Source organism: Cryobacterium arcticum (assembly GCF_003185895.1).
Lineage (GTDB): Bacteria > Actinomycetota > Actinomycetes > Actinomycetales > Microbacteriaceae > Cryobacterium > Cryobacterium arcticum.
Genome location: NZ_QHLY01000005.1, coordinates 223,659 through 337,201, shown reverse-complemented (window position 1 = coordinate 337,201; position 113,543 = coordinate 223,659). Strand labels below are relative to the sequence as shown.

Sequence of the window (113,543 nt, the reverse complement as noted above, 5' to 3'; positions counted from 1 at the left end):
GGCCGGCCTGTCGGTGGACTACATCATCCGCCTCGAGCAGGGCCGCACCGTGCACCCGTCGGCGCAGGTCGTGGCGGCGCTGTGCCGGGCGCTGCCCCTGAGCGACGACGACACTGCCGTGCTGCATCGGGCGGCCGGCCTGGCCGCCCCGGTCGGGGCCATCTCCCACCTCATTCCCGCGGGTGTCGAACGGTTGCTGCTGCGCACGACGGATGCGCCGGTCGCGGTGTTCAGCGCCGACTGGTGGCTGCTCAGCTGGAACAGTCACTGGGCCGCCCTGCTCGGTGACCCCGCGGCCCTCACCGGACGGGACCGCAACCTCATCTGGCGAGACTTCACCGGCGACCACAGCCGGGTGGTGAAGACCGAGGCGGAGCGGGACGCCTTTCGTGACACCCTCGTTGCCGACCTGCGGATCGCGGCGATCGAGCATCCGACCGACACCAACCTGCACGCCCTGGTCGCCGACCTGCACGGCCGCAGCGCCGACTTCTCCGCCCGCTGGAGCGCCGCCCGGCCGGCCCGCCACGAGTCGAACCGCAAGACCATCGATCACCCCAGGGTGGGCGCCCTAACCCTGGATTGCGATGTGTTGAACGCACCCGGCAGCGACGTGCACGTTGTGATGTACTCCGCGGCGCCGGGTACCGAAGACGCCAGTCGCCTCGACCTGCTGAGGGTGCTCGGCGTCGAGGCGTTCACCGCCTGAGCGCGGTCGTCATGGCGTCGCCGCCTCCGGCCGGTGCACGCCCCGCGGACGGTAGCCGAGTGACTCGGACACACCGACCAGGTCGGCGAGGTACCAGACGATCGCCAACCACATCTCGGTGCCCTGCAAGCCGGGAATCGTCTCCGGCAGCCCCAGGGTGTCGTGGTCGGGCGCGCGGAACCCGAAGCCCGCCGCATCCGTCCAGAAACCCAGGGCGTCCTCGAGCAGGCGGCGGGCCAGAGCGCGTACCTCGTCGGAACGATAACCGGTGGCCCTGGTCAGCCACAGGGGGTGAGCGATGTCGAGCACGTTGCAGGCGTTCTGGCTGGCTGGAGCGAAAAAGCGGTCGTCGCGCGCATGCTGCAGCACGGTGTCGATCACGCGCTCGGGGTAGGGGAGTGGCAGACCGAATTGCGCGAATGTGCCCCGCGAGGCGCGGTAGAACCCATTGACGAGCTGCAACAGCCCGTCCTCAGGGGCGGCGCTGCCCCACATGCCCGTTCGGGGATCGGCGTGGGTGAGCAGCCAGCCGAAGAGGGCGTCGGTGGCCCCGGTCGGAATCGAGTCGCCGCGCAGCCGGCTGAGATGCTGGGCGGTGCCGATCGCATCCACCCGGTGTCCGGCCGACCAGGCGTTCGTGTGCCACGGCAGGTCGTCGAGGGCCGCAATCGTCTCCGCGGCCGAGACCGTTGTGGCGAGAGTCAGGGGAACGGCGAACCCGCTGCCCAACAACTGCAGGGAGTACCCGACGCAGAGCACGTGGTACGCGGCATCCGGATCGTCGAAACCGGTCGACCCGGCCGGGGCCGGATCCGACGTGAGCGCCGCGACGGCTCCGGTGCCGGGGTCCTGCCAGCCGCGCAGCCGATCCACCTGCTCTCCGACCGGCAGCTGCGGCGGGGCGCTGCCGAGCAGGAGGTCGGCGATCTCCACAGCATCACACTGGGCGCGCACCGTGGGTGCGGCACCAGGGCGATCGACGAAGAGACCGGAGCGGGCGTCGAACGAGCGGTCTAGCACGGTGAGGGCCTGCGCCCGCGCGGTGTCGGCGAAAGCGGCGACCCTCATGCCGAGCGCATCGCGAGCGTTGTCGACGGGCACTGCCGGAGCGAGGCGCGACCGGATCAGCTTGGCCGGATTTCCGCCGACGATCGCCCCCGTCGGCACGTCCTTGGTCACTACCGCGCCCGCGGCGAGCACGGCATGGTCGCCCACCGTGATGCCGTCGAGGATGACGACGTGCGAGCCGATCCAGACGTCGTTTCCGATGCGGATGCCGCGGCTCTCCAGGGGTTGGCGGAAGAACTCGACCTCCATGGTCGTCATCGTGTGATTGAAGCCGATGATCGAGGTGTGTGCGCCGATCCGCACCGCGTCGCCGATCTGCACAGTGCCGCGGATGACGGTGTAGGCGTTCATGCTGCAATCGCGTCCGGTGCGCAGTGACCCGGTGAGATAGGCCCCGGCCGCGATGTAGGTTCGGTCGCCGAGCTCGAGCTCCTCGTTGTCGACCGAGGCGAGCTCGGAGACGAAGCAGTCAGTGCCGAAGACCCAGCCGGGCCGGGCTGCGAGCGCGCGCTGGGTGTCGAGCTGGCGGCGGCGAGCCTCATCGTCTGCCCTCGACCAGAAGTCCCACGGCGAGAAGTCGAACGGATCGATCACGACACCCCGCTCGAGTCGCCCCCGCTGCGCGGCGGGGCGGTCGAGCCCCGCACATTCAGGCTCGGATTGAGCGTCACGCGGTGTACCGGCCGCGACGGATCCTCGATGCGCCGCAGCAGCAGGTCGACGGCCGTCTCGCCGACCGAGCCGCGGGGCGGGCTGACGGCGGTCAGCGCGGGAGTGAAGAGCTGGGCGACCTCGTCGTCGTAGGCGATGATCGACAGGTCGTCTGGGATCGAGATGCCGCGGGTGAGGGCGAGGTCGACGAAGGCCATCGCTTCCGGGTCGGAGTGCACGAGCAGGCCCGTGATGCCCGTGCGCAGCGCCATGTCGAGCGTGGCGTCCACGGCAGCTGAGAACTCGGGGCTGCTGCGGTCGGGCAGCATCTGCTCGAAATGCTCGGTGGGGGTGAGGCCGAGTTCAACGCACGCGGCCTGCCAGCCCGCCGCGATCTTGCGTGAGGTCGGCGAGAAGCGGGAGAGCATGAGGCCGACCTTGCGGTGGCCGAGGCCGGCCAGATGCCGGGCGGCGAGCATGGCACCGAGGGCATGGTCGGTGGTGACCGATTCGACCGGCGTTCCCTCCGGCAGCAGCAGGCCGTCGCGCTCCACAAGCACGCTGGGTTTACCGCAGTCGGCGAGCCACTGGATCACATCCTGGGCGTGAATCGTCTCGGTGTTCGGCGCAACAATCACGCCGCGCACATCGTCGCGCAACACGAGGCGCTCGAGGACGGGCCGTTCATCCTGCAGTTCGTAGGAGGCGCCGCGCAACAGCACCCGCATGCCGTTCTTCTCGGCCGCCGTTTCCATGCCGCGCATGACCCCCGGCCAGTAGTAGTTCAGCGACGGCACCAGCACCGCGATCGACCCCGGGATGGTCGGCGTGGTGTCGCCCGCAGCGCTGGCGGGCGCGCGGCGAGAGCCCTCCAGGTTTCGGCCGCTGGGCACGGCGCCGCCGTGCACGCGCACGAGTAGGCCCTCACGCTCCATCTGGGCGAGGTCGCGCCGCAGCGTGACGGGTGCCACCTTGAGCTCGTCCATCAGTTCCGACACCCGAACGACTCCGTCTCGCGACAGGGCGTTCAGCACGTGTGACCTGCGGCTGGCAGCCAGAGGTGTGTGTTGAACCTGATCGGTCATCGTGCGTCCTCTTTGGTCGGTTGGTCGTTGGCTACGGTGACGGTGATGGTGTCCCGGCCGGTGACGTCCAGGTCGAGCCTGGTGAGGCTCTGCCCCCACACGTCCGAGAGCATCGGATCGTCGAGTGGGCGCATCGTCAGTATGGCCGGAATTCCCGCGGGCCATCGCACCCGCAGGGCCGGTGCGCCGTCAAGTGGGGTGATGACGGCGGTGCCGTCGCCGAGCGTGACATCGCCGGCGAGGAGGAGCCGCACCGTCGACGCCGGTTCGGCCGTATCCGGCCCGGATCCAGGTGGCCACGGCTCGAGGTTCCAGGCGTCGGTGATGGTGACGACTCGCCGAGTGCGGTCGAGTTGCACGGTGCGGTGCCAGGACACGAGGCCGGGAGCCGGATAGGCCGCCGTGATATCGAGGGCAAGGGACGATCGGTCGTCGGCGACGGCGGCCAGGGCGTCGGCCGCCGCGTATCGCCGCCCAACGGCCTGCGGCACGCCGCGCACCTCCGGCACGTTGTGCCAGGAGCTCTGCATCGCCCAGATCGAATACCGATCGGGCCCGAATGTCGCGAGAGTGTAGGTGGGGCGCCCGGCATCCACGAGCACGGGCACGCCGTCGGAGGCCACCAGGAAGGATCCGACGTCGTTGTGGTTGTGGTTCTCGTCGTTGTTGCCGCCCTTCGCGGCCAGGGTGAGACCGGCGGACGAACCGGCGGACTCCCGGGCGATGAGCACCTCGACCGACCCCAACCAGACATCCCGCGGCAGAGGCTGCCCTGACTCGTCGCCGACGATGTCGACGGCAGCGAGCCAGGCCGGGTCGGTGAGGCCGCGCAGCAGCCGGCCGAGCCCCTCCGACTCGCTCGCGACCGCGCGGCCGGCCGTGCGGTAGGACGCGGCGTGGGCCTCTGCCGCTCGGTCGCCCACTCGCCGGCCGGCGCGGAAGAGAGAATGCCACGGTTGATCGGCCGTCGGTTTGGCCTGGCCGTCGGCGTGATTGACGTACCAGGCACCGCCCAGGTGCATGCGGTGGGGGAACGCCACAGTGTGGCGAAGACTCGGTATGGCGGCCGCGGCGTCCAGACGCCCGCCGGTGGCATGGGCGAGGATGTCGAGCGCCTCGAGTGCCCGGCAGGCACCATTCCACCAGTAGGAGTAGCCCTCGTCGATGGCCCCATCGTCGGGCAGGGCCGTGGCATAACGGTCGATGCCCTCGATGACCAGGGCGATGACCCGGGCGCGTTCCGCCTGCTCCGTGGGTGCGTCCAGGAACCGCAGGGCCGCGACCAGCACGTTGCCCTGGATCCACGGGCTCCAATTGTGCACATTCGCGTCCAGCCCGAGCCAGTGCCAGTCCCGGCGGTTGACGAAGGGGTCGAGCACCCGCGTACGCGCTTCGTGGCGCATCCGGGCGCGCAGGCCGGGATAGCGGTCGTCGAGTTGGGCGCCGAGGAGTTGGTCGATCCAGGCGAGCTGCCCCACCACCTCACCGGCGCCCAGGTCAAGATACGGATCGGTGACCGTGGCCAGGATGGCGCCGTGTGCGCTCAGGGAGTCGTCGTGTGCGGGCCAGCACCACGAACTCTGCTCGCACAGCAGAACGATGCCGTCGGCGACCTGGTCGATCCAGGATTCGTCGAGGGTCACCGCGGCAGCGACGGCGGCACGGCTCAGCCGGTGCTGCCGGGCGAAGGCGGCGCTCTCCCAGACATCCCGGTTGCCGTCGCGGTGCACCCGGGCGGCCGAGCTGGCCAACGGGGTGGGCCACGCGGCCGGGAGATCCTGCGCTGCCCGGCCCAGGAGGCCCCCGAGGGTGACCGCATCGAGGCTGCCCGCGCCGAGCGTCCAGACGTCGCGGTTTCCGGCGGGCGGCACCGGCAGGCTGGCCTCGGCGTGGGCGAGCAGACCCGGCAGCGCATGAGCCAGATCACCGGCGCCGAGGGCGGCTTGCGTCTCGAACGCCGCGGTCAGCTCGCCGCGGAAAATCGCTTGCCCTCTATCCGGCACTGCGTTCTCCTTCATGTTCCTCACCTGCCGCGCCCCGTTGCGCCCACGTCCCGACCATTGGCCGTAAAACGATCATAAGCGATCATACTCGAACAAATAAAGCTTGTGATGAACGAAAAAGGTTGATATGTTCGCACAACGGTCGATTTCAAGCGTCGGCTGCACCATTCAAAGGAGAAACCGGTGATCACCGAACCCCCCGCCACTCACTCACGTGGGTCTGGCTCAGCGGATGCCGCCGGCATCCACGGTTCGCACGACACCGAATGGTCCAGAAGCCAGTGGGTCGCCTACGCCGACTCGATTCTCGCCGGGGCCCAGGCCTGGGCCTCCCCGGGCCACGCTCGCATCACGCCGCCAGGGGCAGAGGGCGGTTATGGCCGGGCGGTCGATGGTCTTGAAGGATTCGCCCGCACCTTCCTGCTGGCCGGGTTCCGCATCGCCGGCGAGCGCGGGGAGGGCCTGGACGCCCTGATCGAGTTCTACCGGCACGGTATCCGTACCGGCGTCGATCCTGACGCGCCCGACCGCTGGGTGCGGCTGGACGAACACCCGCAGGCGAAGGTGGAGGCGGCGTCTATCGCCCTGATCCTCGACCTGACCCGGCCGTGGATCTGGGACCACCTCGACGCCCTCACCCAACAGCGGGTCATCGAGTACTTCTCGCCGGTGGTGGGCGACACGACCTACCCGCAGACCAACTGGGTCTGGTTCCGCCTCGTGGTGCAGACCTTCCTCCGATCGGTGGGCGGCCCGTGGTCGGCCCAGGACATCGCGGACGACCTGGCCCGGCACGACTCGTTCGCCCGGGCAGACGGTTGGATGTCGGACGGCGACGAGAGGTCGTTCGACCACTACGTCGGCTGGGCGCTGCACCTCTATCCGGTGCTCTGGTCGCGCATGCAGGGCGCGGCCGAACTCGCGAACGGCCGCACCGCCGCCGACGTCGCCGGCCTGGACCGGTTTCTGCTCGACGCCGTCACCCTCATCGGTGCCGACGGTTCGCCGCTGCTGCAGGGCCGCAGCCTGATCTACCGCTTCGCTGCAGCCGCTCCGTTCTGGGTGGGTGTTCTCGCCGAGGTGCCGTCGCTGTCCGCCGGAACCCTGCGACATGCGGCCAACCGGGTCGTCGCCCACTTCGCCGACCACGATGTTCCCACTGCCGCCGGACTGCTCAGTATGGGCTGGCACGACGAATGGCGTGCCCTGGCCCAGTCGTACTCCGGGCCGGGTTCTCCCTACTGGGCCGTCAAGGGCCTGCTCGGTGTCCTTCTTCCGGCAGACCACCCGGTGTGGGCGGCGCCGGCCGAACCTCTCCCGGTCGAGACCGGCGATACCCTGCGCGCGGTGCGCGCGGCCGGCTGGATCGTCTCCGGCACCCGGGCCGACGGCATCGTGCGCGTGATCAACCACGGCACCGACCACGCGACCGAGAACAGCCTCGTCGGCGACTCCCCGCTCTACGCCCGCATCGGCTACTCGACGGCGACCAGCCCGCTGCTCGACGCCGAGGCCTGGGAGAACCCGCTCGAGCAGACGGTCAGCATTGTCGATCCGTCCGGCCGGGCCACCCACCGTGCGGCGATGACGCTGGTCGAGGTGCGGGTTCAGGATGACGCCGACGGCACTGTCGGCATCTCCGCATCCACCTCGGCCGCGCACTGGCTCATCGCCGACCCGTCCGGGCACCGGCACGGATCCGGCCTCGACGGCTCCGTCACGGTGGCTGGTCGCGTCACCGTGCACTCACTGGTGCGCGGTGCGTGGGAGGTGCGCCTCGCCCGGGTGGAATCGCTGGAGCCCGGACTCGCGGCGGAGACCCTGCACCTGCGGATCGGCGGGTGGCCGATTTCCGGCGCAGCGCCCATCACCACCGCAACCGCCGAAGGCGCCCGCGCCGCGTCGGCAGAACGCAGCAGCGGCATCCGTGCTGTCGTCGGGGCAGGGGTCGCCGGCGTCGTGATCCGGTCGCACGCCACCCCGCTGGGCAGCGTGACCGCCGTGCCAACGGTCGAATATCCCGTCGCGGTGGGCGCGTGGACCGCGACCGTTCTCGAACTCACCGGCCTGGTGACCGGGGAACTCGACTGCACCGTCGATGTCGTCGCCGCCGGGGACTACTGGGCGGCCGACATCACCTGGCCCGACGGCGCACAGACGTCGAGCACCCTCACCGACCACCGCACTGCTGCACAGGCAGAACGGTAGAACGACAGAATCCGCGTCGGGTTCTGGCATCCGCACGAGCAATCACAAGCAATGACAAAGGAGCAGCAATGAAGCGCAAGTTTGTAGCCGCGGCAGGAGTGGCGATGGTAGCCACGCTGGCACTCGCCGCCTGCAGTGCCAGTCCGGCGGCCGAGCCCGCCGAACCCGGTGGACCGGTGACGCTGAGCGTCTCGGGGTGGAGCATCGCCACCACACCAGAGTTCCAGCTTCTCGCCGATGGGTTCGAGGAGAAGTATCCCGAGGTCACCGTCGAACTCAAGGAATACGACCCGGTGAACTACAACACCCTGCTCACCGCGGACCTCGCGGCGGGGTCCGGGCCCGACATCATCACCCAGAAGGAGGTCAAGTTCGTCTCGACCTACCAGGAGGGCGGCCAGCTGCTCGACGTCTCCGACGTCAAACTGCCCGAGGGAATCGGCGGCACTGAGGCGTACGACATCGACGGCGCCAGTTACGCGGTGCCGTACCGCCAGGACTCCTGGGTTGTGTACTACAACAAGGCGCTCTTCGACGAGGCCGGCGTGGAGTACCCCGACGGTTCCTGGACCTGGGACGACTACGCGGACCTCGAGTCCGAACTGTCCACTGCGCTCTCGGCCAAGCCCGCTTTCGGCGGGTACCAGCACAGCTGGCAGTCGACGGTTCAGGGGTTCGCGAACGCGCAGACTCCCAAGGCCGACATCCTTAGCGGCGACTTCGGCCACCTCGAGGACTACTACAACCGGGTGCTCGGCATGCAGGACGACGGCGGTCAGGTGGACTTCAACACCCGCAACGCCAACCAGCTCACCTACCAGGGCGAGTTCGGCAAGCAGAAGGCAGCGATGCTGCCGATGGGATCGTGGTACGTCGCCACCCTCATCGCCCAGCAGGCATCCGGCGAGGCCGACGACTTCGAGTGGGGAGTGGCTCCTTCCCCGCAGTACGACAAGAAGACCACCGGCACCGACAACGTTCCGGTGACCTTCGGCGACCCGACCGGGCTCGGCATCAACGCCGCCATCGGTGACGACAAGGAGCAGGCGGCGAAGGACTTCCTCGCCTACGCCGCGAGCGAAGAGGCCGCCCAGGCGTTGGCCGCGATCGGCATCACGCCGGCGCTGCTGAACGACGACGTGGTCGAGACCTACTTCTCCGTCGACGGCAGCCCCACCGACGAGCTGTCGAAGTTCGCCATCTCCACGCACAAGACCCTGCCCGAGAACCCGACGTCCAGCAAGACGGCGGCCATCCAGGGAATCCTGATGGACCTGCACACCGCCGTCATGTCGGAGTCTGAGCCCATCGAGAGCGCGATCAAGACCGCCGAAGACCGCGTGAAGAACGAAGTCGGACTCGACTAACACCCCTGGGCGGCCGGCCCTGGCGCATCAGAGGCCGGCTGCCCACCCCCGCACCTCCCCCTCATCGAAGGAGATCCACCCATGGCGACCACAACCGCCACTGACGTTGCCGGCACTGACGTCGCCGCCGGCCCGTCGCCGTCGCTGCGTCGCCGGCGTTCCCGGCTCGCGAGGAGAAACGCCCTTGTCGGGTGGAGCTTCATCCTGCCGAACTTCGTCGGGTTCGCCGCCCTGACCCTCGTGCCCATCGTTGTGCTGTTCTACATGTCGATGACCAACTGGAACGTCTTCGGCACCGCCAATTGGGTGGGCCTGGACAACTTCCAGCGCCTCGTCGGCGACGGCAGCTTCCGCATCGCCCTGTTCAACACCCTCTACTACTCGGTGCTGCACATCCCGTTGACCTTCGCCGTGGCGCTGGGCCTCGCCCTGTTGCTGAACAGCAAGCTGCGCGGTGTCGCGTTCTTCCGCACCGCCGCGTTCTTCCCGTACATCACGTCCATTGTGGCCATCGCCATCGTCTGGAACCTGTTGTTCAGCCCCGACTACGGCCCGATCAACGAGGTACTGCGTGCGTTCGGCCTCGAGAACCCGCCCGGCTGGCTCACCTCCTCGGACTGGGCGATGCCGGCAGTCGTCATCGTCAGCACCTGGCGCGACATGGGTTACTACATGATCCTCTTCCTCGCCGGGCTGCAGACCGTGCCCCGCGAACTGCATGAGGCCGCCCGGATGGACGGCGCCAACGCGCTGCAGCGGTTCTTCAACGTGACCATGCCGAGCCTGCGGCCCACCACCTTCTTCGTCACCGTGATGCTCACCATCAACTCGTTCAAGATCTTCGACCTCATCCTGGTGATGACCGAGGGCGGACCGGGCCAGTCCACCCTCGTGCTCTCCCAGTTCATCTACACCAAGGGATTCGAGGAGAGCCAGTTCGGCTATGCCTCCGCCGCGTCCGTCGCCCTGTTCTTCCTCTGCATCACCGTGACCGTGGCGCAGTTTCTCGCCAATAAGAGAAGGAGTGCCTGATGACCGGTCTCATGGTTCCCGTCGAGGACGTTCGCGGGCTGCGCAAGCTCGCAGACTCCACCCCACCCAAGCACCGCCCGCGCGCCGGCACGCCGTTGCGGCGGGCGGGCCGGGTGGCCGGCTACGCCGTGCTCATCATCGCCGCGCTCGGGCTGTTCACCCCGTTCATCTGGATGGTGATCAGCTCGCTGAAGACCTCGAACGAGGTGTTCTCGGTGCCGGTGACCTGGTTCCCCGAGATCTTCGTCTGGAACAACTACGTCGAAATCTGGACCAAGAGCGACATGCTCACCTGGATTCGCAACACGATGTTCCTCTCGGTGGTGGTGACGTTCCTGCAGGTGCTCACCGGATCGTTCGCCGCCTACGGCTTCGCCCGCATCCGCTTCCCCGGCCGGGACGCGCTGTTCCTGGTCTACATCGGCACCATCGCCGTGCCGTGGCAGTCCTACATGATCCCGCAGTTCATCCTCATGTCGGAGCTCAAGGTCTCGAACACGCTGTGGTCGATCGTGCTGCTGCAGGCGTTCGGCGCATTCGGTGTCTTCCTGATGAAGCAGTATTACGAGACCATCCCCGAGGAACTCTCCGAGGCCGCCCGCCTGGACGGGCTCAGCGAATACGGCATCTGGCGGCGCATCATGCTGCCGCTGTCGGTCCCCGCGCTGGCCAGCCTCGCCCTGCTCACCTTCGTCAATACCTGGAACGACTACCTCGGCCCGCTGATCTACCTGCGCGACCCGAACCTGTGGACCGTGCAGCTCGGCCTCAAGAGCTTCGTGAGCAACCTCTTCGACACGAATTACGCCCTGCTGTTCGCCGGACTCACCATCTCGGTGATCCCGATCGCGATCATCTTCCTCGTCGGACAGAAGTACTTCGTCGAGGGTCTGGCCACCAGCGGAATGAAGGGCTGATCGAGATGAAGCCACTCGCGCACGGCACCTACACGATGATCGCCGGTGTGGTCTATCTCGCCCTGATCACCAACGTGCTGCTGGTCATTTCCTGCCTCCCGTTCGTGCTGCTGCTGGTCACGACGGACCCCGCCCGGTCCTGGCCGTTGCTGGCCGCCGCGGCACCGTTCTGCGCCCCCGGCGTCAGCGCGGCGTTCGCCACCTTCCGGGAGTTCAGCCGCAACGGCGTCACCCCCGCCCGCGCCTTCCTGGCCGGCTGGCTCGCCACCTGGCGTCGAGCGTTCCTGCTCGGCGGCGCAGCCACCGCCGTGGTGGTCGTGCTGATCGTCGACCTGCGGTTCTTCGCCGACAGCGGCCTCTCCGTCGTGATTGTTCCCGTTCTGGCCGTGCTCACCGTGCTGGTGGGCGCAGTCACCCTGGTCAGCCTGGTCGCGATCTCGGATGTTCCGGGAGCCCGCTTCCTCGACGTGATCCGGGCGAGCCTCTACCTGTGCGTGCGCCGGTGGTACCTGACCGTCGTCTCCCTGCTCGTGATCGGCACCCAGGTCGCGTTGTTCGCGAGTATGCCCGCCATCGCGCTCGGCCTGACCGCCGCGCCGGCGCTGTACTTCGCCTGGGCGAACTCCCGGTACACCCTTCGACCCGTTCTCTCCATCGACGAGGTCCCGGCGCTCGCGCCGGGCCGCAGCTAAGGAACACTACCGATGACGACCCCACTCACGCCCGGTACGACCGAAACCTCGGTCGACACGGCGATAGCCGCCGCGCTCCAGACCGTGCTCCGCAACAGTGCGACCTTCGGTGCCGGCTACCCCGACGACACCACCACCGATGGACGGTACCTACCGCGGCCGGCGGTCACCGGCTTCCCGCTCGGCGGCAACCGCGGTTGGACCACCAGCTTCTTCAGCGGCATGGAGTGGCTGGCCTGGGAGCTCACCCATACTGACGCCTACCGCACCGCCGCCCTCGCCCACTCGGCGGACTTCTCCCGGCGGGTGAGGGCCGGCGAAGACCTCGACACGCACGATCTCGGCTTTCTCTACAGCCTGTCGACGGTGCCGGCCTGGCGTCTGCTCGGCGACACCGAAGGCCGCGAGGCCGCGCTGCTCGCCGCCGACCACCTCATGCTCAGACTGCTCGAGCCGGCCGGCATCATCCAGGCCTGGGGCGACCTCTCCGACCCGAGGCAGCGCGGGCGCACCATCGTCGACAGCCTCATGAACATGCCGCTGCTCACCTGGGCCAGCGAGCAAACCGGCGACCCGCGCTACCCCGACGCCGTGCGCCGTCACACTGCTCAACTGCGCGAGCACATCGTGCGCGCCGACAACTCGACCTTCCACACCTTCTACTGGGATGCCGAAACCGGCGAGGCGCTGCGCGGCGCGACCGAACAGGGCGCGTTCGACGACTCCTGCTGGGCCCGCGGCCAGGCCTGGGGTATCTACGGGTTTGCGCTGAACTACCGCGCCACCGGTGACCCGCTCCTCCTCGACGCTGCCTGGCGCTGCGCCGATTACTTTCTCGCCCACCTCCCTGCCGACTCGGTGCCGTTCTGGGACCTCGTCTACAACGACGGCAGCGATGCGCCGCGCGACAGCTCATCGGCCGCGATCGCGGTGTGCGGTCTGCTCGAACTCGCCGATCTCGAGGGTGCAGGGGAGCGCGCGACCCGCGCAACCGAGGCGGCGCACACCATGCTCGCCTCCCTGATCGAGAACTACACGCCGGCCACCCCCGAGGACTCCGACGCGCTGCTGTTGCACAGCGTGTACGACCTGCCGAAGAACAACGGCGTCGACGAAGGCACCCTGTGGGGCGACTACTTCTATCTCGAAGCGCTCACCAGGGTCGCCCTGCCCGGTTGGAAGTCGTTCTGGTGAGGCTCATCAGCTACGCCCGCCCCGGCGGCGCTCAGGCCGGCGCCGTCATCGCCTCGCACCGTGGCGATCTCGTCGTGAGACTGGGCCCGTTCACCGTCGAGGAGATCATCAGCGATGCGCAGACTCTCGCCGCCACCCGCGGCGTGGTCGAGCGTGCCGCGGCATCGCCAGAGGGCCTGCCTCTACTGGCCGATGTGCAGTTGCTCCCTCCCGTGCGGCCCGGCAAGATCGTCTGCCTCGGCTACAACTACCGCGGGCACGTGCCTGCCGGAGAGGACCCGACTGCCGGCGACCCGGCCTATCCCGACGTCTTCGTCAAGACGCCGAACGTTCTGGGGGCCCCCGGTGACCCGGTGGTGCTGCCGCGCGCCAGTACCTCCGTGGACTACGAGGGCGAGATCGCGATCGTCATCGGCCGCCGCGCTCATGACGTGCCGCTCGAGTCCGCCCTGGACTACGTTGCCGGCTACGCCCTCTTCAATGACATCTCCGACCGGGACTGGCAGGGCCGGTCCAGCCAGTGGGAACTCGGCAAGTGCTTCGACGGCTTCGGCCCGCTCGGCCCCGAACTGGTCACCGCCGACGAGGTGCCCGACCCCCAGGACCTGCTCGTCGAGGTTCTTCGGGATGGCGTCGTGACCGTGTCGCAAAGCACCGCCACCATGATCTTCCCGATGGCGTTCCTCGTGCACTACCTGAGCCAGGTCATGACCCTAGAGCCCGGGGACGTCATCTCCACCGGAACCCCGCAGAAACTGCCGCAGGCGCAGGACGAGCACCGGCCGCTCGGCCACGGCGACGCCGTGACCATCCGGGTCGCCGGCCTGGGCGAACTCACCACCACCTTCATCGATCCCATCAGCACCAACCAGATCGGGGACCGCCATGATTCTTGATTCCTTCCGCCTCGACGGGCAGGTCGCCCTCGTCACCGGTTCGACCCGGGGCCTCGGCCAGGGCGCCGCTCTCGCCCTGGCCGAGGCCGGCGCCGACGTCGCGCTGCTCGACCGTGCCGACGCGAGCGACACCGCCGAGAAGATCCGTGCGCTCGGCCGGCGGGTGCACCTGATCCGGCGAGACCTGGTGCAGGCCACTCCCGACGAGATCGCCTCGGCGGTGACCGAGGTGGTCGACGAGCTCGGTGACCTGCACATCCTGGTGAACAATGCCGGCATCATCCACCGTGCGCCGGCCGTGGATTTTGCCGCGGACAGCTGGAACGACGTGCTGTCGATCAACCTCGATGCGGTCTTCCATCTCTCCCAAGCCGCCGGGCGACACATGTTGGCACAAGGCCACGGGCGCATCATCAACATCGCCTCGATGTTGTCCTTCCAGGGCGGCGTCTTCGTGCCCGCCTACACGGCCTCCAAACATGCCGTCGCCGGCCTCACCAAGGCCCTTGCCAACGAGTGGGCGGCGTCGGGCGTCACCGTCAACGCCATCGCGCCCGGCTATATGGCGACCGATAACACCGCGGCCCTTCGCGCCGACGTCGAACGTGAGCGCTCGATCCTGGCCCGCATCCCCGCTGGCCGGTGGGGTACGCCCGCCGACCTGCAGGGCGCATTCGTCTTCCTCGCGTCCGACGCGTCAGCCTATGTCACCGGCACCGTGCTGCCGGTGGACGGCGGCTGGCTCGTGCGCTGACACCGACCCGATACCGACCAAGGAGCACCATGGAACAGCGATACGCCACCAACCCGACCCAGATTCCGGGCATGACCACCGGCGACCTGCGAGCAACCTTCCTCATACCCGAACTCTTCGTTCCCGGCGAGATCCGCGTGACGTACACCCACCACGACCGCATCGTGCTCGGCGGCGCCGTGCCGGCGGGAACCGACCTGGTACTGCCGGGCTACCCCGAGATCCGCAGCGAGTACTTCCTCGAGCACCGTGAGCTGGGCATCATCAACGTCGGCGGCCCTGGCACGGTGACGGCGGATGGCGAAACCTACGAACTCGAGACCGGCGCGTGCCTCTACCTCGGCCGTGGCATCCGGGATGTGGTCTTTGCCGATGCGCCGGCCGGCGCGGAGGCCGGAGCGCAGTTCTACCTGTTCTCCGCGCCCGCGCACACCACCTACCCGACGGCGCTCGTCGCGCCCGGGCAGGGCACCGTGCGCGAACTCGGCGACCAGGTCACCTCCAACCGGCGCACGCTCAACCAGTACATCCACGAGAACGGCGTGCAGTCCTGCCAGATCGTGATGGGCGTCACCCAGTTGCACCCCGGGTCGATGTGGAACACCATGCCCGCGCACACCCACGACCGGCGCACCGAGTGCTACCTCTATTTCGATGTTCCGGCCGACGCCCGCGTCATCCACCTGCTCGGCGAGCGTGAAGAGACCCGTCATCTGGTGGTGGCCGACCGCCAGGCGATCATCTCGCCGAGCTGGTCGCTACACTCCGGAGTCGGCACGGCGGCGTACTCCTTCGTCTGGGCAATGGCCGGTGAGAACCAGGCCTTCGACGACATGGATGCCGCCCCGATCACCGATCTGAAATGACGAACGTCATGCCCACGCCGCCGCCCGGCACCGGCCCGGAACTGCTCGCCGTCGGTGAGACGATGGCGATGGTCGCGCCCCTCACCGGCGACCGGCTGGCCGAGGCCGAGCACTTCCGCCTCGACGCGGGCGGAGCGGAATCGAACGTCGCCGCCCACGTGGCAGCGCTCGGGCACCGCGCCGGGTGGTTCAGCCGTCTCGGTGACGACGCGCTCGGCCGCCGGGTGCGCGCCCAACTGAAGGCACGCGGCGTGGACGTGTCGTCGGTGATCACCGACCCGGTGCATCCGACCGGGCTGTACGTCAAGGATCCCGGAAATGGCGTGCGGTACTACCGCGCCGGTTCGGCGGCGTCACAGCTGTCGATCGCGGATGCCGAGCTGGTGGACCTGCGGGGAGTGCGCATCCTGCATGTGTCCGGCATCACGGCGGCCATCTCCGATTCGGCGGCCGGGTTCCTCCGCCGGCTGATGCGCCGCGCCCGGGACGCCGGAGTGCTGGTCAGCTTCGACGTCAACCACCGGCTCGCCCTCTGGGACTGCGCCGTGGCGGCGGACGCCCTCGCGGCGCTGGCCCGCCGGGCCGACCTCGTGTTCACCGGCCGCGACGAGGCGGAGAGCCTGTGGGGCACCGTCTCGGCCAGTGAGGTGCGCGCCCACTTTGCCGACGTGCCCGAACTCGTGGTCAAGGACGGCTCAATAGGAGCGACGACCTACCTGGGTGACCAGGAAGTCTTTGAGCCCGCTCTCGTGGTCGACGTCGTCGACGTGGTCGGTGCCGGCGACGCCTTCGCCGGCGGTTATCTCGCCGCACTCCTCGAGGGCGCGACACCCGCGGAACGCCTGCGAGCGGGCCATCGCCGTGCCGCCCTCACCCTCCAGACCACGGGAGACTCCATCGACGAAAGAGTGCTGTGATGACCGAGACGACCGACCCGACCGCCGACACCGCGACCTTCTTCGCCGAAACGTTCGCCACGGCCCCACTGATGGCGATCCTCCGCGGCACGGGCGTCGAGCGAGCCGTGACGCTCGCCACCACCGCCTGGGACCTCGGCATCGACTCCGTCGAGGTCACCCTGCAGTCCGACGAAGACCTGCTGGCCCTCCGCGCGGTCGCGCGCCTGGCCGAGGAGCGCGGCAAGATCGTCGGCGCTGGCACCATCGTCTCTGCCAGGCAGATCCCGCTGGCGGTGGCCGCCGGTGCCCGTTACCTCGTCTCACCCGGGCTCGACCCGCGGGTCGTGCTCGCCGCCCAGGAGCACGGTATCCCCATGCTGCCCGGCGTCTCCACGCCGAGCGAGGTGCAGATCGCCTGCGGACTCGGGCTCACCTGGATGAAGGCCTTTCCCGCGGCCTGGCTCGGTGCCGACTGGTTCCGGCATATCCGCGGCCCGTTCCCGCAGGTGCGCTTCGTGGCGACCGGTGGGCTCGACGCCACCAACGCCGGGCAGTTCCTCGACGCCGGCGTGCGGGTGGTGGCCGTCGGCTCAGCCCTCGAAGACCCGCGGCAGCTCGCCCAGCTGGCCGGCCTGCTCACGGCCGGCGCCTGATCACCGTCAGCCGCACAGAGGGCTCATAGGAATGACATAGCAGGAGCCAAGGGGATCACAGGTGACCCTCGCAGGATAGGTGTCGTACCGGAAATGACAGACACCAATTCGAGAGGCAGCCATGAGCCGCATCCCTGAACCAGATTCCACCCCGGCCGGCCCCGCCTACGAGGGCCGCCTGCTCGACCGCGCCGACGACGAGGTCGTCGACCAGGGGGTCGCCTTCGACCTGCGCACCCTGATCAGCCGCCGCAACATCCTGAGCCTGATCGGTGTGGGGGCCGGCGCGGTCGCCCTGGCCGCCTGCGCCACCGATGCCTCCGGTAGCACCAGCACGTCCACCGCCACCGCCACCACCAGCACCGGCGAGATCCCGGACGAGACCGCCGGGCCCTACCCCGGCGACGGCTCCAACGGGGTCAACGTGCTCGAGGAGTCCGGCATCGTGCGCAGCGACATCCGCTCGAGCATCGGCGGCGGGCTCACGGCCGAGGGCGTTCCGATGACCTTCACCCTGACCGTGCTGGACATGAACAACAACGATGCGCCATTCGCCGACACCGCGGTGTACGTCTGGCACTGCGACGCCGCCGGCGGCTACTCGATGTACTCCGACGGCATTGAAGAGGAGACCTACCTGCGCGGCGTGCAGATCGCCGACAGTGCGGGCCAGGTCACCTTCACGTCGATCTACCCGGCCTGCTACACCGGCCGCTGGCCGCACATCCACTTCGAGGTCTACCCCGATGTCGACTCGATTTCGGATGCTGCCAACGCCATCTCCACCTCGCAGGCGGCCCTGCCGGAGAACACCAGCAGCACGGTCTACAAGCTGGCCGGCTACGAGGGTTCCACCGCGAACCTGTCGCAGGTCACCCTCGACAACGACAACGTCTTCGGCGATGACGGCGGAGCCCTGCAGCTCGCCACCGTGACCGGTGACGTCACCTCCGGGTACGTCGTCAACCTCACGGCCCGGGTGGACACGACCACCACACCTACCGCGGGCTCCTCACCCGATGGCGGCGGCGGTGGCGGCACTCCGCCCAGTGGCGGCGGAGGCACCCCGCCCTCCGATGCGCCCACCCAGTAACCCTTCCTGACCCCACCCTGCTGATACCGAGAGAAGGACACCGAACTCATGGGACTGCTTCAGAACCTCACCGGCTGGCACGCCATCATCATCCTTGTCGTCATCCTGCTGCTCTTCGGCTCGACCAAACTGCCGGCGCTGGCCCGGAGCGTCGGACAGTCGATGAACATCTTTAAGACTGAGATCCGCGAGGCCACGGAACCCGCGGCACCGACCGGCGCCGACAGAGTGACCGAGCGCTCGCCGGCCGAGCCGACGGGGCACTCGGTCGCCGTGGTCGACGGGCGCTGAGGGACATGGGCGCCCGGAAGACCTCGCCGGCCGAACCCGGCCTGATGCCCCTGGCGGGTCACCTCGTCGAGGCCCGCACGCGGATCTTCCGGGCGGCCATCGGCGTGGCCGTCGCCGTTGTCGTCGGCTACCTGTTCTCCGACCCGATCCTCGACCTGCTGCGAGCACCGATCGTGGCCCTGGCCCAGTCGCGCAATGCCACCCTCAACTACGGCAGCGTGAGCGGTGCCTTCGAGCTCAAGATGAAGATCGCGCTCTATACCGGCCTCGTGCTCTCCAGCCCGGTCTGGCTGTACCAACTGTTCGCGTTCTTCGTGCCGGCCCTGACCCGACGCGAGAAGAAGTACACCTTCGGGTTCCTGTTCTCGGCCGTACCGCTGTTCCTGATCGGATGCCTGACCGGCTTCGCCCTCTTCCCACACGTGGTCGAGCTGCTCGCGAACTTCGCGTCGGCCGAAGACAGCACCATTCTCGAAGCGTCCTACTACTTCGACTTCGTGATGAAGCTCGTGCTCGCGGTGGGTGTGGCCTTCGTGCTGCCGGTGTTCGTGGTGCTGCTCAACCTCATCGGCGTGCTGCCGGGGATCACGATCGTGCGCGGGTGGCGGCTCGTTCTGGTGGCCATCGTGCTGTTCTGCGCCCTCGCCACCCCGGCCGCCGACATCATGTCGATGTTCCTGCTCGCGATCCCCATGTGCGCGCTCTTCGCCGCCGCAGCCGGCATCGCCCTGTTGCACGACCGACGCGTCGCCCGCCGGGCCGCCGTCCTCACCGCGGACTCACGCGAGTCCGTCACCGCCTGATCCCCCGTGACCGCCGCACAAGGAGAACACCCATGCTGGGCCTCAGCTTCGAAAAACTGATCGTCGTCGCCCTCATCGCCGTCTTCGTCATCGGGCCTGACCGGCTGCCGCTCTATGCCGGCCGGCTGGCCACCCTCGTGCGGACACTACGCGACCGCTCGGAAGCGGCGCAGGTCAGGGTCACGCAGGAACTCGGCGAGGGATTCGACGTCGCCGAGTGGAAGCAACTCGACCCCCGCCAGTACGACCCGCGCCGGATCATCCGGGAGGCACTTGCGGAGCCGGACCCGCCGGCACAGCCCGGCCCAGCTGCGCCTGCGGCGGCCGGTGCCCCGGCGCAGGCGGAATCCAGCATCGCCCAGCTGATGCGCACCTCCCGGACTCGCCTCAGCGAGGCGGAGGTTCAGCAGACCACTACGGTCATCACGGCGCCCGTCGATGCGGCACCGATCGGTGCTGCTCCGCTCGATACGGCGCGGCCGGCGCCCAGCTGGAGGGGGTACCGGCAGGCACTCCCTGGCTCCGACGTGCCGGCGTAGCGTCGAAGCATGATCACTCCCGACGCGCAGAAGAACCACGACGAACTGTTCCCCGGGCACGTCTCCACCCTGGCGCGAACCGACCCCGAGCTGATCGAGTACTTCGACAATTTCGCTTTCGGCGAGGTCCCGGCCGAGGGCACGCTGACTCCGAAGACCCGGCTCATGGTGCAGCTCGCCGCGCTGATCGCGGCGCAGGCGCTGAGCGAGTACCGGGTAATGGTCGGCGCCGCGCTCACCGTCGGCGTGACTCCGATCGAGGTCAAGGAGATCGTTTACCAGGCCGTGCCCTATGTGGGCATGGCCAAGGTGTTCGACTTTCTGCAAGTCACCAACGCCGTTCTGGGGGAGCGAGGCGTGGAACTGCCCCTGCCCGCCCAGTCCACGACTACCACCGAGACCCGGGCGGAGCAGGGCCTCGCCGTACAAAAGCGCATCGTCGGCGATTTCGCCGTCGACCAGATGTACGCCAACGCGCCGGCCGACCAGGCACACATCCAGCGGTTCCTGTCGGCCAACTGCTTCGGTGACCACTACACCCGCACCGGCATCGACCTGCCCACCCGTGAGCTGCTCACCTTCGCGATGCTCGTGGACCTCGGCGGATGCGAGCCCCAGGTGGCCGGGCACGTCGCCGCGAATCTCAACGTCGGCAATGACCGCGGCATGCTGGTCGACACCCTCACCCAGCTGCTGCCCTACATCGGCTACCCCCGCACCCTCAACGGACTGCGCGTCGTCAACGAGGGCACGACCGCCGCCTGACCGTGGGGGCGAGGCAGTGTTCTAGCGCACGAACGTCGTGGTGAGCTCGCCGAGCCCGGTGACGCGGATGGTCACTGTTTCGCCGTCGGCGAGCGGCAGGTGGGCGCTCTGTGCCTGCACCGACCGGGCCGGAGTGCCCGTCGAGATGATGTCACCGGGCTGCAGGGTGATGATCTGGGACAGGTAATGCACCAGGAACGCGACGCCATAAACCATCGAATCAGTGCTGGCCCGCACCGTCACGACGCCTTCCCGTTCGACCTCCATCTGCAGGCCGCCCAGGTCGGGTAGCTCATCGGTGGTCACGATCCATGGGCCGAGCGGGCCGAAACCGTCGACACTCTTGCCCAGGGCCCACTGGCTCGAACGGTCCTGCCAGCCGCGATCGGACACATCGTTGAACAGGGTGTACCCGGCGACATACGACATCGCGTCGCTCTCATCGACAGCCTGGGCGGTACGGCCGATCACGACGGCGATCTCACCCTCGTAGTCCACGTCGGTCGCGGCGATGGGCATCACCACCCGGTCGTGCGGGCCGCCGATGGTGTTGGGCGTTTTGACGAAGACGTTCGGGTACGGCAGCGCATCCTGACCGGTCTCGCCGTCGACGTGGCCCTCGTGGTGGCCTTCGACATGGCCGCGATAGTTGTAGCCCAGGCAGAGGATGACCTGCGGTCGCACCGGCGGCGCCAGCCGAACATCGGCGAGTCGGGGGAGGGACGCGTGGTCGGCCCGGCCGATCGCGGTGCGGGTGAGGTCGAGGGCGACATCATCGGCCAGGAGCAGCGCCAGGCTGCCGGCGCCCGTGAACTGACGCAACTCCAGCACGCGGTCGACGCCGTCTGGTCCGGTCACCACGGCGCCGGGCCGTTCGATGCCGTCGATATCAACGCTGACGAGTCTCATCTGTGCTCTTTCGCTAGTTTCGTTCGGGCGTGCCGGCGGGATGGGCCGAGGAACCGGCCCATCCCGGGCCACTCAGTAATAGGTGCGCCGGTACTCCGCCAGGCAGAGGATCGCCATGGCCTGCCCGTACGGCATCGAGGTGCAGGGGATGTTGCGGTAGAAGTCGAGGTTCGACCCCATGCCGGTGCCGAAGGAGACCTGCAGCAGCTCGCCGTCGTCGGAGACGTTGGCGATGATCGCCTGCACGGCCTTCTCTGCGGTGGGGGCGTACTTCGCGTCGAGGTGGCCCTTGCGCACCGCCTTGAGGATTCCATAGGCGAACCCGGCCGTCGCTGACGCCTCGAGGTACGACGTGGGGTCGTCGAGCAGGGTGTGCCACAACCCGGAGTCGTCCTGCAGCGCGGCGAGGGCGGCGACCTGGGCATCCAGCACCTGCACCAGGAACCGGCGCAGCGGGTCGGACTCCGGCAGGTCGACGACCTCGAGGAAGTCGGGGATCACCATGGTGAGCCAGGAGTTGCCGCGTGCCCAGCGCGCCTTGGCGAAGTTCTGTTCGCCATCGAAGGACCAGCCGTGGAACCAGAGTCCCGTCTCGCGGTCCATCAGGTAGGCGACGTGGGTGAGGAACTGGAACTTCGCCTCGTCCACGTAGTCCTGCCGGCCGAGGAGCATGCCGATCTTCGCCAGCGGCATGACCGTCATCATCAGGGTGTCATCCCAGAGCTGGTGATGGTTCTCCTCCGCCAGGGTGATGTGCTGCATGCCGCCGTGCGGGGTGCGCGGCATCGAGCGCATCGCCCACTCCGCCCACGATTCGAGCCACGGCAGCAGTGAGCGGTCGCCCGTCTCCTCGTACCGGTAGGCGAGGGTGAGGAATGGCGCCATGGTGTTGACGTTCTTGGTGGTGGAGCCCTCGGCCGCGCGGTCGGCGAACCAGGAGTCGACGATGTCGCGCATCTCCGTCTCGCCGGTCTGGTCGTAGTACTGCCAGATGCCGTACAGGCCGATTCCGTGGGTCCATTCCCAACCCGCCCAGCCCTTCGTGTCGATCACCCTGCCATCGTCGAGCCGGAGCAGGAACTCTCCGGTCTCGTCGGTGATGCCGACCAGGTTGTCGGTCAGCCGGTGAACCAGCTCATCGATGCCCTCGCGGGAGATGAACCGTTCCGGCGCACGGAGCAGTGCGCTGTGCTTCACCGGCCAGGTCTTCTGTGGCGTGATCGTCATGGGATTTCCGTTCGTGGTGCTTCGGTGCTGGGCGGGTGGTGTGCGGCTAGCGTTGCACGAATGCGGGTCTGGCGACCGCGATCAGGGGAGCCGGATCGACTTCGTCTCGATGTCCTCGAGCGAGGTGCCCCTGGTCTCGTCGGAGAGGAACGCGGCCACGGCCGCAACCAGGCAGATGCCGAACGCGAGCGAGCCGATCACGAGCGGGATGTTCGCGGTGCCGGGAGGGGCGATCGCGGTGAAGATGCTCGGGAAGAACGACGCGATCATCAGGCCGACGTTCTGCGCGACCGCGAAACCGGTCACGCGCATCCGCATCGGGAACTGCTCCTGGTAGAAGGTGGCGAAGGTCGCGTTCCACATCTGGAAGAAGATGCCCTGAACCACGACGACGCACACGAAGACGAGGGGCAGGCTGCCCATCTCGATGGCCGCGAGGTAGACCCCGGCGAGCAGGCCTCCACCGAGTCCGCCGATCAGCATCAGGGTGCGCCGGCCGATCTTGTCGGAGAGCGCTCCGAAGAACGGAATGGTGACGATCGCGACGATATTGGCTACGAGGGTGACCCAGAGGAACTCACTCGCGGAGAAGCCGTTGCCGTAACCCTCCTGGGTGGCGAAGGCCACACCGAAGATGAGGGTTGCCATGCCGACCACGTTCGTGAGGGTCATCAGGATGCAACGCACCAGAACCCAGAGGTGGGTCTGCACGAGCTCGACGATCGGCAGCTTGCGCTTCGCCACGACACCGTCGGTCTGGGCGAGGAAGACCGGCGGTTCCTGCACGCGGCGACGGATGATCCATCCGGCCAGGATGACCAGGGCGCTGAGCAGGAACGGGATGCGCCAGCCCCAGGTGTGGAATTGCTCGTCGCTGAGGATCGCGGCGAGCGGAAGCATGAGGCCGGTGGCCAGGATCGAGCCGAACTGCGTGCCCTGGAGGCTGAAGCTGGCGAAGAAGCCACGGCGGGCGTCGGGCGAATGCTCGACGATCATCGCGCTGGCACCACCGAGTTCGCCGGCGACGGCGAAGCCCTGGATCAGGCGCAGCAGCACCAGCAGGATAGGCGCGAGCACCCCGACCTGGCCGAACGTCGGCAGCAGGCCGACGAGGAAGGTGGCGCAGCCCATCAGCAGCATGGCGAAGGTGAGCACGTTCTTGCGACCGTGCCGATCTCCCCAGGCGCCCAGGACGATGGCGCCGATCGGGCGGGAGACGTAGCCGACCGCGTAGGTGGCCAGGGAGGCGATGATGGCGACCGTGGCGTTCCCGGACGGGAAGAAGACGGTGGGGAAGACCAGCGCGGCGGCCTGCGAGTACAGAGCGAAGTCGTAGTACTCGAGTGCGCTTCCGATCCAACCGCTCATGGCGGCCTTCTTCGGGTTGCGCTTTCCGATGCCGGCTTCGGGGCGGGTGTCCCCGAGTGATGTCGTGCTCATGAATTGAATCTCCTTCGGCGCCAATGGCGAGGGACGGAACGAGTCCGTTCGGGTCGTGCGGGTAAGTGCGAAAACTGGTGAACGACTGCTATTGAATCGTTTCAGATTGAACGTAGCACTAATACCCCCAAATGCGGAACACGAGTCCGTCAGGCGGAATAAATTAATCGTGAGCATTCGCCCCGGTTGCACAAATGTTCAGTTCGCACCAGGGGCAGAAGGCGCATTGTGGGCCGGGCAGGGTTGCCCGCTGGGCCGGGGGTCAGCGCTCGCCGCGCACGACCAGTCCGAAGGCAATGAGCTCGCCGAGCTCGGCATAGGCCTCGCCGGGGCTGAGGTCGGTGCCCTCGAGCAGCGCCCCGGATTGCACCCCGTCGATGAGCAGGGCCACCGACCGGGCGGCCAGCACGGCATCGTTCGAACGGAACACGCCGGCCGCAACACCGTCGTCGATGAACGAACGCACGCGCCGTGCGGCCGCCGCCGAGTTCACCCGGTAGATCTCCGCCGTGGGCGGGTACGCCACCAGGTCGGCATAGAACACCGGGGAGTTTTGGCGCATGGCGGCGCCGACACCGCCGAGATAGCGCACGATGCGCCGGGCAGGGTCGTCGTCGGTGGCCACCATCGCTTCTATCGTGTCGGTGGAACGAGCGAAAAAGTGCCGGGTGACGGCTTGGATGATCTGCTCGCGAGTGCCGGCAATGCTGTACAACGTGCTTTTCGAGCAGTGCAACCGGCGGCAGAGGTCGTCGGTGGTGAAGCCGCTGAAACCCTCGGCCAGGAAGATGTCCTCGAGTCGTTGCAGCAGGGCCGCACGGCGCAGCGCTGCTGTGGCACCGGGTTCGATCATCAGGCTTCACCTCGTGAGAGTACGATATGGCGTAATCCCGTATCCTCCATCGTATCCACTCGGGTCGACGCCCCGGGAACTCCCGAAGCTAAGGACTGCCCATGCGCGCTGTCGTCGCCGTCTCCCAGAACGATCAGGATCCGCTCTCCGGACTCGAACTGCAGGAGATCCCGATGCCGGAACCGCGGGACGGCTGGACCCGGGTGCGTCTGCGTGCCGCCTCCCTCAACCCGCACGACGTCTGGACCTTGCGCGGAGTCGGGCACCCGGCCGAGCGCATCCCGATCGTGCTCGGCTGCGACGGCGCCGGGGTGACGGACGACGGCCGCGAGGTGATCCTCTACTCGGTGCTCGGCGACCCGGCGCGCGGGCACGGCGACGAGACCTTCGACCCCGACCGCGCCATCCTGTCGGAGACTGTGAACGGAACTCTCGCTGACTACGTGCTCGTGCCCACGCAGAACCTCGTGCCCAAGCCCGCCTGGCTGAGTTTCGAGCAGGCCGCGACCCTGGGCGCGGTCTGGAGCACGGCATATCGGATGTTGTTCGGTCGCGCCGGGATCACAGCCGGCGACCGGGTGCTCGTGCAGGGGGCCAGCGGTGGTGTCGCCGGCGCCGCGATCACCCTGGCCGCTGCCGCCGGCGCCCTTGTTTACGCCACCTCCCGCACCGCCCGGAAGCGCGACTTTGCGCTCGGACTCGGCGCCTTCCAGGCATTGGAGAGCGGCGCCCGGCTGCCGGAGCGGGTCGACGTGGTGATCGAGACCGTGGGGGAGGCGACCTGGGCGCACTCGCTGCGCGCCGTGCGCCCCGGCGGCACCATCGTGATCGCCGGCGCGACCAGCGGCGGCATGCCCGCAGCGGAGCTGCACCGGGTGTTCTACAAGCAGCTCTCGATCATCGGCTCGACGATGTCGACCCGGGCCGAGTTCGACGCCATGCTACGCATGCTCGAGGTCACCGGTGTGCGCCCGTCGATCGACTCGGTGATCGACCTCGCCGACGTGCGGACCGGCTATCGGCGACTTCTCGATGGCGACGTTCTGGGCAAGATCGTGGTCTCGATCAGCTGAGCCGCCGCCGGTCCGTTAGACCCGGGTGAGGCCGATGATGATGGTCAGGAGCCCGAGGGCGGCAATGGGATAGACCCAGAAACGCACCGGGATGAAGAAGAACGTCGACGACGGGCGGGTCCAGATCTGCTGCCCGGTCTCCTGGTTCACCACGGCGACGGGCCGGTGCGTCACCCGCACCCCGCGGTCATTGATCACCGGTTCCGGCAGCTTCTGGTAGACGAACGACGGCGATGCCTTGTCCAGGCGCGGCAGCGCGAACTTCGAGAATGCCCACAGCGCCGCCGCACCCAGGATGAAGCCCGTGCCGATGAATGCGGTAGTGGATGGGTCGTTGGAGCCGGTGGATGGGGCGACGAGCGCTTTGAGCGCAAAGCCGAGTCCGACCGAGAGGCCGAAGAACACGAAGACGACAATTCCCCAACGGGACCAGATGATCATGGCTCACCGTAGCGGAGGGCCGAAGCGCGGCACCATGGGCAGGGGTGCCCTCGTAATACCTACCGATGGTAGGTTTCTTGGGTTAGGGTGAGAATCTCCGCCCGTTAGCCAGCCACCCCGAAAGTGACCCGCCATGAAACTCGTGATCGAAACCGACGCCGTAGCCGTGAGCCGCACAGCCGCCGCCGTGCTCCTGGGAACCATGACCCACGACCGACGCGTGAACCTGTCGCTCACGGCCGGTGCCACGCCGGTGGGAACGTACGCGTTGGTGGCGCCGGTGCTCGCGGCCAATCCGAGCGCCTACGACAATGTGCACTTCTACAACTTCGACGAGCTGCCCCTGCCCGGCCAAGACCGCGGCATGACGATGTCGGCCCTGGACGAGCAGTTTTACGGCCCGGCCGGGATCCGCCCGCAGAACCTGCACGAACTGACCCCGGAGAGCGAGGGCGACATTCGCGCTGACCTGGCCGGCAACGGCGGACTCGACCTGATCCTGATGGGTGTGGGAAGCGACGGGCACTTCTGCGGCAACATGCCGGGCGTCACCCGCTTCGATGCCGACATCTACCAGTTCCCGATCCCGACGGATGCGCCCTGGTACGCCGACTTCGCCAGCCACTTCGACACCCCGGAATCGGTGCCCACTCGCGCTGTCACCTTCGGTGCCCCGATGGTGAACCGGGCCAAGCGTGCGGTGTTGATCGTCACCGGGGCGGGTAAGGCCGATGCCCTCGCTGCGGCCCTGACCGGGCCGGTCACGCCAGAGCTGCCCGCATCCATTCTGCAGACGCACCCCGACCTGCTGGTGATCGCCGACCAGGCCGCGGCCGCCGCCTTGCCCACCCGCTGAGCGCGCTCCCGCCCTAACCGGCTCGGGTGCGCCCCGCCTGCCGGCGCACGACGGCGACGAGTCCGAGCGCCGCGAGCGCGATCACGGCGCAGATCAAGAACACGCCGCCGTAGCCCAGCGCTGTGCTGGAACCGACGGCGATGATGCCGCCGGAGACGATGGCGCCGATGCGCCGGGTGTTGGTGAACAGTCCGGAGGCCAGGCCCGGCCGGGGAATGAGGTCCTGGAACAGGGTCAGCCCCACCCCGGCGACCGTGCCGAAGAACCAGGCATTCAGCGGTTGCACCGCGAGGAGGGTGACCGGGTCGCGGAGCAACGTCATGGCGGCGTAGTAGACGACTCCGGCGGCGCATCCGCTGGCCAGCAGGGCAAAACCGGAGAACCGGTCGCTGAGCCGGCCGATCAGGAGCAGGGCGGGGATCTCCAGTAGCGCCGACAGTGCCAGCGCGATCCCCGACCAGAGGAGGGGAAGGTGCAGGCGCTCGGTGACGAACAGGCTCAGGATCGACACCGCGGCGCTGTTGGTGGCCTGAAGCAAGACGAAAGCGATGACGACCGTGACCACCAGCGAACGCGCGACGGGCTCGGCCGTCGCGACCGGGGCCGGAGCGTCGCCTGAACCGTCGGCGAGCGCACTGCGACGTTTGCTGATCATCGCCACGGTGGTGATGCCGTTGAGAATGGCGACGACGGCCAGAACGGGCAGGATGGCCCGGTTGCCCAGGGCGCCCATGATGAACGTCGCGGCCGGGGGCCCCGCCACCCAGGCGAAGGAGACGATTGCGCGGGTGTTGATGACAGCCGACGGCGGTGCGCCGGAGTGCTTCAGGTCGGCGAAGAGCAGTGAAACACCCACTCCGGCCGGGCCGCCGAAGACCACGAGTGCGACGACCGCGACCGGCAGCGACGTGGTGACGGCGAGGGCCCCGGCGAGGCAGAGCGTGAGGACGCCGCAGAGAAGCAGGGGCAGCAGGTAGTTCCTCGAGCGGTCGGCCCAGGCTGGAATGACGATCGCCGCCAGGAAGCCGGCGGCGTTGTACACCGCGAGAACCCAGCCGACGTCGGTGGGGCTGGCGTCGTAGAGGCCGACAAGGAGGAGCGCGAGCACCGGGTTGAGCAGCGCGAACTGGAAACCCCAGAACAGGGCAGAGGCGGAGACGAGTGGTGACCTCACAGCGGCTGCATGTCCATACCGCCACGCTAGGCCACCCGGTCGCGTCGAAGGAGGGCCTGTCAGGCACTCCCACGATCGCCGGCACCGCGATTAGCGTGAAAACATGCAGAAAAACATCACCCTGAACAATGGCGTCGTCATGCCGGCCATCGGCCTCGGCGTCTTCCAGACCCCGCCCGACGCCACCACGGATGCGGTGCAGGCCGCCCTGGAGATCGGCTACCGCCACATCGACACTGCCGCCGCGTACGCCAACGAGCGCGAGGTGGGCGAGGGCATCCGCCGGGCCGGCGTCGACCGCTCCGAGATCTTCATCGAGACCAAGGTGTGGATCAGTGACTTCGGCTACGACCAGACCCTGCACGCGTTCGACAAGAGCGCCGGCAAGCTCGGCGTCGACCAGATCGACCTCTTCATCCTGCACCAGGCGTTGCCCGGCGAGTTCGACAAGACGATCGCGGCCTACCTGGCCCTCGAGAAGCTGCTCGCCGACGGCCGGGTGCGCGCCATCGGCGTGAGCAACTTCATGACCGATCACCTGCACGCCCTGCGTGAGCAGAGCGCGATCGTGCCGGCGGTCAATCAGATCGAGGTGCACCCCTACTTCTCGCAGCCTGACGTGCGCAAGACGAACGCCGAGCTCGGTATCGTCACCCAGGCGTGGTCGCCGATCGGCGGCATCACCTCGTACCGCGGCGATAGCTCGAAGAGCACTTTCACCGACCCCGTCATCCTGGGTATCGCCGGCGTGCACGGCAAGAGCGCCGCGCAGGTCATGTTGCGCTGGCAGCTGCAGCTCGGCCACTCCGTCATTCCGAAGTCGGTGCGCCGGGAGCGCATTGCTGAGAACTTCGACGTCTTCGACTTCGAGCTCACCGCCGACCAGATGGCCGAGATCGAGGCCCTCGACACCGGTGTGCGCGGTGGCCCGGCTCCCGAAGCGGTGACCCTCGAGGCCTTCGGCCGGGAGATCCCGGAAGCGTGACCGACAGCATCCTCGTGGTCGGCGCCACCGGAAACTTCGGCCGGCGTGTTGTGGCCAAAGCCGTACGCCTGGGGCTCTGGTGCGGGATCCGTCCCGGGCCGGCCGACTCGACGCTGGCGCCCGCGTGGTCGTCGGCGAACTGACCCGGCCAGATACCATCACCGAGGCGGTCGCCGGTATCGACGTCGTGGTTTTCACCCAAGGCAGCGCCTAAGGTGCTAGTCACGCGCCCATGTGCTCTGAGTTATCCGGCGGGTTTGCGGGGGCCAAATACCTTGCCACATTCCTACATAGGTTACGGAGCGTCCACGTTCATCGATTCGTCTTCATTGACTTCCTCGGCAAGCGGCCCCATGCCCAACCTCATAGCCCGGTATCTGACAACATCTTTCCTAAATGAATTTAGTGCTGATTCGGCACTCAATTCGCCTCTGTGCCAACGCGCCGCAAGCCGGTTGAAGCATGTCACTTCGATGGCGAAGTCGTCTCTGTGGGCAGCATTCACCATCATTCGAGCCATAGATTCGATGGGAGCGTCCTTGGTTGCCAGGAGCAGGCCGAGTTCGAAGACGGCTCTTTGCGCCTCATAAAACCTGGCGACCTGCATGCGTGCAGCTGCGTGAGTTGTCGTCTGTGCCGCACCGTCCGATTCGCTGTGGACCATCTCCAAGCGCGCTAGCGCAGCGGCTGGCGTGGCCGCGGCTACCAGCTGGAGACTCGCCGCTACGGCGTTCCGATTACTTTCGAACTTCCTATTCTTACGGTCGATTGAGTCTTTGAGCCAAGGTGCGAAGACCGAACCGAGCAGCGCTATCCCTGCGCCTATGACGATTGCCCATCCATTGTCCATATCGCCATCATGTCGTGGCGTGGTCAGCTACCGAGGAAGCGCGCCGTGGCTTGTGTTCTCGCTAAAAGACATCGGCCCGGGCCCACAATATATGGGCCTTCCTTGCTGGAGAGATAGTCCGTGAACTCCGGATAACTGGCCACTTTCCGCCGGAGGGATGTCAGCGTGCGATCTCTCGAGAAACCGCGCCGGCTGGTAATTTCCCAGACCAGGTTCACGAGGCACTCATCGGTGGAGGCAAATCCCAGATTGGCTACCGACTAGCCGAGATTCGCGGCGAGATCGCTCAGAGGAAATTGGTTGCACCTCCTCGCATTTGAATATTAGGTGTTGCGGTCAGCGTCGAGAATGCGTGCAGCCTTCAATCGAGCAGCGTCCTTGGGATGACATATAATGACGAACCCGACCTCGTATCAAGTCGAGCGGTTTCAGGTGCAAACCCGGCGAAAGACACAGGACGGGGCAACGCCCACCGGGAGTTCACATTGAGACCGCCCTTTCCGTTCAGTTGTTCGCTGACGTCGGCCCACTGACTCCACCGGCCTCATCAGAGTGCCACCAGGACATTCAGTGCCAATGGTCCATTGGTCGTGAGCTCCAAGCAAATGTTGTCGATAGGGAGACCTAGCGGAGAAAGAACCGTTAGACGATCTTTTATCGGACGACTAAATCTCGCTGAAGTCCTGGGCCTGTTTGTGGAGATTCAGCGTATTAAGAATCCGGTCTTGGGCATCGATCAAAGAATTCTTGGCAAACCTGATTTGCGTTAGCCCTGCGATGTTGGAGGGCTCGCTGATTCCGTCTTCCAGAAGAATGATCGTGCGATCGATACCTAGCGCCCCCTGGCAATAGCCAATTTCGTGGACGACGTTTTCGCGGGCTCGCATGGACCCATCTGCCATTTGGTCTTCGCCAGTCATTACGACCAAAGCGACACTGCTTGACCGAATCATTTTGTCGACTACGAACAGGGTATGAATACCGGCGCGCTCGGATGACTCGAACGCCTCGACATTGAAACCGTGCACCTTGCTGAACATCTCGTAGAGGTACTTCCACTGAGAGTCTGAACCGTGACCGATGAAGACTTTGAACGGGCGTTGCGTCGCAGCGAGTTGACTGGAGTCGACTGCGGCGGTTAGAACATCTTTAACCGCTGCCCCGACCCGCTCGATTTCTTCGGGTCCGGCGTCGATCGACACCTCGCAGCCCCAGTCAGAAACCTTCAAATTCAGCACTCCCCAGTAGCCCCCGTTGTAGCTCGCCGCCACCAGTTCGGCACTGGCACAATCCTCGATCTTTTCTAACGGCATAGGATCGCCCCAGCCAAGCTGATCGTGAACAACACCGCTGCGTTCTTTCAGCTTCTTGATCACCATCGAAACTTCCCCTTGAGCGGCAAGAGCCCCTTTCGCCAGTTTGATAGCAGCAGCTCTCCTCCCTACGTCGATCTCCTCGGTGCGGTCGTCTTGATGACGGATGAGGTCACGTTGCGCTACCTCTACCGTGATCGGGCGAAGTACCTCGATGATCCGACGAAGGCTGGCTGCGTCGACCCTGGCCGCGTGTACTGAGAAATCGAGCGTGGACATACTTCGGAGACTAGTGGCAGGGTCGGACGACGCCCGTCTAGTCAGATAGGGCTGATGGTCTTCATCGAGCCACCAAAGCTGGGATATGTGCTTCCGCCTGATGGGCGATCCCAAACTGGCACGGCGTCCACCCCCCCAGTTCGGGTCGCGACGCGCCGGCTGGCGCTCTCCTTTAGCGCAACGGCGGTCGTTGCCGCCCATCGGACGGATGCTGCCGCGCATTGACATCGCGACGAGCTGCACACCGGGCGGCTCCGCAGCAGATGGACAGAATCATGGCTAAGCACAAAAGTCAGCAGTCACCGACTATCTGGACCGTCGGACACTGAGGGTCGTTCTCAGTGTGACTGACTTCGTTCAAGACGTGGTGGGCTTCCGGGGCACCATTGCGACGACTGTTTGGTTGGTCGTTAAGGTGCTATCCCGCTAGGTCACTGTCCTGCCCGAATGTGACTGGTCGGTGTCGCAGGCGAGGCGTCAGGAGAGCGGCTTGGACGCGGTAGCGCATCCATTCGACTCCGTCTAAACTTGAGTCGAGTCCACTCAAGTATTTGCGAAGGATGATTTTGATGGCCAACATGCAAGGTGCCCCCGCAACCGACGAAAAGCAGAAGACAGCGCTGGAACAGTACGGCGTGAACCTCACCGAGATCGCCAAGAGCGGCAAGCTCGACCCCGTGATCGGCCGTGACCCAGAGATTCGGCGGGTGAGCCAAGTGCTCACCCGGCGCACGAAAAACAATCCCGTTCTGATCGGCGAACCCGGCGTGGGTAAGACCGCCGTGGTGGAAGGCCTCGCCCAGCGCATCGTCGCGGGCGACGTGGCCGACTCACTCAAGGGCAAACAGCTGGTGTCGCTCGACCTGGCCGCCCTGGTGGCAGGGGCCAAATACCGCGGCGAGTTCGAGGAACGGCTCAAGGCCGTGCTCAAGGAGATCAACGACGCCGACGGCCAGATCATCACCTTCGTCGACGAGCTGCACACCCTGATGGGCGCCGGCGGAGGAGAAGGGTCCGTGGCCGCATCCAACATGCTCAAGCCCATGCTCGCCCGCGGCGAATTGCGCCTGATCGGCGCGACCACGCTGAACGAGTACCGCGAATTCATCGAGAAGGACGCCGCGCTCGAACGCCGCTTCCAGCCGGTACTGGTCGACGAACCCACCGTCGAGGACACCGTCGCCATTCTGCGCGGGCTCAAGGAACGCTATGAAGCGCACCACAAGGTCTCGATCGCGGATGCCGCACTGGTGGCTGCCGCGTCGCTCTCGGACCGCTACATCACCGCCCGCCAGCTGCCCGACAAGGCCATCGACCTGATCGACGAGGCCGCCAGCCGGTTGCGGATGGAGATCGACTCCTCGCCAGTGGAGATCGACGAACTGCGCCGCAGCGTCGACCGGCTCAAGCTGGAGGAACTCGCGCTGAAGAAGGAGAAGGACGACGCCTCCAAGGCGCGGCTGGAGAAGCTGCGCGCCGACCTGGCCGAACGTCAGGAGAAACTCGGCGAGCTGCAGGCCCGCTGGGACAAGGAGCGCGCGTCGCTGAACCGGGTCGGCGACCTGCGCAAGCGGCTCGACAGCGCCCGCAGCCAGGCCGAGGTGGCCGAACGCCGCGGCGACCTGGAGAAGGCGTCCAAGCTGCTCTACGGTGACATCCCGGTGATCCAGCGCGAACTGGCCGAGGCCGAGCAGACCGAGCAGGAGGGCGCCCGGATGGTGGGCGACCAGGTCACCGCCGAAGACATCGCCGCGGTGGTCGCCGCCTGGACCGGCATCCCGGTGGGCCGGCTGCTGCAGGGCGAGACCGAGAAGCTGCTCAACCTCGAAGGGGAACTGGGCCACCGGTTGATCGGCCAGAAGCAGGCTGTGCGGGCCGTGGCCGACGCCGTGCGCCGCAGTCGCGCCGGCATCTCGGACCCCGACCGGCCCACTGGCTCGTTCCTGTTCCTCGGCCCCACCGGGGTGGGTAAGACCGAGCTGGCCAAGGCGCTCGCCGAGTTCCTCTTCGACGACGAGAAGGCCATGGTGCGCATCGATATGAGCGAGTACGGCGAGAAGTTCGCTGTCTCCCGGCTCGTCGGCGCCCCTCCCGGCTACGTCGGTTACGAGCAGGGCGGTCAGCTCACCGAGGCCGTGCGCCGCCGGCCCTACTCGGTGATCCTGTTCGACGAGGTGGAGAAGGCGCACCCGGAGGTCTTCGACGTGCTGCTGCAGGTGCTCGACGACGGGCGGCTCACCGATGGCCAGGGTCGCACGGTCGACTTCCGCAACACCATCCTGGTGCTGACCTCCAACCTCGGCTCGCAGTACCTGGTGGACCCCACCCTGAGCTGGGAGGAGAAGGAGCAGGCCGTGCAACAGATGGTGCGGCAGGCGTTCAAGCCGGAGTTCGTCAACCGGCTCGACGACATCGTGGTGTTCTCCGCCCTCTCCACCGACGACCTCGCCCAGATCGTGGAGCTCTACGTGGACCGGCTGCAACGCCGCCTGGGCGAACGCCGGCTCGAGTTGGCGGTGACGCCGGATGCCCGCGCCTGGTTGGCCGAACGCGGCTACGACCCGATCTACGGGGCCCGGCCGTTGCGGCGGCTGATGCAGACCGAGATCGACGACCGGCTGGCGACCGCGCTGCTGAGCGGACGCATCCGCGACGGCGAGACCGTGCTGGTCGACATCAACGACGACGGCGAATCGCTCACCGTGGGGCCGACCCCGCTTGGGCACGCCTGAGCGCACTTTTCGGCCCGAATGTCCCCAATAAGGGGGACATTCGGGCTCGGACCTGCTTGACTGCAGAAGAGGGCGGGCAAGTGCGCCGGTGACGCCTCAGCAAGTGTGAGGATCGTTGAGTGCCGCAAGACCCCGAGTGGCCCGTTCCGGACTACGTGGAACCTCCGCGCACACGCGAAGTGCCGTATGCCCAGATGCCCTTCGCGGTCGGGGTGCTCGTGCTCGTGGGCTTCGCCGCCGCCGGTGCGCCGGAGACCCTGGCCAAGACCGGATTCCTGGTGGGGCTCGCACTCGCTGTTGGCGCCACCCTCGCCGGTCTGCTGGTGCCCTGGCAACGGCATGGCTACCAGTGGCTGGTCATCATTCCGCTGATTGACGTGTTGGTCGTCGCCTTCCTCCGTGATGGCGTGCGTGAGACCTTTCCGGCCGTCAGCATGCTCGTTGTCGTGCCGGTGCTCTGGCTCGCCTACGGCTTCGCGTGGTGGGCGCTCGGACTGGCCCTGGTCGGCGCGTTCTTCGTCGGCGCCTTCCCGCTGATCCAAACCGGCCAATTGCCCACGGATGCGATGGGCTGGGGAAACGCGCTGATCCTGCCCATCGTCACCGGCTTCATCGCCATCACGGCCAGGGTCGCCGCAAACGGGCTCCGCTCGCAACAACGCCGGCTCGTGGTCGTGTCCCGGGAGCTCCATGCTGCCCTGCTCGAGGCCAAGGACCGCCAGGCACTGTTCGAGGCCGTGATGGAGACCGTCGACGCCGGCATCGAGGTCTACAGCCCGCAGGGCGAGGTGGTGCTGAGCAACGCCGCCGCCCGCGCCCTGGCCGTGCGCACCGACTCCGCCACCGGCGCCTACGCCCGGGATGCCTCCCTGGTCTTCGACGTCGACCGCACCACTATCGTCGCCCTCGACGACCAAGTCGCCGCCAGGGCCCTGCGCGGCGACCTGGTCGCCAAACGGGTCTACTGGGTCGGCGGCGACGACGACCAGAGCGCCATCATCGCCTCCTCCGGTGTGGTCGAACGGGAGTCCGGGTATCCGCTGGGCACCGTGGTGGTGGCCACCGACGTCACCCCGCTGGTCGAGGCCATCGCCGTGCGCGATGACTTCCTCGCCACGGTGTCACACGAGCTGCGTACCCCGCTCACCTCGATCATCGGCTACCTTGGCCTGATCGACGCCGACGAGTTGGGCATCACCATGGAGGTCGCGGTGATCGAACGGAACGCTGAACGCCTGCTCTCGGTGATCGCCCAGTTGCTCAGCGCCACCGACGGCCAACCGCCCATCCGCCGGGTCGACGCAGACCTCGGCCAGATCCTGCAGTCCTGCCTCGACACGTCGATGCCGCGCGCGCAGACCGCTGGGGTCACCATCAGCGCCCGTGCCGGTGCCGCGGTGGTCGCCCAGGTCGACCCGGTCGCGATCGAGCAGGTGATCGACAACCTGCTCACCAACGCCATCAAGTTCGCCCGCCCGAACGGCACCGTGCTGCTCAGCGTCGAGCGTGACGGCACGGATGCGGTGATGCGAGTCACCGACGACGGCATCGGGCTCAGCGCCGAAGACCAGCGCCAGGTCTTCGACCGGTTCTTCCGCGCCCGCAATTCCACCGACCTGGCCATCCCGGGTATGGGCCTGGGCCTGGCGATCGTGCGGGCGTTCGTGCACGCGCACCAGGGCACCGTCGAGCTCACCAGCACGCTCGGCGAGGGCACCACCTTCACCGTGCGCTTGCCCCTCCGGGCCGCCGGTTCTCCCAGCGAGCTCGAAAGCCCGGTGCTCGCTCGCGAGCTGTGACCTAAGCCCCGAAAACCTCGAAATTCTGGGGCTTTGCTCACGGCTCGCGAGAAGGCGTCAGCCCAGCGCGTGGTCGAGGTCGTTGATGAGATCCGTCACGTCTTCGATGCCCACCGAGATGCGGATCAGGCCGTCGGAGATGCCCAGCCGGTCGCGCAACTCCTGGCTGAACGACGTGTGCGTCGACGTGGCCGGATGCAGCGCCATCGAGCGGGTGTCGCCGATGTTGGTCATGTGGCTGATCACCCGCAACCGGTCGAGGAACCGGCCGGCCCCGGCCTCGCCGCCGCGCACTGTGAACGAGAACACTGAGCCGCTCCGGCCACCGTACAACCGCTGGGCGAGGTCGAAGGCCCGGTTGCCGGGCAGGCCCGCGTAGTCCACGCTCTCGATCCCGGGGTGCCCCTCCAGCCACCCGGCGATGGTGAGCGAACTGGCCAGGTGCCGTTCCATCCGCAGCGACAGGGTTTCGATGCCCTGGTGCAGCAGAAACGAGTTGAACGGCGACAGCGCCGGGCCGATGTCGTTGACGACGGCCTCGCGGGTCGCGCGGGCGTAGGCGGTGGGGCCGAACTTCTCCGCGATCGACGGCAGCCCAGTGCTGGACTGGGTGATCAGCGGATAGGACCGGTCGGAGGCGGCCCAGTCGAAGGTGCCGCCGTCGACGATGGTGCCCGAGATCGCGGCGCCGTGCCCGCTGAGGAACTTGGTGGAGGAATGCACCACGATGTCGGCGCCGTGCTCGAACGGGCGGATCAGGAACGGCGACGCGATGGTGTTGTCGACCACGAACGGGATGCCGTGTCGTTTGGCGACCGCGGCGACCCGGCCGATGTCGACGATGTCGTTCTTCGGGTTGGGAATGGTCTCGCTGAAGATGGCCTTGGTGTTCGGTTGGATGACGCGGTCCCATTCGTCGTCGTCGAACTCGTCCCAGACATAGTCCACCGTGACGCCGAACCGGGCGAAGCTGCGGCCGAAAAGGATGCGGGTGCCGCTGTAGATGCTCGCCGTCGACACAATGTGGTCGCCGGCTTGCGCGATCGAGAGCAGCGCGGCTGTGATCGCGGCCTGGCCGGAGGCCACGACGATGGCCTCCGTGCCGCCCTCGAGTGAGGCGATCCGCCGTTCGGCGACGTTGCCGGAGGGGTTCCGCTGCCGGGAGTAGATGAGACCGTCGGCGTCGCCGTTGAACCGGGCGCGGGCATCCGCGAAAGAACCGAACCGGAAGCCGGCGGTCATGTTGATCGGGGGGATGCGCGCCCCGCTGGTGAGGTCGTCGTACTCGCCGGCGTGCACCTGGCGGGTGTCGAAGGCGTAGCCGGTCCAGTCGTATTCGGGCTGGGACAGACAGTCGGAGGGGGCGTCGAGGGTCACAGTGTCACTTTCAGTCGGGCAACGGCAGCGGCCATCTGCAGCACGGCCTGTTCGAGGATGGGGCGGGGCATCGCGAAGATCAGCCGGGCGTGGTCGGCGAAACCGTCGCCGCAGAGCGACCCGTCGGTGAGGGTCACGCCCGCTTCGAGGCGGAAGAAATCGGCGATGGACCCGGGGATGCCGAGCCGCGAGCAGTCCAGCCAGGCGATGTAGGTGGCCTCCGGCACGGCGTAGCGCACCTCGGGCAGGTGCTCGGCCAGCAGGTCGCGAAGCAGTGTGCGGTTGCCGTCGAGGTAGTCGATCACCTCGGCCAGCCACTCGCCGCCCTCGGTGTAGGCGGCGGTCGCGGCGAGCACACCCGGTGTGGAGGCGCCGTGCACGACCGCGAACCCGAAGACCTGGTACACCTCTTCGTCGGCCGGATTGGTGGTGATGAACTGCGCGGTCTTCAGCCCGGGCAGGTTCCACGCCTTCGATGCCGAGGTGGCGGTGATGGTGTGCCGGGCTGTCTGCGGCGAAATCGAGGCATAGGGGATGTGCGCGGTGTTGCCATAGCGGAGCGGCGCGTGGATCTCGTCGGCGAAGACCCGGCCATTGTGCCGGTCGACGACCTCGGCGATGGCCTCGAGTTCGGCCCGGGTGAGGGCGGTGCCGGTGGGGTTGTGCGGGTTGCAAAGCACAAGGGTGCGGGCGCCAGCCCGGAACGCCGCCTCGATGCCGGCCAGATCGTGAGTCCAGCGCCCGTCGACGTTCACGCCGGGCACCTCGAAGATCTCACGGCCGAGGGTGGGTGTGAAGCTGAGGAACGGCATGTACGACGGCGTGGGGATGATCACGCCGGTGCCGTCGGGCGAGTACCGCCGCACGGTGACCTCGAACGCGCTCATCACGTCGGACACCGGGTGGATGTTCTCCGGCGGCACGGTCCAGCCGTAATCCCGCTCCAGCCAGGCCGCGGTGGCCTCGGCCATCTGCCGGGTGGTGGTGGGGGAGAGATAGCCGAGGTTGCCGGTGTCGACCGCCCGGTGCAGGGCGGTGGTCACGGCCGGCGCGGTGCCGAAGTCCATCTCGGCCACCCAGGCGCCGATGGTGTCGGGGTGCAGGCTCCATTTGCGGCTGCTCGCAAGGCTGAGCTCGTCGCGAGTGATCTCGTCGAAACGTGTTGTCGTCATCGGGTGCTTTCGGTTCTGGAGGACGGGCAGCTGCTTTCGACCCTAGTAATCGGAGCGGGCTCTCTTCCGGCAGATGACGTACAACGTCTTTTTCGGCGTCCGTAGGGGGCGAACACTCCCACCGGTGCCTTCTTTACGTCATGTGTCAGCGTGCGGCGGAATGTTGCACCGGGCCGGCGTCGGCCTGCACATTCGTCTTAGCGTCGAGGAATGACGACTCGGCAAGCCTCCACCCCTGCGACCGGGCATGACGATCACCTCGTGCTCAGCGCCATGGTGCGTACCCTCGGGGCGTTCCCGTCGGGCTGGCGGTACCCGGGTGCGCACAACGACCCGGCGAAGGATGCCGAAGCGCTCAAACGGGTGGCTCGGGCCGCCGAGAAGGCCGGTTTCGACTTCCTCTTCCTCGGGGACTGGCTCTCCACCGACACCGACCTGGAATTCTCCGACCCGCACCTGCTGTCCCGGGCGGACTCGCTGAGCACCGCGTCGTACCTCGCCGCCGCCACGAAACGCATCGGCATCGTGGGCACCGTCAACATCTCCCACTCCGAGCCGTATGCCACGGCGCGGGCGGCCGCATCCATCGACCAGCTCAGCCACGGCCGGTTCGGCCTCAACCTCACAGTGGGCACGGATGCCCGCGGCGAGGCCAACTTCGGCAAGGCCGGAAGCACACCGGAGTTCGACCGCTTCGAGGTGGCCGAGGAGTACGTGCAGGTGCTGCAGGGGCTCTGGGACGGCTGGGACGACGACGCCTTCGTGCGCGACACCGGCTCCGGCGCGCTGATCGACCGGTCGTTGGTGTCGACCCTCGACCACGTCGGCCGGTCCTACGCCGTGGCCGGCCCACTCAACGTGCAACGACCGGTGCAGGGCCACGTGCCGCTCATGCACGCCGGCACCTCCCGCCGGGCGCGGGAGTTCTCCGCCGAATCCGCCGATATCTACCTGGTGGCGTCGGCGACCGTGCAGGAGGCGGTGAGCCTCTACACCGAGACCAAGCGTCAGGTCGCCGCGTTCGGCCGGCCGGCCGACTCGCTCTCGATCGTGGCGCCGATCCTTCCGATCGTGGGGGAGACCCGCGCCGACGCCCACGAGGTCTACGACACCCTGGTGGACCTGTTCCAGGTGGACGACGGCTCGAGCGACGCTGCCAAGCTCGGCCTGCCCGCCAACCGCAGCGCCCGCAGCCTGCGCCAGCTGGTGGGACTGCCGCTGGCCGAACGGGGCATCGACGACGTGGTGACGGCCGGCACCGCCGCCCGGTTCAACGACACCGGCCACCGGCTGCTCGACGTGGTCGCGGAACGCTCAGGGCGCACCGTGAACGGGGCGCGGCCGGTGACCTACCGGCATCTGCTGGTGGCGCACCTGGTGCGTTCGCCCATCGTGGTGGGTGCCGCATCGGACATCGCCGACCACATGGAACGCTGGTTCCGGGCCGGTGCCGTCGATGGGTTCAGCGTGCTCAGCGCCTTCCTGCACGAACAGTTCGAGACCTTCACCCGCCTGGTGGTGCCAGAACTCGTGGCGCGGGGCCTGGTGCGGGATGGCTACGCCGCCAGCACCCTGCGCGGGCATCTCAACTCCCCGGTTCCGGAACGCTGGGCGGTTCCGGGCACGATCGCGGGGCACAGCCGATGAGCGCTCCCAGCCGGCACTACCTCGACACCGTCGCCGCCCTCACCGAGCGCAAGGCCGCGCTCGCCGTGCCGATCAGTTCACCGCACACCGGTGCCCCGGCGGATGTCGCCGGGCACGTGCGCGCGGCGCTCGCCCGGCTGCGGCCGGAGCTGTTGGCGCTTTCGCACCGCATCTTCGAGCATGCCGAGGAGGCCTTTCGGGAGACCAACAGCGTCGCCGACATCCGCACCCTGCTGGCAGCGCACGGCATCGCCTCGACCGGGAACGCCTATGGCCTGGCGACGGCGTTCGAAGCCGAGATCGGCGACCCGACCGGGCCGACCGTGGCGATCCTCGCCGAATACGACGCTCTGCCGGGCATCGGCCACGGTTGCGGGCACAACATCATCGCGGCGTCCGCCGTGGGCGCGTTCCTGGCGCTGGCCGCGGTGGCCGACCAGCTGCCGGGCCGGGTGGTGCTGCTCGGCACGCCAGCCGAGGAGGGCGGCAACGGCAAGGAGCTGTTGGCACGGGCGGGCGCGTTCGAGCTGGTGGATGCGGCGATCATGGTGCATCCGTTCGGCTACGATGCCGCCGATCACCCCTTCATCGGTCGCCGGATCGTGCGGGTGCGTTACACCGGCGTGGCCGCACACGCCTCGGCCAGCCCGTTCATGGGCCGCAACGCCCTGGATGCGGTGGCGCTGAACTATCAGGCCGTCGGGTTCCTGCGCCAGCACCTGCCGCCGGGAGACCGCATTCATGGCGTGGTGCTGGCCGGGGGTGACCGGCCGAACATCGTGCCGGCGTTCGCCGAACTCGAGTACTACCTGCGCTCGCCCGCGGTGGAGACCCTGAAAGACCTCAGCAACCGGGTGGAGGACATCGCCCGGGGCAGTGCGCTGTCGACCGGCACCACGGTGGAGGTGCAGTGGGATCCGGCACCGTACTCGCTGCCGATCCGGTTCAACGAACCGCTGACCGCGCGCTGGGCGGTGCGGCAGGCCGAACTCGGCCGCACCGTGCTCACCCGGGCGGTCGTGCCCAGCGAGCTGGCGGCATCCACCGACTTCGGCAATGTGTCGGCCCGGGTGCCGGCGATCCACCCGGTGATCCGGGTGAGCCCGCCGGAGATCTCGCTGCACACCGTGGAGTTCGCGGAGTACGCGCAGGGACCGGATGGCGACGCCGCTGTGCTCGACGGCGCCGACGGGCTGGCTCTCACCGCCGCGGACTTTCTGTTCGATGGCGACCTGCGCCAGGCCGTGGCGGCGGACTTTGCTGCTGCCGGTGGCGTGCTCGACGTGGAAGGCTATTTCTCATGAGTTCTCTCTCCGACATTCCCGTTGTTCATGTTCTGCACGAGAACCCGGACTGGTTCGGCCCGTTCCAGGCCGCGTTCGAAGCGGCCGGGGTGCCCTACCGCGAGTGGCTGCTGGTCGACGGGGTGCTCGACCTCGACGAGGCCCCGCCGGCCGGAATCTTCTGGTCGCGGATCAGCGCATCCGCTCACACCCGCGGGCACAACCTGTCGAAGGATTACACCCGCAGCGTGCTGAACTGGCTCGACGCCTACGGCGCCCGCACGGTGAACGGCCGGCGCACCATCGAACTCGAGGTGAGCAAGGTCGACCAGCTCACCCGGCTGCGCGCGCAAGGCTTCGACGTGCCGCGCACCCGCGTGGTCGTGGGCACCCACCTTCTGGTCGAGGCCGCGCAGGACTTTCCCACCCCGTTCATCACCAAGCACAACCAGGGCGGCAAGGGCCTCGGGGTGCAGAAGTTCAACAGCGCCGCCGAGCTGGCCGCCGCGATCGACGCCGGCCTGTACGAGGAGCCCGAGGACGGCATCTCGCTGCTGCAGGAGTTCGTCGTGGCCGCCAGGCCCGAGGTGACCCGGGTGGAGATCGTGGGCGACGAGTTCATCTACGCCATCACCGCCGACACCGCCCGCGGCGGCTATCAGCTCTGCCCGGCGGATGCCTGCGCCATCGACCCGACCACGGGCGCGCTGCTGCTGCCACCCGGCGCCACCATCCTGCCCGAGGCCGGACAGCAGATCTTCGCTCTGCGCGAGGGCTTCGACCACCCGATCATCGACCGGTACCGGGCGTTCCTGCGGGCAGAGGGCATCGAGGTCGCCGGGATCGAGTTCATCGAGACCGCCGACGGCCGCATCGTGACCTACGACGTGAACACCAACACGAACTACAACGCGCTGATCGAGGCGGATGCGCCCAAGAGCGGCCCCGGTGCGATCGTGGCGTACCTGGCCGGGCTGCTCGCCGAGGCCTACCCCGCGGTGCCCGTGGCAGCGGGCGCGTGAGCGCGCCCGGTGCTGGTGGTGCGGGCGCGCGGCCGGGCGCTGAGCAGGTGAGCGTGCGGGTGCGACCCGCGGCCCCGCACGAGTTCGACCGGGTGGCCGACCTCGTCGAACTCGGCTTCCGCAACGGCCCGTACGGGCACTTCCCGGTGTCGGCGGCGCGCACCGCCCTGGTGCGGGATTCGGCGGGCCGGGCGGCGGCGGGCGCGCTGCTGGTGGCGGTTGAGGACCGCGGTGTCGAGGAGGAGCACGGCGCGGTCGATGAGCGCGGTGCCGTCGGCGATGCCGTCGCTCCCGTGTCGCTGCTCGGCACGGCCAGCCTGCTCCGCGCCGGCGAGGCCGGCAGCCGGTTGGCTCAGCCGGGCGAGATCGAGCTTCGGCTTATTGCGGTCGACCCGGCCGCGCGCGGGCGGGGAATCGGCGAGGCGCTCGTGCGTGCCGCGCTGCACGTTGCGGCCGAGATGGGCGCCGGTGCGGTGGTGCTCGACACGGGTTCGCTCAACCTGCCCGCGCAGCGGCTCTACGAACGGATCGGCTTCCAGCGCCAGCACGACCGGGTGCCGACTCGGCTCGGCGGCCCGGGTTCGCCCGACGAGATCCCGCCCCTGGTCTACAGCTACCCGCTGCCGCAGCATCCGTAGGTCGTCTCACCGGGTCTCGACAAGCTCGACCAGCGGACTGTATGCGTCTCGCAGATCGACTCACGTAAGCAGCGGATGTGTCGTGCCCCGCTCGTTGGTCGAGCTTGTCGAGACCTGGTGACGTACGTGTGTAAGCAGCCGCAGCGCAAGCCTCGTTACCGTGTGTTGCGAGTGTGACGCTGCACGGCGCATCCGCCGTAACCTGCGCGGGCCCCGACCGTAGCGTGCTGTCATGAGCACAGAGACGATCAGCACAGACACCACCTTCCCGGTCATCGACCGCGCATCCTTCGGCAGCGACTGGGAGGCCTGGCATGCCGCGCACGAGAAGCAGCGCGCCTCCGAGCACGGCTTCCTCGCCATCACCGGGCTGCACTTCCTCACCGCCGAGCCGCAACGCTTCGAGGATGCGCCGGGCGCCTGGTCTGACACCCCCGACGGGCCGGTCGTCGAGCTGACCGAGGGGGAGCAGCTGAGCGTCGACGCCGGGCCGCTCACCGGCCGGCACGCCTTCGGGCCGATCGCCGAGCGGGACGGCCTGAACGCCATCGCCGGCGATGCCGTGATCGAGGTCGCCAAGCGTGGCGGCCACATCGTGGTGCGGCCCCGGCATCCCGACACCGCGTTCCGCGCGGCGTACCAGGGCACGCCCACCTACGTGCCCAACCCGCGCTGGTTCGTCGGCGCCCGGTTCCTGCCGTTCGAGACGCCTCGTGAAGTCACGGTGGGCGCCGCCGTCGAGGGCCTACAGCACGTCTACGAGGCGCCCGGCGAGCTCGAGTTCGAGCTGCGCGGCGAGACCTTCCGGCTCACCGCGTTCAACGGACATGCCCCGGGCAGCCTGCTCGTGCTGTTCACCGATGCCACGAGCGGCATCACCACCTATGCGGCCAACCGGGCGCTGTCGGTGGATGCGCCGGACGCATCCGGGGTCACCACCGTCGACTTCAACCGGGCCGTGAACCTGCCCTGCGCCTACACCGACTACGCCACCTGCCCGCTGCCGCCGGCGGAGAACCGGTTGCCGATCGGCATCGAGGCGGGCGAGAAGACCCCGCTGGACCGCATCGCCGTGGAGCTCTGACACCGTGAAGTTCCAGGTTCTCGACATCATCCCGTACCTCACCAACCCGGTGACCGGCCGGATCGTGTCGCCCAGCGACCGGTTCGCGCAGACCATCCAGGTGGCCCGCCGGGCCGAGGAACTCGGCTTCGACGCCTACTCGGTGGGGGAGCGGCACGCCGGGCGGTTCCTGTCGTCGGCACCGACGGTGCTGCTCGGCGCGATTGCGGCCACAACCTCGCGCATCCGGCTGCAGTCGGGGGTGACGGTGCTCTCGCTGCTCGACCCGATCCGGGTGGCCGAGGACTACGCCACCATCGACCAGATCTCCCGCGGCCGGCTCGACCTCACCATCGGCAAGGGCAACGAGGTCAAGCACTTTGGGCTGTTCGGCCTGCAGATCGAAGACCAGTGGGAACTCGTGGCCGAGAAGTACGGGCTGCTCCGCCGGCTCTGGCGGGAGACCGGGGTGACCTGGTCGGGTGAGTTCCGGCCGCCGGTGAACGACATCACCACCCTGCCGCGCCCGTTCGCCGGCGCCCCGCGGGTGTGGCACGGCTCGGCGACCACGCTGGCGTCGGCGGCGCTGGCCGCCAAGTGGGGCGACCCGCTGTTCACCGCGAACGCGATCCAGCCCCGGCAGAACTACTCGGTGCTGATCGAGCACTACCGTGACGAGTACGCCCGGCATGGGCACGATTCCCGGTTCGCCTACGTGGGTTCGGGGTCGGGCAGCACGTTCATCGCCGACACCACTCAGCAGGCGAAGGAGCAGTACGGCCCGGTCTATGAGGCCATCGTGGCCGCGACGCACGTGCCGGGCAACAACACCCCGTTCCGCGACATCGACCACGCCGTGGCGGAGGGGCCTGCGCTGGTGGGGAGCCCGCAGCAGGTGATCGACAAGATCCTGTCGTACCACCAACTGTTCCGGCACGACCTGCAGTCGATCAGCCTGCCGACCACGGTGCCGTTCGAGCAGCAGCTGGAGATTTTGGAGCGGTTCGCCACCGAGGTGATCCCCACGGTGCGCCGCGAAGCGCCCACCACGCTCTGGGGCGACGACGACCCCTACGGCGCCCGCCCGGCCTTCGCCGGTGCCCAGGTTGCGGATGCGGCCGCCGCGGTCAGCGCGACCTCCCGCCCTCGCGTTCCGGTCGGCGCGCCCGCGTAAGGGTCACCGGCCCGCCGGACTGCCCCCGGGCGTTGGTCGAGCTTGTCGAGACCTGGTGACGTTTGTGTGTGTCGTTGCCGTGGCATCCGTAGGTTGTCTCGCGGGGTCTCGACAGGCTCGACCAGCGGGGTGGTTGTGTTTCGCGGGCGGGCTGGCCCGTTCGTGGGTCGAGCTTGTCGAGACCTGGTGACGTTTGTGTGTGTCGTTGCCGGGGCGTCCGTCGGTTGTCTCGCGGGGTCTCGACAGGCTCGACCAGCGGGGCGGTGCGTTCGCAGGCGAGCGGGCCCGTTCGTTGGTCGAGCTTGTCGAGACCTGGTGACGTTTGTGTGTGTCGCTGCCGGGGCATCCGTAGGTTGTCTCGCGGGGTCTCGACAGGCTCGACCAGCGGGGCGGTTGCGTTTCGCGGGCAGGCGGGCGAGCGGGCCGACGGCGCGGGCTAGTAGTCGACGCGGCGGCCGAAGGTGCGCTTGGCGCGCGGGCGCGACGAGCAGTAGGCCTCGCCGCGCAGGCGCACGATCTCGTGCGGCTGCAGCCCGGCCGTGTCGGCGAAGTCCTCGAGCGAGCCGAACCCGCCGCGCTTGCTGCGCTCGGTGATCGCGGCCTTCGCCAGGGCGCGGTCCATACCGGTGAGCTTGGCGATGGTGCGCTGGTTGGCGGTGTTCACGTCGACCAGCACGGTGTCGACGGTGGGTGCCGGAAGCGCGGGCGCGGCGGCCGCGGACAGCTCGGCGCGAGCAGCGGCCTCCTCGGCCCGTCGCTGGGCCCGGGTCATCCGTCGTGTCGGCGCCGCCGTCGCCGCGGAATCATCGAGGTAGTCGGACCGCGCCGTGCCGTCGGCACCGAGCAGCTTCTCCGCCTCCCGCGGAATTGCTGGGGCCCGCTGCCGGCGCCGAGCGGGCCCAGCGGCCGCTGCATTTCCGGCGCGAGGGTTGCCGAAGACGGTGAGGTTGTTCTCCCGCCGGCCCCACAGCAGCATCAGCCAGCCCTGGTTGATGATCAGGCCGTGCAGCAGCGCCACCAGGTACAGCGTGCCCTGCAGGATGTGCCCCGCCGGGTCCTCTGGCAGCTGCACGATGATCGCGGCCAGGCCGTACACCCCGGCGAAGATGCCCCACCGGCGACGTTTGGCCACGAACGCAAGCGCCCCGAACGCGAGCCACGCCAGTGCGCCGCCGCCGAAGAGCAGCAGCAACAGCCACGAGCTCGCCAGCAGGCGCCAGATCATCGTCGGTCCGGTCGCGGCGGCCGTGCCCGGCGCGACGCGGAAGGGACCTGGGGCGTTCGTCATGCGGTGTTACGCCTCCGCACGCACGTTGAGCACCATGGTGACGGTGTCATCCGCTTCGCGGGTCTCCGACACCAGGTCGAAGCCCGAGCTCTCGGCGCGCAGCCGGATCTTCTCGGCGACGGCCTGCTGCACCATCAGGGCGTATTCGCCGTCGAGGCGCTGCAGCAGTTCGGTCGCGCTCTCCACGGTGACTTCCACCCCGTCAAGGCTTTCGACGTGGGCCTCCCAGACCCCGTCGTCGGTGAGGGTCATCGTCAGCGACACACCGTCGACCTTGGCGATGACACGGGTGCGCGAGACGTCGATGGCCGTGGCGCCCAGGTTCGTCAGGGCGTCGGCGAGCAGCGTGCTGTCTTTCATCCGGGTGCGCACCCGGATGTCCGGGGGCGCGCCGGCCGCTGTGTCGGCGCTGTTGGACTTGGCCGTGATGGCGGCGCCGATACCGCCGATGCCGCCCGCCGCGGCGGCCGCGGCCAGGGCGATGGGAAGCAGGATCAGGGTGACACTCATGCGCGTCTCGCTTTCGTTCCGGGCCGGTCCTGTCGGGGACCGAGGTCATGCAGAAGGTCTTCGAGGGCCGCATCGTCGGCCCAGCCGTTCACGTCGATCCGGCCGTCGCGATGGATGCGGATCTCCAGCCGGTCGAGCCCGCCCTCGCGCTCGATGCGGGCGACCTCGTCGGCATACGCGGGGGTGAGCGCCCGGATGCCCTGGTTGGTCGAGCCCAGCCACGGGCGCACGGCGTCGGGCTGGTCGCGCAGGTACGGGCCGTCGATGAGCAGGTCGGTGGCGGCGAGCAACCGGGCGATGTCGGGGCGGGTCGCCGCCCACTCGGTGAGCAGCTCCAGCGGGTAGCCGGAGAAGGTCATCACGGTGAGCCCGGCGGCACGGAACGCTTCGGCGACCGAGGCCAGCGCGGCGGCCTGATCGAACGGTTCGCCGCCGAGAAGGGTGATTCCCTCCACACCGGCGGCCTGCGCATCCGCCACGAATCGGGCGGCCAGAACGGCCGTGTTCTCCACGCGGCCGCCGATCTCGGCCCAGAGCTGCGGGTTGAAGCAGCCGGGGCAGTGCACGCTGCAGCCCTGCACCCACAGGGCCGAACGGATGCCCGGACCTTCGGCGGCCGTCGCGGCCAGGAACCGCGACCAGCGCAGCTCGGCGCCGGGCTTCGCGGCAGGCTCGACAGTTCCCAGCGCACTGGCCGGGGCACTGCCCGAACCGCGCAGCCGGGGCGTGCCGAGCAGGTTCACCGGGCGCCGTCCCAGTTCTGCGTCGTCGTCTCCTCCTGCTCGGCCACCTGCGCATACGCGTCGGTGAACGAGGACTCGGTGGTCTCGGCGTCGAGCATGTTCTCGAGCACCGCGATGTAGTCCAGGCACTCGTTGCCGTGCATGCCGATGGTTTCGGCGTGCACGGTGCCGTCGGGCCGCACTTGCACGATGAGCTGCTTGTCAGTCATGGGGTCTCCTGTCTCGGCCGGTTAGAAGTCGACGGTGCGGCCGCCGCGGCGGCTGGACAGCTCCGCACCGGTCGTGGCCACGGCGCCGACGAGGGCGTCTTCGGCGGGATCGATGTCTTCGCTGCCGGTCGCCCGCACGGCGCGCACCTCGGCCCAGGCGCGGATGGTCTGCACTTCCTCGGCCTGGGTCACGGCGAGCGGGATCATGTTCGTGATCGCCAGGCTGAGGTCGGCGAGCCTCGCCGGACGGCGTTCGGCGAACGCTTCGTACAGCGCCACGATCACGGCCTGTTCGATCTCCGCCCCGGAGTAGTTCTCGCTCACCGCGATGAGCTCCTCGACGTCGGCGGTGCCGATGGCCGCCAGGCCGTTGCCGGCGGTGGCGTTGGAGGAGAGCTGGATGGTCCAGATCGCGCGCCGTTCCACCGCGGTGGGCAGGTCGACGAAGAAGATCTCGTCGAACCGGCCCTTGCGCATGAACTCCGGCGGCAGGGAGTCGATGTTGTTGGCGGTGGCAACGACGAACACCGGATGCTTCTTCTCCTGCATCCAGGTGAGGAAGTACCCGAAGACCCGGGCGGTGGTGCCGGAGTCGCCGGTGCCGGTGGTGTTGGAGAAGCCCTTCTCGATCTCGTCGACCCAGAGGATGCACGGGGCGACGGCCTCAGCGGTGGCGAGGGCGGTGCGCAGGTTCTGCTCGGAGGAGCCGACCAGGCCGGAGAAGATGCGGCCGATGTCGAGCCTGAGCAACGGCAGCCCCCACGACGCCGCCATCGCCTTGGCGGTGAGGGACTTTCCACAGCCGGGAACGCCGGTGATGAGCACGCCCTTGGGGGCGGGCAGGCCGAATTGCTCGGCCTCGGCCAGCCAGGAGCCGTTGCGTCGGGACAGCCAGCGCTTGAGGTTGTTCAACCCGCCGACCGAGTCGAGGTCGAGCGCCTTGGTGACGAAGTCGAGCAGGCCGGACTTGCTGACGATCTGGCGCTTCTCGTCGAGGACCACGTGCACGTCGATCGCGGTGAGTTCGCCGTCGTTGACCATGGCGCGCGCGAAGGCGTTCTCCGCCTCCGACATGGTGAGCCCGCGGGCCGCCTGCACCAGGGCCTCGAGGGTCTTGTCGTCGGCCTGCACCTTGATCCGGCCGCTGCCCGAGGCGTTGTTCTCGATCATCGTGTCCAACATCGAGCGCAGTTCGGTGGTGTCGGGCAACGGGAACTCGAGCAGGTGGGCGAGCTTGTCGAGCTCGGGCGGGATGTTCCGGACCGGAGCGGTCACGATCAACGCGCGGGCCGCATCCGCGTGGCGCAGTTCGAGCACTGTCTCCCGCACCTTGCGGATGATGACCGGGTCGCCGGGGCGCTGCTCGGTGCCGAAATAGGCGTGCAGGTCGCAGAACACGAAGACCGCGTTCTCGGGCACGCCCACGATGTGGTCGAGCGCCTTTGCGGGGGTGTTGGTGCTGCTGACGCCCTTGCCGTCGGGGCCGATCAGACCGGTGGCGCTGGTCCAGGTCCACACTTCGCGCGGGCGCCGCAGCGCCTGGGCGGCGCGGGTGACCTCTTCGAGGGCGCGTTCCTCCTCGCTGGTCTCGATGTACAGCAGCGGCAGGCGGGCCTTGAAGGCCTGGTCGAGCGTCTCGGCGAAACTCATCGGGGTGTGGTTCCTCTCGGGTGACGGCGTGCCGTCGTTCGGGATGCGGGCGTGGCCGACCGCGTCGCCGGAGTGAGTGCTGCGGGTTCGGGAGTGCTGCTGGGGTCCTCAAGTGGCGCGGGGGAGCCGGTGAGCGTGGGGTCCGGTTCGGTGGGGGTGCTGGCCGCCAGCTCGTCGATATCGACGGTCCAGGCGCCGCGGTCGTCGTCGGACTCGATCGAGAAGTAGACGTCGTTGGTCGGGTTCCAGGACAGCCGTTCGTCGACGTTGCCGTTTTCGATGATGGGCTGGTCGGAGCGCTCGCCGGCCATCTGCACGGTCACGAAGAAGATTCCCTCGCCCTTGTGCACGAAGCGGGCGCTGACCGCGTCACCGCGGTAGACGAGGAACCCATCGCCCTTGCCGCTGGCGAAGCCGTCGGCGATCTCGGTGACCTCCTCGTTCTGCAGGGTGAACTCCCACGCGGCGTCGCTTCGCACCCACAGTTCGAGTTCGGCGTCGGGTGGCAGGATCAGCGCCTCGTCGCCCGGGTCGTACATGTAGGCGACGGAGTCCGGCCATCCGCGGTCGTCGACGGGTCGGCCGAGATCCTCGACGTCGGTAATGAAGAGGTCGACGTATTCGCCGGTCACCAGGTGCACGATGAGCGGCTGCTGGTTGTGCTCGTCGAGGGGGATGCTGATCAGGCCGCTTCCGTCACCGGAATAGGTGGTGCCGGTGGGTTCGAGGATGGGCGGCTCTGCCATCTCCCACGGGTTGTCGCCTTCGCCGAGGATGCCGAAGCCGGCGTCGCCGATTCCCACGTTGAGGTAGGTGGTGAACGCGCCGATGGAGAGCACCACGGCGCCCCAGACCCAGATCCAGACGGAGAAGGAGCGGATGCGCCGGGCTGCGGCGCTCGACACCGAGACGTCTCTCATGCTCACGAAGCGTCTCCTCCCCCAGGTGTGCGCGCTGGTTCACAGACTACTGGTGGAGCGGCCCCCCATTCGATGGGCAGGGCTACCCGCGGGCCCCGGTGACGGACGTGTGTGTCGCGACCGCTTCGCTGGTCGAGCTTGTCGAGACCTGGTGAGGTGCGTGTGTGTCGCGACCGTTTCGCTGGTCGAGCTTGTCGAGACCTGGTGAGGTCGTCTTGCGGGGTCTCGACAGGCTCGACCAGCGGAGGGGCTCGACCAGCGGGGAGGACCTACTCGGCGGCGGCCAGCGAAGCCCCCGTGAGCTGGTCGAGGCGGGAGTCCGCGCCGAGCGTCACTCCGGTCACGGTGGGCTGGGTGGCCAGGATCGACGTGAGCTCGTGCACCGGAATCTGGTAGTACTGCGACGCGATCCGCTCCTGCGCGTCGGCGAGCACCGTGGCCCGCGCGGCCTGGTCACCGGTTGCCAACTGCTCCTGCAGCAGCGCCTCGAGGGTGGGGTCGTCGATGCGCAACGTGTTGGTCGCGGCGCTGGAGAAGGTGGTGCGCAGCACGTCGCCGTCGGCGCGGGAGAGGTTCTGCCACGAGATGTCGAAGTCGCCGCTGGTCTGCCTCTCCAGGAACGACGGCACGTCACCGCCCTGCAGGGTCAGCTCGATGCCCACGTCCTTGAGCTGCTGCTGCAGCAGTTCGAGCGAGGTCTGGTTCGGCCCGAAGTTGGTGATCCAGTTCACCACCAGCGACAGCTTGGTGCCGTCCTTTTCGCGGATGCCGTCGTCGCCGAGCTTCCAGCCGGCACCGTCGAGCAGCTTGGCCGATTCCTTGGGGTCGAACTCGAAGTAGCCGGACTCGTCGGCCCAACCGGGCGTGGTGGCGGCGAGGATGCTCGTGCCCACGTTGAACTCGTCGTTCAGCGCGGTGTCGCGGATCTCGGCGGCGTTGGTGGCGTGGGCGATGGCCTCGCGCACCACGATGTCGGAGACGATCGGGCGGGAGACGTTGAAGTACTCGCCGAAGCTGACGCCGGGGTTACCGCGGCTGACCAGCGGGAAGCTGCTCGCGGTGAGGGTGTCGACGTCGACGGGCTGCACGCCGCCGATCACGTCGACCTGGCCGGAGGTGAGGCTGCCGGTGCGCACCGCGGGTTCGGGCACGACTTGGAAGGTGACGCTGTCGAGGTAGGCCTCGCCGTCGAGCTCGCGGGAGGCCGGGCTCCAGGCGTAACCGTCGCGGCGCTCCAGCACCGTTTCGACGTCCTTGGTGTAGCTGCCGAGCACGAACGGCCCGGTGCCCACGACGGCGTCGCCCGTGGCCCGGTCGTCGTAGGGCACGGCGAGGGTGGCGGCGCCGACGATGCCGAGCGGCACCGACGAGGTGGAGTTGGGGAACGCGGCGTTCGGGGTGTTGAACGACACCTCGACAGTGTGCTCGTCGATCACGGTGGTGCCCTTGTAGCCCACGAAGGAGCTCACGGCCTGGCTCTTGGGCCCGGCGGCGATGATGTCGTCGAAGGTGGCCTTGACGTCGCCCGCGGTGAGCGGGGTGCCGTCGGAGAAGGTGACGTCGTCGCGCAGCACGAACGTGAAGACGGTGGCGTCGGCGTTGGCCTCCCAGCTCTTGGCGAGCCACGGTTCGAGTTCGTTGGTGTCGGGGTTCTGGTAGAGCAGCGAGTCCACCAGCTGCCGGGTGACGTACCAGGTGTCGTTGCCCGCTCCGGTGCCGGAGGGGTTGAGCGAGATGGGGTCGTTGGCGATGGCGAAGGTGAGGTCGCCGCCCACGACGGGGTCGGCATCCGTGCCTGCGGCGGGGCCGGATGCGGTGGTGGACGCCGAGCAGGCGCTGAGGGCGACGGTGAGGGCGAACGCGGTGCCGAGCAGGGCGGTTCGCCCCCAGTTTGTACTGGACATAGGTGTACTCCTGGGTGATGGGTTGGGTGCTGTGGACGGGTCGGAAGGGTCTAAGGGATGGCGAGCGGGGTGCTGCGGCCGGGAATCGCGTCGAGCAGCGCGCGGGTGTAGTCGTGGGTGGGCGAGCGGAAGACATCCGCCACGTCGCCGACCTCGACGAGTTCTCCGAGCCGCATGACGCCCACTCGGTGCGCGATCTGGCGCACCACGGCGAGGTCGTGGGAGATGAACAGGTAGCTCAGGCCCAGGGACTGCTGCAGGCTGGCGAGCAGGCCCAGGATCTGGGCCTGGATGGAGACGTCGAGCGCCGAGACCGGCTCGTCGAGTACCAGCAACTCGGGGTTCACGGCCAGCGCGCGGGCGATGGCGACGCGTTGGCGCTGCCCGCCGGAGAGCTCGGCCGGGCGGCGGCCGAGCACCGTGGCCGGTAGGGCCACGACATCCACGAGTTCCGCGGCGCGGGCGCGGCGTTCGGCTCCGCTGCCCAGGCCGTGCGCGATCAGCGGGTCGGTGATGATCTGGCTGATCGTCAACCGCGGGTTCAGCGACGCGTACGGGTTCTGGTGCACCAGCTGGATGCGCCGGCGCAGTTCCCGCAGTTCCCGGCCGCGGGCGGTGGTGATGTCGCGGCCGTCGAAGAGCACCTGCCCGCTGGTGGCGTCGTCGAGGCGCAGGGCCAGCCGCGCAGTGGTGGTCTTGCCCGACCCGGACTCGCCGACGAGGGCGAAGGTCTGGCCGCGGGGCACGCTGAAGCTCACGTCGGCGACGGCCCGGTTGACATTGCGGCCCGCGCCACGGGGGCCGGGGAAGTCCTTGACCAGGTTGTTCAGCACGAGCACGTCGGGCGCGTGGTCGTCGAACCCGGTGGCCGCGGCGGGCCGGTCGCGCACGGTGAACGGGTCGCCGGGGGCGCCGCCGAAGACCCGGGCGCGGATGTCCTCGGCCAGCGGGGCGAGTTCGCGGTCCACGTCGCCGGCCGCGTTCAGGCTCGGCGCCGCGGCGATCAACGCACGGGTATAGGGGTGGCTGGGGCGGCTGAGCACCTCGGCCGGGGTGCCCTGCTCCACCACGACGCCCTCGCTCATCACCACGATGCGATCGGCGCGGTCGGCTGCGATGCCGAGGTCGTGGGTGATCAGCAGCACGCTCATGCCGGTCTCGGCGGCGAGCTCGTCGAGGTGGTCGAGGATCTGCCGTTGCACGGTCACGTCGAGGGCGCTGGTGGGCTCGTCGGCGATGATCAGGTCGGGCCCGCCGATGATGGCGATGGCGATCAGCACCCGCTGGCGCATGCCGCCGGAGAGTTCGTGCGGGTACTGCGCCGCACGCAGTTCGGGTTCGGGCAGGCCGGCCCGGCGGAGCGCTTCGACGGCGGCCGTCTCGGCGGTCTTGCGGTCGGCGAGGCCGTGGATGATCAGTACCTCGGCCACCTGGGTGCCGATTCGTTTCACTGGGTTCAGTGACACCGTCGGGTCCTGCGGCACCAGGCCGATGCGGCGTCCGCGCACGGCGCGCACGGTATTGCGGGCGGCCCCGACGAGGTCGGTGCCGTTGAACCGGATGCTGCCGCGCACGATGCTCGCCTGGCTGGCGAGCAACTGCACGATGGCGTGTGCCGTGGTGGACTTGCCCGACCCGGACTCGCCCACGATGGCGACACGTTCGCCGCGGTTGATGGTGAGGCTCACGTCGCGCACGGCGTCAATGGTGTCGGCGATCGTGCGGTACTGAACCGCAAGGCCGTGGATCTCGAGCACCGGGATGTGCAGCGCCGGCGCATCCGTCGTGGCGGGAAGGGTCTGGCTCATCTGCTGCGCCTTTCGTCGGAGTCGAGCGCCCGGGAGATTGCGTTGGCGGCGAGCACGGTGAGGACGATCACGATGCCGGGCAGGGTGGTGAGCCACCAGGCGGTGGTGAGGAAGTTGCGCCCGGTGGAGACCAGGGAGCCCCACTCCGGCGCGGGCGGCTGGGCGCCGTAGCCGAGGAAGCTGAGCGCGGAGATGGCGAGAATGGCGGTGCCGAATTCGAGGGCGGCGAGCACCATCACCGGGCCGGCCGAGTTGGGCAGCACGTGCCGGAACAGCACCCGCGACCACCGGTTGCCCGAGGCCAAGGCGGCCTCCACGTAGACGGCGTTGCGCACCCGGATCACCTCGGACCGCATGATGCGGGAGACCGCGGCCACACTCCCGAGGCCGACGGCGATGGCCACGTTCACGGTGCCGAAACCGAGCACCGTGATCAGCGCCAGCGAGAGCAGCAGGGCCGGGATCGACAACAGCACGTCGCTGATGCGCATGATCACGTCATCCACCCAGCGGCCGATGAAGCCCGCGAGCAGACCCAGCAGCGAGCCGACGAGCAGGCCGATGCCCACCGCGATGAGCGCGGCCTGCAGGGTGAGGGCGCTGCCGTAGACCACCCGGGTGAAGAGGTCGCGTCCGAGCTGGTCGGTGCCGAACCAGTGCGCGGCGGAGGGCCCGGTGAGCTTGTCGGCCGGCACCCCGTCGATCGGGTCCTGGCCGGTGAACAGGCCAGGCGCCACGGTGGAGATCAGCACGAGCGCGAGCCAGGCGACCGCCAGCACCGTGCCGGGGTGGCGGCGGAGGCCGAGCAGGAACCGGCCGAGCCGGCCGGCGGCGCCGCGCGCGGTACCGCCGGGCGCGCGCCGGCGGCTGGCGACGGCATCCTTGAAGCGGTCGCCGGCCGTGGCGACGAAGCTGTCGGGGGCGGTGCTGGTGTCGGTGCGGGTCATGCGGGAACTCCGGCCTGCACGCGGGCCACCCGGGGGCGGCCGATCACGATCCGCGGGTCGAGGAGCGGGTAGATGAGGTCGACGAGCAGGTTGGTCACCACGAACACGCCGGCGGCGAAGAGCACGATGCCCTGCACCAGCGGGATGTCCTGCTGGGCCACCGCGGTGGCGGTGACCCGGCCGAGGCCTGGGCGGGAGAACACGGTCTCGGCCACCACGGTGCCCGAGAGCAGCTGGCCCACGATCAGGCCGGTCACGGTGAGCGCGGGCAGGGCGGCGTTCCGCAGCGCGTGCCGGAAGTGCACCCGGGCTGGGCCGGCGCCCTTGGCCCGCACGGTGTCGATGTAGGGCTCGCGCAGGGTGTTGGTGAGGCTCTTGGACAGCAGCTGGGCGATAGTCGCGCCGGTGGGCAGGGCCAGGGTGATGGCCGGCAACACGGTGGACGCGAAGCCGACGTTGCCCACCGCCGGGAACAGCGGGATGCCGAACGAGAACCACTGGATGAGCAGCAGGGCGAACCAGAACCCGGGGATCGCCACGCCCAACGGCGGCAGTGAGAACAGCAGGCGGCTGAGCGCCTGGTTGCGGCTGAAGGTGGCCAGGATGGCCAGGCCAGCACCGAAGATGATCGCCAGCAGCAGGCCGAGCGCCGCGATCTGGATGGTGGACGGCAGCGCCTCGCCGATCAGGTCGGAGACCGGACGGCCGGTGGGCAGCGACTGGCCCAGGTCGCCGCGCATCAGGCCCAGCAGCCGGTCGACGTACTGCACGATCAGCGGCTTGTCGAGACCGAACTCGGCGCGCAGCGCATCCAGTTGGGCGGGCGTGATGTCGGTGGCGTCGGGTCCGGCGATCAGCTTGGCCGGGTCGCCGGGCAGGGCATAGAGCACGAGGAACGAGACGGTGTAGGCCGCCCACAGCACCCCGATCGCCTGGGCCAGGCGGCGTGTGATGTATCGGGTCAAGGTCGGCAACTTTCTGCATAGGTGCGGGGAAGGTGGGCTGGACACAGGCTAGGCAGCGGGGTCAATGCCGGAACGGCTTTGTTACCCGGCGTTGCACTCGTGACCTCGTGTTACCAACCGGCAGTGAGCGGGCTGGACGGCGTGCTTAGCGTGGGAAGCCGCAAGCGCCCGCGTCATTCGAAAGGACAGCATCATGACCGCACGGTTTCACCTCGGCATCGCCCTCGACGGGGCGGGCTGGCACCCGGCCGCATGGCGTGAACCGGATGCGCGCCCCGGAGAAGTCTTCGACCTCGCCTACTGGGTCGACCTGGTGAAGATCGCCGAAGCCGGCGGTGTCGACCTGGTCACCTTTGAGGATGCCTTCGGGCTGCAGAGCAGCGGGTTCGGCGGAGTGGACGCCCGCCGCGACGAGGTGCGCGGCCGCCTCGACGCCTTGCTGCTGGCCACCGCAGTCGCCCCGCACGTCACGCACATCGGCTTGGTGCCCACCATCACCACCACCCACACCGAACCGTTCCACGTGGGCACGGCCACGGCCACGCTCGACTACGTCAGCGGCGGATGGGGCGGGTGGCGCGTGCAGGTGTCCGGCCGGGCGCACGAGGCCGCGCACGTCGGCCGCCGCAGCTTCCCGGCGCTCGACCCCGCGGCGGTGGTGGCCGGCACGGACCCGGCGCAGACGGCGCTGATCGAAGGGCTTTTCGGCGAGGCCGCCGACACCGTGGAGGTGGCCCGCCGGCTCTGGGACAGCTGGGAAGACGACGCCGTGATCCGCGACGTGCCCACCGGCCGGTTCCTCGACCGCGACAAGGTGCACTACATCGACTTCGCCGGCGATGCTTTCACCGTGAAGGGCCCGTCGATCACACCGCGGCCGCCGCAGGGCCAGCCGGTGGTGTTCGCCCTGGCGCACCAGAAGGTGCCCTACGAACTGGCCACCGCATCCGCCGACATCGTGGGCATCACCCCGCAGGACGACGCCCATCTCACCCGGATTCTGGGCGAGCTGGCGGACGCCGAGGCCCAGGTCTCGCGTACCGCCCCCGAACCGTTGCGGGTGTGGTCGGAAGCCGTGATCCTGATCGAAGACAGCCCGGAGGAGGCGCGCGCGGCGCTCGCCCGGCTGGACGCGGCGCACGGTGCGACGTACACCTCCGACACGGTGATTCTCGCCGACACCGGCGCGAACGTGGCCGCGCACCTGTTGGCCTGGCACGACGCCGGCCTCGACGGGGTGCGGCTGCGGCCGGCCCGGCTGCCCGCCGACCTGGTGCGGATCACCACCGACGTGGTTCCTGCGCTCGCCGCGGCCGGGGTGCTCGACCGCCCCGCGGATGCCGGCACCCTCCGGGCCCGGCTCGGGCTCGGGGTTCCCGAGAACCGGTATGCGTCGTCCGCCGCCGCATCCGGTGACTCGGACCTCGCTGGCTCTGACTCTGCCCAACTCGACCTGATTGGAAGCGCCCGCTCATGACTCTCATCTCCGATGCTCCGGCGCCCACCAGCACCGAGCGACCGGTCAAGCAGGTGCACCTCGCCGCGCACTTTCCCGGGGTGAACAACACCACGGTCTGGCGCGACAGCAACCAGGCCAGCCAGATCGCGTTTTCCTCATTCACGCACTTCGCCCAGAACGCCGAGAGGGGCAAGTTCGACTTCCTCTTCCTGGCCGAGGGGCTGCGGCTGCGGGAGCACAAGGGCCGCATCCACGACCTCGATGTGGTGGGCCGGCCCAACACCCTCGCGGTGCTCGCCGGTCTCGCCGCGGTCACCTCGCACATCGGCCTGGTCGGCACGCTGAGCAGCACTTTCAACGAGCCCTACGAGCTCGCCCGGCAGCTCGCCTCGCTCGACCACCTCTCCGGCGGCCGGGCCGGCTGGAACATCGTGACCACCTTCGACGCCTTCCACGGTGAGAACTTCCGTCGCGGCGCCTTCCTCGACAAGGCCGACCGGTACACCAGGGCCGAAGAGTTCGTGGCCGTGGCGCGTCAGCTCTGGGACGCCTGGGCGACGGATGCCGTGCTCGCCGACAAGGCAGCCGGCGACTTCCTGGCCGAAGACGCCATCGGCCTGGTCGACCACCACGGCCCGCAGTTCGACGTCACCGGGTTCCCCACCCTGCCGCAGAGCCCCCAGGGCCGCCCGGTGATCGTGCAGGCCGGCGACTCGGCCGATGGGCGCGGATTCGCTTCTCGCACGGCCGAGGTCATCTTTTCCCGGCACGCCGGGTTCGAGGACGGCCAGAAGTTCTACTCCGACGTCAAGGGCCGGCTCGCGGCCGAGGGCCGGCACCGCGATTCGCTCAAGATCCTGCCGGCGGTCACCTTCATCCTCGGCGACACCGAGGCGGAGGCCCGCGAGCGGTCCCGTGAGACCGCGCTGCTGCAGGTGAGCCCGCAGACCGCGATCGCGTTCCTCGAGCAGGTCTGGGGCACCGACCTGGGTGGCTACGACCCGGATGGTCCGTTGCCGGAGATCGACCCGGTCAGCACCGACCAGGGCGTCACCCGCGGCCGGGTGCGACACGACTCCGACCCGGCTGCTATTGCGCGCGGCTGGCGCACCCTGGCCGAAGCCGAGGGGCTGAGCATCCGGGACCTGGTTATCCGCTTCGCCGCCAACCACACCTTCGTGGGCACCCCGGTTCAGGTGGCCGAGACCATCAACCGGCACGTGCAGGAGGATGCCTCCGACGGCTTCGTGATCGTGGGCAGCACCAACCCCACCGGGCTCGACGAGTTCGTCGACCGCGTGATCCCCGAACTGCAGGAGCGCGGCGTCTACCGCACCGAATACGAGGAGGGCGCGACCCTGCGCCACACCCTCGGCCTGCCGGTCTGACCCTTCTTTCACCCACTCACAACCCTGGAGATGCTCATGACCGACCAGACAACAACGACGCCTGCGACCGCCGAGCCGGAGCTCCTGACCGCCGCCGAAGGTGCGGAATGGGTGCGTGGCGGCGCCGTGCTCATCGACGTGCGCAGCCTGCCGACCCGCGAGCGGGTCGGCGGCATCGCCGGCGCCATCGTGGTGGACCGGGAGCGCCTGCCCGAGCTGTTCGGGGCGGATTCACCCGAGCGACTCACCGAGGTTCACTCCGACGAGCACCCCATCGTGGTCGTCTGTGGCAGCGTTGGCGGCTCCCGCCCGGTCGCCGACTGGCTCCTCGAGCACGGCCACACCTCCGTCGCCCACGTCGACGGCGGCTTCGACGCCTGGAAGGCCGCCGGCCAGCCCACCACCCCCGGCACGGAGTCCTAACTCGCGCTCTGCGCATCCACCAGCCGAAGCCCGGCCAGAGCCCACTCTCCGGCCGGGCTTCGTCGCGTGCCCCGTTCGTTGGTCGAGCTTGTCGAGACCCGGTGACGTGCGTGTGTGTCGTGCCCCGTCGTTGGTCGAGCTTGTCGAGACCTAGTGACGTGCCTGTGTGTCGTGCCCCGCCCGTTGGTCGAGCTTGTCGAGACCTAGTGACGTGCCTGTGTGTCGTGCCCCGTCGTTGGTCGAGCTTGTCGAGACCTCGTGAGGTGCGTGTGTGTCGCTGCCACGGCATCCACAGGTCGGCTCGCTCCGTCAGTCGCCCTTCGGCCGGCTCAACCCCGGCAGGTCGTCGTATCGCCCCTCGATGAGCGCGATTCGCTTGGCCCTGCCCCAGTTCTGGATCTGCTTCTCGCGGGCGTATGCATCCTCGATTCGGTCGCTCTGCTCGCAGTACACGAGCCGCACCGGGCGCCGTCGACGTGTGTACGCGGCTCCGCCGATGCCGCTGTTGTGCTGGGCCAGACGCTTCTCCAAGTCCCAGGTGCTGCCGACGTAATACGAGTGGTCGGCGCACTCGAGGATGTACATGAACGGCATGCGGGGGAGTTTGGCAGCGGAGCAGGCTTCGCGTTCCTGGGGGAGAACATCTGTGGATAACCATGATGAGCGGATGCGGTGTGGTCGCGAGGTGCATGCGGGTCGTGTCCCTCGGTGGTCGAGCCTGTCGACGCCGTACTGAGCCTGTCGATGCAGACCAGGTGAGGCGACCTATGGATGACGGGGCCGCGTATGTATGCCCGTTGCGGGGCCTCGACAAGCTCGACCAGCGATCGGTGCGGTGTCGATTTCGGCTTGCGGGGTCTCGACAGGCTCGACCAGCGGAGGGGCGAGACCAGCGGAGGGGCGAGACCAGCGGAGGGGCCCGACGCGCGGATACGCCGCGGTCGTGGAAAGGGCACAGGACGAAGCGAAGGCCGGGCGGGAGTGTCCCCGACCCGGCCTTCGCCGTGTGACCAGCCGTCCGGCTGCGCTACTTACTCGCGCGGCAGACCGGCGGGGTTGACCTCGGATTCGGTGACGGCCTCGCTGGTGAGGCCCCAGCGCTCCAGCACCTCGCCGTACTCGCCGCCGTCGATGGCCGCGTTCAGCACCAAGGCGACGCCGTCGATCAGGCCGTTGCCCTTGAGGGTGCCGGCCGCGATGTTGGCGTGCGCCGGGTAACCGCCGTTGAATGTGCCGACCAACTTGGTCTCACCGGTCTCGGCGGCGGCATAGGCGGCGGTCGCGTTCGGTCCGAAGTTCGCGTCGGCCCGCCCGGACTGCAGAGCCAGGTTTGCCGCGGCGGTGTCGTCGAAGTACTGGTACTCCACCGGGTCGAGGCCCGCGGCGATGTTCTCGGCGTCCCAGGCCTGCAGGATCTTCTCCTGGTTGGTGCCAGAGCCCACGATGATCTTGAGCCCCGCAACATCCTTCGCCTCTTCGATGGAGTCGATCTCGGAGTCGGACTTCGCGTAGAAGCCGAGGAGGTCTTCGCGGTAGCTGGCGAAGTCGTAGAGGTCCTTGCGCTCCTCGGTCACGGTGACGTTGGAGGTGATGAGGTCGTACTTGCCCGACTGGATGCCCAGGGGCCAGTCGGCCCACGCGGCAGGCTGCAGGTTGAGCTCCAGGCCCAGGCCATCGGCGATGAGCTGTGCAATGTCGGTCTCGTTGCCGATCAGGGTGGTGTCGTCATCGGCGTAGAGGCCGAGCGGGGCGACGTACGGGCTCACCACCACGGTGAGCTTGCCGGCCTCGATCGGTTCGAAGCCGCTGGCCTCGATGGACGCGACGGCCTCGGGCACCTCGTCGAGACGGATGCGGTCCTGGTCGGGGCCGAGGTTGAAGTCGAGGGTGTCGCCCGACGCCGTGGTGACCGCTGCGGTCTCGGAGGCCGGGGTGGCCTCTGCGGAACTGTTGCCGGTCAGGACGGCAGCGGTGATTCCGCCGGCGACGAGCGCAACGGCCGCAACGCCTCCGATGATGACCGCTGTCTTCTTCTTGATTGCCATGGGATGATGCCTCTCTCGGGTGCTGTGGGTGGTGTGGGGTAGTGCGTGTGTTCCCGGGCAGGTCAGAGAACCTTGCCCAGGAATTCCTTGGTGCGCGCATGCGTCGGCGACCCGAACACCTGCGCGGGAGTGCCGACCTCGAGCACGTGGCCGCCGTCGATGAAGACGATGCGGTCGGCCACCTCACGGGCGAAGCCGATCTCGTGGGTGACGATGATCAGGGTGGTGCCGAGCTTGGCGAGGTCACGGATGACGTCGAGCACTTCGCCGACCAGCTCGGGGTCGAGCGCCGAGGTGGGTTCGTCGAACAAGAGCACCTTGGGCGTGAGCGCCAGCGCCCGGGCGATGGCGACCCGCTGCTGCTGCCCGCCGGAGAGTTGCCGCGGGTAGGCATCCGCCTTGTCGCTCAGTCCGACCTTGGCCAGCAGGCCCAGCGCCAGTTCGTGGCCGTCGGACTTGCTCACGCGCTTCAGCGCCACCGGGGCCTTGGCGATGTTCTCCGCCGCGGTGAGGTGCGGGAAGAGGTTGAAGTTCTGGAAGACCACGCCCACCTGGGTGCGGCGCTTGAGGATGTCCTTCTCCTTGAGCTCGAACAGCTTGTCGCCGCGCTGCTCGTAGCCGATCAGCTGGCCGTCCACGGTGACCCAGCCTCTGTCGACGCTCTCGAGGTGGTTGATGGTGCGCAGCAGGGTCGACTTGCCCGAGCCGGACGGGCCGAGGATGGCGACCACCTCGCCGGGCTGCACGGTGAGGTTCACGTCGTGCAGCACCTCGTGGCCGGAGTAGCTCTTGGAGACACCGCGGATCTCGACCAGGCCGCGGGTCGCGGCATCCGTCGACACGGGTGCGGTGTGGGCCAGGGTGGTGGCGCTCATAGTCGGAAGCTCTCTGATTTGGCGTCGATGCCGGCGCTGGTGGCAGGGGGAGTGGGTTCGTCGAGTCGGGCCCACTGCACGCTGATCCACCGCCGCGCGGTCTGGATCGGGGTGGGCGGCAGCACCCGTTCGGCGCCGCGGGCGAAGTGCCGCTCCACGTAGTACTGGCCGATGCTCAGCACGGTGGTGAGGATGATGTACCAGATCACGGCGACGAGCAGCAGCGGGATCACCTGCTGGTTGCGGTTGTAGATCACCTGCGCCACGTAGAACAGCTCGCCGAGCGCTATCACCGACACGATCGAGGTGCCCTTGAGCAGGCCGATGATCTCGTTGAACGCGTTGGGCAGGATCGACCGGGCCGCCTGCGGCAGGATGATCTGCAGCACCCGCACGTGCCGGGGGAGGCCCAGGGCGGCGGAGGCCTCGAGCTGGCCCTGGTCGACCGAGAGGATGCCGCCGCGGATGATCTCCGCGGAGTAGGCCGCCTGGTGCAGCGAGAGCCCGAGCACGGCGGCGGCGAACTGGCTGATCAGGGTGATGGTGTCGAAGTCCACCAGGTAGGCGTCGGTGAACGGGATGCCGAAGCCGAGCCGGGGGTAGAGGTAGCCCAGGTTGTACCAAATCAGCACCTGCACGAGCAGCGGCACCGAGCGGAAGAACCAGATGAACGACCAGGACACCGAATTGAGGATCGGCGACTTCGACAGCCGGGCCAGCGCGAGAATCGTGCCCAGGAGGAACCCGAGCGAACCGGCGACCGCGGTGAGGGTGAGGGTGAGGCCGAGGCCGCGCAGAATCGCGGGTGAGAAGAAGTACTTCGCCACCACATCCCAGCCGTACCGGTCGTTGGTCACCAGGCTCCAGGCCAGCTGCAGCACCACGAACAGCACCAGCGCGCCGAAGGCCCAGCGCAGGTAGTGCCGGGTGTGCACCACCGTGAGTGCGTTGTAGTCGGTGCCGCGGTTCACCACGGTGGGCGGGGCGGATGCGGCGGTGCCGGCCTGTATGGCGCTCGTCTTTTCAACGGTGTCGGTCACGGTCTCAGTCGCTCTCTGCCGGTGATGCCGAGGGTGCCGACGACGGGGCCGGTGGCACGAAGCCGGGGTTGTTGGCCCGGTGCACCACCAGGGCGTCCTGGTGGGCGGCGGTGATGCCGGGCACGTCGAGCGGGGTGCCGTCCAGGCTCTTGGCGAAGGCGTGGATGATGACCTCCTCGGGGGAGAGAGCCGGGTCGAACAGGGGTGTGTAGCCGGTGCGCAGGTAGAGTTCTTTCGCCTCGGGCTGGCGCGGCCCGGTGGTGAGGAAGACCCGGTCGTAGCCGCGCCGACGGGACTCGTGCTCGAGCTCTTCGACCACCAGCCGGGCCACGCCCTGACGGCGGTGCGTGGCGGCGGTCCAGATGCGCTTGAGCTCAGAGGTGTGCTCGTCGAACCGCTTGAACGCACCGCCGGCGATGGGCACGCCGTGGCGCAGCATCAGCACGAAGGCGCCGTGCGGAGCGGCGAACGCCTCCACCGGGTAGCGGCGAATCTCGGCGGAAGCGCTCTCGCCGAAGAAGGTGCCGTAGCGGGTGTCGTACTCCTGGGCCAGCTCGGTGAGCAGCGGCTCTGCTAGCGGGTCGTTGGCGGTGACGTAGACGAAGGTGTCGCCGCCGGTATCGGTCTGGGGGCGGTCAAGCAGCGTCACGGGAGGCCTCCTTCACAGCAGCAGCAGCAGCCGCCGCGGCGGCGTCGCGCTTGGCGACCTCGTCGCGCACCAGCGGGATGACGTAGCGGCCGAAGTCGATGGTGTCGTCGACGTAGTCGTAGCCGCGGGCGGAGATGATGTCCACGCCCAGGTCGATGTAGTCCAGCAGCGCCGCGGCGACCTGCTCCGGGGTGCCGACGAGGGCGTTGGAGTTGCCGCGACCGCCGGCGGCCTTGCCGGCCTTGGTCCAGAGCGCCTTGTCGAACCGGTCGCCCTGCTCGGCGATGCGCAGCAGCCGCTGCGAACCGGAGTTCTCCGGCGAGTGCAGCGCGGCAATCTGCTCGGGGGTGGCCGTGGCGGCGACGCGCTGCTCGATCTTGCCGAGGATGTCCTCCGCCTTCTGCCAGGCGAGGGCCTCGGTGGCGGCGATGATGGGGCGGAACGCCACCTGGATGCGCGGACGCGCGGTGCGGCCGGACGCGAGAGCGGCATCCGTGATGGTCTGGATCTGCTCGGCGGTGTCGGCCAGCGGTTCGCCCCAGAGCGCGAAAATGTCGGACTCGGCCGCGCCGATCGAATAGGCGGCGGGGGAGGAGCCGCCGAAGGAGATCTGCGGGCGCGGGCTCTGCGCGGGGAAGATGTCGCTGACGAAATCCTCGAACTGGTAGTGCCTGCCGGCGAAGCTGAACGGCTCGGTGCTGGTCCAGGCCTGCTTGAGGATGCGGATGTACTCGCCGGTGCGGGCGTAGCGGTCGTCCTTGCTGAGGTGGTCGCCCTCGGCGGCCTGGTCGGCGGTGGAGCCGCCCGTGATGACGTGCAGGTTCAACCGGCCCGCGCTGATCTGGTCGAGGGTGGCGACCACCTTGGCGGCATAAGTGGGGTACGACACATTGGGCCGGTGCGCCAGCAGGATCTTCAGGCTGTCGAGCTTGGCGGCCACGAGCGCGGCGACCGACGCCGGGTCGGGCGAGCCGGAATGGTAGGCGAAGAGCACGCGGTCCCAGCCGTTGTCTTCGTGCGCCCGGGCCAGGCGCAGCGTGTAGTCCAGGTCGAAACTGGAACCGGTGCGCGGGTGGGTCTCGCTGCCGTTGTTCAGTGCGGCGATGCCGAGGAATTCGATGGGCATGGTCTCGCGTCCTTTCTCTCTCCGAGCGCCGGGTCTGGCGCTTCAGCCGAACGTAGGTGCCGGTGTGAGGCCGCGGCAATGAATCGTCTTCACATTTCGTCACGGCGTCACGGCGGGTCATATTCGCCGCTATTTGTGGGCAAAACGGGGAATGTTGTGTCATGACGAGCACGCAGAACACCCCGAACGCCGACCGCACAGCACTCTCCGTCGCGGTCATCGGGGCCGGGCCCCGCGGCGCCGGTGTGCTCGAGCGACTGGCGGCCAACCTCGGCACCGAATGGAACGCCGACCGGTCGCTGACCGTGCATTTCATCGACCCGTTCCCCGCCGGCCCCGGCCGCATCTGGCGGTTCGACCAGTCGCCGCTGCTCAAGCTCAACTCGATGGCCGCCGACGTGACCATGTTCACCGACGAGACCTCGGTGATCGACGGCCCGGTACGCCCCGGCCCCTCGTTGATCGAGTGGATCGACCAGGTGCGCGCCGGGGCCATCGAACTACCCCCGGTGGATGCGGCGCTCGCCGCCGAGATCGCGCAGCTGACCGGGTCGAGCTTTCCCACCCGCCGGCTGCAGAGCCTCTACCTCGACTGGTTCTTCCGCCGCGCCGTCGACGACCTCGCCACCGCCGTGACCGTTCAGGTGCACCTCGCCCGGGCCGCCCGGGTCGACGACCTGCCCGGCGGCGACCAGTTGGTCGTTCTCGACGACGGCGCCACCATCGAGGCGCACCTCGTGCTGTTCTCCCTCGGCCACAACGGTTCGCAGCCCGAACCCGAGCACGCCGAGCTGGCATCGTTCGCCGAATGGCACGGCCGCGTCTACCTGCCGCCGGCGTTCACCGCGGATGCCGACCTCTCTGGCATTCGACCCGGCGAGAACCTGATCGTGCGTGGCTTCGGCCTCGCCGCGGTCGACCTCACCGTGCTGCTCACCGAGGGTCGCGGAGGCCGGTTCGACCGGAACGACGACGGCGAGCTGGTCTACCTGCCGAGCGGCAACGAACCGCGGCTGTTCCTCGGCTCCCGCCGTGGGGTGCCGTATCGGTCCAAGATCAGCTCCACCCTGGTGGGTGACCGGCCGGTGCCGCGGTTCTTCACCCCGGCGGTGGCCGCGCAGTTGGAGAGCACCAGCGAGAGCCTCGACTTCACCGCGCAGGTGTGGCCGCTGATCGCCCAGGAGAGCCTGTGGGGGTACTACCGGGAGCTGTTCACCGGGCATCCGGAGCGGGTGAGCCTGCCCTGGGCCGAGTTCGCCGACCGGTTCGCCGCGATCGACCCGCGCGCCCTGCCCATCGCCGCGGGCACCCCGGTGGCCGCGGATGCGCGCCGGTCCAGCCATCCGCTCGTCGATTTTGCAGGCGACGCGGCTGCCATCGAAGACGGCATCGAGGCCTTTCGCGCGCTGGTGGCCGAGGGCGTGCCCGACCCGATCGACCGGATCTTCCTGCCCGAGTTCGACCGGCCGCTGCACGGCCTACGGTTCGGCTCTGCCGAGGAGCTGCAGGCGGCGTTGCGAGAGTACATCCGCGGCGACCTCGACCTGCGCACCCGGCCGGAGCACTCGGCCACGCTGGGCTTGTTCGTGGCCCTCCTCACCAGCCTGTTCACGCTCTCGGACATCATCGATTCGCCCAAGTGGACCGCCGAGTCCCGGGTGCGCGACATTCACGGCTGGTGGTTGGGCTACTTCAGTTTCATCGCCAGTGGACCGCCCGGGCACCGGCTCGAGGAGCTTGTGGCTCTGTCAGAGGCGGGAGTGGTCGAGTTCCTCGGCGGTGATCTGTGGGTCGACGCCGACGAGCAGACCGGGCTATTCCGGGCCGGCAGTGCCAATGTCGACCGGGTGGTCACCGCCGCTGCGCTGGTGGATGCCCGGCTGCCCGACACGAGTGTGTCGCGCAGCGACAACGAGCTGCTGCGCGCCCTGATCGCCTCCGGCGGTGGGGTCGAGGAGCTGGTGGCCGACGGCGACTACGTCGGCAGCACCGGCCGGCTGCTGGTGCGGCAGCACGACACCCGGGTGGTCGACGCGAACGGCGGCCTGCACGAGCGCCGCTTCGCGATCGGGCCGTACACGAACTCCCCGTTCGTCGGGGCATTCTCCCGACCCCGCACCAACGCGATCTCCTTCCGCGAAAACGACAAGGTCGCCCGCGCCCTCCTCCGCCACCTCGCCGCCCTGCACGCCCCGGCCCCCGCCAGCATCGACGCCTGACCCGTAAGTCGGCCTGCGGTTCGTGCCCCCGTCGCTGATCGAGCTTGTCGAGACTTGGTGAGCCGGCCTGCGGTTCGCGCCCCGTCGCTGGTCGAGCTTGTCGAGACCTGGTGAGTCGGTTTCGGTGACGCACGCTCGGCGTGGTTCCCATAGACAGGGTCGCGGGGTCTCGACACGCTCGACCGGCGGGATGGTTGCGTTGTCGAGTTCGGCTCGGGTGATTCGGTCTGCGTTCGCCCCTGTCGCTGGTCGAGCTTGTCGAGACCTGGTGAGTCGGTCTCGGTGACGCAGGCTCGGCGTGGTTCCCATAGACAGGGTCGCGGGGTCTCGACAAGCTCGACCAGCGGGATGGTTACGTTGTCGAGTTCGGCTCGGTGAGTCGGTCTGCGGTTCGCGCCCCCGTCGCTGGTCGAGCTTGTCGAGACCTGGTGAGTCGGTCTCGGTGACGCAGGCTCGGCGTGGTTCCCACAGACATTCTCGCGGGGTCTCGACAAGCTCGACCAGCGGAATGGGTACGTTCTTGAGGCGGGGTCGCGGGGTCTCGACGGGCTCGACCAGCGGAATGCCTGGCCGTCAGCTCGCGGGAGTCCAGCCCAGCGCCGGCGCGATGTGCTCGGCCACGGCGTCGAGGGTGCGCAGGTGCGCGTCGATGCCGCCGGGCGCGGGCAGCGTGAGGGTGAGCTCGGTGACCTCGGCCAGGGCCTCGTCGGCGAGCAGGCCGTCGATGATGCGGGCCGGTTCACCGCTGCGCACCCGGTCGAAGCGGATGTTCACCGACGAGTCGTGCGGGCGGCCGTCGTCGTGCATCCGCGACGCGTACCCCTCGGTGAAGCCGGCGTAGGCATCCGCATCCCGTGGGTCGGTGAACGGCAGGATGATGCGCCCGGCAGCCAGCCGCGGGGTGCGCCCGGTGCCGGCCGTCGCGGCGGCGAAGGCCTCCTTATAGGCCCGCAACTGTGCAGCCTGCCCGGCCGCGAACGGCACCCCGGTCTCCTCGGCGTTGAGGGTGGAGACGTGGATGTCCAGGCCCTGCTCGCCGGTGCGGATGGCGCTGGCCAGTGTGCCGGGGCCGTACCAGAGCCGCTCGCCGAGACCGGCGGATGCGGGGGTGACGGTGAGGTCGACATCCGCAGGGATGCTCATGAAACCGGCGCCGCTGTGCGCGACCGGGGTGCCCGCCAACGCCTCGCGCAACCGGCCGAGGCGGTGCTGCGACTCAGCGGAGAAGCCGCGGTCGGACTCGCCGAACACCGGGTCGAGGATCTTGGCGAACTGGCCGATGCCGCTGCTCACGCCCAGCTCCAGCCGGCCGCCGCTGAGCAGGTCGACGGTGGCGGCATCCTCGGCCAGCCGGATCGGGTCTTCGTAGCGCAGCGGGATCACGCCGGTGCCGAGCCGGATGCGCTTGGTGCGCTGGCTGGCGGCCGAGAGGAAGGTGAGCGGGCTGGAGGGGAACTCCTCGAAGTGCCGCACCCGGATCCAGCCGATATCGAAACCGAGCTGCTCGGCGTGCTCGAACAGGCGCAGGCCGTCTTCGAGGGCCCGGCCCGCCTGGTCCGGTCCGTACGGGTTGGGGACGAACGACAGAAAGCCGAGCTCGAGGCGGTGCGTTGACATGGTTTCACGCTAGCGCCCCGCCCGGGCCGGTCCGACTCACGCTGTTACAAAGCGTCAAACAGCGACACGTAGGCTGCGGCAACGCAGAGACCCGCCTAGCGTGGGGCAGATCGCGGCGTACCCAAGTGGACTAAGGGACCGGTTTCATATTCCGGTAATCGCAGGTTCGAATCCTGCCGTCGCGTCCAGCGAGAACCCCCGAAAACCGCGTGTTTCCGGGGGCTGTGGCCTCTTTCAGAGCGCGGTACCCCACGAAAGCCCCACAATTGTTTCAGCGCGTACCGCATCGAGGCGGGCCGAAACGGCGTCGAGGTCGTCATCGAACAGGTCGGCGTAGGTGTCGAGAGTCATTGCGGCGGACGCGTGCCCGAGCATCCGCTGCACCGCCTTGACGTTGGCGCCTGAACTGATGGCGAGACTCGCGGCCGTGTGGCGAAGGTCGTGCGGGGTCACCCGAGGGAAGTCGGTGTCTTCCGCCTGTGCCGCCTTCACGGCCCTGTCGAACCATCCGCCTCGACCCTGCGGTCGCGGAAAGTGCACATCGCCTTTGCCCAACACGAGCTGATTACGCGACTTGCCCTCACAGGCGCGAGCGAGACCTTCGGACAGGAACTTGGGGAACGTCACACTTCGGTTCTCGTGGGTCTTCGGAGTCCCGACCTCGATTCTGCTGTTGACCAGGACGGCGTTCTCTTCGACCTGCATGCGCCGTCGGAGCATGTCGAGTGAAGAGACACGGAGCCCGATAGCCTCGCCCCACCTCAGGCCCGTATAGGACAGCAGGTAGACGAGCGTTGCGTACTCGGGGGAGATGTTGAACGCGTGCTTCGCGAGGATCTCCACCTGGGTGCTGGTGAGGTAGTTGCGCTTCTTCCGGACCTTCCGCGGCATCTTGACTCCGCGGGCCGGGTTCGATGCAATGCGTCGATCGAGTACTGCGATGTCCAGGATGCCGGCGAGCACGCCATAGGCGAGGATGACGACGCTGGCCGAGCGTGGCTTGCCGTCGTTCGCGGCGAACTTCGTCGCCCAGGCTTGCACCTCCGAGTGCCGGATCTCTCCCAGGCGCCGGCTGCCCCACGCGGGCTTGATGTGGACCCGCCATGCGGACTCGAGGTTCTTGCGGGACGAGGGCTTGAGGTGGGACTGGTTGCCCACCCAGATATCGCCCAGGTCCCCAATGGTCGCTTTCGCGCTGGCCGGGTCGCGGTATTCGCCACGATCGGTGGCGACCACAATGCCGGCGAGGTAAGTCTCCGCATCCTTCTTGCGTTCGAACCCACCCTTCTCGCGGGACTTGCGGTCGGGGTCGCGGTATCTGACTCGGTATCGCTTGCCGTCGGCCGTCTCGTACGCGTTGACGCTACCCATGCTGTTCTCCATTCGTAGAGGCGTTGGTGCCTCTACTCCTTAGCCATGCGGCGACGGGTGCGTGGTCGCTGTCCCGGGACCGCAGCAGGGGGATTCTGTGAGCGCGGCCCGAGTCGCCGCATGGCTTCATACTGGGACCGCCTACCGGTCTCTCTGGCCGCAACGTGAGCGTCGTGGCCGGAAACTCGACTGAAAGAACACAATGCCCGTGTACCTCACCCCCGACCAAGTTGCCGCCATGCTCCCCGGACTTACCCGGGGCAAGCTCGCCCAGCTCCGCTTCAACGGCACCGGCCCGAATTACCGGAAGCCCACGCCGAAGACCGTGCTCTATGTCGAGTCCGAGGTGATCGCCTGGGTAGAGAGTTCGGCTCGCTGGGGCGTCGGCGCCCGCGCAGCGTGACAGCCGATATGGGGTGCGGTTACACATCGGACCCCCGCTTCTTCTGCCACGGGCCAACTGCCCAAGTGAGGTCGAGAACCTTTGAGAGCGATTCGTAGAGGGTAGCGATACGTGTCTCGAGTTCGGCATGCGTCTTCACTTCATCCGGAGTCATCTCGTCCAGGTCCTCTTCGTCTTCGCGCCAGCGGTCGAGGAGTTTTGTGAACCTTCGCATCTCGGCGAACGTCATCTGATGCACGAGCGCGGGGAGAGGGCCGATGAGGCCCATTTGCTGATGGCCTGTTGCTGATACCCATGCGTCGAACTGCCAAGCAGGAACATCCTTCAGCTCATCACTCAGGTTGGGAATGTCAAGCGACTCAAAGGGGCGATCAGCGCGAGTCAAGAGCATGAGAGGCGAGATGCCCAAGGCGGCCGCAATGTTCAGGAGTTGAGATATCGATATATCGGCCTTCCGTCCGCTCTCAATGTTCTGGAGTACGGCGGCGGTGATGGGCGGGTGGCCGATCGCCGCTGCCAGATCTGCCGTTGAACCGAGATTCAATTCTTTGCGGTAATAAGCGATTCTCTTGCCCACGGTGTTCGGAATCTCAGTCATTTTGACAGCATACAGCCGTTTTGGTTTCCATACAGACATAATTGCTGTACTGTGAATTTGGAGGCGAAACCGAGCCTCTTCTGTCAAAACGAAGGAGAACCCCTTGGACAAACTGTTGTCGATCGAGGACATGTGCGAACGATTTCCGGGAACTAGCCGCGGCTCGTGGGCTCAGCTCAGGTACGCCGGACGTGGTGGCCCACGATGGAGAAAGGTCGGAAAGCGGATCTACTACGCCGAAACCGATGTAATCGCGTTCCTCGAGGAATCCGTGCGCACGAGCACCGCCGCCTGAGCGAAGTGCGGAAATCAAGTCGGGCTGATCACTCGCCGGACTACAACACCCTGACTCACCGGGACCCGACGGCCGACAGCGCCATAAGGAACATGCTCCCCGGGGTCTACCAAATCACCCACGAGAGCGGGCTGCGGTTCTGGATCGATTCAGACAGCCTCAGGCCGCTCCTGGCACAGTGCGATGCACATGTTGCCAGCCGATCCGGGCGCACACATCTGCGCCTGAAAAACAAAAACCCCGGCACCGCGCCAACGGTAACCGGGGAAGACAACCGCCCCACAAGCAACTAACAAGGGAAACGATTCATGAACGACACTACCAGCACAGCAAGCAGCGACACCATCGTCTGCTCCACTCTGGGCTACACGATCCGCGACGCAGCAGCCATGCTCGGCGTCGTTGAGAGCACCATCGAAGGAGCCATCAGGAAGGGCTCGCTGAGGGCGATAGAACTCCCGGGCAGAATGCCGTTCATCACGGCAACCGGGCTGCAGTCGTGGCTCGACAGCTTGCCTGACTGGCTGCTCAGCGCACCGGAGAACGCCTGGGACCGCTGCGCCGGCTCGAGCGCCACCAGCTAGGGGCGACGATGACCGACGCGCGACTGCCAGAGAAGTACCTTATGGATCGCCGCATCATCCGACTTAGTGCCACGGACTTTCGGGGCTACGTCATGGCCACGCTGTGGAGCGTATCCAACCGGACGGACGGCGCAATCCATTCTGACGATCTCGTCCTCATTCCCACGTTCGCTGGCACCACAATTGCGACTCTTGTAGCGGCCGGGCTGTGGAACGTGAACGCTGACGGGTGGACGATCGCGGACTACGAAAACACGCAGACCAGCAGGCACGATCTTGAGGTGCTGGAGAACGCCAGGCGAGCGGACCGAGAGAAGAAGCGTCGCCAGCGGGCCGACACCAAGGGGAGCCGTCCCACCTTCGCCCCAACTCCCGGGGACGATCCCGGGGATGTGTCCCGGGGGACAACACAGGATAGGACAGGACAGGACAGGCAAGGACAGGCTGAGTACTTAGAGCCTGTAGAGCACAACAACGCTGAGCACCAACCGGTCCCGCCTGAACCCGTTGTGAACCAGCAGACGGGTGAGGTCACGGGCTCTGATCCTGTGCCTGCACGCTGGGAGTCCTATGTCGAGGACGGCAAGCGCAAGCGTCGGAAGGTCGCTGCCTGATGGGCGTGGTCTTGGAGTGGCCGGCCGTGGAGCCGGGCAGGCCTTATAGGTGGCTTCTGAATCTCGACCTCGATTCGCCGGCTCCAACGTGCGTCAAGCATCGGGAGCGCACGAGCGGGCTTGGCATTTGCGACACCTGTGTGTCCGAGTGGCGGGCATCTCTAGGGGCCGACCCTGACGAATGGGTTGAGTGCCGCGTCTGCTGCTATCCACTGCACCCTGCCGCAGAGGCGGGCGGCTTCGACACCTGCCCGTCCTGTGACACGTCGCCGATTGAACGGGTCGACCCCAACAACGAGGAATTTTCGACCCCGAATTTTGACCTCACCATCACATCATCGAAGGAGAACTCATGACCACAATCAGCGGCCCCGTGAACGTCACGAGCCTGCCGATTGCCCCACCTGGGGTGAATCTGTATCTGATGCTCTCCGACAGCGCCGGCAACCTCTACCGTGCCGGTCTCGTGCACGCCGGCCCCGCGCGACCCGGCGAAGGCCTCGAGTGGGAAGCAACGGGGGTCAAGCCGTGAGGTCAGCGGAGGAGCTGTCGGCCATGTGCCTGGCTGGTGCGTGGGTGTCGTGGATCGACGGGGGCAGCCTCCTAGATCGTCTCGGAGTCTCGGAGGCTGCGAGTCTGTTCCGGTCGCACGGCCCGTTCACCGCGCATCTGCACGTCCTTGCCGACGACATGGGCAGCACGACCACAGGCGCGACGTTCGGGGCACCAGAGAGCATTCCAGTCCTGTACCGCGGAGCAGTGCCGAGTGGGCGCGAGGGCATGTCGTGGACTGACTCCATGACAGGCGCTCTCGGCTATGCATGGCAGACGGATGGTCAGGTGTTCACGTGTGACTTCGAGCCGACGGACTTCCTCGCTCGCGTTCACCTCACCTACGAGGATGACCCATCGAAGTCTCACTACGAGTGGATCATGCGGCCAAACGGCAAGGCATTGCTCTGGTCGCCGCCGTGGCTCGCTGAGGCATCAACCGAAGTAATTGCTGCTGAACACGAACGTCTGAAACGCGACCTCGAAGAGTTCCTTGAGGCCGATGACCACCGGAACCGAGAGATTCGCCGCGCAATACGAGACGCTTCCCGCGTCGAGGTGCCCGGGTGAGCGACCTGGGAGACAGGGGCAAACGCGCCCTGGACGCCATGAAGGCACAGCGCAACGCCGAGACTCAACGCCGGGTCGCAGCAGAGCGCAAGTACAAAGACCTGCTCGCCGTGATTGCTAGGGCCGTAGTACTCGAACTGCGTGCGGCTAAGTACATAGAGATTCACGAGCAATTGCCCGACGCCCAACCTTTCACGAAGGAGACACCTTGACTGAATCACCATCAACCCAACCCGGTTGGCCCGCCGACACTGGTCCGCTGCGGACCCTGCAAGACATCGGCATCATCCCGGAGGGCTCGAACCGCCTCACGTGGGCATCAGACAGCCGAACGCTGACCACGAATGGCAGGACCAGCTATAAGGCGCTGTGCAAGTTCATGAACAAGCAAGCGCTCCGAGAGCTTGCAGCCCTCACCCTCGAAGGCTGGAACGTCAACGTCGAGGCGTCCGGCCTCAAGTTGAAAGTTGTGATCGCTCTCGCTGCACTCACCGATACCGGGCACCACACCCCAACCCACCCGACCCGCATGGAGAACCACGCATGAGCCGCAACGAGTCCACCCCCACCCCACCGCTCCCGAAAGAGGAACAAGCAATGACCGCAACAGCCCGGAACACAAATCGAATCGAAACCGCACGTTCACTCATCAAAGACACCGCACTCGGGCTCATCCCCGGCTTCAGCCAGCGAGCCAAGATCCTGGAAACTCTTGGCCTGACGGCAGTGCATGACGGCATCCCAGTAGTGCGACCCTCGCTGCAACGTCCGGGTGCCGTCGCGGCGGTCGAAGCCGAGATCGAACGCCTGCTGCTCGCCGGGGATGAGATCCCGAACGACATCGGCGTCCCCATCCTTGAAGCCGAGAAAGTCGACGCTGCACTGAACGTGCGAGCGGCCGCAATCGATTCAGTGGTGCGACACCAAGTCTCAACAGACGAGCTCTTCAGTGAACGGGCCATCGGCGCTGCGTTGAATTACTTGAGGGTGGAACTGGCGCGAGTAATTGACACTGCCAAGTCACATGCCTCGTCGCTGGGGAACGCAACGACGTCTGCCGGAGTGATCGAAGCCGGGCCCGCGACGATCAACGCGTGGCGAGAACTTGGCAGCTTGGCCGAGGAGTACAACGAGATCCGATCGGTACAGCGCGACCTGCAGCGTGCTCAGAAGAGTTCGCTGATCACCTTCACAGATGCTCGCTTCGAGGCAACTGCACTGTTTGCCAACGCGCTGGACATCCACCCGCACTGGGTAGATCGGCGCATTGAGGCCGGCCTGGTGAGCAGCGCCAACGAGCCGCGGACGATCGCGTATCGAGAGTGGTTGGGTAGTGCTCGCCGGTCACCAGCATTCGACAAGGGACTCGAGCCCGCATACAGGCTCGCCTTGATCGCGACCACCACGACACCCTGGATCCCGAGCCCGAGTGCATTCGAGGAAGCCTATGGGCTCGCCAATCACGCCTCGAGCCAGGCCAGGCCCGACGTCGTTGCCTCGATGGAAGACGCTCGACTCAAGTACTTCACCCTCACCGGTGCCGACCATAACCACGAGGCAGCAGAGGGCGTCAAGCCGTACGGCATCGGCATGAAGGCATTCCTGCTCTCCAAGAACCGGGACTAACAGCCGGCGTAAGCCTGCCGACAAGTCGTTTCGATTGGTGCGGGCGGCCCCACTACAGACTCACAAGGGGTCGCCCGCACCTCTCCCCGCATCCCTGCAGGAGACGATGACCACAGGACCAGCGGGCGCACGCACACCCGCACACATGCACAGCGCTTCCGCCTAGGCACCTGGCCCGGGGGGTGAAGCCCCCCCCGTCACCCCTGGTCGCCGGGGAGGGCTAACTAATCGGCCGGGCTGCTTGGCCCCGGTTTTTTCCCTGACAAAGGACACTGACGTGACAACCTCGCCCACACCACCGCCGCGTTCGCTCAAGAATCGGGGTCGCCAACTCTGGATATCCATCCACGCTGAGTTCGAGCCGCACGAGCACGAGACGGCGCTAATCCTCGAGGTCTGCCGCACCCTCGACACTATCGACGCCCTGGCAAAGTCCATCGAGACTGACGGCGTGATGATCACCGGATCTCAAGGGCAGCTCGTGCTCAACACCGCCGTCGCTGAGCTACGCCAACAGCAAGCCGCGTATGCCCGACTGCTGCCATTACTCAACCTGGACTCGTCCGCGTCCGTGGTCGGCATTCTCTCGCCCACACAGGCCCGTGCAAGCCATGCAGCGACCGCCAAGTGGGCGCCCGTCAAGGAGTTGAAGGCTCGTGCGTAGGCGCGCCGACAGCCAAGCCATCCTCGAGGGCGATACTCCCGCCGAACTCAAGGATCTGTGCCACAGCGTCTGGGAACGTCCCGCCAGTGCTGCCGACTGGATGAGCACTAACGGCCTCGAGTCCAGCACAGCCGAGATGAGCGCTCTCGCAGGTCCCCTATCGCGACACTTCGCCGCATCCGCAGCGTGGGCAAGACGACAGGGCATGGTGAGAGAGGGAACGAATGGGATGTCCCTGCTCGACTACCCACTCATGCGAGACGCTGGCATCCCGCCCCACGGTGGAGCGAGGATGGAAGAGAAGATGACCGCAGCGGGCGTAAAGGTGTCGAGCTAGTGAGCGCGCGTGTGTGCGGCGTCCCAGGGTGCCCCACCCTCTACGACGGCAGCGAGTCACGGTGCCAAGCGCATCGATCAGCAGCAAGGGCCAAGCGCACCGAAAACAAGGTGTACTCGAGCGAGGGCCACCTCGCCTTCCGACGTCAAGTTCTTGCGCGTGACGTGACCTGCGTTCTCTGCACGGTTGCTCGATCGACTGTCGCTGACCACTACCCGCTGACTCGACGCGAACTGCTGGCCTCCCATGCTGACCCTGACGATCCGGCGCGTGGTCGGGGGCTGTGCGCTCGATGCCATAACAAACACACAGCGGCGTCATCGCCAGGTGGATGGGCTGCCCGCGGTTAGCTCTCACCGACCCCCTAGGGCCCTGGCCCCAGGGGTCAACGACCCTCTCCCCGGGCGGTCTCCGGGGCGGTGACCCTTCTCTCCCCACTCGTTTTTGAGGGAAAAACTGCCCCAGTCTGGCCATGTTTCCTCGATTTTTTGTCACGAATAGAAGGGTCGCTGCCCCGGAGGTCGCCCAGGGCGGTTCCCCATAACCCCAACCCCCTACCGGCTGGTGATCGCACCGGTGTCCGCTGCGATACTGTGACCGCATGTTCATTGCCAACGCCGCCGCCCCCGCATGACCACCAAGGAAGAATTCGATGCCTTTAAGGGGCACCGCCTGTGGGCCAGCAGCTCCAATGTGGTCTCAGCGGCTCTTGCTGCTATCGGTCGCACGACAACAGACCGCTACACAGTCGCCCGCGCCGTAGCCGTCGCTCGGTACGTCAAGAGTTTCAGGCCGATAGAGCCATACCTGTTTCCCAGCCAACGAATCTCGCAAGCAGAAGCTCTGGCGGCGCAAACTGACGGTGTACTCACCCAGTTGGCCGGCTGGGACCAATCTGCAGCGATGCTCCCGGCGACTGTCAACGCGATAGATGCAGGCTGTGACCAAATCCTGTCCTATCTCACGGACTTCAAGTGGCCAAGCGGTCGCCGAGGGACTGAGGGCGACGGTGTTTCCGCTTCAATCGATGCATATAGACAGGTTGCCGACCAATCTCTTGAAGGGATTGCAGAACAGATTGCTGCCGCTCAAGCTCGATTGTTGAAGCTAGAAGAGCAGGCGAACGCTCTCGCCGAGGCGTCCGCTGCCCGAGCCCTCGAGGCGGAAGCGTCGCTCACCGAGATTCAAGCACTCGATCAGTTGCAGGCCGATAACGCCACCAAATACCTGAAAGAGGTGCTGGGTGACGTTCGGTCCGAGGCTGATCAACAGAGATCGACGCTTAAGGACGAAGCCGCAGTCTTCTTGGCGAGTCTCAAGGAGAATCACGAAAGCGGAAACGATCTCATAAAGAAGATCGCCGATCGGGCAGTTGGCGGAAACTACTTGGACTTCGCAGAACATGAGAAGAAGGCGTACGGGAATTGGAACAAGATCGCCATAGGCTCAGCCCTGTTGGCGTTCATCTATCTGGCGGCCGAGTTCGCCTTCGGGAATCATGACGTTGAAGGTGCGGCGCTTCGAGTAGGCGTTTCCTTGACGCTGGTCGCGTTGTCGGCGTACGCGTTCCGAGAAGCTGGCAAACGTCAGAGACAATCCGTGGAGGCTCGCTATCGAGCTCTGGATGTCATCGCGATGCCCTCGTTCAGCAAGGGTATGAGCGTCGAGCAGAGCGAGCGGCTTCGCTACCTAATGGGTGAGCGCTTGTTTGGTTCCCACGTTGATGGAGAGGGCATATCAAGCAACAAAGGAGAAGCTGTGAACATCTCCTTGGATCCGGCAACGGTCAAGGCTGTCGCAGATGCCTATAAGGCTGCAAAAGCCGCCGGGCTCATCGCCTGACACCTTCCTAAAGCCTTACAAGCCCGCACCCGGGACACTGCCACACCACCATCTTGCCCCGTTCTGTCGCTTCTATTGGAGCCGACGGGCGGGGCATTTTGGGGTTTCTAGGTCTTCCACGCGCGTGAGTGTGTCATGGCTTGGGTATCAATTGTGATCGGAATCTATCGTTTGCGGCCTGTTTCCGTATGCAAGGGATTTCGGAGCATAGCCGCATTTCGCCGTCGCAGTCTTCGGGAATGACCGCCCAACGACCGACCGCTTCCGCACCCATTGCGTACAACCTTGATGGTGCCGCACTCGCAGTTGGCGTCATCCCACGCCGCTAGCCAGCTAGTGCGTTTTTCGGAGAAGGTGGCGCAGGATCGCCGGCGATGCGGCAACAACCTGGACCGGACCAGTCTTGCCCACGCCGTCGCCGGTAACTGAGATGGCTTCGACTGGTGCCTCGGTGTCCAGAACCTTCGCTAGCCCGGGTGCCATGCCCTTGTTGAAGTATCCAATGATGTCGTTGCTCGACGCGGCGCACACAGCTACCGCGTTCTTATCAAAGGCATTGTTAGGCTCCCGCACCAGCCGAACCTTCGAACCTGGTCGAAAGTCCCCGGCTCGCACCGCCGCTTTGTGGTAGTCGAGGCCTCGAACGCTGACGGACCAGATCCCCATTCGTCGGAGGTGCTTGTTCCCGACGCTGACCAAGAGTCCGGTCGTCGGCTCCGTGAGCCAGAGCCGACCCTTGTGTGACTGTAGGTACAACGTGGGCATGCCGGCGGCATCACTCACAAGCAATTCGTCCCAGCGATCACTTGAAAGATAGATGCTCGAGTCGGGGAGCGACAAGCTGGGGGCCGGTAGGTGGGCCAAGTTCTTTGCGACGTATTGCGTACCCGAGCGCGCGGCCGACGTCTGCGATCTGACCGCGATGGGCGGGGGAGCTGCGGTTTTCGGTTTACTGGCGCCTACTACTCCCTTGTAAACGAAATACAGCGCCACCAAGAAAAAGCAAACGGCAAGTATCAGTTCCATACAAACGCCCCCTTTGCAGGCAAGGCTATCGACCCGGGGAATGACGAGAACCCCCCATTCCGGGTCGCCAGCCTAAAGCCGCACCATTCCGCACTCAGGGCATCGCCAGACGACCGCAGTCCAACGCTCGACGGGCTCCATCCGGCTTAGGCAGTCGGGGCAGTTTGGGGTGTCAAGGTCTTCCACGGTGTGCATTGTGCCACGACCTCGCGTGATCCCACCGACAAATCATCCTGTCACGGTGGATTCTTCCGAGCCGTCGGCGATCATCTCGGCAAAGACATTCTCGAGTCGGTTGCGGCTGATGCTCTGGAGCGGTGTGGTGATGTACAACACACACTTCGGGCAGATCGCAGTGACGTGCAACTCCGTCGCGTCCCATCGCAGCGCTCCAAAGAGTCCGATCATGCCAGCCTGTGGCAGCCGAGGATCGATGTAGTACACCGCTTCCCCTAGTTCGTGGCAACCGTCCACCTGGCAGCGCACAGACAGCAGGAGGTAGGCCCGCGGGTCATTCTCTTGCTCGCGCGTTAGGAGTTTCGGTTCGCGAGCTTGGCTCCACGCCCGGATTCCCGTCACGGTCGTGAGTTCTTCGAAGAATGATTCGGCCATAGCCTCAGCCCCCCTGATTACGGGTCAATGTACCCGTTTGCATGCTGCGGCGGAAGTGCTTGAGTCCCGAGCGCGACTTCGGCTGGCACGGCTACTCCGAGGGATTAAGGCCTCACCAGCCCGCGCCCCGAACAACTCCACACCACCAAAGCGCCCTGTTCTGTCGCGTCCAGTTGGAGCAGGCAGGCGGGGCAATTTGGTGATTCCAAGTCGTCCATGGGCGCATCCTGACACGATCCTGGTAACGATTCGCTTCGGATCTGCCTATGTGAGGACTGAATTCGTGAATAGGAACATTTGTCGTTCGACCGAGTGTGTCGGACGTAGGCTGCCCGGATGATTGACTTACGCCCCGTAGCCCCGGCCCCCATCTCGTACAGCATCGAAGGCGCATGCCGTGCAACCGGCCTCTCCGAATTCGTCATCGCGGCAGCCCTTAAAAAGGGAACACTGACCGCCCGCTACTACGGCAACAAGCCCCTTGTTGGGCACGCCGACCTGCTCGAGTGGTTCAACAACTTCCCCCTCGACAAGCAGACGCCCGGGGAGGCACGACCATGATCGATCTGGACGACATAAACACCGCCGAGCAGGCCGCGGCATATCTGAAGATAGAGCCGTCCAAATTGCGTCGCTTGGTGTACCAACAGAAGATCGGATACCTGCGGTCGGGTCGAACTCTCACGTTCCCTCGTGCTGCCATCGAGGCATATGTGGAGACCTATCAGACTGCCGCGCTCCCGGGAAACCCCTACGGTCTCACGGACGCGTCCTGGCGGCGAATAAGCGGTCAGCAAGGGTGAGTCGTGCGGACTGCTCAGACCATGGAATGGCGTTACAGCCACGGCTCCAACCTGCGCCACCCCACACGCAAACCCCACAACTCCCCACAATCCACTCAGATTGAGCAAATCGAAACGGACCCAAATCCCGCGTAATTCCGGGCAAGTCAGCTAACAACCCCGCCGATACTGGGCTTCGCCGCAGGTTCGAATCCTGCCGTCGCGTCGAGTCACCCGGCATGCTGTTGACTGTGTTCATGACTGCCGAGCCACAGAGCTACTACCTCACGGACGACAGCGACTGGCACGCGGACTCGATGCCACCCATCGCTGCGCAACTGCGCAACTGCATCTTCGGCAGCGACTGGTTGGAGGGTGAGCCGTCGGCATTCGACACCGGGCACCGGGAAACGGCTCGCCTGCTGGAAACAAACGTGGGCGTATCGCCGACCATCCTCGGACAATTCGACCCCAAGCAGCCGAGAAAGTCGATTCCGCCGGACCGGACGGTCCTGACCCTCTTTGAGAAGCGCGCGGTCGTCGCCGAGGGCAAGCTCGTGCGGATCTGGCCGCACCGACATGAGGCAAAGCCGAAGCGGGGATCCGCAGGTTTCTTCGCCATCACCGAGGGCACGAGCTTCAGCCATTTGAGGGTGCAGCTCTACGACGAGATCAACCATGCTGTGGCCCAGGCGAAGGTGCTTTCGGCCCGGATGAACGGCTCCCCAGTCGTCGTCGTACGTTTCCTCAGCCAGACCGACTGGTATTGAGGCATCCGCCCGCTAAAAAGGCAATAGTGCGCAAAAAAGGACGATATTCGCGAAAACGTCCTTATGAAGTGACTATCTCCTTTTTAGGTGACGTGTTCTACCTGAACGCCCCGCGGTACTTCGCCGAGGGGTGCCGTTCGTTGGTGAGTGCCGATCCGGTCAGCTTCTCGCGCAGGCTGCCCGGCGCGTATTCGCGCTGCTGCAGGCCGCGGTCCTGCAACACCGGGGTGACGTGGTCGACGAAGTCGGTGTAGCTGCCGGGAAGGACCCAGTTGACGACGTTCACGCCATCGACACCGGCCGCCCGCCAGTCGTGCAGCTGGTCGGCGATCTGATCGGGCGTGCCCACCACCCGGATGTGCCGTTTGGCCGAGAGCTCGCCGAGGTCGCGCACCGTGGGCTCGCGACCCTCGATGCTGTGCGTGACGCTGGCCAGAGTGGACCTGTTGCCGTTGGTGGTGATGTCGCGCAGCAGGGTGTCCGGCGGGTAGGGCGTGCCGTCGTCCTGCGCGACGCCGAGGTTGGCGTGGGCCAGGAAGCCTTCCTCGCTGGCGTACTCGTCGTACTCCCGCTCGAGGCGCTTTGCCTCTTCCTCGGTGCTGCCGATGATGAAACTCAACGCCACGTAAAAGAGGATGTCGTCGGGACCGCGCCCTTGCGCCACCGCGACATCGCGGGTGTCGCTGATGATCGTCCGCACCTGCTCTGGGGTGCTGCCGCCCACGAACTGCGCCTCGGCGTGGGTGCCGGCGAACTGGCGGCCCTTGGGGGATGATCCGGCCTGGAACAGGAACGGCGTGCGCTGCGGCGACGGTGACGACAGGTGGGGTCCCTCCACCCGGTAGTGCTCGCCCTCATGGTTGATCCGGTGGATACCGTCGACGTCGGAGAACGCCCCGGCCTTATCCCGTAGCAGCGCGTCGTCGTCCCAGGAGCCTTCCCAGAGCTTGTAGACCACGTCGAGGTATTCGGCGGCCTGGTCGTAGCGGCTGTCGTGGTCGCCCAGCCGGTCGAGACCGAAGTTGCGGGCCGCACTCTCCTGGAAGCTGGTCACGATGTTCCACGCCACCCGGCCGCGCGAGATGTGGTCGAGAGTCGACACCCGGCGGGCGAATTCGAACGGATGCGCCTGCAGGATCGAGCTGGTGAATGCCAGGCCGAGGTGCGTGGTGTGGGTGGCCAGCGCGCCGAGCAGCACCGACGGGTCGTTGTTGGGCAGTTGCAGGCCCTCCCGGGCGTTCACCGTGTAGTTGCCACCGACGGGTCCGTAGACCCCGACCACATCGGCCAAGAACAGGGCGTCGAAGGCACCCCGCTCGAGGGTCTGCGCCACCTCGATCCACAGGTCCACGTCGTTGAACTCGTGCTGCCGGGCATCCGGTCGCCGCCACTGGCCGTGCTGGATGTGCGAGGCCGTGTTCATCACGAATGCGTTGAAACGCAAGGGCCGGGCCTGGGCGTGCGGAGACGAGGTCATCAGCCCACACTACGAGAGGCGCCGGGCCCCCACGCAACAGTCGGTCATACCGGCGGGGTTAGGCTTTTGGGATGCGTGCAACAGTTATTTACGGCGAGCGGGATATCCGACTCGATGAAGTTCCCAACCCCGTTCTCTCCACCGGCGGCGACGCCATTGTGCGGGTCGTAGCGGCCTGCGTGTGCGGCTCAGACCTGTGGCCGTACCGCGGTGTGACCCCCACCAAGGAGCCGCACCGGATCGGCCACGAGTTCGTCGGCATCGTCGACGAGATCGGGCCCGACGTCACCACCATCAAGGTGGGCGACTTCGTCATCGCCCCGTTCTACGACTGCGACAACACCTGCGTCAACTGCGTCAACGGCGTCAGCACCTCCTGCCTGAACGGCGGCTGGTGGGGCTCGAACGACCAGCTCGGCGGGTTCGCCGACGGCGCCCAGGGCGAGCGTGTGCGGGTTCCGCACGCCGACGGGTCGCTGGTGGCCACCCCCGTGCAGCCCACGGATGACCAGGTTCCCGGCCTTCTCACCCTGGCCGATGTGATGGGCACCGGGCACCACGCCGCGGTGTCGGCCGGCGTCACCCCTGGCAGCACCGTCGTGGTGGTCGGCGACGGGGCCGTCGGACTCTGCGCGATCATCGCCGCCAAGCGCCTCGGCGCCTCCCGCATCGTCGCCATGTCGCGGCACGCCGACCGGCAGGCCGTCGCCCGCGAGTTCGGCGCCACCGACATCGTCGAAGAGCGCGGCGACGCCGGTGTCGAGCGCATCCACGAGATGTTCGACGGCGTGGGCGCCGACTTCGTGCTCGAGTGCGTCGGCACCCAGGAATCGATGGACCAGGCGATCCGCTCGGCCCGCCCGGGTGGCATGGTCGGCTACGTCGGCGTGCCGAACGGCGGCGCCGAGCTGCCGATCAAGGCACTCTTCGGCCGCAACGTCGGCGTGAACGGCGGAGTCGCATCCGTGCGCGCCTATGTTGAGGAACTGCTGCCGGAGGTGCTCAGCGGAGCGATCAACCCCGGCCGAGTCTTCGACCTGCAGCTGCCGCTGACCGAGGTGGCCGAGGCCTACGCCGCCATGGACCAGCGCCGCGCCATCAAGGTTCTGCTGCGCCCGTAGGGTGCAGCGCTGAACGACGAACGCCCCCTCGCGAGATGCGAGGGGGCGTTAGTTATGTGTGCGGCAAGTGGGGCGGGATGCGCGCACTGCGGAGAGTGGCGCATGGCGCAGCGCCGAGCGGCCCCGCTGGCAGCAGGTCCGCCAGGTGAGTTGCCAGTTTGCGCCCCCTCAAGGTGCCTGAGGGGGCCGGAACTGGCATGTCACAGCGGAGCCCGAGGCCGAGTTGCCAGTTGGCGCCCGTTCGACGTGCCGGAGGGGGCCTCAACTGGCAACTCGGGTGCAGGTCTTAGTCGTTGACCAGCACAACCTCGGTGAGGGGCTTGCGGGTGCGCGGGGCGGTCTCGCGCTGGAGCAGCTCGGGGGAGAGCGCCTCGGCGTCGCCGAGCACACCGAGCACAGTCACGGTGACGGCGGCCTGGCTGGCCTTGAGGTTGAACGCGTCAGCCAAGCCCTTGCGGTCGATGCCGCCGAGCTGGTGGGTGAACAGTCCCTCGTGCTGGGCCTGGATGGTGAGGTGGGCGACGGCCTGGCCGAGGTCGTACTGGGCCCAGGGGTTGTCACCCTCGGCGATGTTGAGGATCAGCACGGATGCCTTGTCGGCCCACGCCTGGTTGAAGCCCATCAGGTGCTGGTGGATCTTGGTGAAGCTCGCGGAGCCGCGGCGGGCGACGATGAAGCGGGCCGGCTGGTTGTTGTTGCCGGACGGCGCCCAGCGGGCGGCTTCGAGCACCGTGGTGAGGGTGTCTTCGTCGATCACTGCGGTGGGGTCGAAGCCACGGGGGCTCCAGCGCTCAGCGAGGGCGGGGAGGATCGGCGACGTGGTGTCGGCGACGCGGCTGTGGGAATCGGTGATGAGGGTCATGGTGCCCGGCTTTCTATACCAATGAGGTGAATCGGATGTGGGGCACCGTTGTCCCTGTGACTCCAACGCGCGGCGCGCGCAGGTATTCCATGCATTCGCATGTGAGTTCGTACAGGTGGGCTCGCAGTCGCAGAGGCAGGTGCACCCAGCGGTGTACCTGCCAGAGCGCCGGGTCAGCCGGCGGGCGTCTGGGCGGCCAGGCTGTCGCGCACCTGCCGGCGCAGCACCTTGCCCACCAGCGAGCGAGGCAGGTCGTCGACCTCGACGATGCGGCGAGGCACCTTGTAGGCGGAGATGCGGGTGCGGCAGTATTCGCGCAGGCCCGCAACGTCGAGGGTGGCGCCGGGGACAAGCACGACCGCGGCAATCACGTCTTCCCCGCCGGTCTCGGCCTTGAGGCCGACCACGGCGGCATCGGCGATATCGGGGTGAGACAGCAACGCGGCCTCCACCTCCGACGGCGACACGTTGAAGCCGCCGGTGATGATGAGTTCCTTGATGCGGTCGACCACGGTGACGAAGCCGTCGGATGACACCGTGACGATGTCACCGGTGCGCAGCCAGCCATCCGCCAGCAGCACCTGGGCGGTCTCGGTGGGGCGGTCCCAATAGCCGGAGAAGACCTGCGGGCCGCGCACGAGCAGCTCGCCCTCTTCGTCGAAGCCGCGGTCCACGGTGGGATCCTTCGGGTCGACGACCCGGATCTCGGTGCTGGGGAACGGCACGCCAACCGTGCCGGGCCGGCGGCTGGAACCGATCGGGTTGCCGACCGCGATCGGTGAGCACTCCGTCATGCCGTAGCCCTCGACGAGCAGGCCACCGGTGGCGGTCTCCCAGAGTTCCACTGTCGCCAACGGCAGGCTCATCGCTCCGGAAATGGCGTACTTGGTGCCGCGCAGGCTGATGCCCTTCTCGTTCGCCGCCTTCACGAGCTTGTCGTAGATCGGCGGCACGGCGGGCAGGAATGTGGGCGGGGTGCGCTTGACGGCGTTCAGCACCAGACCCACGTCGAACTTGGGGAACAGCACCAGGCGGGCACCGATGGACATCGCCACGGTGAGGCAGAGGGTGAGGCCGTAGGCGTGGAACATCGGCAGCACGCCGTAGAAGACCTCTTTGCCACGTTCGAGGCCGGGCACCCAGGCTTCGCTCTGCTGGGCGTTGGCCTGCAGGTTGAAGTGCGACAGGATGGCGCCCTTGGGCGTGCCGGTGGTGCCGCTGGTGTACTGCAGCACGGCGGTGTCGCCGAGCAACGGGCGCGGATGCGCGGTGCGCAGCCGGCGGGAGCCCACTAGGGCGCTCCACTCGATGGCGTCCTTGAGCGGCTGGGCCACGGTGAGGGCGCCGCGGGCGGTGCGGGACTTGGAGATCGGCAGGCGCAGGGCCAGCCGGGTGGCCAGCGGCATCGACCGGGTGATGTCGACCGCGACGACGGTGTGCAAGCCCATGTCGCGGGGGAAGCCGCGCACCATGGAGTAGACCTTGTCCCAGACGATGGCGACGCTGGCGCCGTGGTCTTCGAACTGGTGGCGCAGTTCCCGCTCGGTGTAGAGCGGGTTGTGCTCGACCACGATCGCGCCCAGGCGCAGCACGGCGTAGAACGCCACGATGTGCTGCGGGCAGTTCGGCAGCACGAGCGCCACCCGGTCGCCCGGCTTCACGCCGAGACGGCGCAGGCCGTTGGCCACCCGGGAGATCTCGTCGCCGAGTTCGGCGTAGGTCATGGTGCCGCCGAAGAAGTCCAGCGCGACCTCGCCGGCGAACCGGCGGGTGGAGCCCTCGATCATGTCGACGAGGGTCTCGGTGGGGTCGGGGATGGCGTTGGGCACGCCGACCGCGTAAGACGCCAGCCAGGGTTTGCTCGCGAAGACGTTCATGCTGTGGCCAGCTCCTTGGTCAGGGCGGCGACAAAGTCGTCGACGTCTTCCGGGGTGGTGTCGAAGCCGCACATCCAGCGCACCTCGCCGGTGGCAGGGTTCCAGTCGTAGAACCGGTATGCCTCGCGCACCTTATCGGCCACGCCTGCCGGCAGCACGGCGAAGATCGCATTGGCCTGCGTGGGCTGGCTGAACGAGATTCCGGTCACCGAGCCATCCATCAGGCCCTCTTCCAGGGCACCGCGCAGGCGCGCGGCCATGGCGTTGGCGTGATCGGCGTTGCGCAGCCACAGGTCACCGTCGAGCAAGGCGATCAGCTGGGCGGAGATGAACCGCATCTTCGACGAAAGCTGCATGTTGATCTTGCGCAGGTACTTGAGCCCGGTGGATGCGTCGGGGTTGAGCACCACGATGCACTCGCCCAGCATCATGCCGTTCTTGGTGCCGCCGAAGCTGAGCAGGTCGACGCCGGCGTCGGTGGTGAATTCCTTGAACGGCACCCCGAGGGCGGCGGCGGCGTTGGAGATGCGGGCTCCGTCCATGTGCAGCAACATGCCCTTGGCGTGTGCGTGGTCGGCGATGGCGCGCACCTCGGCCGGCGTGTAGAGGGTGCCGAGTTCGGTGGTCTGGGTGATCGACACCACGAGCGGCTGGGCGCGGTGCTCGTCGCCCCAGCCCCAGGCTTCCTGGTCGATCAGGTCGGGGGTGAGCTTGCCGTCGGGGGTCGCCACCGGCAACAGCTTGAGCCCGCCGACACGTTCGGGCGCGCCGCCCTCGTCGGTGTTGATATGCGCGGTGCTCGCGCACACCACCGCTCCCCAGCGAGGCAGCATCGACTGCAGCGCAGTGACGTTGGCGCCGGTGCCGTTGAAGACCGGGAACGCCTGCACGCCCTCGCCGAAGTGGCGGGCGAATACTCGCTGCAGTTCGGCGGTGTACACGTCGTCGCCGTAGGCGATCTGGTGGGCGCCGTTGGCACGTACTATCGCGTCGAGGATCTCCGGGTGGATGCCCGAATAATTGTCGGAGGCGAAGCCGCGGGAGAGTAGGTCATGGAGGGTGGTCACACTCCATCTTGGCGCAAACAGACGCAGTGAATCTGTGCGTCTGCTCCGGGGCCCCGCACGGAACGTGTGCGGAGGCCCCGGGGCAGACCGGATTCTTTGTGGCGGAACGATTCGCCGCGCAATCGGCGGGCTGCTCCGCCGGGTGATCAGCCGCGCAGAGCCTGCTTGTAGGTGACCCGGCCGCCCATCCGCAGCAGTGAGTTGCGGTAGATGCGGGAGCCGAACAGGATCACCCCGGCGGTGGTGAGGGCGAGGATGACCAGCGACAGGATCGGCTCCCACCACTCGGCCGTACCCAGGAAGATGCGCACGGGCATCCCGACCGGGGCGGAGAACGGCACGTACGACATGATCGCCATCACCAGCGGGTTGTCGTTGAAGATGATCACCAGAATGTAGGGGAGCATCACCAGGTACGTGACCGGGGCGGTGGTGGTGCCCACGTCTTCCTGCCGAGACACCATCGAGGCCGTCGCGGCGAACAGGGCGGCGATCATGACGAAGCCGAAGGCGAAGAACACCGCGAACCAGCCGATGGCCGGGCCGAGGTCGGCCAGCAACACCCGTTGCCCGGTGATCGCCATACCGATGCCTACCAGCAGCGCGATCGCCACGATTTGGCCGAACGCCATGATCGAGTTGCCGACCACCTTGCCGGCCAGCAGCGCACGCACCGGGATGGTGGTCATCAGGATCTCGACCACGCGGGTCTGTTTCTCTTCGACGACGCTCTGCGCGATGGTGGAGCCGAAGGTGAGCGCCGACATGAAGAACACCAGGCCGAAGCCGAGCGCCACCAGGTAGACGAGGAAGCCGCCCTGGGCCGCCGGGTCGAGCAGTTCGACGGCGGGGGAGACGCTGAGCGCGTTCATCACGTCGGCCGGCGGGGAGTCGAGGGCGATCACCGACACGCCGAGTAGGGAGTCATCCGGCACCACGGCGGCCGACACGGTGCCGTCGCGCACGAGCGCTTCGGCTGCGGCGACGTCGTCGGCGGGCACCGCGGTGAGGCCCGAGGACTCGCCGACGACAGCGCTAGCGGTGCCGACCACGGCGACCTGGGTGGTGTTGGTGCTGGTGTTGGCGCTGAGGATGCCGCCGGCGATCACGGAGCCCACGGCGATCAGCAGCAGGATGCCGGTGGAGATGAGGAACGCCTTGCTGCGCAGGCGCGAGGCGATCTCCCGGGAGGAGACCAGCCAGACACTGGCCCAGAAGCTGGGCGCGGTGTGCGTGGCGCGGGTGCGGGCGGGCGTGTCGCGGCGGGGTTCGGTAGCTGTGCTCACTGCACGACCTCCTTGAAGATGGTGGCGAGGGATGGCCGCAGGTGGCCGAATGAGTGCACCGCGCCGCGGGACAGGGCCTCGCGCAACACGGTCTGGCTGGCGGCATCCGAGTCGGCTTCGAAGACGGCCTCGCCGCCGTCGAAGTCGATCACGGTGATGCCCTCGACGCCGCGGATCCAGCCGGCATCGACGGCGGAATGGATCTCGAATCGCGGCGTGCTGAACTGGTCGCGCAGCTTCTCGCGGGAGCCGTTGGCGCGGATCTCGCCGGCGGCGATGATCACCAGGTCGTCGCAGAGTCGTTCGACGAGGTCGAGCTGGTGGGAGGAGAAGAGCACGGGAGCCCCGGCTGCGGCGTGCTCCTTGAGCACCGTGAGCACCACCTCGACCGCGATCGGGTCGAGACCGGAGAATGGCTCGTCGAGCACCAGGAACTCGGGGTCGTGCACCAGGGCCGCGGCGATCTGGGCCCGCTGTTGGTTGCCCAGCGAGAGTGACTCCACCAAGTCGCCGGCCCGCTGGTCGAGGCTGAGCCGCTCGAGCAGGTCGTTGGTGTTCTGCTTGGCAGCGGCGGGGCTGAGCCCGTGCAGCCGGGCCAGGTAGACGAGTTGCTCGGCCACCTTCATCTTCGGGTAAAGCCCGCGTTCTTCGGGCATGTAGCCGAAACGGCGACGGTCACCGGCCGTGAGCGGGGTGCCATCGAGCAGAACGCTGCCGGAGTCGGATGCCAACACACCCAGGATGATGCGCATCGTGGTGGTCTTGCCGGCGCCGTTCGCTCCGACGAATCCGGTCATGCGCCCATCACCCACGGTGAAGCTCACGTCGGTGAGCACCTGATGGGCACCGTAGTTCTTGTTGATTCCCCTGATCTCGAGCATGTGAGCCCTTTCGTCGTCTACCCATAAAGCTACGGATGCGCTGGTGCCGCAACATCCGTCTGGGGGCTGAACGCTGGACTCCGCCGGACGGAGGAGGTGGTGCCCGGCTGGGAGGCTTCGGCTACTCGTCCCAGGGCAGTTCTTCGCCGAAAGGTACGGGTTGCAGCGGGATGATGACCACCGGGCGGTGTTGTCCGTGGGCGAGTTTCACGGCGATGGACCCGGTGAAGAAAAAGCGGAAATTGTGCCGGATCGTGGGTTCGCGCGAGCCCACGATGATCATCACCGCGCGCACGGTTCCGGCGAGGCGGCCGAGCGCCTGGGCCGGCTCGCCGGCGAGGGCGCGGGTGGACCAGGTGACGGAGCGGCCGTGCAGCACGCGTTCAATCTGTGCGGCCAAGCCGGGATCGAATTCGGTCGTGGGTGCTTCGAGCGAGTCGGGGTCGAACGAGGCCGAGGTGACGCTGCCGTCGGGCAGCTCCTCGAGCACGAAGCGGCTCGGATCCACCGCCGCGCAGATCAACTCGGCACCGAACTGGGCGGCGAACTCCGACGCGGCCAACACCACCGCATCGGGTTGGCCGGAGGTGACGCCGACGATGACTGGCGGGGGTGTGCGCACCATGGCTGCTCCTTTGCGACGGGAGGGCCAGGTGCCGGTTCACCCGGTGACGGGCTCTCACTCCGACACTAGCGGGCCTGCCTGCCGCCACGCCGGTTCGCCGGCGCACCAATCCGCGTTCTGGCCGGCGGATCAGAACGGCGGTGGGTCTGCTCTCCCGGTCGACGGCGGCAACGGCGGCCTGGCCGGCGCTGCCGGTGTGGGGGACCCGATGGGGTTGGCGGGTTCGTGGGTGTAGATCTTGCCGCCGGGACTCGTCCAGGTGAGCGCACCGGTCGGGGTTTGCCGGGTGCTGAAGCTGGATTGGTGTTTCAACCGGTGACACGCCTTGCAGAGATGTACGAGGTTTCCGACGGCGGTTGGCCCGCCCCTGTTCCAGGGCACGGTGTGGTCAATTTCACTGTGGGTGGCTTTGCGGTTGCAGCCGATTCCTTGACAGGTCTGATCCCGAATCTCGGTGTACCGCTTCATATCCGCCGGCGGAGTGTACGAGTCCCGGCCGACGGAGAGGATGCACCCGGTTTCCGGGTGGGTGAGGATCCGGTCCTAACTGGGTGCGGTGCCCGCCAGCCGTCGGGCCGTTTCCGGGTCGATCGGCCCGTACCCTTCCAACATGCCGGGTTCGCAGCTCGTGCCCATCAGGGTGAGCACGGGAACGGTGACGTGCACGGTGCCGCGGATGCCTCGGCCGAGGCCGCCGGCGCATTCGCCGTCCAGGAGCAGGTCCCGGAAGGCGTCTGCGCGGCGTTGATCCATCGTGCGCAGCACCACCTCGCAGCCGGGATCGGCGCCGTCGGCACCATCGTTGGTGTCGGCGTCGTTGAGGCTCTTCGCGATCCGGGTCAACCGGTCATACCCCGCCTGCGCCTCATCGGCCTTGAGGTACGCGTTCAACCAAGCCATGCCGTCCACGTCGGGCTGCAGCACCACCCGCCGCAAGGATGCGCCGACGTCGACGCGCTCCTGCAACGACACCGGATGCAACCGGTCCAGTTCTCGGGCGGCGACCCTGCCGAACTGCGTCGCGGTGAGCTTCTCCGCTTTCGGCAGCACGGCCGCTTCGAGGGCGGGCAGTACCTCGTCGGGGGCGCCGGTGGTCACGTCTTGCATTCTCAGCACGTGCGCCCAACTGATCCGCCCCTGCGCCAACGCCTGGTGAAACCCGGGCAGTTTCTCAACCAGGTGGGCGGCGTTGAAGATCATCATCCGCGCCGTCGTGGAGTGCAACCGGAGCGCCCCGGCGACCTCGGTCGCGAGGGTGCGCTCGGCCAGTTCCACGTCGTCCCAGGCCGGCCCGTGCGCGTGGGTGTCGGGATCGTTCGCCCCGGTTTCGACCGGGTCGCCGCGCAGCCCGGCGATGATGGCCGGGTGCTCGCCGAGCCGGTGCAGTTCGGCGAGCAGCCGGGCGCGTTCGGCGAACCCGGCCGCGATCACCTTCTCGTTCTCGATCAGCGGATCGATGATCGCAGCGATCGCGGTCGTGGTGGGATCACGGCCGTCATCGGGGCACACAGGCCCGGTGGAAGCGGCAGTCTCTGCGCCCTCGGATCGAGCCGAGTCGGGCTCGCCTGGTGCGTCTTCGGGTGTGGCGTTTGAGGTGGCCATGGCTCTATAGAACCACCCACCACCGACACTGCAGATCCCAGTAAATCAGCGGTGGAGAAGGCCATCGGCGGCACCCCTGTGGAGGAGAGGCGCCGCCGAATCGGGCAGGTCGAGCGAGCAGTCAGGCCCGTCGCCGAGCAGCCGGGGTGAGTTCGGTGGCGCCGTAGCTGTTGTCGTCGGGGTTGATCGTGACGCCGGGGGCCACGAGTTCATCGATCCGGTCGAGCACCGCGTCGGTGAGCACCACATCCGCCGCGGCCAACTGCGACGTGAGCTGATCCATCGTGCGGGGCCCGATGATCGCCGAGGTGACGGCGGGGTGCCGGATGACGAACGCGAGCGCCAGCTGGATCAGCGTGATGCCGTTTTCCTCCGCGAGAAGCGCGAGTTCCTCGACCACGTCGAGCTTCTGCTGGTTTGCGGGGCTGGTCATGTCGAACCGTGCCGCCGGACGTGCCGACGAGGTGGGGGACGACGCTGAATCCTTGCGCCACCGGCCCGACAGCCATCCGCCGCCCAAGGGGCTATAGGTGAGAATGCCCATGCCGTGCCGCTGGGCGGTCGGCAGCACATCGGCTTCGATCCCGCGGACCAGGATCGAGTACGGCGGCTGCTCGGTAACGAAACGCTGGAGGTTCCTCTCGCGGGCGGTCCACTGGGCTTCCACGATCTGGCTCGCCGCATACGACGACGAGCCGATGTAACGCACCTTGCCCTGACGCACGAGGTCACTGAGTGCTCCGAGAGTCTCCTCCACATCCGTATCGGGGGAGGGGCGGTGCACCTGATACAGGTCGATGTAGTCGGTCTGCAGCCGCTGGAGCGAGTCTTCAACCGAGCGCATGATCCACTTGCGCGATCCGCCCCGGTGGTTGGGCTCATCGCTCATCGGCATGAAGAACTTCGTGGCCAGCACGACATCGTCGCGGCGGCCCTGGAGGGCCTTGCCCGTGATCCGCTCGGATTCGCCGCCGGAATACACGTCGGCGGTGTCGACGAAGTTGACGCCGGCATCGAGGGCGTGGTGGATGACGCGGATGGAGTCCTGCTCGTCGGCGTTGCCCCACGGCCCGAACATCATGGTGCCGAGGCAGAGCGGGCTGACGGAGACGCCGGTGCGTCCGAGAGTGCGGTAATCGATGATCGGATCCGTTCTATCTGGTGAGTGCTGTTAGGGACCACTGGTCGCAGGTCGTCGACCGCAACGTCAGCTGGTGCGGGACTCGTGCTCGGCGGTGGCTGTTTCCTGCGTGGCCGCCCACGATGCCAGTACCTTCAAGGCGTCGGCGGTCGGCGAACCGGCTGCAGCCGTGTACACATTCATCACCAGGCCAGGTTCGCTCGGGAGCTCCATCGATTCGAAGTTGAGATCGAGGTCTCCGACCACCGGGTGGTGGATGCGCTTGACGCCGCTGCGGTGGTGCACGACGTCTCGGGAGGCCCACCGCTCGCGGAACACCTCGCTCTGGGTCGACAGCTCACCCACGAGCTTGATCAGCTCGGAATCGTGCGGGTTGCGGCCCGCCTCCAGACGCAGCATCGCGGCGGCATCGTTGGCGATCTGGTCGTAGTCCCGCCAGAACTCCCGGGCGGCCGGGTTCAGATAGGTGAACCTCGTCGTGTTCACCGGCCGGCGGGGGTCGTCGAAGACCGGTGAATACAGCGCCCGGCCCATCTTGTTGGCGGCAAGGATGTCGTGGCGGCCATTGCGAACCCACGCCGGAGCATCCGACACGGCATCAAGCACCTGGAGCACAGCCGGCCGCACCGACGACGCCGGCCGTTGCTGTCGCAGAGGCGCCGGGCCCGCGGCCCTGGCCAGGTCGAAGAGGTATTCGCGCTCGGCCTCGTCCAGCAGCAGGGTGCGGGCGAGTGCATCCAGCACGCTGTCGGAAGCGCCCGCGAGATTCCCGCGCTCCAGGCGCACGTAGTAGTCGACCGAGACGCCGCTGAGCATCGCGACCTCTTCGCGGCGCAACCCGGCGACCCGGCGATTGCCGCCGTAGACGGGCAGCCCCGCCTGCTCGGGAGTGATGCGAGCACGGCGCGAGCTCAGGAATTCACGGATCTCTGCGCGGGTTTCAGCCATGCCCCAACGCTAAGTCAATCCATCGGGATTCGGGAGGCACTGCCGGTACCTGCCAGTTACTGCTGCGGTGCCCCTGGCACGACGATGCCGTGTTCGTAGGCGTAGACCACGGCCTGGATGCGGTCGCGCAGGTCTAGCTTCTGCAGCACCTTCGAGACGTGGGTCTTCACCGTGGCCTCGCCCAGGTAGAGCCGCCCGGCGATCTCGGCGTTGGCCAGGCCCAGGGCGATCAGCTCGAACACCTCGCGTTCGCGCTCGGTGAGGTCGCCCACCGCGGCAGGCTCCGGCCGGGCCGCCTGCCCGGTCGGCCGGGTGCGCAAGGCAGCTCGTTCCGCCGCCGCGACATCCGCGGCCCCGGTGGGCGAACCCTGCGCGAACCGTTCGATCACCCGACGGGTGATCTCGGGGGAGAGCAGGGCGTCGCCGCGCGCGAGCACCTGCACGGCCTCGACGAGAGCTTCTGGGGAGGAGTTCTTGAGCAAGAACCCGCTGGCCCCGTGCTGCAGCGCCTGGAACAGGTAGTCCTCGCGGTCGAAGGTGGTGAGCACGAGCACCGCGGCCCGGCTGGACGGGTCCGCGATGATCTCGCGGGTGGCGGTGAGGCCGTCGATGCCGGGCATCTGCACGTCCATGCAGATCACGTCGGGCTGCAGAATGGATGCCTGCCGAATGGCGGCGGCGCCGTCGGCGGCTTCACCGACCACCAGGATGCCCGGCTCTGACTCCAGGATGATGCGGAACCCGGCGCGCACGAGGGCCTGGTCGTCGACCAGCAGCACCCGGATCGGGGCCGCGTCAACGGGCGGGAAGGCGGTCTCGGCCGGGTTGGTCATGCCCCCACGCTAGCCGGGCCGCTGTGCGCGCCGCAGCCAATCGCAGGAGTTATGACTCCCGGGCGGGGGCGAGGGGCACCCGGGCGCGCACGAGGTAGCCGCCGCGTGGGCGGTTGGCCAGTTCGAGGGTGCCGCCCACAGCGGTCACCCGTTCGCGCATGCCGCGCTGGCCGAGACCGCTCGTCGGTTCCTCGGGGTGTGCGGCGCCGTTCTGCCGGCGGGAGCCCCGGCCGGTGTCGGTGACTTCCAGTTCCACGGCATCTGCTTCGTAGCGCAGCCGCACCTCGGCGGTGGCGCCCGCGCCGGCGTGCTTGCGGGTGTTGGTGAGGGCCTCCTGGGCGATCCGGTAGAGGCTCAGGCCGATGGTGCCCGGAACGGGCCGGGGCGCACCGATCACCTGGATGCGCACGGCCAAGCCGGCGTCGCTGTTCTCCTGGGCGAGCTCGCCGAGTTGCTCCACCCCGCGAGTGCTGGTGCTCTGGTTGGCCGGCTGGGTGCCGTCGCAGTCGGTGTCGTCGGCGCGGAGGGCGCCGAGCATGGTGTGCAACTCCTCCACAGCAGTGCGGGCGCTCTCCTCGATCACGGCGATCGCGCGGGCGGCCGTGGCCGGGTCGCGTTCCAGGATGCGGCGAGCGGCACCGGCCTGCACCCCCATCAACGAGACGTGGTGCGCCACCACATCGTGCAGTTCCCGGGCGATCCGCACCCGTTCCAGGCTCACGGCCTGCGCTGCGGTGCGCTCACGTTCGGCAGCGAGTTCCTGGGTGCGGGCCTCCAACGCGGCTGATCGGCGTGCGGCATGCCAGGCGGCGTCGCCGAAGTAGTACGCGGCCCAGAAGTAGACCAGGTTGATCAGCACCTGCAGCAGGCCGTAGGCGGCGTACGGCGAGAAGAATCCCTCGCGGGAAAGCTCGGGAATCGCAGCGGCCTGGTTGGCGTGCACGAGCAGGGTCCAGAACAGCCAGATGAACATGCCCGCGATGATGGCCAACCGCGTCCAGCGGGCGAGTAGGCGGTGGTGGCTCCAGGCGCCCACCGAATAGATGGCCACGTAGAGGCAGATGCTCGAGAACAGCGCGTCGGTGACCCCGAGGGAGCCGAAGACGCCGAAGACGATCGAGATCAGGAGTGCCACGGCCTCCGGCCAGCGTCGCCGGGCCGCAAGGGGCAGCGCGATCAGCGCCACCCACAGGGCAGCGAGCCACGCCGGCGACTCGTCCATGATGCCGGCGCTACGGGTGAGAACCAGGCTCAGCGCGGTTGCGCCGGCCAGCGCCAGCGCGACCCAGGCATCCGCCCGGTAGCCCGAACGCGGCCCGCGCGGGCGCAACCAGCCGTCGTCCAGCGGATCGACAGGCCGATCGGGAGGAGTCTCAGCGCTCATTCCTCCACGCTAGCGCCGCAGCGGAGCCGGCACCTCAGCCGTGAGGAGGAGAGGGGCGTGAGCACGCTCTGCCGCCGTCGCTGGGAAGGTGCCGGGGGTCGCTTGCACTGCGTGCGTCGTTGCACTTAGTGTAAGCAGGTGTCGCTCGCCATCGCCCCCAATCGTCGTGCCGAGCTCAAGGCACGGCACCGGGAGGCGATCCTCGACGCCGCCGACGCGCTCATCCGCGAACGGGGCAAGCCGCAGTTCAGTGTCGACGAACTGGCCGAGCGCGCCGATGTGTCACGGCGCACGGTTTTCAATCACTTCGCCTCGCTCGACGAGGTGACCATGACCACCTGCACCCGGCTGCTCAGCGACGTCGTCGACGAGTTCCGCGCGGCCACCCGGGCCACCCCCGCCCGTGACGGCAGCCTCAGCGCCCTCTTCGCCGAGATCACCTCCGCGGTTCGCGCCATCGACCTGCCCACCGTGGTCGCCTACCTCTGCGGGGTACTCGCCGCGGATGCCGAGAGCGGCCGCTCCCCGCACGCGCTCGGTGACGTCTTCACCCGCGCCACCGAACAGGTGTCCCGGGAGATCGCCGATCGCAGCAGCGCGATCGACGAGTTCGAGGTGGCGATCCTGGTCAGCTCGGTGATGAACGGCGTCGCCGTGGTCGCCGGGCACTGGATCGCCAGCACCGGCGGCACCCTTGATGACTCCTCCCGAATTGTGTGGGACGACCTGGTCGACCGCATGGTCGCCACCCTCCAGAGCGGATACGCCGCCGCCGGCTGACCCCGCGCCCGTGAGGTGCCCGACCGCTGTACCTGTTCGACCGACCAGCTCTCTTCCCGATGACGCGATGCGAGACACCCGACTTCCCGTACCCCGACATCACGAAAGAACCTGAGGAACATGGCATCCCTTCTCTACCGACTCGGTCGGTTCTCCGCCCGACGAGCCTGGCTGGTCATCGTCGCCTGGGTGGTCATTCTCGGCCTCGCCGGCGGCGCCTTCGCCCTGTTCGGCGGAACTCTCACCTCCGCCGTCAGTATTCCGGGCACCGCCACCCAGAAGGTGAGTGACGAACTCGCCGAGAAGTTCCCGGCCGCCAGCGGCGGGCGCGGCACCGTCGTCTTCACCACCACAGACGACTCCGCGTTCACCGCCGAGCAGCAGACCGCGATCGGCGATCTGCTCGATGAGACCGTCGAGCTCGACAACGTGAAGTCGACCACGAACCCGTTCGAGACCCAGGCGCAGATCGACGACTCGGCCCAGCAGGTCATCGACGGCCGTCAGCAGCTCGCCGACGGTGTCGCCCAGCTCGATTCCGGGCAGGCGCAGCTCGACGCGGCCACGACCCAGATCACCGCCGGCCAGGCCCAGCTCGACGCTGCCCGCGCCCAGGCCGAGGCGGCCGGACAACTCGCTGCCGCCCAGCCGACCCTTGACGCGCAGCAGGCCCAGCTCGACGCCGGCGCGGCCGCGCTCGCCGAGCAGCAGGCCACCCTCGACGCCGGCCGCACCGAACTCGAGACCCAGGGCACCGCCCTGGAACAGGGATCCGACCTGCTCGACCTGGCCGCGGGCATCCGCCAGGTCTCGACGGATGAGACCACGGCCGTCGCGAGCGTGCAGTTCGACACCTCGCTGAACGCGCTGCCCGCCGAGTCCAAGGAAGCCGTCGTCGAGGAGTTCAACAACGCCGGCATCGACGGCGTCACTGCCGAGGTCTCCAACGACATCGCCGCCAGCATCCCCGAGATCCTCGGCCCGGGTGAGGTCGGCGGCGTGATCGTCGCGGCCATCGTGCTGTTCATCATGCTCGGCACCCTGATCGGCGCCGGACTCCCGCTGCTGAACGCCCTGGTCGGCGTCGGCGTCGGCGTGCTCGCATCGCTCGCGCTCTCCGGCACTGTCGTGATGCTCTCGGTCACCCCGGTTCTGGGCGTGATGCTTGGACTCGCGGTCGGAATCGACTACTCCCTCTTCATCCTCAACCGACACCGCACCCAACTGCGCCGCGGGGTGTCCCTGCAGGAGTCGATCGGGCTGGCCAACGGCACGTCGGGCAACGCCGTCGTATTCGCCGGCGCGACAGTGCTGATCGCCCTGCTCGCCCTCAACCTCACCGGCATCCCCTTCCTCGGCCTGATGGGCACCGTCGGCGCGGTCTGCGTGTTCGTCGCGATCCTCATCGCCATCACGCTGACCCCCGCCCTGCTGGGGCTGGTCGGCGAGAAGATCCTCACCAAGAAGGCTCGGGCCCACATCGGCGCCGCACACGTGCACGCCGCCGTACCCACCAAGCCGATGAACACCGTGCGCGCCGTCGTCACCGTGATCGCCGGTATCGCCGTGCTGCTCACCATCGCGATTCCGGCTCTCTCGATGCGCCTGGGCCTGCCCGCAGGCTCCTCCGAACCGCTGGACTCCAGCGCCTACCGGGCCTACAAGATCGTGGACGACAAGTTCGGAGCCGGCATCAACGGCCCGTTGCTCGTGGTCGCCGACCTCGACACCGCCATCACCGACGACGAGCTGATCGCCGAACAGGTGCGCATCGGTACCGCACTCAAGGCGGAGAACGACGTTGTCGCGGTCGCGCCGATCGGTGCATCCGAGGACGACCTGCTGCTCGCCTTCCAGGTGATCCCGGAAGAGGGACCGACCAGCGAATCGACCGAGCAGCTCGTGCGCGACCTGCGCGGCCTCGATATCGACGGGGTCAGCTCCCTCGGCGTCGCCGGGAACGCCTCCGGCAACATCGACGTGAGCGAGAAACTCGCCGACGCGCTGCCGCTCTACCTGCTCGTGGTGGTGGGACTCTCGCTGATCATCCTGATCTTCGTGTTCCGCTCGATCCTGGTGCCCGTCACCGCGACGCTGGGCTTCGTGCTGTCGCTGTTCGCGTCGTTCGGTGCCATCACCGCGGTGTTCCAGTGGGGCTGGCTCGGGTTCCTGTTCGGCATCCACGACCCGGGGCCCATCCTGAGCTTCCTGCCGATCCTCGTGGTCGGTGTGTTGTTCGGGCTGGCGATGGACTACCAGCTGTTCCTGGTGAGCGGCATGCGCGAGTCGTTCACGCACGGCGCTCCGGCCCGGCTGGCCGTGCAGCGCGGCGTGCACGCCGGCCGCACTGTGGTCATCGCCGCCGCGCTGATCATGGCCTCGGTCTTCTCCGGCTTCGTCTTCTCGAACTCGGTGATGATCCAGTCGATCGGTTTCGGTCTCGGCATCGGCGTGCTGCTGGATGCGTTCGTGGTGCGGCTGCTCATCATCCCCGCGGTGATGCACCTGCTCGGCGACGCGGCCTGGTGGCTGCCCAAGTGGCTCGACCGCATCCTGCCCAACGTGGACGTGGAGGGCGCATCGCTCGAGCGCACGCACCCGGTGCACCCCGCGGACGAGACCGCTGACGAGACGGCTGGGCCTGAGGTCGCTGCGGCTCCGCGGCACTAACCGGCACGGTCACCGTCTGTGACACGCGGCCCCACCCCTCACCGGGGTGGGGCCGCGTGTCTGTGTGGCGGCGGCGTCGAGTGCATCTGGGTCCGGCGCAGACGCTCCATCTGGCACCTGGTGATTGTTTAGCTTAGGCTTGCCTAATCGAGTGGGCGTTGTGACGCGCATGCTTTCAGGCGCGGAGGGAGCCGACCATGACGATCGCCGTGATCAGCGACGCCCGATCCGCCCAGGTACCCGTGTTCCCGCTGAGCACGCACATGTTCGATGCCGCCAACGCCATCGGGTGGGCGCCGCACGCACACGTCTCCCACGAACTGCTTTGGGTGGAGCAGGGCTCCGTGCACGTGCGGATCGACGCGCAGGTCTGGAAGCTCTCCCTAGGCCTGGCGCTCTGGATCCCGGCCGGTGCAGTACACCGGGTCACCGCCGACGCCGCCGTGTCGCTCGGCGCCACCCATATCGACGCGCACTCCTCCGCCCGGCCGTGGGCGGCACCCACCCTGATGACGGTGACGCCGGCGCTGCGCGAGATGCTCCTGCACGACGCTCGGAACGAGATGCCAGACGAACACCGCGCTCGCGTGCAGCAGGTCTGCATCGACCTCCTCGCACCGGCATCCGACCGCAATAGTGCGTTCACGGCGCCGACCGACCTCCGGGTGGCGCTGCTCGTCGACGAGATTCTCGCCCGGCCCAGCGACTCCCGCTCGCTGGAGGACTGGGCCGCGATTCTCAACATCAGCGCCCGCACCCTCACCCGAATCTTCGCCGCCGAGGTGCAGATGAGCTTCGTGCAGTGGCGCATCGCCGTGCGCATGCGTGAAGCGGTCACCCTGCTGATGAGCGGATGGGGTGTCAAGCAGGTGAGCCGCCACCTCGGCTATGCGTCGGCGAGCACTTTCGTGGCCACCTTCCGCCGCATCGTGGGCATGACCCCCGGCGCCGTTGCGGCCACCGAGAAGACCGGACCGCGTCGCCTGGCCCGGTAGCCGTATTCGCTGACTGTCGCTCAGTGCTGCCGGGCCGGATTCTCGGTTGCTCAGTGGGCGTGCGCCGGCTCAGCGTGGTCGTGGTCGTGGTCGTGGTCGTGGTCGTGGTCGTGGTCGTGGTCGTGGTCGTGCTCGGGTTCGGGAATCGCCTCGTTCTGTTCGAAGTGTCCGGTGTGCCCGTCGGTCCAGTAGCCCACCACGATGTGGTGTCGTCGGTCCATGGCCAGGCTGCCGCGCAGGTGCCGGCGGATCCGGCGGCTCGCGGCCGCCTCACAGGCCACCCAGGCGTAGCCCAGCGTTGTCGGGGGAGCCCAACCCTCGATCGCGGCGGGCAGCGCGCTGAGCGAAGTGCCGTGCCCGGTGCCCACCAGCCAGGTGAACTCCACCTCGGCGGCGGTCTCGAACTCCTGACGGTCGTCGTCGGCCGGCACCTCGATGAACGCGTGTGCCCGCACCCCGGCCGGCAGCCCCTCGATGATGCGGCCGAGGCCGGGCAGGCCGGTGGAGTCGGCCACGAGCAGCAGCCGGGACGCATCCGCCGGGGGCGCGTAGTAGGAGCGCGACTCGGTGACGGAGAAGGCGCCCAACACGTGCCCGGGCTGGGCTCGTTGCGCCCAGTCGGAGGCCAGCCCACCGGGATGCACGACAAAGTCGATGTCGATCTGCGCTCCGCCGGCGTGTACCCGGCGCACCGTGTAGTGCCGCCACGGCGGTTCGGTGCTCTCGGTCTCTCCCGCGTTCGCCGCCGACGCGGCGGCGGCGCCGTAATCCTTGTTGTTGAAAAAGGCCACGTCGGCCACGGTCTCACCCGGCCGGGGAAAGGCCAGGTCGATCTTCTCGTCGCCGACACCGGTGACCGGCCAGCGCCAGTCCCCGGTCGACTCCAGCCGGATGCGGATCATGTGGGGGGTGAGGTAACGCGCCTCGACCACGCGCGCAGGTTCGCAGAACTCCATCTGTCGACGCTATCCCCGAGACGGCGACGCAGGCGGCCAGATTGTGGCTCGATCCGGCCAGCAGCACTGGCGGGTCAGGGGGCGAGGATGTGGCGGGTGTTGTTGAGATCGGCCGCGGGGGAGTCCCAGAGAGCCACCACCTCCGCGGCCAGTTTCGGTTCGAGGCCTTCGAGCGAACGCACCGCGAACACCACGGCCGCGGCGGTGTCGCCGGCCTTGGCGAAACCGTGCCCCACCGCCCGCGTCCAGGTCTCGGCGGCGGCCTTCGCGCTCGCGTAGTTGGCGCCGCCGGGGGTGGGCGCATCCACCGTGACCGACGACACGATCGCCAGCCGGCCGGTGAACGAGGCGAGCAGGTCGGCATTGAACGCCCGTGTGGTGTTGCGCAGCGTGGTCAGCACGTGCTGGTGCAGAAAGGCCCAGTCCTCGTCGGTCTGGCCGTCGAGCCCGCCGCCGCCGCGCCAGCCGCCCACCAGGTGCACCAGCCCGTCGATCGGGCCGTGTTCGGAGTGCACCGTTGCCGCCAGGGCGGTGACGGCGGCGAAGTCGGCCAGGTCGCATTCGTAAACGGATGCCTGCGGCACCACCTTCAGCACCCGTTGCAGGCGGTCCCGGCTGGAGCCGACAGCCAGCACCCGGGCGCCCGCGCGGGCCAGGGCGGCCGCCACGGCCACCCCGGCGGCGCTGCTGGCCCCGGCCACGAGCACGGTGAGACCGTCGACACCGTGCTCGTCGGGCTGCACCGGATTCACCGCGGTGAGCCTAGGCATCCGCCGTGATGCCCACGGTCGACTCGATGACGGGTTTCATCTTCTTGTCGAGCGCCTCAAAGAACATCGAGAGCGGGAACTCGTCGTCGAGCACGAGGTCGGTGTACCCCTTCGGCGCCCCGGCGAGCACCTCGAGCGGCAACCCGCCCGCCCACACCGACGCCGGGTTGGGTGTGAGCGTCTGGGTGAGCATCTCGTAGGCGGCCAGCCAGTGCGCCTTCTTCGGCCGGTCGATCGACGCCCAGTAGAGCTCGTCGATCTCTGCACCGAGAGCGATGACCACGTCGGGCACGGCCTCCCAATCGAACGAGAGCGCCGTGTCGGTCCAGTGCAGCACATGGTGCTGGTGCAGCCAGGCGAACAGCAGCTGCCCGCCCAGGCCGTCGTAGTTGCGCACCCTCGTGCCGGTGATGGCGAACCGGAAAATGCGGTCGAAGATCACCGCGTACTGCATCAGCTTCGCGTGCCGGCGGGCCTCCGGGCTCGCGGTGTCGTCGCGTTCGATCTTCACCGATTCGCGGAACGCGGTGAGGTCGCAGCGCAGCTCCTCGAGGGAGTAGAGGAAGAACGGCATCCGCTGCTTGATCATGAACGGGTCGAACGGCAGGTCGCCGCGCATGTGGGTGCGGTCGTGAATGAGGTCCCACATCACGAAGGTCTCTTCGGTGAGGTGCTGGTCCTCCAGCAACGCCGCGGCCTCCGCGGGCAGCTCCAGCCGGGTGATCTCGGCCGCCGCGCGCACCACCCGGCGGAACCTGGCGGCCTCCCGGTCGGCGAAGATCGCGCCCCAGGTGAAGGTGGGGATCTGCCGCATCGCCACGGTCTCGGGGAACAGCACCGCCGAGTTGGTGTCGTAGCCGGCCGTGAAGTCGAGAAAGCGGATGGGCACGAACAGTTTGTTGGTGTACTCGAGTTCCAGCTCGGCCACGAACTCCGGCCAGAGCACCTCGATCAGCACCGCCTCCACCAGCCGGTTGGCGCTGCCGTTCTGGGTGTACATCGGGAACACCACGAGGTGCCGTATGCCGTTCACCCGGTGGTGTTCGGGGTGGAACGCCATCAGTGCGTCGTAGAAGTCGGGCACGCCGAAGCCGCCGGCGACCCAGCGATCGAAGTCGGCCACCAGGGCATCGAGGTAGGCGGCGTCGTGGGCGAACTGCGGCGCCAGCTCGCTGATCGCCGCGGTGATCTCGGCGACGGAGCGCTCTGCATCCGCGTGCGCGTCGGCCTCGGGGATCGAGCCGTCCTGCGCCTGCACGGTCTGCAGGGCGGTGGCTGCCTGCTTGAGCCTGAGCCACGCGGGCGACCCGGTGAGGTCGGCGGCACTGCCCATGCGGGTGTCTTCGAGAACCTCGGGCTCACCGACCAGTGCATCTGCAATGTAATTCGACATGGGAACCTCCCGTCCTCGTGAATGCCGCTGGCGCGAGGGCGCTGGCGACGGTTGAACGCACAGTCGCGTGCGTCGCACCAGCGTAACCGGGGGTTGGCGGCGTTTTCATGCGGCCGAGCGCCGCGAATCGCCGATTTGACCGGGTTCGACGCTGAATACCGCCGTGTCGGCAGGGGAGTCCTGAGTATCCCCCGAGATGGGGCCGCCGGGTCGCAGCGCTGGCCACCGCGGGGCGGTCTGGCCATCGGTGAACGCGCCCTTGACTGTGCCCCAGGGGCATGGTCTGTACTTGTAGTTGCCGGCGGTTCCGCCGGCCGTTCGAAAGGAGCAGACCATGGCGTGGAGCACGCGGCAACTGGCCGACCTGGCCGGCACCACCGTCAAGGCCGTGCGGCATTATCACGAGATCGGGCTGCTGGACCTGCCGGAGCGGCGGTCGAACGGCTACAAACAGTACGAAGTGTCGCACCTGGTGCGACTCCTGCAGATCAAGCGGCTCGTCGACCTCGGTGTTCCGCTCTCCCAGGTCGCATCGATGGGGCGGGCCGACCAGGAGCCCGACGAGGCCATCCGCTTGCTCGATGTCGAGTTGGCGGCAACCATCGAGCGGCTCCAGCGGGTGCGGGCCGAACTAGCCGTGATCCTGCGCTACCGCGCCCCGGTCGACCTGCCGGTCGCGTTCAGCGCCTTCGCCGACGAGCTCACCACCGAAGACAAATCAATGCTCACGATCTACTCCCGGGTCTTCGACGAGACCTGGATCGACGAGCTGCGCCAGCTGATGCAGGAGGAAAAGCGCACGGATGCCGACACCGCGTTCGAAGCTCTGCCGGCCGATGCCGACCTGGCCACTCGTAAACAGCTCGCCGACGACCTCGCGCCGGCGATGCGGGTGCAGTTCGAGAAGTACCCCGGGCTCGGCGATTCCGCGGCGCATTCCCCCGGAGGGGCGGCGAGTGCCGAGAGCACGGTCACCCAGGCCTTGTGGGAGCTGTACAACAAGGCCCAGCTCGAGGTGCTCTACCGCGCGAGCCTCATCGCTCAGGACAAGACCGAAGACCTCGAAGTGCTCGAGGCCGCCGTGCTCGAGGCGGCCGCCCGCGATGACGCCGGCGCCGATCCGGCCGCCCGGCCGACGACCCTGCGCCACCCCGACGAATGGAGGAGACGATGACCGCACCGACCGGCCCAGGTGCCTCCACGACCGGAACCTCACTGATCGCTGAGGACCTCTTGTTGCTGCTGTTCGCCCCGACGTCGGGAACTATCGCGGGCGAAGGAACCCTGTTCTACCCCCTGGCGGGCGCGATGCTCACCGACCTCGCCCTGCGCTCGCACGTGGAGGTCGACGAGCCCGCGCTGCTCGGCCGCAAGGTGCGCGCGATCGCGGGGAGCCCGCCATCGGACCCCCTGCTGGGCGAGATCTGGCAGCGGCTCGCCCGCAAGCCGCGTGGGGTGCAGACGCTCTTGGCCGAGATCGGTCCGCCTCTCCGTCAGCAGTTGCTCGACCGGCTGGTCGAGCGTGGCGACATCCGTCGTGAGAATCGCAAGGTGCTCGGACTTTTCCCCACTACGGCCCTGCGGGACGGAGGCACGCCCCGTCGGGCGGAACTCGTCGGCGCGGTGCGTTCTGTTCTGGTTGACGGCGCCGAGCCCGACACGCGCACCGCGGTGCTGGCGGCGCTGCTCTCCGCCAGCGGCAGCCTGCCCGCCCTGCACGCCGACATCCCCTGGTCCGGCGCGGTCTACACCCGCGGCAAGGAACTCGAGGCCGGCGACTGGGGTGCCGCGGCCGCCGGCGAGGCCGTGGCCCGCACCGTGACGGCCATCTCTACCGCCGCCAGCCTGGCCGTCGTCAGCGCCGCCCGCGGCAACTGACCCTCAACACCACTCGCCGGCGTCGCCCCGACGCCGGACCGATCAGTCATGCCCTGCCGCGCGCGCCGCCCTGGCGCCGCACGGCGCACCACCACATCGAAGGAGACAGCCATGTCCAACAACCCCTACGAGGGCTTCCAGGAATTCGTCGGCCAGGTGCCTGACCTCCTGCAACCACTGCTCATCGCCGTCGCCGGCGCCATCCCCTACATCGAGGGCGAGGGGTCGGCCGCGATCGGCGTGATCGCCGGCGTGCATCCGGTCATCGCCGGGCTGGCGGGCGCGACAGGCAACATCATCTGCGTCGTGTTGGTCGTTCTGCTCAGCTCGCGCATCCGCACGGCCGCCGTCGCCCGCCGGTTGAGCCGCAGGACTGCCGTGCGGGCCGCGGGGGTGCCGGTCGCGGCAGGCGCGGGTAGCGGTCTGTCCGCTCCGGAGGAAGCCGGCCTGGCTGTGCCGGCCGAGCCCGAACCGTCGAAGGGTCGGCAGCGGCTGCGTCGCTGGATCGTGCGTTTCGGTGTGCCGGGCGCGAGTCTCATCGCCCCGTTCGCGCTGCCGACCCAGCTCACTGCGGCCACCCTGGTGGCCTCAGGCGTCAACAAGAGCTGGGTGATTCTCTGGCAGGTCATCGCGATCGTGCTCTGGACCGGACTGGTCACCGCCGCCGCGACGGGGATCCTCACCGTCATCACCGGCTGACCGGCCCGGCCGGGTGCCCGAAGCCTCCGCCAGGCAGGATAGTTGTCGTATGGAGAGTGCCGCAGACACCCTGGACGACCTCGCGCAGCGGGCACTCGGCCTGCTGGCCGGGAACGGCCGCATCATCGTGGGCATCACGGGCAGCCCCGGTGCGGGGAAGACCACGCTGGCGAAAGAACTGGTGCAGCGCCTGAACGACGGTGGCTCCCGGGCGGTGTACCTGCCGATGGACGGGTTCCACCTCGCCAACGCCACCCTCGACCGACTGGGGATCCACGACCGCAAGGGAGCCATCGATACCTTCGACGGCTGGGGATTCGTGGCGCTACTGGGCCGCGTGCTCGAGGAGCGGGACCACACCGTGTACGCGCCGAGCTTCGAACGCACCGTGGACGAGGGCATCGCCGGAGAGGTCGCGATCCCGGCCGGCGCCGAGATCGTGATCGTGGAGGGCAACTACCTGCTCGTCGACCAGGAACCGTGGAACAGAATCCCGAGCCTCCTCGCCGAGTCCTGGTTCTGCGCGACAGCGGCCGACGAACGGCTCACCCGGCTGGTCGACCGGCACACCCGGCACGGGCGCAGCCCCGAGGCTGCGCGCGCTTGGGCGAGCTCGGTGGATGGCGCCAACGCGATCCTGATCGAGGCGACCCGGGTGCGGGCCGATCTGGTGGTCTCCGGGGCGACCTCGGCCGCCCGTCCGCCGAGTTGCCCACCTGCGGTCGAGTTGCCCCCGCCTACCGGGGCAAGTGGTCCGCAGGTGGGCAACTCGCGGGAGAGAACCCAGCCGAGCTGACCCCCGGCCGGGGTGCATCTCGACGCATGCCGGCAACACAACTGCGGGCGCGTTACGAATTGGTAAACAACCCGACGAATAGTTTGTTCTCCCTTGCGCACATTTAGTTCGTAAGATTTACTAACAAACATGACAGCCACCGGCGCCCCGCGGATGATCCAGGACCGTGCCCTTCGCCCCACCGCGAAGGTCCTGCCCGAGCACATCCGCCTGAACAACCGCACCCTGGTGCTGCAGACCCTCTACCGCACCGGCCTGCAGAGCCGCGCCGACCTGGCCCGCGAGACCGGTCTCACCCGGGTGACGGTGAGCGACCTGATCAGCGAGCTGATGGGGGAGAACCTGGTGATCGAACTCGGCCAGCGCCAGGAGCCCCGGCCGGGTAAGCCCGCCACGCTGCTGGACATCAACCGGGTCGCCTTCCAGATCGTCACCCTCGACCTGTCCGGTCACACCCGGTTGCGGGGTGCCGTGCTCAGCCTCGACGGCGCCGTGTTGTCGAGCTCGGGCGTCGAATTGTCCGGAGCCCGCGGCGAGGCCGCCTACGAGAAGGTCGCCGCGCTGCTCCGCCAGGTGATCGCCGGGGCCACCGCCCCCATCCTCGGCGTCGGCGTCGGTTCCCCCGGCATCGTCGACCGGGCCGGTGTCGTGCGCAACGCCCCCAACCTCGGTTGGCGGGACGAGCCGTTGCAGGCCCGGCTGCAGGACGCCACCGGCCTGCCCGTCCGGGTGGTCAACGACGCCAACGCCGCGGTGCTCGCCGAGCACAGCTTCGGCGGCGCCGACCACGACCTGCTGCTGGTCAAGGTCGGCCACGGCGTCGGCGCCGGCCTACTCATGGGCGGCCGCGCGATCTTCGGCGAGCGATTCGCCGCCGGTGAGATCGGCCATGTGGTCGTCGGCACCGACGACGGCCCGCTCTGCGCCTGCGGCAAGTCCGGCTGCCTCGAAGCCTGGCTGTCGGTGCCCCGGCTGACCAGCGCCATCCAGGCCGCCACCGACACCGCCGCCACGCCTGAGCAGGCAGAACTCGCCACCGACCAGATTCTCACCGAAGCCGGCCGGCGCCTGGGCATCATCCTGGCGCCCGTCGTCGGCGCGCTCAACCTGCTCGAGATCGTTCTGAGCGGCCCACCCGAACTGCTCGACGGCGTGCTCTCCGCCGCCACCGTCGAGACCATCCTCTCCCGCACGATGGCCACCGAGACCGGCGAACTCACCCTGCGCATGACCGCGCAGGGCGAGGACATCGTTCTGCGCGGCGCGGCCGTCATGGTTCTCTCCGCGCAACTCGGGGTTTCCTGACTCGAGCGATTCACCTGCACCAACGATGTGGCACCCGCCAACGTCGGCACTCACGAAAGGAAGATCTCATGAAGAGAAAGCTCGTCGCTCTCGCCGCGTTGGCCACCGCCTCCGCCCTCGTGTTGGCAGGATGCTCGTCTGATGCCAACGAAAGCACCGACACCGCCGCCGACAACAGCGGCAAGACCATCACGCTGTGGCTCGCCGGCGGTGACACCCCCGACGAACTGCGCGACTACCTCAAGACCGAGTTCAACAAGGAGACCGGCGCGACGCTCGACATCCAGCAGCAGGACTGGGGAGACCTGGTCACCAAGCTGACCACCTCGCTGCCCGACGCGAACAACACCCCGGACGTGACTGAGCTGGGCAACACCCAGTCCTCCACCTTCACCAACGTCGGGGCGTTCCTGGACATCACCGATATGTACGACGAGCTCGGTGGCGACAAACTGCTGCAGTCCTTCGTCGATGCAGGCAAGGTGGGCGACAAGAACTATGCGTTGCCGTACTACTTCGGCTCCCGCGCGGTGTTCACCCGGGCCGACGTCTGGGCCGCCGCCGGGGTGGCACTGCCCACCACGCTCGACGAATTCAACGCCGGCGTCGCCGCCATCAACGCGGCCAACCCGCTCAACATCCCGGACTTCTCCGGGTTCTACCTCGGCGGTCAGGACTGGCGCAACGGCATCTCCTGGATCTTCGCCAACGACGGCGAGCTCGCCACGGTGAAGGACGGCACCTGGACCTCGACGCTCGCGTCGGAGAACACCCTCGTCGGCCTCGCCCAACTGCAGGAGCTGTACAAGTCCGCCTCCAACGCGCCCAACGACGCCAAGGACAGCAACCAGTACATCTACCTCAACGACAGTGACGAGATCAAGGACGCCGAAGGCGCGGTCACGGCGAGCACCTCGCTCTCCGCCGCGACGATCATGGCGCCCACCTGGGCGCACTGGTCGATCGGCACGCTGGGCACGGATGCCGATGGCAAGCCCACCCGCACCTGGGACGACACCAAGAACGCCGTCTTCGCCCTGCCGGGCAACGACGGCAAGCCCGCCCCGGTCTTTGCCGGCGGCTCGAACATCGGCATCTCGGCCACGAGCAAGAACCCCGAACTGGCCAAGAGCCTGCTGAAGATCATCTTCTCGGAGGACTACCAGACCATGCTCGGCACCAACGGCCTGGGCCCGGCGAACAGCGACTACGTCGACTCGCTCGGCGACGACCAGTTCGCGACGGCCCTGATCGAATCGGCCTCGAACTCGAAGCTCACCCCGGCCGCGCCGGGCTGGGCCACGGTGGAAGGCTCGATGGTGATGGAGGAGTTCTTCAGCAAGATCGAGGGCGCCAGTGACCTCAAGGCCCTCGCGGAGGAGTATGACGAGAAGCTCACCCCGATGCTGAACGGCGAATAGCCGCCACCGATCGGCCCGGGCCCGACCACTCTTACCGGTGGTCGGGCCCGCCCACCAGAACAACCGAAGGAGAGCGGCGTGACAACACAGAACCCCGTGCTGGCCCCGGCTGCCGCGCCTCGCCCGCCCCGGCAGCCCCGGCCGCGCAAGAAGGGCAGGTCGACGCCGTACCTGTTGATCGTGCCGGCCATCGGCATCCTGATTCTGGCTCTGGGCTACCCGCTGGTCTGGCAGTTCATCACCTCGATGCAGAAGTTCGGGCTCGCCCAGCAGTTCGGGCAGCCGCCGGAGTTCGTCTGGTTCGACAACTACGTGACCCTGTTCACCGACCCGTACATGTGGACGGTGGTGGCCAGGTCTCTGGCCTTCTGCCTGATCACCGCCGGGGTCACCATGGCCATCGGCACCCTGATGGCACTGCTGATGGACGCCGTGCACAGCGCGGTGCGCATCACCCTGCAGATCTCGATGCTGCTCGCCTGGGCGATGCCCGTCGTGGCGGCGATGACGGTCTGGAACTGGCTGATCGACTGGCGCCGCGGCGTGCTCAACTCGGTGCTCACCGGTCTCGGTCTGGACTTCCAGAACCACAACTGGCTGGCCACCCCGCTGTCGTTCTTCTTCATCGCCATGGTGATCGTGGTCTGGATGAGCGTGCCGTTCGTGGCGTTCTCCATCTACGCCGGCCTCACCCAGGTCTCCACCGAGGTGCTCGAGGCCGCCCAACTCGACGGGGCCGGGCTATCCCAACGGCTGCGGTTCATCATCGTGCCGATCATCCGGCCGGTGCTCGCCATCATCCTGTTGCTGCAGGTGATCTGGGACCTGCGGGTGTTCACCCAGATCCGGCTGCTGCAGGATGCCGGCTCGATCGCCTCGGAGACCAACCTGCTCGGTACCTATATCTACCAACTTGGCGTGGGCTCGAGTGACTTCGCCATGGCCAGCGCCGTGTCGATCTTCGTGCTCGTGCTCACCGTGGCGCTGAGCTGGTTCTACGTGCGCAGCATGCTCAAGGAGGACGACTCATGACCTCGACAGTGGACTCCACCGGCGCCGCCGCCCGGCCAACCAGTGCCCGCCCGGGCGGCGCCCAGCCGGCACCCACAATGCCGCCGGCGCAGCGACCGGATGCTCGCATCGGCCGCCACCGCATCCGCCCGGTACGGATCGTGCTCGGCGTGGTCGGCATCGTGGTCGCCCTGATCTGGGCGTTCCCGGTGTACTGGATGCTCAACTCGGCGCTGCTGCCGAACGTGGTGCTGCAGAGCACCACCCCCACCTGGCTGCCGTTCGGCGGCTCGTTCGACAACTTCGTCGCCGTGTACTCCGGCGGCACCTTTCTGCCCGCCTTGGGTATGAGCACCGCGATCGCCGTGATCACCGTGGTGTTCTGCCTGTTCTTCGCCTTCCTCGGCGCCCTGGCGATCAGCCGGTTCCGGTTCCGCGGCCGCAAGGCGTTCGTGCTGGCCGTGCTGCTCATCCAGATGTTGCCCGCCGAAGGGCTCTTCATTGCCCAGTACAAGCTGATGGGCAGTCTCAACCTGCTCAACTCGATCGTGGGCGTGAGCGTGATCTACATCGCCGCCGTGGTGCCGTTCACGATCTGGATGCTGCGCGGTTTCGTCGCCGGTGTGCCGGCCGACCTCGAGGAGGCGGCCATGATCGACGGGCTGAGCCGCACCCAGGCGTTCCTGCGCATCACCTTTCCGCTGCTGGCGCCCGGGCTGGTCGCCTCCGGGGTGTACGCGTTCCTGCAGGCCTGGAACGAGTTCACGGTGGCGCTGGTGCTGCTGCAGGACAACTCCAGCCAGACCCTGCCGCTGTGGCTTCGCGGCTTCATCCAGGCCAGCGCCAGCCGGGCCACCGACTGGGGCCAGGTGATGGCGGCGTCGACCCTGGTGGCCATCCCGGTGATCATCTTCTTCCTCTTCGTGCAGGGCCGCATGACCAGCGGGCTGGTCAGCGGGGCGGTCAAGGGATGAGTGAGCGCGAGCCCGCGACCGACCAAACCGTGCTGCGCCGCCACATCCGGTCGACGCTGATGCCGGGCTTCGTGGGCACCGAGCTGCCACGCTGGCTGGAGGAGCGCCTGCGGAACGGACTCGGCGCCGTGTGCCTGTTCGGGCAGAACATCGCCTCGCTCGGCCAGCTGCGGGAGCTGACCGGTGCGATCCTCGCGGCCAACCCGCACGCGGTCATCGCGATCGACGAGGAGGGCGGCGACGTCACCCGGCTCTACTTCTCCACCGGCTCGCCGTACCCCGGCAATGCCATCCTCGGCCGCATCGACGACGTCGACTACACCGAAGAGGTGGGCCGCCAGGTCGGCTGGGAGCTACGCAAGGCGGGCTGCACGCTCACCTTCGCGCCCGACACCGACGTCAACTCCAACCCGGACAACCCCGTGATCGGCGTGCGCAGCTTCGGCACCGACCCCGAGCGCGTCGGCCTGCACTCCGCCGCCTGGGTGCGCGGGCTGCAATCCACCGGCGTCGCCGCTTGCCCCAAGCATTTCCCCGGCCACGGTGACACGGCGCTCGATTCGCACCT

General features: G+C 67.8%; 109 protein-coding genes, 1 tRNA gene and 1 pseudogene (2 of these 111 cut by a window edge). 61 read left to right on the top strand and 50 right to left on the bottom strand.

Features of this window, described 5'->3' with window-relative positions:
* On the top strand, positions 1-709 hold the 3' portion of the coding sequence (locus tag CTB96_RS03165) for a helix-turn-helix domain-containing protein (RefSeq protein WP_110125450.1). The gene continues 131 nt to the left of window position 1, outside the view; 709 of the gene's 840 nt are visible here — the last part of the coding sequence; its start codon lies off the left edge, out of view; it ends in the stop codon at positions 707-709.
* A gap of 1,113 nt (positions 710-1,822) precedes the next feature.
* On the opposite strand, the pseudogene CTB96_RS21000 reads toward CTB96_RS03165, so the two are convergent.
* From CTB96_RS21000 to CTB96_RS03150, 3 genes and pseudogenes are all read right to left on the bottom strand, one after another.
* Positions 1,823-1,978, bottom strand: a pseudogene (locus CTB96_RS21000) (DapH/DapD/GlmU-related protein); the annotation flags it as partial.
* A gap of 389 nt (positions 1,979-2,367) precedes the next feature.
* The gene (locus CTB96_RS03155; RefSeq protein ID WP_110125448.1) at positions 2,368-3,513 is read right to left on the bottom strand and encodes a substrate-binding domain-containing protein; all 1,146 of its coding nucleotides are present in this window, start codon (positions 3,511-3,513) and stop codon (positions 2,368-2,370) included.
* The gene (locus CTB96_RS03150; protein ID WP_110125447.1) at positions 3,510-5,531 is read right to left on the bottom strand and encodes a heparinase II/III domain-containing protein; all 2,022 of its coding nucleotides are present in this window, start codon (positions 5,529-5,531) and stop codon (positions 3,510-3,512) included. Before CTB96_RS03150 ends, CTB96_RS03155 begins: the two co-directional genes overlap by 4 nt.
* 168 nt (positions 5,532-5,699) lie before the next feature.
* Here CTB96_RS03150 and CTB96_RS03145 point away from each other — a divergent pair, with 168 nt between their 5' ends.
* The 16 genes from CTB96_RS03145 to CTB96_RS03070 all read left to right on the top strand — a co-directional run bounded on the left by CTB96_RS03145 (position 5,700) and on the right by CTB96_RS03070 (position 20,485).
* Positions 5,700-7,724: a DUF2264 domain-containing protein gene (locus CTB96_RS03145; RefSeq protein ID WP_248283188.1), complete on the top strand. Its 2,025-nt coding sequence runs from the start codon at positions 5,700-5,702 to the stop codon at positions 7,722-7,724.
* 68 nt (positions 7,725-7,792) lie between these two features.
* Positions 7,793-9,091, top strand: a complete 1,299-nt coding sequence (locus CTB96_RS03140) for an ABC transporter substrate-binding protein (RefSeq protein ID WP_110125446.1) — start codon at positions 7,793-7,795, stop codon at positions 9,089-9,091.
* Positions 9,092-9,172: 81 nt separating this feature from the next.
* Entirely contained in the window at positions 9,173-10,123 is a 951-nt protein-coding gene (locus CTB96_RS03135; protein WP_110125445.1) for a carbohydrate ABC transporter permease, read from the top strand.
* Entirely contained in the window at positions 10,123-11,040 is a 918-nt protein-coding gene (locus CTB96_RS03130; RefSeq protein WP_110125444.1) for a carbohydrate ABC transporter permease, read from the top strand. Before CTB96_RS03135 ends, CTB96_RS03130 begins: the two co-directional genes overlap by 1 nt.
* A gap of 5 nt (positions 11,041-11,045) precedes the next feature.
* Entirely contained in the window at positions 11,046-11,732 is a 687-nt protein-coding gene (locus tag CTB96_RS03125) for a ferredoxin-NADPH reductase (protein ID WP_110125443.1), read from the top strand.
* A gap of 12 nt (positions 11,733-11,744) precedes the next feature.
* The gene (locus CTB96_RS03120; protein ID WP_110125442.1) at positions 11,745-12,926 is read left to right on the top strand and encodes a glycoside hydrolase family 88 protein; all 1,182 of its coding nucleotides are present in this window, start codon (positions 11,745-11,747) and stop codon (positions 12,924-12,926) included.
* Positions 12,923-13,822, top strand: a complete 900-nt coding sequence (locus CTB96_RS03115) for a fumarylacetoacetate hydrolase family protein (RefSeq protein ID WP_110125441.1) — start codon at positions 12,923-12,925, stop codon at positions 13,820-13,822. Before CTB96_RS03120 ends, CTB96_RS03115 begins: the two co-directional genes overlap by 4 nt.
* Positions 13,812-14,576 carry a 2-dehydro-3-deoxy-D-gluconate 5-dehydrogenase KduD gene (gene kduD / locus CTB96_RS03110; protein ID WP_110125440.1) on the top strand — a complete coding sequence of 255 codons (765 nt, stop codon included), beginning with the start codon at positions 13,812-13,814 and terminating at the stop codon, positions 14,574-14,576. Before CTB96_RS03115 ends, kduD begins: the two co-directional genes overlap by 11 nt.
* A 29-nt stretch (positions 14,577-14,605) precedes the next feature.
* Positions 14,606-15,442, top strand: coding sequence for a 5-dehydro-4-deoxy-D-glucuronate isomerase (gene kduI, locus CTB96_RS03105; RefSeq protein ID WP_110125439.1), 837 nt, complete (start codon positions 14,606-14,608; stop codon positions 15,440-15,442).
* Positions 15,439-16,359, top strand: coding sequence for a sugar kinase (locus tag CTB96_RS03100; RefSeq protein WP_248283187.1), 921 nt, complete (start codon positions 15,439-15,441; stop codon positions 16,357-16,359). The genes kduI and CTB96_RS03100 overlap by 4 nt, the downstream gene beginning before the upstream one ends.
* A complete protein-coding gene (locus CTB96_RS03095; RefSeq protein WP_110125438.1) occupies positions 16,359-16,994 on the top strand; it encodes a bifunctional 4-hydroxy-2-oxoglutarate aldolase/2-dehydro-3-deoxy-phosphogluconate aldolase in 636 nt (211 codons plus the stop codon). The genes CTB96_RS03100 and CTB96_RS03095 overlap by 1 nt, the downstream gene beginning before the upstream one ends.
* A gap of 121 nt (positions 16,995-17,115) precedes the next feature.
* Positions 17,116-18,087, top strand: coding sequence for an intradiol ring-cleavage dioxygenase (locus tag CTB96_RS03090; protein WP_110125437.1), 972 nt, complete (start codon positions 17,116-17,118; stop codon positions 18,085-18,087).
* A gap of 48 nt (positions 18,088-18,135) precedes the next feature.
* Complete coding sequence (gene tatA, locus CTB96_RS03085) at positions 18,136-18,378, top strand: twin-arginine translocase TatA/TatE family subunit (protein ID WP_427846460.1); 243 nt, start codon at positions 18,136-18,138, stop codon at positions 18,376-18,378.
* A gap of 5 nt (positions 18,379-18,383) precedes the next feature.
* Positions 18,384-19,181 carry a twin-arginine translocase subunit TatC gene (gene tatC / locus CTB96_RS03080; RefSeq protein ID WP_345788768.1) on the top strand — a complete coding sequence of 266 codons (798 nt, stop codon included), beginning with the start codon at positions 18,384-18,386 and terminating at the stop codon, positions 19,179-19,181.
* Between the two features lie 32 nt (positions 19,182-19,213).
* Positions 19,214-19,720: a twin-arginine translocase TatA/TatE family subunit gene (locus tag CTB96_RS03075; RefSeq protein ID WP_181397110.1), complete on the top strand. Its 507-nt coding sequence runs from the start codon at positions 19,214-19,216 to the stop codon at positions 19,718-19,720.
* Between the two features lie 9 nt (positions 19,721-19,729).
* The gene (locus CTB96_RS03070; protein WP_110125436.1) at positions 19,730-20,485 is read left to right on the top strand and encodes a carboxymuconolactone decarboxylase family protein; all 756 of its coding nucleotides are present in this window, start codon (positions 19,730-19,732) and stop codon (positions 20,483-20,485) included.
* A 21-nt stretch (positions 20,486-20,506) separates the two neighbouring features.
* Here CTB96_RS03070 and CTB96_RS03065 read toward each other — a convergent pair whose 3' ends face one another.
* The 4 genes from CTB96_RS03065 to CTB96_RS03050 form a co-directional block, all read right to left on the bottom strand.
* Complete coding sequence (locus CTB96_RS03065; protein WP_110125435.1) at positions 20,507-21,394, bottom strand: fumarylacetoacetate hydrolase family protein; 888 nt, start codon at positions 21,392-21,394, stop codon at positions 20,507-20,509.
* A gap of 72 nt (positions 21,395-21,466) precedes the next feature.
* Positions 21,467-22,621 carry a beta-galactosidase BglB gene (gene bglB, locus CTB96_RS03060; protein ID WP_110125434.1) on the bottom strand — a complete coding sequence of 385 codons (1,155 nt, stop codon included), beginning with the start codon at positions 22,619-22,621 and terminating at the stop codon, positions 21,467-21,469.
* Positions 22,622-22,702: 81 nt separating this feature from the next.
* The gene (locus tag CTB96_RS03055) at positions 22,703-24,061 is read right to left on the bottom strand and encodes an MFS transporter (protein ID WP_248283186.1); all 1,359 of its coding nucleotides are present in this window, start codon (positions 24,059-24,061) and stop codon (positions 22,703-22,705) included.
* 262 nt (positions 24,062-24,323) lie between these two features.
* A complete protein-coding gene (locus tag CTB96_RS03050; protein ID WP_110125433.1) occupies positions 24,324-24,914 on the bottom strand; it encodes a TetR/AcrR family transcriptional regulator in 591 nt (196 codons plus the stop codon).
* Positions 24,915-25,015: 101 nt separating this feature from the next.
* Here CTB96_RS03050 and CTB96_RS03045 point away from each other — a divergent pair, with 101 nt between their 5' ends.
* Positions 25,016-25,987: a zinc-binding dehydrogenase gene (locus tag CTB96_RS03045; RefSeq protein WP_110125432.1), complete on the top strand. Its 972-nt coding sequence runs from the start codon at positions 25,016-25,018 to the stop codon at positions 25,985-25,987.
* A gap of 15 nt (positions 25,988-26,002) precedes the next feature.
* Here the strand turns inward: CTB96_RS03045 and CTB96_RS03040 are convergent, their stop codons facing one another.
* Positions 26,003-26,428, bottom strand: a complete 426-nt coding sequence (locus CTB96_RS03040; protein ID WP_110125431.1) for a hypothetical protein — start codon at positions 26,426-26,428, stop codon at positions 26,003-26,005.
* A gap of 133 nt (positions 26,429-26,561) precedes the next feature.
* Here CTB96_RS03040 and CTB96_RS03035 point away from each other — a divergent pair, with 133 nt between their 5' ends.
* A complete protein-coding gene (locus CTB96_RS03035; protein ID WP_110125430.1) occupies positions 26,562-27,284 on the top strand; it encodes a 6-phosphogluconolactonase in 723 nt (240 codons plus the stop codon).
* A gap of 13 nt (positions 27,285-27,297) precedes the next feature.
* On the opposite strand, the gene CTB96_RS03030 is transcribed toward CTB96_RS03035, so the two are convergent.
* Positions 27,298-28,458 (bottom strand): MFS transporter, encoded by a 1,161-nt coding sequence (locus tag CTB96_RS03030; protein WP_110125429.1) that lies wholly within the window; start codon positions 28,456-28,458, stop codon positions 27,298-27,300.
* A gap of 103 nt (positions 28,459-28,561) precedes the next feature.
* Here CTB96_RS03030 and CTB96_RS03025 point away from each other — a divergent pair, with 103 nt between their 5' ends.
* Genes CTB96_RS03025 through CTB96_RS20995 form a run of 3 tightly spaced genes read left to right on the top strand, consistent with a single transcriptional unit; the run spans position 28,562 to position 29,657 of the window.
* Positions 28,562-29,443, top strand: a complete 882-nt coding sequence (locus CTB96_RS03025) for an aldo/keto reductase (protein ID WP_110125428.1) — start codon at positions 28,562-28,564, stop codon at positions 29,441-29,443.
* Positions 29,440-29,586: a hypothetical protein gene (locus CTB96_RS03020; protein WP_219993222.1), complete on the top strand. Its 147-nt coding sequence runs from the start codon at positions 29,440-29,442 to the stop codon at positions 29,584-29,586. The genes CTB96_RS03025 and CTB96_RS03020 overlap by 4 nt, the downstream gene beginning before the upstream one ends.
* The gene (locus CTB96_RS20995) at positions 29,523-29,657 is read left to right on the top strand and encodes an NAD(P)H-binding protein (protein WP_219993199.1); all 135 of its coding nucleotides are present in this window, start codon (positions 29,523-29,525) and stop codon (positions 29,655-29,657) included. Before CTB96_RS03020 ends, CTB96_RS20995 begins: the two co-directional genes overlap by 64 nt.
* A gap of 81 nt (positions 29,658-29,738) precedes the next feature.
* Here the strand turns inward: CTB96_RS20995 and CTB96_RS03015 are convergent, their stop codons facing one another.
* Both CTB96_RS03015 and CTB96_RS03010 read right to left on the bottom strand, forming a co-directional pair.
* Positions 29,739-30,293 carry a hypothetical protein gene (locus tag CTB96_RS03015; protein WP_110125427.1) on the bottom strand — a complete coding sequence of 185 codons (555 nt, stop codon included), beginning with the start codon at positions 30,291-30,293 and terminating at the stop codon, positions 29,739-29,741.
* Between the two features lie 665 nt (positions 30,294-30,958).
* Positions 30,959-31,885, bottom strand: a complete 927-nt coding sequence (locus tag CTB96_RS03010; RefSeq protein WP_181397109.1) for a TIR domain-containing protein — start codon at positions 31,883-31,885, stop codon at positions 30,959-30,961.
* Between the two features lie 569 nt (positions 31,886-32,454).
* Between CTB96_RS03010 and CTB96_RS03005 the strand changes: the two genes are divergently transcribed.
* Together CTB96_RS03005 and CTB96_RS03000 are read left to right on the top strand one after the other, a co-directional pair.
* A complete protein-coding gene (locus CTB96_RS03005; RefSeq protein ID WP_110125425.1) occupies positions 32,455-34,617 on the top strand; it encodes an ATP-dependent Clp protease ATP-binding subunit in 2,163 nt (720 codons plus the stop codon).
* A gap of 119 nt (positions 34,618-34,736) precedes the next feature.
* Positions 34,737-36,416 (top strand): sensor histidine kinase, encoded by a 1,680-nt coding sequence (locus CTB96_RS03000; protein ID WP_110125424.1) that lies wholly within the window; start codon positions 34,737-34,739, stop codon positions 36,414-36,416.
* Between the two features lie 57 nt (positions 36,417-36,473).
* Here CTB96_RS03000 and CTB96_RS02995 read toward each other — a convergent pair whose 3' ends face one another.
* Entirely contained in the window at positions 36,474-37,793 is a 1,320-nt protein-coding gene (locus CTB96_RS02995) for an O-acetylhomoserine aminocarboxypropyltransferase/cysteine synthase family protein (protein WP_248283185.1), read from the bottom strand.
* Positions 37,790-38,965: a MalY/PatB family protein gene (locus tag CTB96_RS02990; RefSeq protein WP_110125423.1), complete on the bottom strand. Its 1,176-nt coding sequence runs from the start codon at positions 38,963-38,965 to the stop codon at positions 37,790-37,792. The genes CTB96_RS02995 and CTB96_RS02990 overlap by 4 nt, the downstream gene beginning before the upstream one ends.
* Before the next feature lie 210 nt (positions 38,966-39,175).
* Here CTB96_RS02990 and CTB96_RS02985 point away from each other — a divergent pair, with 210 nt between their 5' ends.
* The 6 genes from CTB96_RS02985 (at position 39,176) to CTB96_RS02960 (ending at position 45,792) form a co-directional block, all read left to right on the top strand.
* Positions 39,176-40,612 carry an NtaA/DmoA family FMN-dependent monooxygenase gene (locus tag CTB96_RS02985; RefSeq protein WP_110125422.1) on the top strand — a complete coding sequence of 479 codons (1,437 nt, stop codon included), beginning with the start codon at positions 39,176-39,178 and terminating at the stop codon, positions 40,610-40,612.
* Positions 40,609-41,916, top strand: coding sequence for a M20 family metallopeptidase (locus tag CTB96_RS02980; protein ID WP_110125421.1), 1,308 nt, complete (start codon positions 40,609-40,611; stop codon positions 41,914-41,916). Before CTB96_RS02985 ends, CTB96_RS02980 begins: the two co-directional genes overlap by 4 nt.
* Positions 41,913-42,917: an ATP-grasp domain-containing protein gene (locus tag CTB96_RS02975; RefSeq protein ID WP_110125420.1), complete on the top strand. Its 1,005-nt coding sequence runs from the start codon at positions 41,913-41,915 to the stop codon at positions 42,915-42,917. Before CTB96_RS02980 ends, CTB96_RS02975 begins: the two co-directional genes overlap by 4 nt.
* Positions 42,914-43,555, top strand: a complete 642-nt coding sequence (locus CTB96_RS02970; RefSeq protein ID WP_146215739.1) for a GNAT family N-acetyltransferase — start codon at positions 42,914-42,916, stop codon at positions 43,553-43,555. The genes CTB96_RS02975 and CTB96_RS02970 overlap by 4 nt, the downstream gene beginning before the upstream one ends.
* Positions 43,556-43,787: 232 nt before the next feature.
* Positions 43,788-44,639 carry a DUF1684 domain-containing protein gene (locus CTB96_RS02965; protein ID WP_110125418.1) on the top strand — a complete coding sequence of 284 codons (852 nt, stop codon included), beginning with the start codon at positions 43,788-43,790 and terminating at the stop codon, positions 44,637-44,639.
* 4 nt (positions 44,640-44,643) lie between these two features.
* The gene (locus tag CTB96_RS02960; RefSeq protein ID WP_110125417.1) at positions 44,644-45,792 is read left to right on the top strand and encodes an LLM class flavin-dependent oxidoreductase; all 1,149 of its coding nucleotides are present in this window, start codon (positions 44,644-44,646) and stop codon (positions 45,790-45,792) included.
* A gap of 436 nt (positions 45,793-46,228) precedes the next feature.
* Here CTB96_RS02960 and CTB96_RS02955 read toward each other — a convergent pair whose 3' ends face one another.
* The 10 genes from CTB96_RS02955 to CTB96_RS02910 form a co-directional block, all read right to left on the bottom strand.
* Positions 46,229-47,080 (bottom strand): ComEA family DNA-binding protein, encoded by an 852-nt coding sequence (locus CTB96_RS02955; protein ID WP_110125416.1) that lies wholly within the window; start codon positions 47,078-47,080, stop codon positions 46,229-46,231.
* Positions 47,081-47,086: 6 nt separating this feature from the next.
* Positions 47,087-47,590: a hypothetical protein gene (locus CTB96_RS02950; protein WP_110125415.1), complete on the bottom strand. Its 504-nt coding sequence runs from the start codon at positions 47,588-47,590 to the stop codon at positions 47,087-47,089.
* On the bottom strand, positions 47,587-48,333 hold the full coding sequence (locus CTB96_RS02945; RefSeq protein ID WP_248283184.1) for a 4Fe-4S single cluster domain-containing protein: 747 nt from the start codon (positions 48,331-48,333) through the stop codon (positions 47,587-47,589). Before CTB96_RS02945 ends, CTB96_RS02950 begins: the two co-directional genes overlap by 4 nt.
* Positions 48,330-48,542 carry a DUF2997 domain-containing protein gene (locus tag CTB96_RS02940; protein WP_110125414.1) on the bottom strand — a complete coding sequence of 71 codons (213 nt, stop codon included), beginning with the start codon at positions 48,540-48,542 and terminating at the stop codon, positions 48,330-48,332. The genes CTB96_RS02945 and CTB96_RS02940 overlap by 4 nt, the downstream gene beginning before the upstream one ends.
* Positions 48,543-48,563: 21 nt before the next feature.
* Complete coding sequence (locus CTB96_RS02935) at positions 48,564-50,192, bottom strand: AAA family ATPase (RefSeq protein ID WP_110125413.1); 1,629 nt, start codon at positions 50,190-50,192, stop codon at positions 48,564-48,566.
* Complete coding sequence (locus CTB96_RS02930) at positions 50,189-51,118, bottom strand: hypothetical protein (protein WP_146215738.1); 930 nt, start codon at positions 51,116-51,118, stop codon at positions 50,189-50,191. Before CTB96_RS02930 ends, CTB96_RS02935 begins: the two co-directional genes overlap by 4 nt.
* A 263-nt stretch (positions 51,119-51,381) precedes the next feature.
* Complete coding sequence (locus tag CTB96_RS02925) at positions 51,382-53,016, bottom strand: ABC transporter substrate-binding protein (RefSeq protein WP_110125411.1); 1,635 nt, start codon at positions 53,014-53,016, stop codon at positions 51,382-51,384.
* Positions 53,017-53,066: 50 nt separating this feature from the next.
* A complete protein-coding gene (locus CTB96_RS02920; RefSeq protein WP_110125410.1) occupies positions 53,067-54,824 on the bottom strand; it encodes a dipeptide ABC transporter ATP-binding protein in 1,758 nt (585 codons plus the stop codon).
* Positions 54,821-55,771: an ABC transporter permease gene (locus CTB96_RS02915; protein ID WP_110125409.1), complete on the bottom strand. Its 951-nt coding sequence runs from the start codon at positions 55,769-55,771 to the stop codon at positions 54,821-54,823. Before CTB96_RS02915 ends, CTB96_RS02920 begins: the two co-directional genes overlap by 4 nt.
* Complete coding sequence (locus CTB96_RS02910; protein ID WP_110125408.1) at positions 55,768-56,736, bottom strand: ABC transporter permease; 969 nt, start codon at positions 56,734-56,736, stop codon at positions 55,768-55,770. The genes CTB96_RS02915 and CTB96_RS02910 overlap by 4 nt, the downstream gene beginning before the upstream one ends.
* Positions 56,737-56,929: 193 nt before the next feature.
* On the opposite strand from CTB96_RS02910, the gene CTB96_RS02905 reads away from it, so the two are divergent.
* The 3 genes from CTB96_RS02905 to CTB96_RS02895 are packed head-to-tail and all read left to right on the top strand — an operon-like array spanning position 56,930 to position 60,006.
* On the top strand, positions 56,930-58,213 hold the full coding sequence (locus CTB96_RS02905) for an LLM class flavin-dependent oxidoreductase (RefSeq protein WP_110125407.1): 1,284 nt from the start codon (positions 56,930-56,932) through the stop codon (positions 58,211-58,213).
* On the top strand, positions 58,210-59,583 hold the full coding sequence (locus CTB96_RS02900; RefSeq protein ID WP_110125406.1) for an NtaA/DmoA family FMN-dependent monooxygenase: 1,374 nt from the start codon (positions 58,210-58,212) through the stop codon (positions 59,581-59,583). The genes CTB96_RS02905 and CTB96_RS02900 overlap by 4 nt, the downstream gene beginning before the upstream one ends.
* Before the next feature lie 36 nt (positions 59,584-59,619).
* Positions 59,620-60,006: a rhodanese-like domain-containing protein gene (locus CTB96_RS02895; RefSeq protein ID WP_110125405.1), complete on the top strand. Its 387-nt coding sequence runs from the start codon at positions 59,620-59,622 to the stop codon at positions 60,004-60,006.
* A gap of 309 nt (positions 60,007-60,315) precedes the next feature.
* On the opposite strand, the gene CTB96_RS02890 is transcribed toward CTB96_RS02895, so the two are convergent.
* From CTB96_RS02890 to CTB96_RS02865, 6 genes are all read right to left on the bottom strand, one after another.
* Positions 60,316-60,600, bottom strand: coding sequence for a GIY-YIG nuclease family protein (locus CTB96_RS02890; RefSeq protein WP_110125404.1), 285 nt, complete (start codon positions 60,598-60,600; stop codon positions 60,316-60,318).
* Between the two features lie 437 nt (positions 60,601-61,037).
* Positions 61,038-62,051, bottom strand: coding sequence for a transporter substrate-binding domain-containing protein (locus CTB96_RS02885; protein WP_110125403.1), 1,014 nt, complete (start codon positions 62,049-62,051; stop codon positions 61,038-61,040).
* A gap of 62 nt (positions 62,052-62,113) precedes the next feature.
* Positions 62,114-62,926, bottom strand: coding sequence for an amino acid ABC transporter ATP-binding protein (locus CTB96_RS02880; protein ID WP_110125402.1), 813 nt, complete (start codon positions 62,924-62,926; stop codon positions 62,114-62,116).
* Positions 62,923-63,966, bottom strand: coding sequence for an amino acid ABC transporter permease (locus CTB96_RS02875; protein WP_248283183.1), 1,044 nt, complete (start codon positions 63,964-63,966; stop codon positions 62,923-62,925). The genes CTB96_RS02880 and CTB96_RS02875 overlap by 4 nt, the downstream gene beginning before the upstream one ends.
* Positions 63,967-63,970: 4 nt before the next feature.
* Positions 63,971-64,615 carry a GNAT family N-acetyltransferase gene (locus CTB96_RS02870; protein WP_345788767.1) on the bottom strand — a complete coding sequence of 215 codons (645 nt, stop codon included), beginning with the start codon at positions 64,613-64,615 and terminating at the stop codon, positions 63,971-63,973.
* On the bottom strand, positions 64,602-65,741 hold the full coding sequence (locus CTB96_RS02865) for an LLM class flavin-dependent oxidoreductase (protein WP_110125401.1): 1,140 nt from the start codon (positions 65,739-65,741) through the stop codon (positions 64,602-64,604). Before CTB96_RS02865 ends, CTB96_RS02870 begins: the two co-directional genes overlap by 14 nt.
* 161 nt (positions 65,742-65,902) lie before the next feature.
* Here CTB96_RS02865 and CTB96_RS02860 point away from each other — a divergent pair, with 161 nt between their 5' ends.
* A complete protein-coding gene (locus tag CTB96_RS02860) occupies positions 65,903-67,960 on the top strand; it encodes an FAD/NAD(P)-binding protein (protein WP_110125400.1) in 2,058 nt (685 codons plus the stop codon).
* Between the two features lie 573 nt (positions 67,961-68,533).
* Here CTB96_RS02860 and CTB96_RS02855 read toward each other — a convergent pair.
* A complete protein-coding gene (locus CTB96_RS02855; RefSeq protein WP_110125399.1) occupies positions 68,534-69,577 on the bottom strand; it encodes an LLM class flavin-dependent oxidoreductase in 1,044 nt (347 codons plus the stop codon).
* 111 nt (positions 69,578-69,688) lie between these two features.
* Between CTB96_RS02855 and CTB96_RS02850 the strand changes: the two genes are divergently transcribed.
* Positions 69,689-69,765 (top strand) — tRNA-Met (locus CTB96_RS02850).
* 46 nt (positions 69,766-69,811) lie between these two features.
* On the opposite strand, the gene CTB96_RS02845 is transcribed toward CTB96_RS02850, so the two are convergent.
* On the bottom strand, positions 69,812-70,948 hold the full coding sequence (locus CTB96_RS02845) for a tyrosine-type recombinase/integrase (protein ID WP_110125899.1): 1,137 nt from the start codon (positions 70,946-70,948) through the stop codon (positions 69,812-69,814).
* Positions 70,949-71,150: 202 nt separating this feature from the next.
* On the opposite strand from CTB96_RS02845, the gene CTB96_RS02840 reads away from it, so the two are divergent.
* Complete coding sequence (locus CTB96_RS02840; protein WP_110125398.1) at positions 71,151-71,351, top strand: helix-turn-helix transcriptional regulator; 201 nt, start codon at positions 71,151-71,153, stop codon at positions 71,349-71,351.
* A 19-nt stretch (positions 71,352-71,370) separates the two neighbouring features.
* Here CTB96_RS02840 and CTB96_RS02835 read toward each other — a convergent pair whose 3' ends face one another.
* Complete coding sequence (locus CTB96_RS02835; protein WP_110125397.1) at positions 71,371-72,081, bottom strand: helix-turn-helix domain-containing protein; 711 nt, start codon at positions 72,079-72,081, stop codon at positions 71,371-71,373.
* Positions 72,082-72,552: 471 nt separating this feature from the next.
* Between CTB96_RS02835 and CTB96_RS02830 the strand changes: the two genes are divergently transcribed.
* The 9 genes from CTB96_RS02830 (at position 72,553) to CTB96_RS20300 (ending at position 79,033) form a co-directional block, all read left to right on the top strand.
* Complete coding sequence (locus CTB96_RS02830) at positions 72,553-72,828, top strand: helix-turn-helix domain-containing protein (RefSeq protein ID WP_110125396.1); 276 nt, start codon at positions 72,553-72,555, stop codon at positions 72,826-72,828.
* An 8-nt stretch (positions 72,829-72,836) separates the two neighbouring features.
* The gene (locus CTB96_RS02825; RefSeq protein WP_110125395.1) at positions 72,837-73,442 is read left to right on the top strand and encodes a hypothetical protein; all 606 of its coding nucleotides are present in this window, start codon (positions 72,837-72,839) and stop codon (positions 73,440-73,442) included.
* 352 nt (positions 73,443-73,794) lie between these two features.
* Positions 73,795-73,974, top strand: coding sequence for a hypothetical protein (locus tag CTB96_RS02820; RefSeq protein ID WP_110125394.1), 180 nt, complete (start codon positions 73,795-73,797; stop codon positions 73,972-73,974).
* Positions 73,975-74,018: 44 nt separating this feature from the next.
* A complete protein-coding gene (locus CTB96_RS02815; protein WP_146215737.1) occupies positions 74,019-74,564 on the top strand; it encodes a hypothetical protein in 546 nt (181 codons plus the stop codon).
* Positions 74,561-74,776 (top strand): hypothetical protein, encoded by a 216-nt coding sequence (locus tag CTB96_RS02810; protein ID WP_110125392.1) that lies wholly within the window; start codon positions 74,561-74,563, stop codon positions 74,774-74,776. Before CTB96_RS02815 ends, CTB96_RS02810 begins: the two co-directional genes overlap by 4 nt.
* Positions 74,773-75,111, top strand: a complete 339-nt coding sequence (locus CTB96_RS02805; protein WP_110125391.1) for a hypothetical protein — start codon at positions 74,773-74,775, stop codon at positions 75,109-75,111. The genes CTB96_RS02810 and CTB96_RS02805 overlap by 4 nt, the downstream gene beginning before the upstream one ends.
* Positions 75,112-75,161: 50 nt before the next feature.
* Entirely contained in the window at positions 75,162-76,190 is a 1,029-nt protein-coding gene (locus tag CTB96_RS02800) for a hypothetical protein (RefSeq protein ID WP_110125390.1), read from the top strand.
* A 277-nt stretch (positions 76,191-76,467) separates the two neighbouring features.
* Positions 76,468-76,854: a terminase gene (locus tag CTB96_RS02795; RefSeq protein ID WP_110125389.1), complete on the top strand. Its 387-nt coding sequence runs from the start codon at positions 76,468-76,470 to the stop codon at positions 76,852-76,854.
* Between the two features lie 967 nt (positions 76,855-77,821).
* Positions 77,822-79,033, top strand: a complete 1,212-nt coding sequence (locus CTB96_RS20300) for a hypothetical protein (RefSeq protein WP_146215735.1) — start codon at positions 77,822-77,824, stop codon at positions 79,031-79,033.
* A 333-nt stretch (positions 79,034-79,366) separates the two neighbouring features.
* Here CTB96_RS20300 and CTB96_RS02775 read toward each other — a convergent pair whose 3' ends face one another.
* Positions 79,367-80,059 (bottom strand): HIRAN domain-containing protein, encoded by a 693-nt coding sequence (locus CTB96_RS02775; protein ID WP_110125386.1) that lies wholly within the window; start codon positions 80,057-80,059, stop codon positions 79,367-79,369.
* 228 nt (positions 80,060-80,287) lie between these two features.
* Positions 80,288-80,671, bottom strand: coding sequence for a hypothetical protein (locus CTB96_RS02765; RefSeq protein WP_110125384.1), 384 nt, complete (start codon positions 80,669-80,671; stop codon positions 80,288-80,290).
* Between the two features lie 336 nt (positions 80,672-81,007).
* Between CTB96_RS02765 and CTB96_RS02760 the strand changes: the two genes are divergently transcribed.
* From CTB96_RS02760 to CTB96_RS02750, 3 genes are all read left to right on the top strand, one after another.
* Positions 81,008-81,232, top strand: a complete 225-nt coding sequence (locus CTB96_RS02760; protein WP_110125383.1) for a hypothetical protein — start codon at positions 81,008-81,010, stop codon at positions 81,230-81,232.
* Positions 81,229-81,474, top strand: coding sequence for a helix-turn-helix domain-containing protein (locus tag CTB96_RS20985; protein WP_110125382.1), 246 nt, complete (start codon positions 81,229-81,231; stop codon positions 81,472-81,474). The genes CTB96_RS02760 and CTB96_RS20985 overlap by 4 nt, the downstream gene beginning before the upstream one ends.
* Before the next feature lie 236 nt (positions 81,475-81,710).
* A complete protein-coding gene (locus CTB96_RS02750) occupies positions 81,711-82,223 on the top strand; it encodes a hypothetical protein (protein WP_146215734.1) in 513 nt (170 codons plus the stop codon).
* A 97-nt stretch (positions 82,224-82,320) separates the two neighbouring features.
* Here the strand turns inward: CTB96_RS02750 and CTB96_RS02745 are convergent, their stop codons facing one another.
* Positions 82,321-83,700 carry an LLM class flavin-dependent oxidoreductase gene (locus CTB96_RS02745; RefSeq protein ID WP_110125380.1) on the bottom strand — a complete coding sequence of 460 codons (1,380 nt, stop codon included), beginning with the start codon at positions 83,698-83,700 and terminating at the stop codon, positions 82,321-82,323.
* A gap of 71 nt (positions 83,701-83,771) precedes the next feature.
* Here CTB96_RS02745 and CTB96_RS02740 point away from each other — a divergent pair, with 71 nt between their 5' ends.
* Positions 83,772-84,821, top strand: coding sequence for a zinc-dependent alcohol dehydrogenase family protein (locus CTB96_RS02740; RefSeq protein WP_110125379.1), 1,050 nt, complete (start codon positions 83,772-83,774; stop codon positions 84,819-84,821).
* A 286-nt stretch (positions 84,822-85,107) separates the two neighbouring features.
* Here CTB96_RS02740 and CTB96_RS02735 read toward each other — a convergent pair whose 3' ends face one another.
* The 12 genes from CTB96_RS02735 to CTB96_RS02680 form a co-directional block, all read right to left on the bottom strand.
* The gene (locus CTB96_RS02735) at positions 85,108-85,683 is read right to left on the bottom strand and encodes a nitroreductase family protein (RefSeq protein WP_110125378.1); all 576 of its coding nucleotides are present in this window, start codon (positions 85,681-85,683) and stop codon (positions 85,108-85,110) included.
* Positions 85,684-85,856: 173 nt separating this feature from the next.
* Positions 85,857-87,560: a long-chain-fatty-acid--CoA ligase gene (locus tag CTB96_RS02730; protein ID WP_110125377.1), complete on the bottom strand. Its 1,704-nt coding sequence runs from the start codon at positions 87,558-87,560 to the stop codon at positions 85,857-85,859.
* Positions 87,557-88,627 carry a threonine aldolase family protein gene (locus CTB96_RS02725; protein WP_110125376.1) on the bottom strand — a complete coding sequence of 357 codons (1,071 nt, stop codon included), beginning with the start codon at positions 88,625-88,627 and terminating at the stop codon, positions 87,557-87,559. The genes CTB96_RS02730 and CTB96_RS02725 overlap by 4 nt, the downstream gene beginning before the upstream one ends.
* A gap of 146 nt (positions 88,628-88,773) precedes the next feature.
* Entirely contained in the window at positions 88,774-89,913 is a 1,140-nt protein-coding gene (locus CTB96_RS02720; RefSeq protein ID WP_110125375.1) for an ABC transporter permease, read from the bottom strand.
* Complete coding sequence (locus tag CTB96_RS02715; RefSeq protein ID WP_110125374.1) at positions 89,910-90,794, bottom strand: ABC transporter ATP-binding protein; 885 nt, start codon at positions 90,792-90,794, stop codon at positions 89,910-89,912. Before CTB96_RS02715 ends, CTB96_RS02720 begins: the two co-directional genes overlap by 4 nt.
* 121 nt (positions 90,795-90,915) lie before the next feature.
* On the bottom strand, positions 90,916-91,419 hold the full coding sequence (locus CTB96_RS02710) for a universal stress protein (protein ID WP_110125373.1): 504 nt from the start codon (positions 91,417-91,419) through the stop codon (positions 90,916-90,918).
* 129 nt (positions 91,420-91,548) lie between these two features.
* Complete coding sequence (locus tag CTB96_RS20980) at positions 91,549-91,887, bottom strand: HNH endonuclease signature motif containing protein (RefSeq protein WP_110125372.1); 339 nt, start codon at positions 91,885-91,887, stop codon at positions 91,549-91,551.
* 75 nt (positions 91,888-91,962) lie between these two features.
* Positions 91,963-93,021, bottom strand: coding sequence for a DUF222 domain-containing protein (locus CTB96_RS02700; protein ID WP_110125371.1), 1,059 nt, complete (start codon positions 93,019-93,021; stop codon positions 91,963-91,965).
* Between the two features lie 121 nt (positions 93,022-93,142).
* Positions 93,143-94,102: an aldo/keto reductase gene (locus CTB96_RS02695; protein WP_427846459.1), complete on the bottom strand. Its 960-nt coding sequence runs from the start codon at positions 94,100-94,102 to the stop codon at positions 93,143-93,145.
* 126 nt (positions 94,103-94,228) lie between these two features.
* Complete coding sequence (locus CTB96_RS02690; RefSeq protein ID WP_110125369.1) at positions 94,229-95,110, bottom strand: helix-turn-helix transcriptional regulator; 882 nt, start codon at positions 95,108-95,110, stop codon at positions 94,229-94,231.
* A 56-nt stretch (positions 95,111-95,166) separates the two neighbouring features.
* Complete coding sequence (locus tag CTB96_RS02685) at positions 95,167-95,943, bottom strand: response regulator (RefSeq protein WP_110125368.1); 777 nt, start codon at positions 95,941-95,943, stop codon at positions 95,167-95,169.
* Positions 95,944-95,992: 49 nt separating this feature from the next.
* Positions 95,993-97,327, bottom strand: coding sequence for a sensor histidine kinase (locus CTB96_RS02680; protein WP_110125367.1), 1,335 nt, complete (start codon positions 97,325-97,327; stop codon positions 95,993-95,995).
* A 138-nt stretch (positions 97,328-97,465) separates the two neighbouring features.
* Here CTB96_RS02680 and CTB96_RS02675 point away from each other — a divergent pair, with 138 nt between their 5' ends.
* The 3 genes from CTB96_RS02675 to CTB96_RS02665 all read left to right on the top strand — a co-directional run bounded on the left by CTB96_RS02675 (position 97,466) and on the right by CTB96_RS02665 (position 101,772).
* The gene (locus CTB96_RS02675; RefSeq protein WP_110125366.1) at positions 97,466-98,107 is read left to right on the top strand and encodes a TetR/AcrR family transcriptional regulator; all 642 of its coding nucleotides are present in this window, start codon (positions 97,466-97,468) and stop codon (positions 98,105-98,107) included.
* A gap of 120 nt (positions 98,108-98,227) precedes the next feature.
* Positions 98,228-100,777 carry an MMPL family transporter gene (locus CTB96_RS02670; protein ID WP_110125365.1) on the top strand — a complete coding sequence of 850 codons (2,550 nt, stop codon included), beginning with the start codon at positions 98,228-98,230 and terminating at the stop codon, positions 100,775-100,777.
* Positions 100,778-100,974: 197 nt separating this feature from the next.
* Positions 100,975-101,772 carry a helix-turn-helix domain-containing protein gene (locus CTB96_RS02665; RefSeq protein WP_110125364.1) on the top strand — a complete coding sequence of 266 codons (798 nt, stop codon included), beginning with the start codon at positions 100,975-100,977 and terminating at the stop codon, positions 101,770-101,772.
* Between the two features lie 50 nt (positions 101,773-101,822).
* On the opposite strand, the gene CTB96_RS02660 is transcribed toward CTB96_RS02665, so the two are convergent.
* The 3 genes from CTB96_RS02660 to CTB96_RS02650 form a co-directional block, all read right to left on the bottom strand.
* Positions 101,823-102,728 carry a siderophore-interacting protein gene (locus CTB96_RS02660; RefSeq protein WP_110125363.1) on the bottom strand — a complete coding sequence of 302 codons (906 nt, stop codon included), beginning with the start codon at positions 102,726-102,728 and terminating at the stop codon, positions 101,823-101,825.
* Between the two features lie 74 nt (positions 102,729-102,802).
* Positions 102,803-103,480, bottom strand: coding sequence for an SDR family NAD(P)-dependent oxidoreductase (locus CTB96_RS02655; protein WP_248283182.1), 678 nt, complete (start codon positions 103,478-103,480; stop codon positions 102,803-102,805).
* A gap of 10 nt (positions 103,481-103,490) precedes the next feature.
* Positions 103,491-104,831 carry a DUF6421 family protein gene (locus tag CTB96_RS02650; protein ID WP_110125897.1) on the bottom strand — a complete coding sequence of 447 codons (1,341 nt, stop codon included), beginning with the start codon at positions 104,829-104,831 and terminating at the stop codon, positions 103,491-103,493.
* A gap of 394 nt (positions 104,832-105,225) precedes the next feature.
* Between CTB96_RS02650 and CTB96_RS02645 the strand changes: the two genes are divergently transcribed.
* The 9 genes from CTB96_RS02645 to CTB96_RS02605 form a co-directional block, all read left to right on the top strand.
* On the top strand, positions 105,226-106,065 hold the full coding sequence (locus tag CTB96_RS02645) for a helix-turn-helix domain-containing protein (protein ID WP_110125361.1): 840 nt from the start codon (positions 105,226-105,228) through the stop codon (positions 106,063-106,065).
* Positions 106,062-106,769: a GOLPH3/VPS74 family protein gene (locus tag CTB96_RS02640; protein WP_110125360.1), complete on the top strand. Its 708-nt coding sequence runs from the start codon at positions 106,062-106,064 to the stop codon at positions 106,767-106,769. The genes CTB96_RS02645 and CTB96_RS02640 overlap by 4 nt, the downstream gene beginning before the upstream one ends.
* 111 nt (positions 106,770-106,880) lie before the next feature.
* Entirely contained in the window at positions 106,881-107,468 is a 588-nt protein-coding gene (locus tag CTB96_RS02635) for a small multidrug efflux protein (protein WP_110125359.1), read from the top strand.
* A 49-nt stretch (positions 107,469-107,517) separates the two neighbouring features.
* The gene (locus CTB96_RS02630) at positions 107,518-108,264 is read left to right on the top strand and encodes a nucleoside/nucleotide kinase family protein (protein WP_110125358.1); all 747 of its coding nucleotides are present in this window, start codon (positions 107,518-107,520) and stop codon (positions 108,262-108,264) included.
* A 129-nt stretch (positions 108,265-108,393) separates the two neighbouring features.
* Entirely contained in the window at positions 108,394-109,569 is a 1,176-nt protein-coding gene (locus tag CTB96_RS02625) for an ROK family transcriptional regulator (RefSeq protein ID WP_181397106.1), read from the top strand.
* 68 nt (positions 109,570-109,637) lie between these two features.
* Positions 109,638-110,990: an extracellular solute-binding protein gene (locus CTB96_RS02620; protein WP_110125357.1), complete on the top strand. Its 1,353-nt coding sequence runs from the start codon at positions 109,638-109,640 to the stop codon at positions 110,988-110,990.
* Between the two features lie 78 nt (positions 110,991-111,068).
* Positions 111,069-112,022: a carbohydrate ABC transporter permease gene (locus CTB96_RS02615; protein ID WP_248283181.1), complete on the top strand. Its 954-nt coding sequence runs from the start codon at positions 111,069-111,071 to the stop codon at positions 112,020-112,022.
* 77 nt (positions 112,023-112,099) lie between these two features.
* Complete coding sequence (locus CTB96_RS02610) at positions 112,100-112,975, top strand: carbohydrate ABC transporter permease (RefSeq protein ID WP_110125894.1); 876 nt, start codon at positions 112,100-112,102, stop codon at positions 112,973-112,975.
* A protein-coding gene (locus CTB96_RS02605) for a glycoside hydrolase family 3 protein (RefSeq protein ID WP_110125356.1) crosses the window boundary here: on the top strand, positions 112,972-113,543 show its start. 958 nt of this gene lie beyond the right edge of the window; the window shows 572 of its 1,530 coding nt (coding positions 1-572); it begins with the start codon at positions 112,972-112,974; its stop codon lies beyond the right edge, outside the window. Before CTB96_RS02610 ends, CTB96_RS02605 begins: the two co-directional genes overlap by 4 nt.

Coding starts and splice junctions, on each gene's coding strand:
- CTB96_RS03155 (WP_110125448.1), bottom strand. CDS start 3,513: ATGACCGATCAGGTTCAACACACACCTCTGGCTGCCAGCCGCAGGTCA.
- CTB96_RS03150 (WP_110125447.1), bottom strand. CDS start 5,531: ATGAAGGAGAACGCAGTGCCGGATAGAGGGCAAGCGATTTTCCGCGGC.
- CTB96_RS03140 (WP_110125446.1), top strand. CDS start 7,793: ATGAAGCGCAAGTTTGTAGCCGCGGCAGGAGTGGCGATGGTAGCCACG.
- CTB96_RS03135 (WP_110125445.1), top strand. CDS start 9,173: ATGGCGACCACAACCGCCACTGACGTTGCCGGCACTGACGTCGCCGCC.
- CTB96_RS03130 (WP_110125444.1), top strand. CDS start 10,123: ATGACCGGTCTCATGGTTCCCGTCGAGGACGTTCGCGGGCTGCGCAAG.
- CTB96_RS03125 (WP_110125443.1), top strand. CDS start 11,046: ATGAAGCCACTCGCGCACGGCACCTACACGATGATCGCCGGTGTGGTC.
- CTB96_RS03120 (WP_110125442.1), top strand. CDS start 11,745: ATGACGACCCCACTCACGCCCGGTACGACCGAAACCTCGGTCGACACG.
- kduD (WP_110125440.1), top strand. CDS start 13,812: ATGATTCTTGATTCCTTCCGCCTCGACGGGCAGGTCGCCCTCGTCACC.
- kduI (WP_110125439.1), top strand. CDS start 14,606: ATGGAACAGCGATACGCCACCAACCCGACCCAGATTCCGGGCATGACC.
- CTB96_RS03100 (WP_248283187.1), top strand. CDS start 15,439: ATGACGAACGTCATGCCCACGCCGCCGCCCGGCACCGGCCCGGAACTG.
- CTB96_RS03095 (WP_110125438.1), top strand. CDS start 16,359: ATGACCGAGACGACCGACCCGACCGCCGACACCGCGACCTTCTTCGCC.
- CTB96_RS03090 (WP_110125437.1), top strand. CDS start 17,116: ATGAGCCGCATCCCTGAACCAGATTCCACCCCGGCCGGCCCCGCCTAC.
- tatA (WP_427846460.1), top strand. CDS start 18,136: ATGGGACTGCTTCAGAACCTCACCGGCTGGCACGCCATCATCATCCTT.
- tatC (WP_345788768.1), top strand. CDS start 18,384: ATGGGCGCCCGGAAGACCTCGCCGGCCGAACCCGGCCTGATGCCCCTG.
- CTB96_RS03075 (WP_181397110.1), top strand. CDS start 19,214: ATGCTGGGCCTCAGCTTCGAAAAACTGATCGTCGTCGCCCTCATCGCC.
- CTB96_RS03070 (WP_110125436.1), top strand. CDS start 19,730: ATGATCACTCCCGACGCGCAGAAGAACCACGACGAACTGTTCCCCGGG.
- CTB96_RS03065 (WP_110125435.1), bottom strand. CDS start 21,394: ATGAGACTCGTCAGCGTTGATATCGACGGCATCGAACGGCCCGGCGCC.
- bglB (WP_110125434.1), bottom strand. CDS start 22,621: ATGACGATCACGCCACAGAAGACCTGGCCGGTGAAGCACAGCGCACTG.
- CTB96_RS03055 (WP_248283186.1), bottom strand. CDS start 24,061: ATGAGCACGACATCACTCGGGGACACCCGCCCCGAAGCCGGCATCGGA.
- CTB96_RS03050 (WP_110125433.1), bottom strand. CDS start 24,914: ATGATCGAACCCGGTGCCACAGCAGCGCTGCGCCGTGCGGCCCTGCTG.
- CTB96_RS03045 (WP_110125432.1), top strand. CDS start 25,016: ATGCGCGCTGTCGTCGCCGTCTCCCAGAACGATCAGGATCCGCTCTCC.
- CTB96_RS03040 (WP_110125431.1), bottom strand. CDS start 26,428: ATGATCATCTGGTCCCGTTGGGGAATTGTCGTCTTCGTGTTCTTCGGC.
- CTB96_RS03035 (WP_110125430.1), top strand. CDS start 26,562: ATGAAACTCGTGATCGAAACCGACGCCGTAGCCGTGAGCCGCACAGCC.
- CTB96_RS03025 (WP_110125428.1), top strand. CDS start 28,562: ATGCAGAAAAACATCACCCTGAACAATGGCGTCGTCATGCCGGCCATC.
- CTB96_RS03015 (WP_110125427.1), bottom strand. CDS start 30,293: ATGGACAATGGATGGGCAATCGTCATAGGCGCAGGGATAGCGCTGCTC.
- CTB96_RS03010 (WP_181397109.1), bottom strand. CDS start 31,885: ATGTCCACGCTCGATTTCTCAGTACACGCGGCCAGGGTCGACGCAGCC.
- CTB96_RS03005 (WP_110125425.1), top strand. CDS start 32,455: ATGGCCAACATGCAAGGTGCCCCCGCAACCGACGAAAAGCAGAAGACA.
- CTB96_RS02990 (WP_110125423.1), bottom strand. CDS start 38,965: ATGACGACAACACGTTTCGACGAGATCACTCGCGACGAGCTCAGCCTT.
- CTB96_RS02985 (WP_110125422.1), top strand. CDS start 39,176: ATGACGACTCGGCAAGCCTCCACCCCTGCGACCGGGCATGACGATCAC.
- CTB96_RS02980 (WP_110125421.1), top strand. CDS start 40,609: ATGAGCGCTCCCAGCCGGCACTACCTCGACACCGTCGCCGCCCTCACC.
- CTB96_RS02975 (WP_110125420.1), top strand. CDS start 41,913: ATGAGTTCTCTCTCCGACATTCCCGTTGTTCATGTTCTGCACGAGAAC.
- CTB96_RS02965 (WP_110125418.1), top strand. CDS start 43,788: ATGAGCACAGAGACGATCAGCACAGACACCACCTTCCCGGTCATCGAC.
- CTB96_RS02955 (WP_110125416.1), bottom strand. CDS start 47,080: ATGACGAACGCCCCAGGTCCCTTCCGCGTCGCGCCGGGCACGGCCGCC.
- CTB96_RS02950 (WP_110125415.1), bottom strand. CDS start 47,590: ATGAGTGTCACCCTGATCCTGCTTCCCATCGCCCTGGCCGCGGCCGCC.
- CTB96_RS02940 (WP_110125414.1), bottom strand. CDS start 48,542: ATGACTGACAAGCAGCTCATCGTGCAAGTGCGGCCCGACGGCACCGTG.
- CTB96_RS02935 (WP_110125413.1), bottom strand. CDS start 50,192: ATGAGTTTCGCCGAGACGCTCGACCAGGCCTTCAAGGCCCGCCTGCCG.
- CTB96_RS02925 (WP_110125411.1), bottom strand. CDS start 53,016: ATGTCCAGTACAAACTGGGGGCGAACCGCCCTGCTCGGCACCGCGTTC.
- CTB96_RS02920 (WP_110125410.1), bottom strand. CDS start 54,824: ATGAGCCAGACCCTTCCCGCCACGACGGATGCGCCGGCGCTGCACATC.
- CTB96_RS02915 (WP_110125409.1), bottom strand. CDS start 55,771: ATGACCCGCACCGACACCAGCACCGCCCCCGACAGCTTCGTCGCCACG.
- CTB96_RS02905 (WP_110125407.1), top strand. CDS start 56,930: ATGACCGCACGGTTTCACCTCGGCATCGCCCTCGACGGGGCGGGCTGG.
- CTB96_RS02900 (WP_110125406.1), top strand. CDS start 58,210: ATGACTCTCATCTCCGATGCTCCGGCGCCCACCAGCACCGAGCGACCG.
- CTB96_RS02895 (WP_110125405.1), top strand. CDS start 59,620: ATGACCGACCAGACAACAACGACGCCTGCGACCGCCGAGCCGGAGCTC.
- CTB96_RS02890 (WP_110125404.1), bottom strand. CDS start 60,600: ATGCCGTTCATGTACATCCTCGAGTGCGCCGACCACTCGTATTACGTC.
- CTB96_RS02885 (WP_110125403.1), bottom strand. CDS start 62,051: ATGGCAATCAAGAAGAAGACAGCGGTCATCATCGGAGGCGTTGCGGCC.
- CTB96_RS02880 (WP_110125402.1), bottom strand. CDS start 62,926: ATGAGCGCCACCACCCTGGCCCACACCGCACCCGTGTCGACGGATGCC.
- CTB96_RS02865 (WP_110125401.1), bottom strand. CDS start 65,741: ATGCCCATCGAATTCCTCGGCATCGCCGCACTGAACAACGGCAGCGAG.
- CTB96_RS02860 (WP_110125400.1), top strand. CDS start 65,903: ATGACGAGCACGCAGAACACCCCGAACGCCGACCGCACAGCACTCTCC.
- CTB96_RS02855 (WP_110125399.1), bottom strand. CDS start 69,577: ATGTCAACGCACCGCCTCGAGCTCGGCTTTCTGTCGTTCGTCCCCAAC.
- CTB96_RS02845 (WP_110125899.1), bottom strand. CDS start 70,948: ATGGGTAGCGTCAACGCGTACGAGACGGCCGACGGCAAGCGATACCGA.
- CTB96_RS02840 (WP_110125398.1), top strand. CDS start 71,151: ATGCCCGTGTACCTCACCCCCGACCAAGTTGCCGCCATGCTCCCCGGA.
- CTB96_RS02835 (WP_110125397.1), bottom strand. CDS start 72,081: ATGTCCTCGATCGACAACAGTTTGTCCAAGGGGTTCTCCTTCGTTTTG.
- CTB96_RS02830 (WP_110125396.1), top strand. CDS start 72,553: ATGAACGACACTACCAGCACAGCAAGCAGCGACACCATCGTCTGCTCC.
- CTB96_RS02825 (WP_110125395.1), top strand. CDS start 72,837: ATGACCGACGCGCGACTGCCAGAGAAGTACCTTATGGATCGCCGCATC.
- CTB96_RS02820 (WP_110125394.1), top strand. CDS start 73,795: ATGACCACAATCAGCGGCCCCGTGAACGTCACGAGCCTGCCGATTGCC.
- CTB96_RS02800 (WP_110125390.1), top strand. CDS start 75,162: ATGACCGCAACAGCCCGGAACACAAATCGAATCGAAACCGCACGTTCA.
- CTB96_RS20300 (WP_146215735.1), top strand. CDS start 77,822: ATGACCACCAAGGAAGAATTCGATGCCTTTAAGGGGCACCGCCTGTGG.
- CTB96_RS02775 (WP_110125386.1), bottom strand. CDS start 80,059: ATGGAACTGATACTTGCCGTTTGCTTTTTCTTGGTGGCGCTGTATTTC.
- CTB96_RS02765 (WP_110125384.1), bottom strand. CDS start 80,671: ATGGCCGAATCATTCTTCGAAGAACTCACGACCGTGACGGGAATCCGG.
- CTB96_RS02760 (WP_110125383.1), top strand. CDS start 81,008: ATGATTGACTTACGCCCCGTAGCCCCGGCCCCCATCTCGTACAGCATC.
- CTB96_RS20985 (WP_110125382.1), top strand. CDS start 81,229: ATGATCGATCTGGACGACATAAACACCGCCGAGCAGGCCGCGGCATAT.
- CTB96_RS02750 (WP_146215734.1), top strand. CDS start 81,711: ATGACTGCCGAGCCACAGAGCTACTACCTCACGGACGACAGCGACTGG.
- CTB96_RS02745 (WP_110125380.1), bottom strand. CDS start 83,700: ATGACCTCGTCTCCGCACGCCCAGGCCCGGCCCTTGCGTTTCAACGCA.
- CTB96_RS02740 (WP_110125379.1), top strand. CDS start 83,772: ATGCGTGCAACAGTTATTTACGGCGAGCGGGATATCCGACTCGATGAA.
- CTB96_RS02735 (WP_110125378.1), bottom strand. CDS start 85,683: ATGACCCTCATCACCGATTCCCACAGCCGCGTCGCCGACACCACGTCG.
- CTB96_RS02730 (WP_110125377.1), bottom strand. CDS start 87,560: ATGAACGTCTTCGCGAGCAAACCCTGGCTGGCGTCTTACGCGGTCGGC.
- CTB96_RS02715 (WP_110125374.1), bottom strand. CDS start 90,794: ATGCTCGAGATCAGGGGAATCAACAAGAACTACGGTGCCCATCAGGTG.
- CTB96_RS02710 (WP_110125373.1), bottom strand. CDS start 91,419: ATGGTGCGCACACCCCCGCCAGTCATCGTCGGCGTCACCTCCGGCCAA.
- CTB96_RS20980 (WP_110125372.1), bottom strand. CDS start 91,887: ATGAAGCGGTACACCGAGATTCGGGATCAGACCTGTCAAGGAATCGGC.
- CTB96_RS02700 (WP_110125371.1), bottom strand. CDS start 93,021: ATGGCCACCTCAAACGCCACACCCGAAGACGCACCAGGCGAGCCCGAC.
- CTB96_RS02695 (WP_427846459.1), bottom strand. CDS start 94,102: ATGATGTTCGGGCCGTGGGGCAACGCCGACGAGCAGGACTCCATCCGC.
- CTB96_RS02690 (WP_110125369.1), bottom strand. CDS start 95,110: ATGGCTGAAACCCGCGCAGAGATCCGTGAATTCCTGAGCTCGCGCCGT.
- CTB96_RS02685 (WP_110125368.1), bottom strand. CDS start 95,943: ATGACCAACCCGGCCGAGACCGCCTTCCCGCCCGTTGACGCGGCCCCG.
- CTB96_RS02680 (WP_110125367.1), bottom strand. CDS start 97,327: ATGAGCGCTGAGACTCCTCCCGATCGGCCTGTCGATCCGCTGGACGAC.
- CTB96_RS02670 (WP_110125365.1), top strand. CDS start 98,228: ATGGCATCCCTTCTCTACCGACTCGGTCGGTTCTCCGCCCGACGAGCC.
- CTB96_RS02665 (WP_110125364.1), top strand. CDS start 100,975: ATGACGATCGCCGTGATCAGCGACGCCCGATCCGCCCAGGTACCCGTG.
- CTB96_RS02660 (WP_110125363.1), bottom strand. CDS start 102,728: ATGGAGTTCTGCGAACCTGCGCGCGTGGTCGAGGCGCGTTACCTCACC.
- CTB96_RS02650 (WP_110125897.1), bottom strand. CDS start 104,831: ATGGGCAGTGCCGCCGACCTCACCGGGTCGCCCGCGTGGCTCAGGCTC.
- CTB96_RS02645 (WP_110125361.1), top strand. CDS start 105,226: ATGGCGTGGAGCACGCGGCAACTGGCCGACCTGGCCGGCACCACCGTC.
- CTB96_RS02640 (WP_110125360.1), top strand. CDS start 106,062: ATGACCGCACCGACCGGCCCAGGTGCCTCCACGACCGGAACCTCACTG.
- CTB96_RS02635 (WP_110125359.1), top strand. CDS start 106,881: ATGTCCAACAACCCCTACGAGGGCTTCCAGGAATTCGTCGGCCAGGTG.
- CTB96_RS02630 (WP_110125358.1), top strand. CDS start 107,518: ATGGAGAGTGCCGCAGACACCCTGGACGACCTCGCGCAGCGGGCACTC.
- CTB96_RS02625 (WP_181397106.1), top strand. CDS start 108,394: ATGACAGCCACCGGCGCCCCGCGGATGATCCAGGACCGTGCCCTTCGC.
- CTB96_RS02620 (WP_110125357.1), top strand. CDS start 109,638: ATGAAGAGAAAGCTCGTCGCTCTCGCCGCGTTGGCCACCGCCTCCGCC.
- CTB96_RS02610 (WP_110125894.1), top strand. CDS start 112,100: ATGCCGCCGGCGCAGCGACCGGATGCTCGCATCGGCCGCCACCGCATC.